Genomic DNA, 115343 nt, shown 5'->3' with positions numbered 1-115343 from the left:
TGCCGACCAGTGTGGGTGCTACCAGTATCCAGCCCAGCACCCCGATTTGCGCCAGACGGCGGCCGACGGACATGTCGCCTTCTCTCAGCCAACGAGCACGTCTTTCGCGGCGCAGGCGGGTTTGGACGATCAGCGGGTCTTTATCGTTTTCTTCTTCGGGAGCAGGCTTCACCGGAACGCTCCCGTATCTGCGCCAGAGTGCAGGCGGCTGACCATTCGGCGGATGGCGTTAAGTTGTAGCTGAACGGTTTCGACATGTTCAACCCGCTCGGCATCCGCATCCGACTGGAACCGGGCTAGAACCTCGCTGTCCAGGGTGGCAAGGTCTTCGCCCACCACCGCCTCGCGCGTGGTGACGGCAACGGTGGCGCCGTCGGTCACGGTCAGCATGCCCCCGCGCACGGCGCAGAACCGTTCCCCACTGGCCTGTTGCCAGCTGACAATCGAGATCGCCAGCGCCGTAAGGAATTTGGCGTGCCCGGGCAGGATGCCAAAGCTGCCGCTGGCATCCTCGGCGCGCAGGCTGAAAATCTCTTCATCCACTACGACGGACAGAGGGGTGACAATCCGCAGTCTCATGACGCTGCCTCGGACCTGGGCACGTCAGGGTCGGTTTTGGCTGGGTCCTTTGCCCTTGGTGCCTGAGAAGCCTTGGCAGCGGCTTCTTTCCTGCGCGCATCGTCGAGCGTGCCGACCATGTAGAGCGAACTTTCCGACCAGTTGTCGGCCTCTCCGTCCAGAATGGCGCGGCACCCGGCCAGCGTGTCGGTCAAGGCGACACTGGCACCCGGAGTGCCGGTAAAGGCCTCGGTCACCATGAAGGGCTGCGTCAGGAACCGCTGAAGCCGTCGCGCACGTTTGACGATCAGGCGGTCGGCGGCACCTAGTTCCTCGACCCCCAGAAGCGAGATGATGTCCGTCAGTTCCCGGAACCGGGCCAGTGCCTGACGGACGGCTTCGGCGATCTTGTAATGCTCTTCGCCCACGACCAGCGGGTCCAGCAGCATGGAGGACGAAGCCAGCGGATCGATGGCGGGATAAAACCCCTCGGCGGCCTGCGCGCGCGATAAGACGACGACACAGTCCATGTGGCTGGAAATCGTGGTCACTGCCGGGTCGGTGAAATCGTCCGCAGGGACATAGACCGCCTGAATGGCCGTCACAGCCGTCCCGGCGACCGAGGCGATCCGCTCTTGCAGGCCTGCCACTTCGCTGGCCAGAGTCGGCTGATAGCCCACGCGCGACGGCAGACGTCCCAGAAGGCTCGACACTTCGGCGCCCGCCTGAACAAAGCGGAACACGTTGTCCATCAGCAGCAGGACGTTCTTGTGCTTCTGATCCCGGAAATATTCGGAAATCGTCAGGGCGGTAAGCGGTGCCCGCCAACGCGCGCCGGGTGGCTCGCTCATTTGGCCATAGACCAGAACGGTGCGCTCCAGTACGCCTGAATCCTGCATCTCGGTCAGCAATTCATGCCCTTCGCGCGATCGTTCGCCAACGCCGGCAAAGACCGAAATGCCTTCATATTTTTCGACCATGGCGCGGATCAGTTCCATCACGAGAACCGTCTTGCCCACACCGGCCCCGCCGAACATCGCGGCCTTGCCGCCCTGCGCCAGAGGCGTCAGCAGGTCGATCACCTTGATGCCTGTCTCGAATACATCGGTGGTGCGGGTCTGCGCACCCAGCGCCGGCGGGCCGGCATGAATCGGGCGGCGGGGCGTATCGGCGGGCAGGGCGGGGCCGTTGTCCTGCGTATTCCCGACCACGTCCAGCAACCGCCCAAGGACGGCAGTGCCCACTGGCACCGTAACCGGCGCCCCCTTTGCCTTCACCGTGACGCCGCGCGAAAGACCTGCTGTCGACTGGAACGCCACGGCGCGCACGGTGGTCAGATCCAGATGGCTGTGCACTTCGAGGATGAGCGGCGCGGGGCGGTCCCACTGCACGACCAGGGCGGAATTGATCTGCGGCAGGTCGCCCCCGGCAAAGACGACATCCACGACGGCGCCCCTTACGGCATGAACAATACCGTCTGAAATGGGGGCAGTGGTTTGGTCGTATTGGTCCTGCATGCCTTTGGGCCTTTCCGGCGCATGAGTCGCGCGCCCATGACTGGTTGACACATAGGCCACGCGTCGTGTGCACGACATTGACATGGATCAGCCCATTGCCACAATCCGGTTGGCGTGTATCAAACTGGTATTGTGAACAATCATGTACGCCGTTGATTTGAATCAGGGCACCGCGCGATGTGATATGCGACGATGCACATGGGGCGGCCGTGTCTTGTGCCATGTCCCCAGCGTGCTAAGCCGGTGACGACCGAAAGGACACTCATGCCCGACGATCCCTACAAGGCCCTTGGCCTGAAAAAGACCGCTACGACCGACGAAATCAAGAAGGCCTACCGCAAGCTCGTCCGCACCAGCCATCCGGACCTGCATCCCGATGATCCCGCAGCCGAGGCGCGGTTCAAATCAATCGGTACGGCCTATGACATTTTAAAAGATCCCGAGACACGCGCACGTTACGATGCCGGAGAAATCGACGGGTTGGGCGCGGAACGTCCAAAACGCGAATATTACCGCGATTTCGCCAATGCGTCGGACAACGTCTATCAGCAACGCCACGGTTACGGGTCTCAGGGCGATCCGGGGGATATCTTTGCGGACATCCTGCGCAACCGGGCGCGCGGGGCAGGCGGTGGCGGCGGCGGCGGGTTTGGCGGCGGTTTCTCAGCCCCCGGTCCCGATGCGCGCTACACGCTTGAGGTGGCGTTCCTTGATGCCGTGCGGGGTGCCGAAACGCGTATCACCCTGCCGGATGGTCAGGGGCTTGCGGTCAAGATTCCGCAGGGCACAGAAGATGGTCAGACGCTGCGCCTGCGCGGCAAGGGGCAGCCGGGCTTTGGCGGCGGGCCTGCGGGGGATGCGCTGATTACCGTGACGGTCAGCGCCCATCCAGTGTTCCGGCGCGAAGGCGATGACATCCTCGTCACCCTGCCGATCACAATTGATGAGGCCGTTCTTGGCGGCAAGGTGAGCGCGCCCACGGTAGATGGACCTGTCGGGCTGACCATTCCCAAGGGCGCCAGTTCGGGGCAGACCCTGCGTCTGCGGGGGCGCGGTGTCGCTAAGGCAGGCAGCAAGACCAAGGGCGATCAGCGGGTCGAACTGAAGATCGTCCTGCCGCCGGAAGTGGATGCCAGCCTGAGCGACTTTCTTGCCGAATGGCGCAAGACCCATCCGTATGACCCAAGGGTCGATCTGCTGAAAGGGGCCGCAACATGAAGGACCGTTTTACCGAAGACGAGGTGGTGGCAACGATCACGCGCCTGACCCGCACACAGCTTGTCCGTTATGTCGAGGTCGAATTCGTGCGTCCCGAGCGCGCGGGCGATGCATTCCTGTTCAGCGGCGTGGACATCGCACGTCTCGAACTGCTGTGCGATCTGTCTCAGGATCTGGATATGGATGAAAACGCGCTGAGCGTAGTAATATCCCTTATCGATCAACTGCATGCGGCGCGACAGGATCTGGACACCATGGCGCGCGCGCTGGAAAGCCTGCCCGCAGATCTGCGCGTCCGGGTCGCAGAGGCCCTCCAGCAGGCCTGACGGACCTCAGGGGCTGCGAGCGTTGACCAAGGCGGCAACGGGCCTTGCCGGACCGCGCCCGTCAGGATCCGCAAGGCGCGGCTCTGCGGGTTGCGCCTCAACTGCGGGTCCTGTGACGCCGTTGACGGTCGTTTGAACGGGGCGGCGGATGCATTTTTGGCGAACAGGTCGGCCAGGCAGGCGTCACGTCGTCAGCCCGGTCTCGATGGCGTAACGGATCAGCTCGGTCGTGCCGCTGACCCCCAGCTTCTTGCGAATGCTGGACGACGTATTCGCCGCGGTCTTGTAACTGATCCGCAGCGCGTCCGCGACAGATTGCAGATCCTTGCCCTGGCCGATCAGCCGCAGGACCTGATGCTCGCGCTCGGTCAGGGACGACAGCGGATCAGCCCGACCGCCAATTCGTGATCCCGCAACCGAGAGGGCCATGTCGTGTGACAGGTAAAGTCTGCCCGCCTCAAGCGCGGCGACCGCCTCAAAAAATTCTTCGGGGCCGGAGTTCTTGGACAGATAGCCCGATGCACCGGCCTCAAGCGCTTTTGCGACAAAGACAGTTTGTTCGTTCATGGAAAAGATCAGGATCCGCGCATCAGGGACCCGGCGCAGCAGCGGCGCGATCAGGTTCAGACCGCCTAGGCCCGGCATCCCGAGGTCGAGCACGATCAGATCGGGCGCCTGCGTATCGGCTAGGCGCAGGGCGTCACTGTCGTTCAATGCTTCGTGGATCGTTTCATAGCCCAACTCGCCCAGAAGCTGGCGACAGCCAAGATGCGCGATCGGGTGATCGTCGATGACCAGCGCGGTCTTCATGACGCCAGATCCAGTGGTGTGGGGGCTACATTTGCCTGCGACATCGGCAGGCGGGCGGACAGGCGTGTCCCACCGTCATCGGTTCCTGCGATGGCAAGCTGCCCGCCGACAGCACCGATGCGGTCGCGCATCGCCGTCAGGCCTCGGCCTTCGGTCCGCCGGTCCGGCATGCCGACGCCGTCATCCGTTAGGTCCAGTTGCAGCAGAGGGACAGGTCCGTGTTCGTCCATCTCTATGCGGATTTCGATCCGTTGCGGGTTGCCGTGTCGCAACGCATTGGTCGTCCCTTCCTGAAAGAACCGGTAGACGGTCAGGTCCAGAATCTCGGGCGTGGGCGGCAGTTCGGTGGGCAGGTCAATCCTCCAGTCCAGCGACGGGTGAGTCTTGCGAAAGGCCTCGACCAGGTCGTGCAACGCGTCCAGCAGCGGCAATTGTCCGATAGCCATCGGGCGCAGTGTCGTCAGTAGCCGGGTGTTCGACGCCTGAATTTGCGCGACGATGGCCAGGATCGTCTCGGCCTCTTCTGCCAGGGGGGTATCAGCCCCGGCCCGCGCCTTGCGCGCGATGGCCGATGCCTTGACCCGCAGACCAAACAGGCAAGGGCCGAATTCGTCATGCAGCTCCATCGCGATGGAGCGCCGTTCCGCATCGCCCAACTCGACGATGCGCCGATTGAGCAGAGCGCGCTCTGCCTCGGCCTTCTGGAGGCTTTCTGACAGGGCGTCAAAGCCTTCGAGGATGGGCGTCAGATCCGCGCTGCCCCGGCGACCCAGGCGGGTGGTCAGATCGCCTTCTCTTAGTTTGCGCATGGCGCGCCGCAGATCGTCCAGCGGGCGCAGTGCCCGATGCACCAGCATGCCAAGCATGAGCGCCGAGAGTAATGCCGTGAGGGCAACGATCCAGAACAGGCTGGCCACGTCCTGCCAGACCTCGGCGATTTCATCCTCGGGGGCGGTGGTCATCAGCACATAACCGTAAAGGGTGCCGTTGACCTGCACAGGAATGCGGATTTCGCGCAAGGTTGGTGTGACCAACCGGCGGAACCAATCCGGTGCATTGTCTGCCGCCTCTGCCGTGCCGGTCAGCGGCAGCAGGCCACGGCGCGCATCGACCAGCGCCAGATCGACATGCCGGGGTGGAACAAGGATGTCGGCAAGCCGCGGCAGCACCTCGTCAGGTGCGGTGTCCTGAAGCGCCGAGCCAAGCGTCGCGATGACCAGCGCCCGCGCGCTCTGGGCGCCCGATGTGACCTCAAGCTCGACCGCCTCGCGGGCATTGAACACCAGAACACCCGCGCCGATTGCCAAGGTTGCCAGCTGTACGCCGACGATACCCAGCACCACCTGCCTTTTGAGATACATGGCCGCAAACACCCCGGTCCCCCGCTTTGCCGTACCGTCAAACTAGCGGGCCAGCCGCCGTGGGTCGATTGCGAAACGCCACGCCGGGATACATTCCCCGGCCCATTGCCGAAAGTTCCCGGGTTCTTTTGGGACGCGCGGCCTGCCAACCCCATGCTAGCGAGGCGGCAGGAGGAGTTGAGGAAGTCATGCCAGAAGTTACGAAATCCGGTTTGCGTCTCCCTTTTCTGCGCAAGGGCCTTGTGCTGGCACTGTCAACACTGGGCATCGTTGTGGCGTCCCCTCCCGCCACTGCTCAGGATGTCAACGCAGCCGTGATCCGGATCGACTATCCCTCGCTCCTCCCTCTGTCCCGCCTTGATCTTCCGGCGCAGAGCCGTGGCTTTGCCGGTGCCCGCCTTGCCACCGACGACAACCGCACCACGGGTCAGTTCATGGGGCAGACTTATGCCACGAAAGAAGTCAGCGTAGCCCCGGACGAAGCATTGGCCGCGTTTCAGGGGCTGATGGACGAAGGCCACCGACTGATTGTTATAATTGCGGACTCTGACGATCTGCTTGCGATGGCGGATGCGGCTCCTTCGGATGCGTTGCTGCTGAACGCGTCAAGCGCTGATGTCGCGCTGCGATCGGCGCAGTGCCGGGCGAACCTGCTACACATCGCGCCAAGCGATGCGATGCGCACTGATGCGGTGGCGCAGTTCCTGGTCTGGAAACGCTGGAAAGACTGGTTCCTGATCGAAGGGTCGAACCCCGCGGATCATGTGCTGGCAGATTCCTACCGCGCCTCTGCCCGCAAATTCGGCGCGCGCATCACCGAAGAGCGCGTGTTTCAGGATACCGGCGGCAGCCGTGTATCGGATTCAGGACACGTTCTGGTGCAGCGTCAGATCCCGGTCTTTACCCAAGATGCCGCGCCGCATGATGTGGTGGTTGCGGCCGATGCTTCGGACGTCTTTGCAGAATATTTGCCCTACCACCTGTGGGACCCGGCCTCGGTTGCAGGCTCGGCCGGGCTGCGCCCGCTGACCTGGGCACCGACCCATGAAAGCTGGGGCGCGACGCAGATTCAGCGCCGGTTCGAAGAACTGGCAGGCCGCAACATGACCGATATCGACTATCAGACCTGGCTGGCCCTGCGCGTTCTGGGCGAAGCGGTGACACGTACCGCAAGCGCCGATCCGGCGGTGCTGCGCGATTATATCCTTTCGCCGGAATTTGAATTGGCCGCGTTCAAGGGCGTCGCGGTGACCTTTCGGCCCTGGAACGGCCAAATGCGGCAGCCGATTCTGTTGTCCAACGGGCGCATGACCGTGAGCGTCAGCCCGCAGGAAGGATTCCTGCACGAAGTTTCGCCGCTGGACACGCTGGGACTGGATCGTCCCGAAAGCGAATGCACCGCCTTTGAGGGAGAAGACTGATGATACGTGCCTTGCTACTCTCGACCGTGATGCTGGCCGCGCCGGCCCACGCCAACAACGTCTTTGTCACAAACGAAAAAGGCAACACCGTCAGCGTTCTGGACAGCGACACATGGGAAGTGATCGCCGAATTCCCGGCAGGCAATCGCCCGCGCGGCATCACCATCGCCCCGGACGGCAGTGAACTGTATGTCTGTGCCTCGGATGACGATCTGGTGCGGGTCTTTGATCCGGTTACGTTCAAGGAACTGCATGTTTTGCCTTCTGGTCCTGATCCTGAGTTGTTCGTGATCCACCCGTCTGGCAATCCGCTGTACGTCGCGAACGAGGACGACAACCTTGTCACCGTGGTCGACACAAAGACACACAGGGTGCTGGCCGAAATTCCGGTGGGCGTCGAACCCGAAGGCATGGCGATCAGCCCCGATGCCAGCATCGTCATCAATACTTCCGAGACGACGAACATGGCGCATTTCATAGATACGGAAACGTTCGAGATTGTGCACAACGTGCTGGTTGATCAGCGCCCGCGCTACGCCGAATTTACTGCTGACGGTCGGAAACTGTACGTCAGCGCCGAAATCGGCGGGACGGTCAGCGTCATCGATCACGCCGCCGATACCCCGGTAATTACCAAGAAGATCAGCTTCAAAGTGCCCGGTGTGCTGCCTGAATGGCTGCAGCCGGTGGGCATCAGGATCACGTCGGATGCCAGCAAGGTATTCGTCGCGCTGGGCCCAGCAAACAGGGTGGCAGTCATCGATGGCACTACGGACGAAGTCATCGACTACCTGCTGGTGGGCCAACGGGTCTGGCAAATGGCTTTCACACCGGACGAAAAATTCCTGATCACCACCAATGGCAATTCCAATGACGTGTCGATCATCGATGTGGAAACGCTGAAGGTCATCAAATCGGTGCAGGTCGGGCAACAGCCTTGGGGCGTTGTCGTGGCGCCGGATTCATAATGCAAAAAAGGGAGAGAAACGTGAAAAATATGGTCTTTGCTCTGGCGGCGCTTGTCGCGGCCCCAGCCACCGCAGCGCCGTTATGCGACGATATGGGATATGCTGGCCTGCTGGCCAAGTGTAACCGGGGTGAGCAGGTCGAACTGACGCTATCCTCGGGCACCCCGCTTTACGCGGGCGAAGGTCCCGTGGTGCTGCAATCGGGTGCCTATTACGCGATCAACATCACCTCGGACGGTACCGCAGAACTGGCCGTGTCGGGGGCAGAGTTCTTTCGCGCCATCTGGATGAACGAGGTCGTCATCAACGATATCGAGATCCGTCCCATGGCCATCGACAGCATCGAATTCGATGCGGGTGGTTCTGCTCGGCTGTCCTTTATCGCGATCAAGCCGGGCAGCTACACACTGCGCATCCCCGGTTCCACCGGCGCGGCGCAGTCCGTTACCTTTGCAATCCAGTGACCTGAGAGGAGCCCCAATGATACGCAAAACTCTGATCGCGCTGGTGTTCACAGTTCCCGCAGCCGCTTTTGCCGCTTCGCATGACGGCAAGGTGTCAGCAGAGGTGCAGGACCAGATCCTGACCATGCTCGCAGGAATGCAATGCCAGATGGATGCCGACAATATCGAGACCGACGACACCGGCTACGAACTTGACGATGTGTTTTGTGCCGATGGCCAGTATGACATTGATCTGGATGCTAATCTGAAGGTCACCAACAAGCGCAAGGAATAAACTCCTTTCGGCCACCCTGCCTGATCCCCGGGCACCCCAAGCCCGGGACGTCAGCCCTGTCTAACTTGCCGTCGCAGCCAGGTCACGAAATCGCGCAGAGGCGGGCGCATGACGCCCGGCGCTGTCACGATGTGATAGCCGTTTTCATCAGACTCTTCGAACAACAGGCGTAACCGGCCTGACCGCAGATCTTCCTCAACCGAAATCCGGGTGCTGATTGCAACGCCCTGACCACTGCGGGCGCCATCCAGAACAAGGTTTCCGGGTACATGGATCACGCCCTTGGTCCGCAGCCCGGTGACTTCTCGCCCGGCGAGCCAGAGCGAGCTTTCCGAGGTGCCGAGTTCCTGAAGCCACGGGAAATCCAGCAGGTCTTCGGGTCCTTTCGGATCGAGATCTCCGACCAGCGATGGGGCTGCAACCACCACCACTGGCGAACAGGTCAGAAGTTCCGCATCCAGCCCCGGCCAGTGACCCAGGCCGAAACGCAGGGCCACGTCCACGCCGCCGGGGGTGGGGTTGGTCATTTTCGGGCTGGGATTGATCATGATGTCGATGCCGGGATGAACTGCGCGAAACCCCGCAAGGCGCGGCATCAGCCAGTGTGCCGCAAAACTGGGGGTCGTGGCAACGTGCAGCGGCCGATCGGCATCGGCACCAGTCAGCGCGTCAATTACCTGCGCGATCCGCCCGAACCCCTCGGCCAGCGCATCGGCCAACTGCTGACCTTCGGTCGTCAGGCTTAGTGCGCGTGCCGAGCGGTCAAGCAGCGCGAGGCCAAGATGCGTCTCAAGACTGCGCAACTGCTGGCTGATCGCTGCATGGCTGACGTTCAGCAAAGCCCCGGCACGGGTGACCGATCCAGTTTCCGCATAGGCAGAAAAGGCGCGCAAAGAGGACAGGGATGGTAGGTCGGTCCAATTCATATTTGAAACCTCATCTTACATATCTCTAGTTTTCCTGAGTCGCATTTATGCGCACATGAAGCAATATGGGATCATGATAAACGCTTGATAGGAGATGCGTCATGTTGGGAATACTTGCACATACTTACCTGCTGGCCACTTACCAAAAAGAGACTTTCAAGTCCCGAGGCACGTCGCGCGGCGGACACCGCTGGAGTGCAGACGACCTGCGTGAGCGGTTTGGAGGGCGGGGGAGATGATTGACCCTATCGTCTATCAGTCCGAAGTAGCACTGCGGCTCGACTTGCGCCCCGGTCGCAAGATGCGGTGGCCCTGGGGCGGCAGAGGCTGGGTGCAGGATGCGCGGCCCATCGAGCGGCCACGTTTCCGCGCCGCGCGGTGATATGAGTGACAAGACGGCACTAAGCGCGCTCTGGTAAACCGGGGCGCGCCAACTCTTCTTCATGGGTGATTTTTTCTACAGCCGGTGTAGGCTTGCGCCACGGGCCGGAGGAGACAAGCCATGAGCTACAAGACTATACTGACCGTTCTGACCGAACAGAAACTGGGCGATCTGACACTGGAGCACGGATATGCGCTGGCCGAGGCGCAAGGCGCGCATCTAGACGTGCTCTGCATCGGGGTGGACCGCACACCGATCGGATATTTCGGAAACGGTAGCAATCCGTTGATGCTGCAAGAAACGCTGGCGCAGGCGACAGAACAGTCCGAACAGCTGGCCACCCACGCGCGCGGCTGGTTGCACGACGCCAGTATCGCCTGGGCCGTTGAAACAGGGACAGTGTCGCTGCCGGATGTGGCGCGCTCGGTTGCCGGACGGGCTCGGTTCGCGGATCTGGTTGTGCTGCCCAAACCTTATGGAAAGGACCACGGCGTCGAACTGGTGCCGGTGATCGAAGGCGCGCTTTTCGAGGGGCTGACGCCGGTCATGGTGGTGCCGGATGATACAACGCCCATGGTTGCGCCGCAGCGGGTGGTGCTGGCCTGGAACGGCAGCGCGGAATGCCTGCGCGCGGTGCGGGCGGCGATTCCCGTTCTGGCGGCTGCCAAGGTGGTGCATGTCGTACTGGTCGACCCGCCGGGCGGCGTTTCTGCCGTAACACCGGGCGGATCGCTGGCGCGCTATCTGGCGCGGCACGGGGTTGAGGTTGAGATCGACGTTCTGGCGAGGTCCGGCAGGCGCGTATCCGACATTTTGGTCGCGCATGTACGCGAGGTCGGAGCCGAGATGATCGTGATGGGTGCCTATGGCCATTCGCGTTTCCGCGAGGCGATCCTGGGCGGTGCGACGCGGAACATGCTTGAGCAGGCAGAGGTGCCGGTGCTGATGGCGCACTAGGCGAACGTTACTTAGGCCAAACTTGCCGCAGGCATCGCTGCTCTTGCCCTTGCGGGCGCTCCGTGCGCTCAACCTGCCGGGTTGAGCGCCGCCGCAATCAGTGCGCGGGTGTATTCGGATTTAGGCGCGTCAAATATCTGTGCCGCAGACCCATGTTCGACCACGTCACCCTGTTTCATTACCATGACCTGGTGCGACATCGCCCGGATCACCTTGAGATCGTGAGAGATGAACAGATAGGCGAGATTGTATTTGCGCTGCAGATCCCGCAGCAGGTTCACGATTTGCACCTGCACGGTCATGTCCAGCGCCGATGTCGGCTCGTCCAGCACCACAAGTCTGGGGCGCAGCACCATGGCACGGGCGATGGCGATGCGCTGCCGCTGCCCGCCCGAGAATTCGTGCGGATAGCGGTGCATCGTCGTTGGATCCAGCCCGACTTCGGCCATTACATCGGCCACATGGTCGCGGTGGGTGCGGCCATCGGGGGCGCCGTGCACGCCCAGCCCTTCGGCAATGATCTGTTCGCAGGTCATGCGCGGGCTGAGCGATCCGAACGGATCCTGAAACACGATCTGGATCTCTGACCGCAGGCGGCGCAATTCCTTGGTGGACCACTTGCGCACATCTTCGCCGCGGTAGGTGATGCCACCTTCGGACTGGATCAGGCGCATGATGGCCAGCGCGAGCGTGGTTTTTCCGGACCCGGATTCACCGACGATTCCGATGGTTTCTCCGGCCCGGACGGACAGCGTGGCGTCGTTCACCGCCTTCACATGGCCCACGGTCTTTTTCATGAGACCCTGCTGGATCGGGAACCAGACTTTCAGGTGATCGGTGCGGGCAATCTCTTCGGCCGCGTCGGGGACCGGATCGGGGGTGCCGGTGGATTCCGCGCTCAGCAACATCTGGGTATAGGGATGTTGGGGATTGCCAAAGATCTCGGCGGTGGGACCGGATTCAACGATCTCGCCGTTCTTCATCACGCAGACCCGGTCGGCGATGCGACGCACGATGCCGAGATCGTGGGTGATGAACAGCAGGCTCATGTCGTGGCTTTTTTTGAGGTCGGCCAGCAGTTCGAGGATCTGCGCCTGAATGGTCACGTCCAGAGCGGTTGTCGGCTCGTCCGCGATCAGCAGTTCCGGGCCGTTGGCCAGTGCCATTGCGATCATCACGCGCTGGCGCTGTCCGCCAGAAAGCTGGTGCGGATAGGCGCCAAGGCGGCTTTCGGGATCGCGGATCCCGACCTGATGCAACAGCTCGATGATGCGTTTGCGCGCGGCACTGCCGGTAAGGCCCTGATGCAGGGCGAGGCTTTCGCTCAGCTGCTTTTCAAGCGTGTGCAGCGGGTTGAGCGAGGTCATCGGTTCCTGAAAAATAAAGCTGATGTCGTTGCCGCGCACCTTGCGCAGCAGTGCATCCGAAGCGTCGATCATTTCTTGCCCGTCGTATTTCACGGACCCGCCCACCGCCGCCGAATCCCCCAGCAGCGACACGGTGGAGAGCGCGGTTACGGATTTTCCCGACCCGGATTCCCCGACCAGCGCCACGGTTTCACCCTTGCCCACGGTAAAGCTCACGCCTTTGACGGCCTGTGTTTCGGCGCCGTCCTGTCGGAACGAAACGGTGAGGTTTTTGACCTCAAGTGTGGCACTCATGAAAACGTCTTTCTGGGGTCAAACGCGTCGCGTACGCCTTCGAATATGAAGACCAGCAGCGACAGCATCACCGCAAAGACGGTGAAGGCAGTGAAGGCGAGCCATGGCGCCTGAAGGTTCTGCTTGGCCTGCAGTGTCAGTTCGCCCAGCGAAGGCGCCGAAGAGGGCAGGCCGAAGCCAAGAAAATCCAGCCCCGCAAGCGTACTGATCGTGCCGGTCACGATGAAGGGCAGCATTGTCACGGTGGCGACCATGGCGTTGGGCAGCATGTGGCGGAACATGATCCGGGTGTTGGACACGCCAAGTGCGCGCGCTGCGCGGACGTACTCAAGGTTGCGCGCCCGCAAGAATTCGGCCCGCACCACGCCCACAAGGGACGTCCAGCCGAAGAGGACGGTGAGGAATACCAGCAGCCAGAAACTGCGCCCGAGGATCGCGAAGAGGATGATGATGATGTAAAGCGACGGGGTCGACGACCAGATTTCGATCACGCGCTGAAAGATGAGGTCGAGCCAACCACCAAAGAACCCCTGCAAGGCCCCGGCGACGATTCCGATGGCCGAGGCACAGATGGTGACGATCAGCGTGAACAGGATCGACAGGCGGAACCCGTAGATCACCCGTGCCACCACGTCGCGTTTGGTATCATCGGTGCCCAGCCAGTTCTGCGCGTTAGGCGGCAAGGGGGCGGCACCAGGGCGGTCGACCGGGGTCTGGAATGAATAGGGGATGATCGGCCAGATCATCCAGCCTTTCTGAAAATCGCCGTCGAGTTGCTGACCGCTGTCGACCTGATCGATCAGCCCATCCGGTGTGTCAAAACAGGCCTCGAGACCGCCGGTGCGGATCAGGCAGCGCACTTCGGGGTCGCGATAGGCGGCTTCGGTCTTGAAATCGCCGCCAAAATCCGTCTCGGCGTAAAAGTTGAAGATCGGGGTGTAGTAGCTGCCGCGATAGTTCACGAGGATCGGTTTGTCGTTTGCGATGAATTCGGCAAACAGCGACAGGCCAAAGATCACCGCAAAGATCCACAGCGACCAGAGCGCGCGGCGGTTCTTTTTGAAATTCCGCCAGCGGCGCTGGTTCAGAGGCGACAGGGAAAAGCGGCCCTTGGGCGGCTGTGGTACGACGGATTTGTCCGGCATCATGTCGGGTTGGGCGGTCAAGGCTCAGCCCTCCCTTTTTTCAAAGTCGATGCGCGGGTCGACCAGCACGTACATGAGGTCCGACAGGATCCCGACCACCAGACCGATGATGCCAAAGATGAACAGGGTGCCGAAGATCACCGGATAATCGCGCGCGACCGCTGCTTCAAATCCCAGCCGACCGAGGCCGTCCAGCGAAAATATCGTTTCGATGATGAGGGAGCCGGAGAAGAAAACGCCGATGAACACCGCCGGAAAGCCCGCGATCACGATCAGCATGGCATTGCGGAAGATGTGACCGTAAAGCACGCGGCTTTCGGTCAGGCCCTTGGCGCGGGCGGTCATCACATACTGCTTCTTGATCTCGTCCAGGAACGAGTTCTTGGTCAGCAGTGTCAATGTTGCAAAGGCCGAGATGGTCGAGGCCAGCACCGGCAGGGCGATGTGCCAGAAATAGTCCAAGATCTTGCCGCCCCAGCTGAGGTTGTCCCAGTTGTCCGAGGTCAGCCCCCGCAGCGGAAAGATCTGCCAGTAGGAGCCACCTGCAAACAGCACGAGCAGGAGGATGGCAAACAGAAACCCCGGGATCGCGTAGGCCACGATGATTGCGCCGCTGGTCCAGGTATCAAAGGCCGATCCGTCCTTGACCGCCTTTCGGATGCCCAGAGGGATCGAAACGATATAGGCGATGACGGTGGACCAGAGCCCGAGCGAGATCGACACCGGCATCTTTTCCAGAACCAGATCGATCACGCTGATTGAACGGAAGTAGCTGTCGCCGAAATCAAAGTGCAGGTAGTTCCAGATCATGTTCAGGAACCGTTCCAGCGGCGGCTTGTCGAACCCGAATTCGCGTTCCAGATCAGCGATGAATTCAGGGGGCAATCCGCGCCCGCCGACGTAATCCTCTGACGCGCCACCACCGGAGGCAACCTCGCCTCCGCCACCCGCGATGCCGGCAAACACGTCACCTTCGCCCTGTATCTGGGCAAGAATCTGTTCGATGGGGCCGCCGGGGACAAACTGGATAAGGGCAAAGTTTATGATCATGATCCCAAGCAATGTGGGAATGATCAGCAAAAGCCGTCTGAGGATATATGCGCCCATGTCGGTACCGGTCCTGCCTGCCTAGAGTGCGCCTGCGTCCCGTAGCGCCTGCGCTTTTTCGGCGTTGTACCACCAGATCGACGCCTCGCCCATGCCAAACGGCGGCGGAGTGTCGGCATAGGGGCGGTCATACTGGTCAAAATAAGCGATGGTGTGCGACCCCTTGTACCACTGCGGAATCCAGACATGCATCGCCCGCAGCACCCGGTCCAGCGCGTGCACGGCGGTATCCAGATCCTCGCGGCTGGTGGCGTTGGCAACCTTGTCGACCAGCGCATCTACCGCCGGATTGGCAAGCCCCGCGATATTAGCCGATCCGGGCACCTCGGCATTGTCCGAGCCAAAGATCTGCCGCAGCTCGTCGCCGGGGGTCGATGACATGGCAAACCGCTGAGTCACGATGTCGTAGTCAAAGGTCTTTTCCCGTTCCTGACTTTCTGCGGCATCCACACGGGTGGCGTCGGCCTCGATACCAAGGCGTTTCAGGTTCTCGATCATGGGGTTGATGATCCGGTCAAAGCTGGGGCTGTCGTTCAGCACCGACACGGTCAGCTTCTGCCCGTCCTTGTAGCGGATGCCGTCATTGCGGACGATCCAGCCCGCCTCTTCCAGCAGCTTTCCGGCCTTGCGCAGGGAACGACGGTCAGCAAGGTCATCTGGGCTGGAAGTGTCAGGGACATAGGCCTCTTCGGTGAACACCGTTTCAGGGATATCGCCGCGCAGGGGTTCGAGTAGGGCCAGTTCTGCCTCAGAAGGCATGCCAGTCGCCTGCAATGTATCTGAGTTTTCCCAGAAACTGTCTGTGCGCTCATACGCACCGTAGAACAGCGATTCATTGGACCATTCGAAATTGAATGCCAGCCCGATCGCCTCGCGCACGCGCTGGTCCTGAAATTTCTCGCGTCGCAGGTTGAACCAGAACCCTTGGGTGCCGGCCGGTCGGCCATCGTCAAGCTCTTCGATCTTGACCCAGCCTTTGTCGACAGCGGGAAAGTCATAGCCCGTCGCCCAGATCTTGGACTGGTATTCCTCGCGGAAGTTATAGGCACCGGCTTTGAATGCCTCGAATGCGGTGGTGTAGTCGGCAAAATATTCGATCTTGATCACGTCGAAATTGTTCTGCCCGATGTTCACCGGCAGATCCTTGCCCCAGTAATCTTCGCGACGCTTGTAAGCGACCGACCGGCCCGGATCGACGCTAAGGAGTTCGTACTGGCCCGATCCCATCGGGGGCTCCAGGCTCGATTCGGTGAAATCGACATCGGCGTAGTAAGCCTCGGAAAAGATCGGCAAACCGCCGGCCGTCATTAGCAGTTCGCGCAGGGGGCCATCGGGGTTGAAGGTGAACTTGACGGTGTGATCATCCAGCGCCTCGATCGATTTGAAATCCTTGAGGCTGACCTTGAAGCTGGGGCGGCCCTTGTCGACCAGAACGTTATAAGAAAATACCACGTCCTGTGCGGTCACCGGCGTGCCATCGCGGAACATGGCCTCTGGGCGCATGTGGAAGATCACCCATTCGCGGTTTTCCGGGTATTCGAGCGATTCCGCGATCAATCCATACATCGAATCCGGTTCGTCCAGATTGCCAGTCAGCAGACTGTCGTAGAACACGCTGGACAGCGACGCGGCATTTCCCTTGAGGATATAGGGCGTCAGGCTGTCGAAAGTGCCAAATGCCCAGGTCGAAAATTCGCCGCCCTTGGGCGCGTCCGGATTGACGTAATCCCAGTGTTTGAATCCTTCTGGGTACTTAAGATCGCCAAAAGTCGATACGCCGTGTGCTTTGATCACGGTCTCTTGTGCGCGCAGACTGTGCGCACCAAAGGCAAGGCCAAGCGCCATCAGCGCAGTAAGGGTGAGGCGGCGGATCGCGGGGGCCTTGTGCGTCATGGCCCGGGCTTGTGTCGTCGTCATTGGCATCCCTTCAGCTCGGATATGAGGTAATTCCGGATAAGCTAAGCTAAGGGGTGCACTTGGTTAACTTCAAGTTACGTTTGTGTAATCCGATCTAAATCCGCGTGCCCGGCGCATGATCCGGACGTAAAAAAAGCCGCAAACCCGTGGGCTGCGGCCTTTCAGTCGATTTCAGAGGAAGCGATCAGTCGTCGCTGGCGTCCAGATATGCGATAAGGTTCACACGATCCTCGGCCTTGGGCAGGCCGGCAAAGCTCATCGCCGTGCCGGGGGCCGCTGCACGCGGGTTTTCAAGGAAATGCGATAGATTTTCTGGCGTCCAGGTGTCGCCGACCTGAAGAAGAGCACCCGAGTAGCCGCCGTAACCGTCTGCCGAGTCAATAGCGCGGCCTACGACGCCGTAAAGGTAGGGGCCTGTGGCGTTTTCGCCATTTTCCAGCTTGTGGCAGGCGCGGCACTTGCCGAACACTTTTTCGCCCTTTGCGGCATCGGCCGAAGCCATCAGCGTTGCAAAATCAACCGTTTCGGCTTCGCCCCCGGAGGCGCCCGCATCTGCGACCTCGATCACATAGGCCTGCGCATCTTCGCCATGGCCACCGCCGACGTGATACAGGCTTTCTGCGGCCCAGTTGCCCAGAAGAAAGATCAGAAGCGCGCCACAGAAGCCGCCAAGCACTTTAGTAAAGGTCATTGTATCAAGCATTGATCGCGTGTCCGTCTAATGTCTGTCTGTTAGGGCCGATATCTACGGCTTCCCCTCATTGCTGGCAAGGTGTAGAAGCCGCGACCAAACGCCCAAGGGCTTAGAATTGAAAATAGTGAGGCAATGATGAACGGTCGGATAGCCTTTCAGGGTGAACTTGGCGCCTATTCCCATCAAGCCTGCCGCGAGGCGCGCGCCGATATGGAGGCGCTGGCCTGCCGCACCTTCGAGGACGCGATAGAGGCCGTGCGCTCGGGCGAGGCCGATCTTGCCATGCTGCCGGTCGAGAATTCGACCTATGGCCGGGTGGCGGATATTCATTCTCTGCTGCCCCAGTCGGGCCTGCACATCATCGACGAAGCCTTTGTGCGTGTGCATATCAACCTTCTCGCGCTGCCCGGCACGCCCTTGGACCAGATCAAACAGGCGATGAGCCACACCGTGCTACTGGGCCAATGCCGCCGGTTCCTGAGCGAACACGGCATCGACCGTATTACCGGCGCGGATACGGCCGGCTCGGCCAAGGATGTGGCGGCGATGGGAGACCCTTCGGTGGCGGCGCTGGCCTCCGAACTCGCAGGCGAGATCTATGGCCTCGACGTGCTGGCGCGTCATATCGAGGATCAGGGCAATAATACGACCCGTTTCCTGATTATGTCGCGTGAGGCGGACATGTCGCGGCGCGGTGAGCACGGAATGATCACCAGCTTCATGTTTCAGGTCCGCAACATCCCGGCGGCGCTTTACAAGGCGATGGGCGGTTTTGCCACCAACGGCGTCAACATGACCAAACTCGAATCCTACATGGCCGGCGGATCCTTCACCGCAACGCAGTTCTATGCCGACATCGAAGGTCACCCCGAGGATCCTGCGGTGCAGCGTGCCTTCGAAGAGCTGGATTATTTCACTGACATGCTGGAAATCCTCGGCACTTATCCAAGAGATCCCCGCCGGGACTGAGGTCTGCGGGCGTATTTTTAAAGATAAAAAGTCAGGAGGGCGCTTCGGTTTCATCTGCCGAAAAATGCTCCGGTCGAGGCTCCTTGAATGCGGCGGGTGCAGTGCCAAAAGCCTCGGTGCCGTCTGATGCCACTCTCAGATTAGCAGACCTGCGGCATTTTCATGTCTGAGAAGCCAGACTTTGGTTTCGACCCCGCCCACGCCTGAAAATCCGCCCAGACTGGTTGCGCCCAGCACCCGGTGGCAGGGAATTATGATCGGGATGGGATTGCCGCCGCAGGCTTGCCCCACGGCTTGCGCAGGCGCACCCAGATCCTTGGCGATGTCGCCATAGGTGCGGGTTTCGCCCGGCGGGATGGCGGCGATCGCGGCGCAGACGGCGCGCTGGAATTCAGATCCCGAGGCGTGGAGCGGCAGGTCAAAGCGCGTCTGGGGATCGTCGAAGTAGTCGGCAAGCTGCCGGGCCGCAGCCCGCAGAAGCGGCGTTTCGTCCGTGCCGCCGCTGCCCCATTCAAGGGACGTTACGGCACCTTCAGTCTCGGTGGCGGTCAGTGGCCCGAGGGGCGAGGGGAGGGTCCAGCGCGGCATGTCGAAGAATGCGCAAGATCCCCGAGAACTGTCCAGCCCGGCAATGTCGCAGGCGTCCAATTTCCTGTAGGTCGCAGCTCAAACTCAGGCATCGGGCACATGCTGCGCCCGATGCGGAAGCTGGTTGTCTTCTACCCTAGCTTAGCGCCGCATCACAGCGCGCGCAGGTGCCGGGATGGGCGTGTGTGCCGACATCCGGCAGGATTTTCCAGCAGCGCTGGCATTTGTCGCCTTCGGCCTTTTCGAAGACCACGCCAAAGCCGGGCACGTCGGGGAGACGGAATGCTTCGGTCGGGCTCGGATCGGCGGTCAGCGTGATGTCCGACGTGATGCAGACATCCTCGAAGGTGACCGACTTAAGCGCGTCAAGCGTCTGAGGATCTTCCACGTGCACCACCGGAGCGGCCTCGAGCGAGGCCCCGATGACCTTCTCGATCCGCTGCACCTCCAGCGCGGCAGTGACAGCGCGGCGGGCGCGGCGGACCTTGGTCCACTTGGCCCCCAGAGGTTCGTCCAGCCATTCGGCCGGTGTCTCGGGGATATCGACCAGATGCACCGAGGAATCATCGCCCGGGAACCGTTCCAGCCAGACCTCTTCCATGGTGAAGACCAGAACCGGCGCAAGCCAGGTGGTCAGACGGTGGAACAGGATGTCCATCACGGTACGTGCCGCGCGGCGGCGCGCTGTGTCGCCGTCACAGTAAAGCACATCCTTGCGCACGTCGAAATAGAAGGCCGACAGTTCCACGGTCGCAAAGTTGAACAGCGCCTGGAACACGCCCTGGAAATCATAGGCCGCGTAGCCAGTGCGCACCTTTTCATCCAGCTCGGCCAGACGGTGCAGGACCCAGCGTTCCAGTTCCGGCATCTCGGACGCCTCGACCCGGTCGGATTCCTCGAACGACGACAGCGCCCCCAGCAGGAACCGCATGGTGTTGCGCAACCGCCGGTAACCGTCCGCAGTCCCCTTGAGGATTTCCGGCCCGATGCGCAGATCGGCGGTATAATCCGCCTGCGCCACCCATAGACGCAGGATATCGGCACCGTACTGCTGCACGACCTTGTCCGGGGCCACGGTGTTGCCCACCGATTTGGACATCTTGTTGCCCTTCTCGTCCAGCGTAAAGCCGTGGGTCAGCACGCCGCGATAGGGCGCGCGGCCCTGCGTGCCGCAGCTTTGCAGCATGGAAGAATGGAACCAGCCGCGGTGCTGGTCAGTGCCTTCAAGATAGAGGTCGGCCAGCCCGTCCTCGGACCCGTCCGGGCGGTCACGCAGCACAAAGGCGTGGGTCGAGCCCGAATCGAACCAGACATCCAGGATGTCGAAGACCTGCTCCCATTCGTTAGGATCGTAATCGTTGCCCAGATACCGTTCTTTCGCGCCGGGCTTGTACCAGGCGTCCGCGCCTTCAACTTCGAACGACTCGAGCACGCGGGCATTGACAGCCGGATCGCGCAGCAGGAAATCGGCGTCGGTCGGCAATGCGCCCTTTTTGGTGAAACAGGTCAGCGGCACACCCCAGGCACGCTGGCGCGACAGCACCCAGTCGGGGCGCGCCTCGATCATGGAATAGAGCCGGTTGCGCCCTGTCTGCGGCGTCCATGTGACCAGCTTGTCGATCGAAGTCAGCGCGCGTTCGCGGATGGTCTTGCCATAGGTGTCCTGCCCGTCGCCGACGGGGCGGTCGATGGCGGCGAACCACTGCGGCGTGTTGCGGTAGATAACGGGCGCCTTCGAGCGCCAGCTGTGTGGGTAGGAATGCTTGATCTTGCCGCGCGCCATCAGGCCGCCGACTTCGACCAGCTTATCGATGACCGCGGCGTTGGCGTCGCCTTCCTTGCCGTTCGGCTTGAGGATTCGCTTGCCACCAAAGAACGGCAGGCTTTCGCGGAAGGATCCATCGTCCATTACGTTATAGGTGATGACCTGTTCCAGCATGCCGAGGTCGCGATAAAGTTCGTATTCTTCCATCCCGTGGGAAGGCGCGCAGTGCACAAACCCGGTGCCTTCTTCGTCGGTGACGAAATCGGCGGCGCGGAAGTCACGGGCATCGTCCCATTCGCCGTTCGCCCCCTCGGCACCGTGCAGAGGGTGGGTCAGGGTCATGCCAGCCAGCTGAGCCTGCGTCACGGTACGAACGCGCCGCCACTGACCTTCCTCAAGCCGAGCCTTCGCAAAGGTCTGTGCCGCCAGCTTGTCGGCGAGGATATAACGATCACCCGTGCTGACCCAGCTTTGTTCCGGCGTATCCACAACCACGTAAAGGCCGTAATCGAACCCGGCGCCATAGACGACGGCCTTGTTCGACGGGATGGTCCAGGGCGTCGTGGTCCAGATCACCACATGGGCGCCGACCATATCGTCATAGGTATGTGCCACCGCATCGGCCACGGCCTCGCGATCTTCGTCCGTTGCTTCTTCGTCGGACAGTTCGACATCGGGCAGATCAAAGCTCGCCACGCGGAACTTCACCCAGATCGTAAAGCTTTCCTTGTCGTGATACTCGACCTCGGCCTCGGCCAGGGCGGTTTCCTCGATGGGGGACCACATGACCGGTTTGGAGCCCTGATAGAGTGTGCCGGTCATCAGGAACTTCTGGAATTCCTCGGCGATGATACGCTCGGCGCGGAAATCCATCGTGAGGTACGGATTGTCCCAGGTGCCGGTGATGCCCAGACGCTTGAACTCATCCCTTTGGATGTCGACCCAGCCTTCGGCGAATTTGCGGCATTCCTGACGGAAATCCACCACCGGAACGTCGTCCTTGTTCAGTCCCTTGTTGCGGTACTGTTCTTCGATCTTCCATTCGATCGGCAGGCCGTGGCAGTCCCAGCCGGGGATATAGCGCGCATCGCGGCCCATCATCTGCTGGCTGCGCACCACCATATCCTTGAGGATCTTGTTCAGCGCGTGGCCGATGTGCAGATGGCCGTTCGCATAGGGGGGGCCGTCGTGCAGGGTGAAGGGCTTGCGCCCCTCGGCCTTTTCACGAAGCTTTTCGTAAACTCCGATCCGCGCCCAGCGATCCAGCCATTCCGGTTCGCGCTTGGGCAGGCCCGCGCGCATCGGAAAGTCGGTCTTGGGCAGGTTCAGGGTGGTTTTGTAGTCAACGGTTTCGGCGGTGGTTTCAGGCGTGTCGGCACACATTTCGGGCGTCCTCAAGAGACTGCGGAATTTACGGGTGAGGGGCGGCGCGGCTGTCCAGACGCCTGATCCCGGCGCATCGTAAGTTTACGGCGCCGGGCAAATAATTCGAATGATGATCTTGGAGAGGTGCATCATGGGCGGCGTTATAGGCCCGGGACGTGTTCGCGTCCAGTAGGCAAGGAACGCTGGCACATCTTCCCGGAAAACGGACTAGTTCCAAAAATAAGGCAGCGTTTGACGCCGACGGCACGCTATCTTTTGTCGGTGGTGAATAGGCCGGATAGGGCCGTGCGGATGATGCTGCGCACTGACGGGCGCGCCTTGCGGCCAAAGGGCAGGGGACGGCATACCTCCATCGCCGCAACCCCGACCCGTGCGGTGAGTGCGCCGTTCACCAGACCCTCGCCAAAGCGGCGCGACAACTTGGCAAGGATGCCGCCGCCCAGAATGGGTTCCAGCATGTCGTCACCGACAGCCACCGCCCCCGTCGCCACAAGATGGGACATCACGGCGCGGGTCAGCCGCCAGCTGCCCAGAGTGCCGGATCGCCCGCCGTAGATTTCTGCAATGCGACGGATCATCCGCAGGTTCTGGCTCAGCGCCGCGGCAACGTCGGCAAAGGCTAGCGGGACGAGTGCGGTTACGGTGGCGACCTGACGTGCCGCCGCTTCGACCTCACGCCGTGCGGCCAGATCCAGAGGGGTCAGCAACTCCTGTTCCGCCAGATGGAACAGGGCAGAGGCGTCGAACATGTCGACCTGCCGTTCGGCCAGCCGATCGCGGCCCCATTTGGTGTCCTCCCGCCCCTTGTAGAGCGCGGTGAGATCCTCGATCACCTTGCGTGCTGCACTCAGATCCTCGGCTGCCAGCGCCGCAGCGGCAGCTCGGTGCAGGTGGTCGATGCGTTTGAGGCGGGAAAAGACCGAAAGCTCCTTGATGGCAATCATCAGAATGACGGCGATGAACAGCGCAAACAGCACCGCCACCGCATAGCCAAGCAGCGGCACCTGCGCGATGAGGTTCGTCACAAACCCCCAGGCGGCGATAGATACCACCGTGCCAATGATGCCGCCCAGCAGTGCCCAGAACCAGCGGGCAAGCCTAGATCCGGGCCGGGCCGCAAGTGCGGCAGCCGCCGCCATCGCCTGACCCGACGGAGTGGGCATGTCGAGGTCCGGAACGGGCGGTGCCTCGGCCGGACCCGGACGTGGTGTTTCGCTATCGTCGAGGTTGATCAGGACCGGGCCTTTGGGGGTGCTCATGGCTGTGCCTTTTCTGCGGGGTCGGGGGCCGATTTCATGGTGGGTTTTTGCCAACGAAAAAGGACGTCCGGCAGGCCTTCGTCATTGTCGCGCCCGTCGGTGCGGCGAACCTCGGTGAAACCTTCGCGACGGTAAAAACGCTGTGCGCCGGTGTTGGCTTCGAACGTCCAGAGGGTCAGGGTGTCAGAGGTCGTCTTGGCGTTATCCAGCAGGGCGCGGCCCACGCCCTTGTTGCGCGCCGAAAGGGCGACAAACAGGGCATTCACCTCAGCGCCATCTTGGGCAAGGAACCCGAGGGGTCGCTGCTCCTCAAGGTCCTCGGCAACAGTGACCCAGCCCCGGTCGATCATGTGGCCGACAAACGCGATATCCTCGGCCCCGGTATGCAGGCGCGGTTTCCATGGGTTTTCCGCAACCGCAGCAGTCATCATGGCGGCAAGACTGCCCGCATCCGTGGATCTTGCAGGGCGCAGCAAAAAATTCACAGCTTGTCTCCGATCAGGAACTGCGCAGCGCGGTCAAGCCTGATGTGCGGCGGTCCTTCGCCGGGGCTCAGCGACAGGGGTGCGGGGGCGAAAGACATGATCTGATAATCCTGATCCAGCCACTTTCCGGCCCCCGTCCGCGCAGGGCCAAGCAGATGCGCAGGGTCTTCGGGCAGTTCACCGGGGTAAAAGGCGGCTTCTTTGCCGGTATCGAGCAGCCGTCCCCGCACGCAGTCGAGCGTCTGGCCGTCGTGCTGGATCGTCTCTTCGACCGTGGCGCGCAGAGAGGCGACCGACATGGCCTGCGTCTCCGCTCCGGCAAAGCGGGCGCGGTCGCGAGCATCGCGGGTAAGCGCCTCCATGATCGCGGTAAGGCGGCGGTGCTGGGTATGGTGCAGATGGTCGGCCTTGGTCGCGGCGAACAGGATCTTCTCCACCCGTTTGCCCCGCAGCAGTTGGCTCAGGAACGCATTGCGTCCGGGGCGGAACGCCGAAAGCAGATCGGCCATGGTCCGGCGCAGATCCTCGATTGCTGCGGGGCCCTTGTGGATCGCACCCAAGGCGTCGACTAGAACGATCTGGCGGTCGAGCTTGGCAAAATGATTGCGAAAGAACGGCTGCACGACCTGCGCCTTGTAAGCCTCGAACCGGCGGTCCATCTCGCGCCAAAGCGATTTGCGGGGGGCCTTATCCTGTGGGGGCAGGGGTGCGAAGGTCAGAACAGGCGACCCCGACATTTCGCCCGGTAACAGGAAACGCCCTGGGGTCAGGTCGGAATACCCGTCCTTGCGGGCGGCTTCGAGATAGGCGGTGAAAGATTGGGCAAGGCTGCGGGCACGGGTCTCTTCCAGATCTGCTGTGCTGTCTTCGGCTTGCGCCTGCGCCAGGAACGACGTGGCGCTGGGTCGGGAGGCAAGGCGGGTCAGTGTTTCCTGCGACCACTCGGCATAGGATTTGTCCATGAGAGCAAGGTCAAGCAACCATTCCCCAGGATAATCGATGAGATCGAGGTGCACCGTGCGCGGCCCCTGTATCCCCGCGAGCAGTCCCGAAGGGCGGACTTTGAGGGACAGGCGTAGTTCACTGACATTGCGGGTACTTTCCGGCCAATGCGGTGTGCGGGCGGTCAGGGCACCAAGATGATCCTCGTATTCGAACCTCGGGATCGTGTCGTCCGGCTGTGGTTGCAAATAGGCGGCCTGAATGCGGCCATCGGCAGCGGCGAGCAGGCCGGGCATCCGGCCACGGTCCATGAGATTGGCGATAAGTGAGGTCAGGAACACCGTCTTGCCCGATCGTGCAAGGCCGGTCACACCCAGCCGGATGACGGGATCGAAGAAGGCACCGGACACGGTGTCGGCCACATTCTCGACGCTGCGCGTCAGCTTGTCGGCGATGGTTCCTATGACCACGTGGAAGTTCCCCCGGTTTGATACCCAAGGATCAAGATAGACACGGGCAGGCCCGGGTGCCAGTGCCTGTGCGGGGATTGTCCGCGCTCTGTGCCAAGGTAAGAGGCGGATTTGTTAAGGGTCGATCAGCAGGTCAGCCTAGCTTTGTAGGCATGGGACGCAAGGCGTCTGCGTTGCATGTGTCACGCTGCACGCGGAGACCGCCACGACACAGGGCTGAGAAAATTCCGGTCAGGGGCAAACCCGCAAAGCTGGATACAGCGCCCCTGCACCGTGAAGTATTGCCTGAGCCCATGCGCCGTTATAGGAGGCGGCATGCCCAGATATGCTCTTAAAATCGAATACCATGGTGGCCCGTTCTCTGGTTGGCAGCGGCAGGCCGAACAGCCGTCGGTTCAAGGCGCGATCGAGGCCGCCCTTTCACGGCTGGAACCGGGAGAGCACACCATTGCCGCCGCGGGCCGAACGGACGCCGGAGTGCATGCGCGTGGGCAGGTCTGTCACTGTGATCTGAGCAGGGACTGGGATGCCTACCGTCTGTCCGAAGCGCTGAACTTTCATCTGAAGCCTGCACCGGTGGCCATTGTCGCCGCAGCGCCTGTGCCCGACGACTGGCATGCGCGCTTTTCGGCGGTCGAGCGGCGTTACCTGTACCGCATAATCTCGCGGCGCGCGCCCTTGACGATGGAGGCGGGGTTGGTCTGGCGGGTGAACCATGCTCTTGACTTGGACGCCATGCGCGACGGGGCGGCACATCTGTTGGGACTGCATGATTTCACTACGTTCCGTTCGGTGGCGTGCCAGGCCAAAACGCCGGTCAAGTCATTGGATGCGCTCGATATAGCCAAGGTCGAGACGGATGCGGGAACGGAATTCCAATTTCGCGTCCGTGCCCGGTCGTTCCTGCACAATCAGGTGCGCAGCTTTGTCGGAACGCTGGAACGTGTCGGATCAGGCAGGTGGACGCCCGATGCGGTTCGTGACGCGCTTGATGCAAAGGACCGTTCTGCCTGTGGTCCGGTGGCTCCGTCGCAGGGGCTGGCCCTGATGGCCGTGGGCTATCCGAGCGATCCGTTCGTCTGAAAATGCCCTGCTTTAAGTCAGTAATCGGTACTGACCGAATTACCTGAATGTCTCTTTGCGTCGCTACAAACCCGCCGACCGCGCAATCTGTTTCAGACGCTGGATTAATTCACTGGGGGGAATAACATGCGTCATCTGCATCTCTGAGCTTTGTGTCGCATCAGTGGTGATCCGCAGTCGAAGCTGTTCGGCCCTTTGAACCACTTCGCATTCTGCCAAGTGCACCGGGAGTAGTCGCGCATAGCTTGGCGCCAAATGCGAATCCTTTGGGTTCAGCGTCAATTCTGCCGTTCCGCTCAGGGCTGCACAGGCTGCCATCAGATCCGTTAGCATCAAGGGAAGGCGCAGTATCGGACTGTCGCGAGTGTCGGCAAGCGCCATCAACAGCGCGTCGCAATCGCGTTCTTCGGCCACGTGCCACTGCGCCGCCCGGCCAAAAACTTCCGCCTGTTCCGCAGAAAAGCCTGATGATTGGGCAGCCCGTGTCGCGAGTGTCTGAAGATCCAACTTATTGTTCATTCCAGCCATCCCTCGATAGGTGTTGTTTGGGGTCTGTCGCCGCCGCGTCAGTGGCATTGTGAAACGGATCTGTGTTTTGCTTCATCACAGATACAACGCCCTATCCTGCCCAAGAGTTTCATCGCCCTGATGTGACCAGACGTCGCGTCGGTCAAAAGTTGCGCGCGGAGCATCTCGCCCTTCGATCACTCCCTGCCCAACGCGCCAAACCAAGACACCCACATGTGCTTGTATTCCGGCGCCAGCGCTGTAAAGAACAGTCCCATGAACAGCGCATCTCATATCCGACGACTCGTCTGAGTCTCTGACCGTGCCCGGGAAACCGGGTGCTTGCCTGTTGATATCCCCCTGACAACTTGACTTGCCCCCGTGCTCTTGGCACCAATCGGGCTTCTTACAAAGGGTAGACCCATGATTTCCACCGTCTTGCCGACCTATAACCGTGCGCCGCTCAGCTTTGTCAAAGGCGAGGGCAGCTGGCTGATCGAGGCGGACGGGCGCCGATTTCTGGACCTTGGTGCTGGTATCGCGGTGAACGCGCTGGGCCATGCCCACCCTGATCTGGTGGCCGCCCTGACCGAACAGGCAAATGCGGTTTGGCATGTGTCCAACCTCTACCAGATTCCGCAGCAGCAAAAACTGGCCGATCTGCTGGTAGAACACACCTTTGCCGATACCGTGTTCTTTACCAATTCCGGGACCGAGGCCTGTGAGCTGGCGGTCAAGATGGCCCGCAAATACTGGTACGACAAGGGTCAACCTGACCGGACCGATATCATCACTTTTGCAGGTTCCTTTCACGGCCGTTCTTCCGCCGGCATCGCCGCTGCAGGATCGGAAAAGATGACCAAGGGCTTTGGCCCGCTGCTGCCCGGCTTTGTCCATCTGCCTTGGGACGATTTCGACGCACTAAAGGCGGCAATCACTGAAAACACCGCCGCCATCCTGATTGAACCCGTGCAGGGCGAGGGCGGCATTCGCCCCCTCTCGGACCAGTGGCTAAAGGATCTCAAGGCCTTGGCCGAAGAAACCGGAACCTTGCTGATCCTTGACGAAGTGCAGTGCGGCATGGGCCGGACCGGACGGCTCTTTGCGCACGAATGGGCCGGGGTCACGCCTGATATCATGATGGTCGCCAAGGGCATCGGCGGCGGCTTTCCCCTTGGCGCGGTGCTCGCGACCGAGGACGCCGCCAGCGGCATGACCGCAGGCACCCACGGATCGACCTATGGTGGCAATCCGCTGGGCTGCGCCGTGGGCATTGCGGTGATGAACCATGTGGCCGACCCGGCCTTCCTTGCCGAGGTCAACCGCAAGGCCGGCATGCTGCGTCAAAAGCTTGAAGGGCTTGTGGCCGCGCACCCCGATGTGTTCGAGGGGGTGCGGGGGCAGGGACTGATGCTTGGCCTCAAATGCGTTGCCGTGAACGCGGATGTGGTCAAGGCAGGCTATGATGCGCAGGTCATCACCGTTCCGGCTGCGGATAACGTGATCCGGCTGCTGCCCGCCCTAAACATCACCGACGACGACATTGCCGAGGCGGTTCAACGCCTTGATGCCGCCGCGACCGCGATTGAAGCGGCCTGAGAGAAATTCGAACGTCTCCGGGTCAGAAATTTCAACGGGTGCGGGGGCATGGCCCCCGAAACTCCGCCAAGAAAAGCAAGAACAATGAACCATTTTCTCGATATCCACAAAACTGATCCCGGCGCGCTGCGGGGCATGATCGACAGCGCCGCAGCGATGAAGACCGCCCGGCGCGGTGCCCCCAAGGCGACCCCGGATACCGAACAACCGCTGGCCAACCACATGGTCGCGCTGATCTTTGAAAAGCCATCGACCCGGACGCGTGTTTCTTTTGACGTCGGTGCGCGCCAGATGGGGGCCGAGACCATGGTGCTGTCCGGCAATGACATGCAGCTGGGACATGGCGAAACCATCGCTGACACCGCTCGGGTGCTGTCACGCTATGTCGATATGATCATGATCCGGACATTCGACGAGGCGGTGCTGACGGAAATGGCGGAATACGCCTCTGTCCCGGTAATCAACGGCCTCACTGATCGCACGCACCCCTGCCAGATCATGGCGGATGTTCTCACGTTCGAGGAGCACAGGGGGCCGATCAAAGGCAAGAAGGTCGTCTGGGCTGGCGATGGCAACAACGTTTGCGCCTCATGGCTACATGCCGCGGGCCAGTTCGGCTTTGATCTGACGTTCACGGGCCCGGTACAGCTCGACCCTGAGATGGAGTTCGTCGGCCTTGCCCGCAATGCCGGTGCCACGGTGACGATAGAGAGGGACCCGGCCAAGGCTGTCGAAGGTGCCGATCTGGTGGTCGCCGATACCTGGGTCAGCATGCACGATGCGCAATCCGCCCGCGAACGCCGCCACAACATGCTGCGCCCGTATCAGATCAACCGGGCATTGATGGATCATGCCAAGCCGGACGCGCTGTTCATGCATTGCCTGCCCGCCCACCGGGAAGAAGAAGTCACGTCAGAAGTGATGGACGGCCCGAATTCGGTCATTTGGGACGAAGCCGAGAACCGCCTGCACGCGCAGAAGGCGGTCATGCGCTGGTGTCTTGAGGTCTGATACTGCTGTCTTTCCCGGTGTGACCCTGCACGCTCAGGTCCCCCTGGGTTTGACGCGCAGGGTCGGATCGGCCTCTCGTGGGTTTTCGGGCCAGGGGTGGCGGGGGTATCTTCCGCGCATGTCCTTGCGCACATCGTCGTAAGAACTATCCCAGAAGCCCGGAATATCCAGCGTGGTCTGCACCGGGCGCCCGGCGGGGGACAACAGGGTGACACGCAGCGGCGTGTTGCCCACGGTCGGATGGCTCGTCTGGCCGAACATTTCCTGCAAACGCAGCGATATTTCCGGGGCCTCGCCGGAATAGTCGATCGGGATCTGGCGGCCCAGCGGCGTGGTGAAGCTGCCCGGCACCGCCCGGTCCAGTGCCTGCATCGCATCCCAGTCGAGCTGCGCGCGCAGGGCTGGCAACAGGTCGAACTTCTTCCAGTGATCAGCTGTGGTCACACCGCTCAGGTAGGGCAGTAGCCAGTCCTCCAGCCGCTCGGTCAATCCATCAATGGACATGTCGGGCAGGGCATGGCCAGCGGCTCGGGCAATACCAACCCTCGCCACAAAGCGGCGCGCGGGATCAGAAAGGGCCAGGCCCAGATCGCGTACCCCCTCCAGCATGGCCCGGGCTAGGGCGTCGGCAGGGGCGTCTTTCCAGATCCGGTCGTCGAGCGCGATGGCACCGAGTTTTTCCTGCTGACGGGCCGTGACGCGGCGGTCCCGTTTCGACCAGTGGCAGGTGTTTTTCCATGCGATCTGATCTGCAAACAGGTCGCGCAGTTCGGGTTCGGTGATCTGGATGGCCTGACGAATGCGGGCCTCGCGCGGGTTGCCATCAAGGTCGGTGGCAATAATCAGACGGGCACCGGCCAGCGTATCGCTGTCGCCCAGAACCGCGCCCTTGCCGCCCGAAAGCTGATATCGCGGGGCGTCGCCCTTGCGGCGCAGGCCGATGCGGTCGGGATAAGCCAGCGCAGCGGTCTGGGCTGGGGAAGGCATCGAAGCATTCGCCGGAGCCCGCGCTGATTTGGCCAGACGGCGCGCTTCGGTCTGGATGCGGTTCAGGGCAGGACGATTGAGGCCATAAGGCCGTGTCGCGGAAAACTGGCGCGGATCACGCAGCGCTTCGACCCGGAGCAGGAGGTCCGAAGGCGCCCCGTTCAGCGGATCGCGGTCAGCCAGAAGTGCGGCCATCGGTGCGGCGCTCGGCCCTGCGGTGGCAAGCATATGAGCAAGCCGTGGGTGCAGTGGCAAACGGGCCAGCTGGCGTCCATGGGCGGTGATCCGGTTCGCGCTGTCCAGTGCCCCGAGCATCTGCAAGAGGGCCTGCGCTTCGGCCAGTGCGCCGGGATTTGGCGGGGTCAGCAGGGGCAGTGCCTCAGCCTGCGCGCCCCATAGCGCCAGTTCCATGGCAAAGCCCGCAAGGTCCGCGGCCTCGATCTCCGCCGGGGGAAAGGGTAGAAGTGCGCCCTCTTCTCCCTTCGTCCAAAGCCGGTAAGCCACGCCCGGTGCCACACGGCCCGCACGGCCTGCGCGCTGGGTGGCCTCGGCTCGCGTGACCTTTTGGGTGATCAGACGCGACATGCCCGATCCAGGATCAAAGCGCGCACGCCGCGCACGACCGCCGTCGACGACCACAAGAATATCTTCGATGGTGAGCGATGTTTCGGCGATGGCAGTGGCAAGAACGATCTTGCGACCCTCTTTCGCCGGGGCAATCGCGGCACGCTGCGCGGCAAAGTCCATGGCCCCGAACAGGGGGCGAATGTGATGATCAGCGGGCAGGCGTGACTTCAGCAGAGCCTCGGTGCGGCGGATTTCACCCTCGCCCGGAAGAAAGGCAAGGATGCCGCCAGAGGATTCCGCAGCCGCCGAGGCAATCAGATCAGCCATTGCCGGTTCGAACCGCTGATCGCGGGGCAGGGGGCGGTCAAGCCAGCGGGTTTCGACCGGATAACTACGCCCTTCCGAAGTCAGGATCGGCGCCTGCATGAGGTCGGCCACCGGGGCGGCGTCGAGCGTGGCGGACATGGCGAGCAGGATGAGATCGTCGCGCAGCGCGCCTGCGATTTCAAGGCAGAGCGCGAGGCCAAGATCGGCATTGAGCGAGCGTTCGTGAAATTCATCGAAGATCACCGCGCCGATGCCGCGCAGTTCCGGGTCGGACTGGATACGGCGGGTGAGGATGCCTTCGGTGACCACTTCGATCCGCGTCTGGGGCGAAACCTTTGCCTCGCCCCTTATGCGGTAGCCGACAGTCTGGCCGACGGGCTCGCCCAGTGTTTCGGCCATGCGTTCGGCGGCAGCGCGCGCAGCAAGGCGGCGCGGTTCCAGCATGACGATGGTCTGCGCGGTGAGGCCCGCGTCGAGCATGGCGAGCGGCACGCGCGTTGTCTTGCCCGCGCCGGGGGGCGCCTGCAGCACAGCACGACCCCGGGCGCGCAGGGCGGTGATCAGGTCGGGCAGGATCGCGTCGATGGGAAGGGTGGTCATGGCGTGGGTTATGCGGGATTGGAGGTGAGGCGGCAAGTGTGGGGCGGCAGTCTGTGTGGGATGTGCCGGAGCGAGGTGGAGGCGCTTCGGGCTCCCCCGAATGTTTGCGGGATATGAGTGGGATTGAAGGTCTGCATTTCTGAAGGGGTGGACAAACTCGGGAATGAGAGGGCATCACTTTGGAGATTACAGGAGGTCCGGGCAGCATGGATATCGAGGAGTTGACGCGGGGCATCGCTGCTGGAGAGCGGCGTGCGCTGGCGCGGGGCATCACTCTGGTCGAAAGCGGACGCGCGGATCATCGTGCCCGCGCGACCGAACTGTTGGAGGCCTTGCGACCACTGGGCCGTCAGGCGCTGCGCATCGGGCTGTCGGGAACGCCGGGGGTGGGCAAATCGACCTTTATCGAAGCCTTTGGATTGATGCTGACAGGTCAGGGCCTGCGCGTCGCGGTGCTGGCGGTGGATCCCAGCTCGGCGCGCTCTGGTGGGTCAATCCTGGGTGACAAGACGCGGATGGAGCATCTGAGCCGGGACCCCAAGGCGTTTATCCGACCGTCGCCCAGCCAGACCCATCTGGGCGGCGTGGCCCGGCGGACGCGCGAAGTGATCAATCTGTGCGAGGCGGCAGATTTCGACGTGATCCTGATCGAGACCGTGGGCGTAGGCCAATCCGAGACGGTGGTATCGGAGATGTCCGATCTGTTTGTGCTGTTGCTCGCCCCTGCCGGCGGCGACGAGTTGCAGGGCGTCAAGCGTGGCATCATGGAGATGGCCGATCTGATCCTGGTCAACAAGGCCGATGGGGATCTGAAACCCTTGGCCATGCGCACCTGTGCGGATTATGCGGGGGCCCTGCGGCTGCTGCGCAAGCGAGCGCAGGACCCTGAGGGGTTCCCCAAGGCGCTGACCGTTTCGGCGCTGGAGGAGGCCGGTCTGGAAAAGGCTTGGGAAGAGATGCAGGCGCTGATCGACTGGCGGCGCGAAAATGGCCACTGGGCGGCACGGCGGGCGGATCAGGCGTGCTTCTGGTTCGCTTCCGAGGTGCGTGAGGGGCTTCTCGCCCGGCTCACGCGCGAGCCGGTGAAGGGGGCCATGGCGGCACTTTCGGAACGGGTCGGTAAGGGTGAGATGACGGCGGCGGCGGCAGCCAGGGAGCTGCTGGATGGCTATCTTTCCGGGCGCGGATGATGGTGCGCCGTTCACTTAGATGTCCCCAAACGTTTCGAGTGTTTTTTGATGGCGCCCACTTTGGCCGAGGTCAGGCGCGAAAAACATCGGCCTCTGACACGCCCAACCGTCCCCGGCCTCTTGACGCGCACGGCTGAAACGCTTACCCACCCGAAACGAGATTCTGGGCGCGGCTTTGCGGCGCCTTTTCATATTGGGTGAGGCAAGGGCTTTTTGGTGAGGTCCTGGCTATCGCCGAGAGCAAAGACGAGGATGGACCCATGTCGCGAGTATGCGAACTGACCGGAAAAGGCCCGATGTCTGGCAACAATGTCAGCCATGCCAACAACAAGACCCGTCGGCGTTTCCTGCCGAACCTGAACGACGTGACGCTTCAGTCCGAAGCTCTGGGCCGTGGCATCAAGCTGCGGATCTCGGCCTCGGCGCTGCGCAGCGTCGATCACCGTGGCGGGCTTGACCGGTTCTTGGCGAAGGCCAAGGATACAGAACTTTCGGCCGATGCGCTGAAGGTCAAGAAAGAGATCGCCAAGGCGCTCGTCGCTCAGGCCTGATCTTTCTGCCCGAACAGATTTCTCAGCCCTGATTGCGTGCAATCGGGGCTGTTTCTGTTTCCGATGCATGTTGGTGGGGCAATCGCAACGTGACGTTCCCTTGCAACCTTGCGGCAAGGCCGTCCCATGTCCGGGTGCACTGTCACAGGTTTCCGCCAGCGGCCACGCGCGGGCAGGGGCAGACCCCTGATGAGATGGCTGCAGGCACGGATGTAAGCGTATCCCTGCCACTGCAACCCGATCAGCCGCACCACGTCCGCAGGTGTGACCTTTGCCTCTGACGTTAGGGAGATGTCGTGCCCGGTCTTCTTGGTCATCCCCGAAATCGTGTTGCCGGAGCCCGAAAAGGTCCGGTTCTCCACCTCAAGGCTCAAGGCTCAAGGCTCAAGGCTCAAGGCTCTGATGCGCTATGCCAGCGTGCTTTTACCTTCGATCAGCATGTTCAGGCTGGGGCAGTAGGTAACGACCTTGCTCACGACGGTGCCACCTGTTCGGCAAAGCAGGATTCCACATTCTGAACGTTGTTGAACGCCATGTTCATAACCTGCGGAGCATTCCGATCAACGTGGGTGGCAAGGTGATTAGCCTGCCCTCAGGCATCGGTTTGGGTGGCGAGGGTAATGGTAATCGCTGTAACGAGGCGTTTCATGCTGTGGTTGAAATCCGAATTTGCATTTGATGTAAGCCCGATTTTTCATTTGGGAGTGCGATTTATTCCACGCGCGGGAAGCCGTTACCCGGGCCATTGGATAAAGGCGGACCCTGTCAGGCCATTACCGTTCAATACACGTCAGATAAAATTCTTGACTCACGCGTACTACTTAGAGAGGATAAGAGCACTTTTTTGAGACGACTAAATTTTAAAATCTAATACCTCAAATTTTTCAAAGGATTGATATGATGGAATTCACTAAAGAAATGACCAGATCGCTGGAGAAGACAGTCAGTGACCTTCAGGCGGCGGCGAATGCAGCGCCAACTCTGGATGTCGCTGTTGCGGCAATCTCGGCGACTTTCACCGTAGGCCCGGAAGGTGGGCACCTGCAAGGCTGGATCACCTATCTGGATGGTGCCCTCGGCAAGATTCATTTCAAGAGTACCAAGGTCACCCATCACAGTGGCCTTTTCGCGGGTGCCTTTGCCTTCCCTACCGTCCCCATCGCCAAACCGGACGCAATACTGGGCAAGCCTGGCAGAACCAAGGTCGACGGCAGTTGGTCCACGGGCATCGTCACGCTGTATGCCGGGTCCAGTCTGATCGGCGCTTTCCCTATCGCTGGTACGGGCGCTTTCGGTTGGTCCTTTGAGGCTGTCGTCGAATTCACAAAAGGCTAATCTCTTCGCTTTTTCATCAGAAATCGTGACTTGCGCGTTCGTCCCGAGGAAGCATTTGCACCGCAAATACGTTCGGGGCGGGCGCGTGTTTCATTTCAGGGGCAGCTTGGCACAGCGCCTCACTCCACATCAACGACCTGCAATCCCACAGTCCCAATGGCCGTATCCCTTCCGCGGTCGCGGTTCATCAGCATGGAATTGACAATGTAAAGGTCGGCGAGGTTGTAGAACGCCGCGTCCCCGGCAGCCGAGCCGACACGGATGCGGGCCTGATCTGCGGTGACATTCTCTCCGTCGCCGTCCGTATAACTGGCTCCCCAGGGGATCAGCGCGAACAGGGCGGGGTCGGAGTTGTCTGACAGGTTCTGCAGGATCGCCGTGATCTGCACGATGTCGGTGATCCGCTCATCCCCCAAATAACAGGCGCCCTCGTACCCGCCCATGGCGACCGCAGTGGCCCCGGCGATGAGGATGGTGACCGGGGCCGTGGCGATGGCTGCGGCTGTGCCCAGTGCGCCGCCCGCACCGCTTGCCATGCTCGCGCTGGCGGCGGTGGCCGTACTGACGGCGCTGCCGATCATGCTAAGGCCGGTTTGCGGGTGCTGGAGCGTGTAGGCCCCTGCTGCGCGGACCCCTGCACCCGCAGCCCCGACGAGGGCGCCAGTGCCGCCGCGCGCCGCCGCACCGGCCTTGCCCGCGATGATGCTGGGCCGGTAGTCGCAGACGGCGGCCCAGGCGGGCTGGGTCGCCAGTATCAGTACAAGGGTCAGAATCGGGCGCATATCGGCTCCTGCTCGGGTTTTTTACGCCAGTCTAATGCAGACGGGGCGCGCCGGGCAGGGGCATGCGATCACGAAATGGTAGGTCAGCTGTCCATCTTGAGGGCGGAAATGAACGCCTCTTGGGGGATGTCCACCTTGCCAAACTGGCGCATCCGTTTCTTACCGGCCTTCTGCTTTTCCAGCAGCTTCTTCTTGCGCGAGGCGTCGCCGCCATAACACTTGGCCGTCACGTCCTTGCGCATCGCGGCAAGGGTTTCACGTGCGATGACCTTGCCGCCGATGGCCGCCTGGATCGGGATCTTGAACATGTGGCGGGGGATCAGATCCTTGAGCTTTTCAACCATAGCGCGCCCGCGCATCTCGGCCCGGTCGCGATGGACCATGGTCGAAAGGGCATCGACAGGTTCGTCATTCACAAGGATCTGCATCTTGACAAGGTAATCTTCGCGGTAGCCGATCATCTGGTAGTCAAAGGAGGCATAGCCCTTGCTCACCGATTTCAGGCGGTCGTAGAAGTCAAAGACCACTTCGTTCAGCGGCAGGTCATAGACCACCATCGCGCGGGCGCCGACATAGGTAAGGTCAAGCTGTTCGCCCCGCCGATCCTGGCACAGCTTCAGCACATCGCCAAGATAGTCGTCAGGCACGAGGATCGATGCCTTGATCCGCGGTTCCTCGATGTGGTCGATGGTCGACGGATCGGGCATGTCGGCGGGGTTGTGCAGTTCTATCTCTGACCCGTCGCGCAGGAAAATCTTGTAGATGACCGACGGCGCGGTGGTGATCAGGTCGATGTCGTATTCGCGTTCCAGCCGGTCACGCACGACTTCGAGGTGCAACAGCCCAAGGAAGCCGCAGCGGAAGCCAAAGCCAAGCGCGGCAGAGGTTTCCATTTCAGAGGTAAACGATGCGTCGTTGAGCGAGAGTTTCTCGATCGCGTCGCGCATGTCTTCAAAGTCATTGGCATCGACCGGGAACAGGCCGCAGAAAACCACCGGAATCGACGGTTTGAAGCCGGGCAGGGGTGTCTCGCAGCCCTTCTTTTCGGTGGTGATCGTGTCGCCGACGCGGGTGTCGCGGACCTGTTTGATCTGCGCGGTGATATAGCCGATTTCGCCGGGGCCGAGTTCCTTGACCTCCATCATCGCGGGGCGATAGACGCCGATGCGGTCGATGTCATAGGTGCCGCCGGTCTTCATCATCTTGATGCGCTGGCCCTTTTTCAGCACGCCATCGATGACGCGCACGATGACCACAACACCCAGATAGGGGTCGTATTTGCTGTCGACCAGCATCGCCTTGAGCGGCTTGTCGGGATCGCCTTCTTTGGGCGGGGGCAGGCGTTTGACGATAGCCTCAAGCACGCTGGGGATGCCGACGCCGGTCTTGGCCGAGATGAGGCAAGAGTCAGAGGCGTCGATGCCGATGACATCCTCGATCTGTTCCTTGACACGCTCAACCTCGGCCGCGGGCAGGTCGATCTTGTTTAGGACCGGGACGATTTCGTGATTGGCGTCGATGGCGGTGTAGACGTTGGCCAGCGTCTGCGCCTCGACCCCCTGCGTGGCGTCAACCACCAGCAAGGATCCTTCGACCGCGCGCATGGAGCGGGAGACCTCGTAGGCAAAGTCGACGTGTCCGGGGGTGTCGATCAGGTTGAGGATGTATGTTTCGCCATCCTCGGCCTTGTATTCGATGCGGACGGTGTTCGCCTTGATCGTGATGCCGCGCTCGCGCTCGATATCCATCGAGTCGAGAAGCTGTTCCTTCATCTCCCGCGCGGTGACGGTGTTTGTGGATTGGATCAGCCGGTCGGCCAGGGTGGATTTCCCGTGGTCGATATGGGCGACGATGGAGAAGTTGCGGATATGGCTGAGCTGGGTCATGGTCGAGGGATATGTAAGGCTTTTGTGGCTTGGTCAAGGTGGCATTGCGGCGTGGCGGAATTTCAGAAGATCGAGAATGACGAACAGCTAGAGGCGTGGCTGAAAACGCAGGACCTGCAGATGATCCGGATGATCGCGGCGCGGGCCAGTCTGCGCAGGCTGCCGGCGGCCATGGCCGAGGTTGATCAAAAGGTTGGGGCAATTGACGGAAAAGACTTTGTTCTCGCTTGCCTTCGGGCGAACCTATTATCCTGGGTTGCGATCACATGTCATACCCCAGATATGAGCAGCGTTGAAAACACGGCTCGCTCCGCCGCTAAATCCCTCCTCAACGTCGCATACTCCGCCACAGCTGCCGCGCACTCTGCCGCTTTCTTCGCTGCTAACTCCGCTTCTCTCTCCTCCATTCGCTCCGCCGACGCTGTCGCTTCGTCCGTTCACTCTGTTGACTCCGCCGCCTACTCGGCCGCCAACTACGCCGACTACAAGGATGCTGAAAGTGGCCAAACAGACGGCTATCTGGCTGTTTTCAGTCAGAGTCTGTGGCCCTACGTTACGCCGGTACAATCTCTGCTTTCGGAATGGGAGACTTTCGCGGGCTTGCCGGACCCGGACGGGCTTTGGGCGTTCTGGCGGGATTGGTACGCAGGCATGTTGCAGGGCACCCCGATGGATTGGGACCTGCAATTGCAGGTCGCACTGATAGAGCCCGAAGTCTGGGACGCGGGGCCACAGGCTGTGGCTGAGGAGATTGCGAGGATTGAGGCGGAGTTTGCAAAGCGGTTCTCTGATCAAGAGCCCAGACAGGAAGCATTTGAACCCAGGTCACTTGAGCGATTGCTGGCGAACAAGGTTATTGGATCCATTCAATGCCAAAAGCTGTCTGTAGATATCTCGGATGCCTTCGAGCGGTTTTATAGCCAAACCGGGGCCAATCAGGTGCCGGAGACGTTTTTGCCGCTGCAGTCTGTGCCAAAGTCGCTGCTGCGGATCAGTGCGGTTTTGCGCCACGACGTGCACACACCAGAGAGTGAACAGAAGCTGCGCGAGGAGATTGGGCGGCTGAACGCAAAGGTATCGCTGCTTGAAACAGAGTTGGCCAAGGCGCAAACGGCCAATCCAACAGTATTTTCGAAAGCGTTTCTAAGACAGGCGGCATCGAGCCTTGGGGATTGGAAGCTGTATGCGGCGCTCTGCGGAGGACTGTGGTTCGTTTCAGGCGACGAATTTGGCATGCAGCAAAGGCTTGAAAATATTATTGCTTTGCGCGACGCGATTTTCGGGGACGAAAACCCGGTCCCAGCGCCGGAGACCATGTTGCCGGACAATCCTGTGAGAGAAGTTTGAAAGAGTTGCGGGGTGAACCCCGCCCTACGAGGGAGGTGCGCAATGAATGCGCACCCTACGGGGCCTGCGGTAAACGTGAATTGAACCTGCGGCCTTTCTTGGGTTATAGATGGCTTTGAGGCATGGAGCGCGTGGAACAGGGGGAGCAACCCTCGGGCACGGGTTTGTGATATGGGCAGGTCAGGGGCAGATGTGATGAGGATACTCTTTGGAGTGGCGGTGCTGGCGATTCTGGCCGGGTGTGGCGGAGGCAACCGGTCAAGCAGTTATGGCCAGGTGACAAAGTTGTCCTCGGGACCGATCAGCCGGGCCTGCATGGCGTCTGACCGCAAGGCGCGCAATCCGCAGTTGTGTGGCTGCATCCAGACCGTGGCGGATCGCGAGCTGACCAGCCAGGATCAGCGCATCGCGGTTACCTTCTTCAAGGATCCCAATCGTGCGCAAGAGATCCGCCAGTCGGATCGGAACAACCACGAAAATCTTTGGCTGCGCTACAAGGCCTTTGCCGCGCAGGCAGAACGCAGTTGTACCGGGTATTGAGATCTTTGCCTCGGCTTCGAGATTTTTGTGCGTATTTGGAAAGGGAAGAAACCTGAGGTATTTGGGTTATTCTTTCCAACGCTAAGAGAACGCAGAGGCAGGATTTTCCGACGCTGCAACGGAAGACCTGTGCCGACATTTACAGCCGCACGGATTGCTAAGATACGGGTCACTCCATCCTCGACGCCATCGACGCGTCCCAACGGTTCTCCGCGCGGTGGCTGTTCGCGACTAGCTTTGAACAACCTGTCTGACGGTTTGCGGACAGTCCAATACGGGGTTCTGGATATACTGAACGTGGCGTCGGTGGCGTCATAGACACCCGGACACTGCAAGTGTCTGCGATGGGTTTACACGGGTAATGGGGTGTAGCCCTGATCCGGGCCTTTTTGTTTGCGGCGGCCGACGGAGTCGTTCAAGCCGGGCGTCGCGGTCTCATGGGTAGGGTCTGGCAGGGCGGCGCCAGTGACGTGGTGCTAGGTGAGAGTCTTGAGAAACTTTTGCATCCACAACCCGCCAATATAGCCCGCCAATATAGCGCTTGCGTTTCGTCATCTCAGGTCGGCGACTCATCATTTTCCAAAGCTTAGAAACTGGTCCGAAATCCCGCGACCAGCCCTCGGAACGTGTCGCATGCCATCGGTGTCACCAAGCCTGTGCGGCGCATCTTAGCCAAGATGGATTGGCCGTTATCGCAAATCAAAATCCGTAGCTAGCCGCTCAGTCGGTGTCACTGAAATCAAGGAAGGCACGCACCGATGCTTCAAATTCGCGGGGCTTTTCGGCATGCAGATAGTGAGTTGTGCCCGGGATCTTGGCAAAGCGCGCCTTAGGGAACAGGGCGCGGATGGCCGGGCGGTATTCCGGTTTGACATAGTCGGAGTTTGCGCCCGACAGGAACAGCGTCGGGTGGTCGAAGGTGGCGTCGACCGTGGGAAAGTCCAGAATCCCGGGCATTTCCTGCGCCAACAGGTCAAGGTTCAGCTTCCAGCGCTTTTCCTTTACGTCCAGAGACTGGGTGAAGAATGCCTGCAGGGCGGGGTCCGGCACATGTTCGGCCAGCTGCGCTATGGCATCCGATCTACGTTCGACCTGCGACAGGTCCACGGCCTTCATTGCATGCACGTGCTGGAGCTGACTGTGATCATAGGCGACCGGCGCGATGTCGGCGACGATCAGGCGGCCAACGCTCTCGGGATAGGTCAGCGCCAGCACCATCGCCGCCTTGCCACCCATAGAATGGCCCAGAACGTCGGCTGTGCCGCCATGCGCTGCGATCACCTTGGCCAGATCATCGGCCATGTCGTGGTAGGTGTGGCTATCGGTCCAGGGGCTGTCGCCGTGATTACGCAGGTCCACGGCGATCACCTGCCTGTCATCTGACAGACGTTTGGCGATGATACCCCAGTTGCGCGCAGAGCCGTAAAGCCCGTGCACGATGATAAGCGGCGGCTTGCCCGTGGGCGTGCCGTGAAGGGTCTGGTTCAGCATGACGCCTGTCATACTGCGATGGCGCGGGCGGTGCCAGTGGCAAGGTTGCATTTGCGCGTTTGTCTGCTCTGGCGGCGGGACGTGTTGGTGGAATGCAAAAAACAGTGGGCATCGAGGAGCTGTGGCAGGATTCCAAGCATTGCTACAAAAGCCGGAACGCTGGCTAGGCAAAACCCGAAACTGGCAACCGGCCGGACCGCCTGCCTAAACACAGAAAGCGAAACCGGCGCTTCAGAAATCAGAGACCTCGCACGAAATCGGGGGGCAACGCCTTTGATAAATGCCGCGAGGTGCCCCGCACGACTGCCGCATTCTGCAGGTGGAGTCCTGAGTGCCGATCGGTGGGGATCCGATTCCACGCTGCATTAGGAGAGAAATTCAATGCCGTTTTCCAAACGGGCTGGACGTCCCGGAAAATACCGCTCACAAAAGGAAGATTAAGAGATCGTCTCTCCTTTTGTCGCCAGAATTTTTTTGATCTTCAAAAAATCTTAGCAGGCTTATGAAAGTCGATAATATTTTGGTGGCCGTTCTGCTGTGATGGTCATCCGCCAATTGAGCTAGGTTCAGGACCCGACTTGGACGATAAAGATGAAATCAACCGGCTCTATGAACTCGAGTACGGTGAGAAGTGGGAATTCGTCGTCCGGGTCTCTGGTGTCCTTGGCGGTTGCGTCTTGCTATATTTTTATACCACCTGGGCTAGCGCGCTGCTGTGGGGGCTTGGCTTCAGTGGCGCGCATCTTGCCTATTTCCTGTTTCTAAGGACCTGCTTCCTGTCGGAACACGGCACGATCAAGAAACGTGACACGTTGATTGCTGGGGGGCTATTTCTACTTGTTCTGATCAGCTATCTCTGGATGCCGAGCTATCTTGTCACCCAGGATGACAAGGCGCTGACCATCGTCGGTGCAGCGCTGATCGGCTGTATTCTTGTCTTTTTGGTTCGACGCAGTGACACCACGCCGCTCATGGTGGTGGGCGAAGTGGCGGTGGTATCCTTTTTCTTACTGGCGCTTTTGGCACGCGTGGTACCCCAATTAGATAACGCGATTGCGCAGGCGGGGGTCGTTATTTCGGGATTGGCATTGATGGGGTATTTTGCCGAGGCGCTTCGGGTAGCGCGGCAAAACCGGCTGGCGGCTCAGGAATCAGCGCGCCGGTCATCGCAGGCACAGAAGATGGCGGCGGTCGGACAGCTTGCTGGTGGGGTCGCTCATGATTTCAACAACAAGCTGACAGCCATTCTGGGCAGTCTTGAACTGTTGCGTGAAGTAGACGACCTGGCAGAGCGTGAAGCCAATATCGATACCGCGCAGACCGCAGCGACCGAGGCCGCGCGGACGGTTCGGCAATTGATGATATATGCCCGCAAGGAACCTATGAGGCTCGCTCTACAGGAGTGCGCCGAGCTTCTGGACGACGTACTGCGGCGCGCGGGGGGGGTGATCACCGGAATGATTCAGGTCGAACTGCGCCACACCGAAGAGAGCTTGTATGTAATGGCCGACCGGACCCAGCTGTCTATGGCGATCACAAATCTGGTGGTGAATGCTGTGGATGCCATGCCTGACGGTGGAAAGCTGGTAATCGGTGCGAGTGCGGTTTCGCTGTCCTCTCCCATCCTTCTGGCCGACGGAACGTTTCTGCCCGCAGGCCCGCACGTGGCCATTTCGGTCAAGGATACTGGCGAGGGCATTCCGGCAAAGCTGTTGCCGCATGTGGTCGAGCCGTTCTTTACCACCAAGCCGGTTGGCAAGGGCTCGGGGCTGGGCCTTGCCATGGTCCTGGGCATCGCGCGGGAACTTGATGGCGGATTTGGCATAAGCTCGGGAACCTCGGGCACAAGGGCGGTCATTTATCTGCCACGCAAGATCCCGCTGCTGGGCCACTCCGTCAAAGGTTCCGAGAGCTAAAGCTGTGACGGTTGAACGGCCCGCCGCCCGGAACGAACAAGTAGATGATCCGCCCCATTGGCCCGGTAGAATCAGAAACCCTGCCGACAGTTATGTCGGCAGGGTAAGTTCGTTCAAGCCTTGGCGCTGAAGGTTGCGTGTCAGAGATTCGGGTAGATCGGGAAACGGGCGCAAAGCTCGGCCACTTCGGCCTTTACCTTTTCCTCGACCGCACCGTTGCCGTCTTCGCCATTGGCAGCAAGGCCATCGACGACCTCGTTGATCCAATCGCCGATCTGGCGGAACTCTTTCTCACCAAAACCACGCGTGGTGCCTGCGGGCGAACCAAGGCGGATGCCCGAAGTCACAGTCGGCTTTTCATCATCAAATGGCACACCGTTCTTGTTGCAGGTGATATGCGCGCGCCCCAGTGCCTTGTCCGTCGCATTACCCTTCACGCCCTTGGGGCGCAGATCGACAAGTACGATGTGGCTGTCTGTGCCGTGGGTCACGGTTTCCAGCCCACCCTTGTGCAGCTGATCGGCCAGTGCCTGGGCGTTCGCGATCACCTGCTTGATATAGGTCTTGAACTCGGGGCGCAGCGCTTCGCCAAAAGCGACGGCCTTGCCTGCGATGACATGCATCAGCGGACCGCCCTGAATGCCCGGGAAAATCGCTGAATTGAACTTTTTCGCCAGCGCCTCGTCATTGGTGAGGATCATGCCGCCACGCGGGCCGCGCAGGGTCTTGTGTGTGGTGGTGGTCGCGACATGGACATGCGGGAAGGGATCAGGATATTCGCCCGCTGCAATCAGACCGGCAAAGTGGGCCACGTCAGCCAGCAGATACGCGCCGACGGAATCGGCGATTTCACGGAATTTGGCAAAGTCGATCTTGCGCGGGATGGCAGAGCCACCGGCAATGATCATCTGGGGTTTGTGCTCGGTCGCAAGGGCGGCCAGTTCATCATAGTCGATGTCCAGCGTGTCGCGGCGCACACCATACTGAACGGCATTGAACCACTTGCCCGACTGGTTGGGTTTTGCGCCATGGGTCAGGTGACCGCCCGCATCGAGGGACATGCCAAGGATCGTATCACCCGGCTTCAGAAGTGCCTGGAAAACGCCCTGGTTGGCCTGGCTGCCCGAATTCGGCTGCACATTGGCAAATTCACACCCGAACAGCTGCTTGGCCCGGTCGATGGCGAGGTTTTCTGCCACGTCGACGAACTGGCAACCGCCGTAGTAGCGCCGCCCGGGATAGCCTTCGGCGTATTTGTTGGTCATGACCGAACCCTGCGCTTCCATGACGGCGGCAGAGACGATGTTTTCAGAGGCGATCAACTCGATCTCGTCGCGCTGGCGACCGAGTTCGTTGCTGATCGAGGCAAAAACCTCGGGATCGCGCTGGGCGAGGGTTTCGGTGAAAAAGCCGTTGTCGCGGTGCGGGGCATTCATGGCAAGGTCTCCCATGGGTTTTTGAGGTGTTTATGTGGGCTTTCCTATCGGAAACTATGGCGCAGGCAAAGTGCGTAAAATCCTCTTGGAGTCTTAATACTCGAGTGATGCTGGCGCCGGTAGGCAACATGTGGTTGTTTCGGAAACGAAAAGTGTGTTGAGGAACGTCATGTCGCTTCGAATAGCCTTTGCCGCGAGCAATGCGCCAATCGCGCAGGCCGCGCGAGAGTCGCTGACGCGGCAGTATGGCGACCATAACGAACTGGGTGCGGATGTGATCGTTGCGCTGGGGGGCGACGGATTCATGCTGCACACCCTGCATCGGACGCAGTCGCTCTCCGTCCCGGTTTACGGCATGAACCGCGGTACGGTCGGTTTCCTGATGAATGAATATTCTGACCATGGCTTGGTCGAGCGGCTTGAGGCCGCAGAAGAGGCGGTGATCAATCCGCTGTCGATGAACGCGGTTACAATTGACGGCACAGTCCACAGGGAATTGGCGATCAACGAGGTGTCGCTGTTGCGGGCGGGTCCACAGACGGCGCGACTGCGGATCTCGGTGGACGGGCGGCTGAGGATGGCTGAACTGGTCTGTGACGGGGCGCTGGTGGCAACGCCGGCTGGCTCGACTGCGTACAATTATTCGGCGCATGGTCCGATCTTGCCGATCGGATCGGATGTGCTGGCACTGACTGCGGTGGCAGCCTTCCGCCCGCGACGCTGGAGGGGGGCTCTTCTGCCCAGCACGGCAGAGGTGCGTTTCGAAGTGCTGGACCCAGGCAAACGACCGGTAATGGCCGAGGCGGACGCGCGCGCGGTGCGCGATGTGGTGCAGGTGGACATCCGTTCAGAACCCAGCATCAAGCATCGGGTCATGTTTGACCCCGATCACGGGTTGGAGGAACGACTGATCCAGGAACAGTTCGTCTGATTGATTGTCTGGTGCGGCGCACAAAATTTTTCTGAAAAATTTTGCCAAGAGTTTTCAGAAAACTCTTGGGTGCCTGTGCCAACCTCGGATCACTGCACGTTTGGGCGCTGAAAGGATGCACAAGGCGGCCCGACGCTCTGGCGGGATGTACCGAGGCAAGGTATCAGGCTCCAGAAACCGCAGGGGACACAGGATCTTGGATTTTCACGGGCTTCATCACGTTGCGCTGATTTGCGCAGACTATCCGCGCAGCAAGGTGTTCTACACCGAAACCCTGGGCCTGCAGGTCATCGCGGAAACCTACCGGGACGCGCGCGACAGCTGGAAACTTGACCTTGCCGTGCCCGGTGGCGGGCAGATCGAACTGTTCAGCTTTCCCGATGCCCCGCCGCGCCCATCGCGCCCCGAGGCGCAGGGGCTGCGGCATCTGGCATTTGTCGTGCCGGACGTTGCAGCGGCCAAGGCGGACCTCGAGGAACGGGGCGTGGCCGTCGAACCGCTGCGGATCGACGAGATCACCGGCAAGCGGTTCACCTTCTTTCAGGATCCGGATGGCCTGCCGCTGGAACTTTACGAAGGCTGAATCCAAGGCTTAGTCCTTGGCATAGCCCAGAGTCTGCAACGCTACCTTGATCTCATCCAGAATGGCCGGGTCGTCGATGGTTGCGGGCATCTTGAACTCTATGCCGTCGGCAATCTGGATCATCGTGCGGCGCAGGATCTTGCCAGACCGTGTCTTGGGCAGCCGGTCCACCACGGCACAAAGCTTGAATGCCGCGACCGGTCCGATCTGGTCGCGTACCAGCCTGACGCATTCAGACGTCACCTCGTCATGGGGGCGGTTCACGCCCTTGGTCAGGCAGACAAAGCCCATGGGAAGCTGACCCTTGAGGTCATCCGCCACACCGATCACGGCGCACTCCGCCACATCCGGATGCGCGGCCAGCACTTCCTCCATTCCGCCGGTGGACAGGCGGTGCCCTGCGACGTTGATCACGTCATCGGTTCGCGCCATGATCCAGAGATATCCATCGGAATCCTTCATCCCGGCGTCACCGGTTTCGTAATAACCGGGGAAGTGGGACAGGTAGGATTTGCGGAACCGGTCTTCGGCATTCCACAGCGTCGGCAGCGTGCCCGGGGGCAGGGGCAGCTTGATCGCGATGGCACCCAGTGTGCCCGCTGGTACCTCGTGGCCGCCCTCATCAAGGATGTGCACGTCATAGCCAGGCATCGCCACGGTGGGCGAGCCGATCTTGACCGGTAGCGGTTCGATCCCGACCGGGTTTCCGGCGATGGTATAGCCGGTCTCGGTCTGCCACCAGTGATCGTAGACAGGCTTTCCGGTCAGGTTCTGCATCCATTCGATCGTGTCCGGATCGGCCCGCTCTCCCGCAAGGTAGATCGCGCGTAGCCCGCTGATGTCGTATTTCCTGAGGTATTCTCCCTTTGGGTCGTCGCGTTTAACTGCCCGAAAAGCAGTGGGCGCGGTGAAGAAGCTTTTCACGTCATGTTCCGCGATCACCCGCCAGAAGGTGCCCGCATCGGGTGTGCCGACCGGCTTGCCCTCGAACACGATAGAGGTGTTGCCGTGGATCAGCGGCCCGTAGCAGATGTAGGAATGCCCCACGACCCAGCCGACGTCCGAAGCGGCCCAGAACACCTCGCCCGGATTGACGTTGTAGACGTTCTTCATCGTCCAGTTCAGCGCGACAAGGTGGCCACCGGTGGGGCGAACGACACCCTTGGGCGCGCCCGTGGTGCCCGAGGTATAAAGGATATAGGCGGGGTGATTTCCCTCGACAGGGACACAATCGGCGGGGGTGGCGCCGTCCTGAAAGGCGAACCAGTCAAAATCGACCCCGTCGCGCAGTTCCGCAAGCGCTTGTTCGCGCTGCAGGATCACGGTGAATTCGGGTTTGTGCCGGGACTGTTCTATGGCGCTGTCGATCAGGGGCTTGTAGGCGATCACGCGCCCCGGCTCGATCCCGCAGGAGGCGGCAAGGATCGCCTTGGGCTGCGCGTCGTCGATGCGCACCGCCAGTTCATGTGCCGCAAAACCGCCGAACACCACCGAATGGATGGCACCAAGGCGGGCGCAGGCAAGCATGGCGGTGATCGCCTCGGGCACCATGGGCATATAGATGATGACGCGGTCGCCCTTTTCGATGCCCTGCGCGCGCAGGGCCCCGGCCAGTGCGGCGGTCTGGGTCTGGAGTTCGGCATAGGTGATCTTGGACTGTGTTCCGGTGATCGGGCTGTCATGGATCAGCGCGACCCGCGCGCCGTTTCCTGCGGCGACATGCCGGTCGACGGCATTCCAGCAGGTGTTGACCATGCCATCGGCGAACCATTCGTAAAGGTCGTTACCGCGATCGAACAGGGCCTTTGACGGCTTGTGGTCCCAGTCGATGGCCTCGGCGGCTTGCATCCAGAATCCCTCGGGGTCGGTCTGCCAGCTGTTGTAGACGTCCTTGTAGCCCATGATGTCTTTCCTCCTGCTCCTCCGTCTAGCGTTACGAAAGGGCAGAGGCCGGGGCAAGTCTGTTACCGGTCACATGCAGGGCTGAGGATCGCGGAATTTGCAGATTTCACAGCAATGGCCAGTGGGGCTTTGCAAAGTGCCCTGAACTATTCCACGGAACGGGTGCGAATGAATTGCTTTGCAAACCCGCAAAGCCAGACACGCCAGATCCGAATCGTTCTGCAGGATGACGCGCGCAGTTGCGCGTGACGTCAGGGCCGACCTTCACGTCGGCCTCCGGCATCAGTCTCGCGGGGGGCGACAAGTTGGTCTGCCGCAACCTTAGCCGTAGGCCGCAACAGGGGTGCCAGCGATGGCGGCCATATTGAGCAGCCCGCGGGCGGTGATCGACGGCGTCACGATATGCGCATGGTTGCCCATGCCCATAAGGATCGGCCCGACCTCGAGTCCGCCGCCCTTCATCTTGAGGATGTTGCGCACCCCCGAGGCTGCATCTGCATGACCGAATACCAGCACGTTGGCAGCACCTTTCATCCGGTTACTGGGCAGCAGGCGTTCGCGAAGATCGGCATCAAGAGCTGTGTCGACGTTCATTTCGCCTTCGTAGCAGAAATCGCGGGGGGCCGAATCCAGGACCTGGATCGCCTGCCGGAGGCGGTTTCCGCTGCCTTCGCCCTGATTGCCGAACTGCGATTGCGAGCAGAAGGCAACATTGGGAACAAGGCCGAAGCGGCGGACGTGGCGGGCGGCGGCTATGGCGGTTTCAGCCAGCTGTTCGGGTGACGGGTAAATATTCACATGGGTGTCGGCGATGAACAGCGGCCCGTCTTCGAGGATCATCATCGACAGGGCGCCCACCGGCTTCAGTCCGTCCGAGGCGAGCACCTGGCTGATATAATTCAGATGCCAGCGGAATTCGCCAAAGGTGCCGCAGATCATGCTGTCGGCTTCCTTGCGATGGACCATCACCGCGCCGATTGCGGTTGTGTTGGTGCGCATAACTGCGCGGGCGATGTCCGGCGATACGCCGCGCCGGGCCATGATATCGTGATAGCTTTCCCAGTAGTCCCTGTAGCGCGGATCGTTTTCCGGGTTCACGATCTGAAAATCCTGATCTGGCCGGATCACCAGTCCAAGACGTTCGCAGCGCTGCGCGATCACATCAGGGCGACCAATCAGGATCGGCTTTTCGGTGGTTTCCTCAAGGATCGCCTGGGCGGCGCGCAGCACGCGTTCATCCTCGCCTTCGGCAAAGACCAAACTGCGCGATGCGGTGGCGGCGGCCTCAAAGACCGGGCGCATCAGCATCGAGGATTTGTAGACGTTCGCATCCAGCTTGGCGCGATAGGCCTTGAGATCATCCAGAGGACGCATCGCCACGCCAGTCTCCATCGCCGCCTTCGCCACAGCCGAGGAAACGACGCTGGACAGGCGGGGATCGAATGGCTTGGGGATCAGGTACTCGGCACCAAAGGTCAGCTGCTCGCCTTTGTAGACGGCTGCGGCTTCGGCGCTTGTCGTAGCGCGGGCCATGGCGGCGATGCCTTCGACACAGGCGATTTCCATTTCGTCGTTGATCGTGGTCGCCCCGACATCCAGCGCGCCGCGAAAGATGAAGGGAAAGCAGAGCACATTGTTGACCTGGTTCGGGAAATCCGAACGGCCGGTCGCGATGATCGCATCCGGGGCAACGGCGCGGGCCACATCCGGCATGATTTCGGGGTTGGGGTTGGCAAGCGCAAAGATGATCGGGCGGCGTGTCATCCGCGCCACCATTTCGGGTTTGAGAACATTGGGACCCGACAAGCCGAGGAACAGGTCGGCACCCTCGATCACATCATCCAGCGTCCGCTTGTCCGTCGCTTGGGCAAAGGCCGATTTTTGCGGGTTCATGTCGACCTCACGGCCTTCATAGACCAGACCATGCACATCGCAGAGCCAGATATTTTCGCGCTTCACGCCCAGCTTGACCAACATGTTCAGGCAGGCAATGCCAGCAGCACCACCACCGGTCGAGACGATCTTGACCTCTTCGAATGACTTTCCGGCTACGAACAGCGCGTTCGTCGCCGCGGCCCCAACGACGATGGCGGTGCCGTGCTGGTCGTCGTGAAAGACCGGGATATTCATCCGCTCGCGGCAGAGCTTTTCCACGATGAAGCAGTCGGGTGCCTTGATATCCTCAAGGTTGATCGCGCCAAAGGTCGGTTCCAGCGCACAGACGATCTCGGCCAGTTTGACCGGGTCGCTTTCGTCTACTTCGATGTCAAAGCAGTCGATATTGGCGAATTTCTTGAACAGGACGGCTTTGCCTTCCATCACGGGCTTCGACGCCAGCGCGCCAATATTGCCCAGACCCAGCACCGCCGTGCCATTGCTGACCACCGCGACAAGGTTCCCGCGAGAGGTATATCGGGCTGCATTGGCTGGATCAGCCTTGATTTCCAAGCAGGCTTCGGCCACCCCGGGCGAATAGGCGCGGGCCAGATCGCGACCGTTGGCCAGCGGCTTGGTCGCGCGGATCTCAAGCTTTCCCGGTCTGGGAAATTCATGATAGGCAAGAGCCGCCTGACGCAGGGTTTCGTTGGGACTGTCGGACATGGGCGGCCTCCTGCGAAATTGGGTGGTTTAAAGCTAAACCACTTGCGCGCCCCGGGGAAGGGACTGCTTGGCGCGTAGCAGTTTCGGTCGTGCCTTGTAAATGATCATGCGGCACTGGCGGAGCAGGACCAGAGGCATGGAGTGCTCACTTGCAGGTGATGAATTTGCCCGAAATTCAGCCTCGGGCAGTGAGCGGTCTTTTGGTGACATGGCCGTGCCATGAACCGCAGCATTGTCATGCCACTGGCGGATGGTATCCGACCTGCGTCCTGCTTTTGGCAAAGTCGGCAATCGTGTTGCCCGCGACCGGTACGGCAAAGCCCTGACGCGGCTGACCCTGCGCGACCGCTTGCAATTTGCGGGTCCGCTCAGCAACATGCGCCTTCAAACAAGGAGCCCGCCATGACCCTCAGAGACGCCGCCGCTGCTGTGCGCGAAAACGCCTACGCGCCATATTCCGGCTTCAAGGTGGGAACAGCACTGCGCACGCCGGGGGGGCAGCTGTTCGCAGGCTGCAACGTGGAAAACGTCGCCTATCCCGAAGGGACCTGTGCCGAAGCCGGTGCCATCGCCGCGATGATCGCCGCTGGCGAGACGCAGATTGCCGAAGTCTATGTGATCGCCGACAGCCCGAACCCGGTGCCGCCCTGCGGCGGCTGCCGCCAGAAGCTGGCCGAATTCGCAGGCTCGGACGTTGTCGTGACAATGGCCACCGTGGATGGCGTTGAAAAGGCGATGACGGTCGCGGAATTGTTGCCCGGTGCCTTTGGCAAGGGCCATATGGACAACGTGTGATGGATGCGCGTCAGGTCATCGCATGCTTGCGCCGGGGCGAAGAGCCATCGGCCGAAGCCCTGACATGGTTTGCAAACGGGCTGGCGGACGGCCGCGTCAGCGATGCACAGGCCGGGGCCTTTGCCATGGGGGTCTGCTTGCGCGGGCTGTGCGATGAGGGGCGTGTTGCCCTGACCTGCGCCATGCGGGATTCGGGTCGCGTACTGCGCTGGGAGATGGATGCGCCGGTACTGGACAAGCATTCGACCGGCGGTGTCGGCGACTGCGTTTCCCTCGTACTGGCCCCTGCGCTGGCGGCCTGCGGTGTCTACGTGCCGATGATTTCGGGCCGGGGCCTTGGGCATACCGGCGGGACGCTGGACAAGATGGAGGCGATCCCCGGCGTCGTGACAACACTGAACGAAGCCGGTTTCCGCGATGTGGTGGCAAAGGCGGGTTGCGCCATCGTCAGCGCCAGCAAGGATATCGCTCCGGCGGACAGGCGGCTCTATGCGGTGCGGGATGTGACCGGGACTGTTGAGTCCCTCGACCTGATCTGTGCATCGATCCTGTCCAAGAAGCTGGCGGCGGGACTGGACGGGCTCGTGCTTGACGTCAAGGTCGGCTCGGGCGCCTTCATGAAGTCCGAGGATGAGGCGCGGGCGCTGGCCCGGGCGTTGGTGGACACCGCAACCGCGGCGGGCTGTCCCACGACCGCGCTGATCACCGACATGTCGCAGCCCCTTGCACATTCGTTGGGCAATGCGCTTGAGGTCGACGCCTCAATGCTGGTGCTGACCGGGGCGCAACATGGGCGGCTGGGGGAGCTGAGCGAGGCCTTGGGCGGTACCTTGCTGCACAGCGCCGGGTTGTGCGGATCGCCCGAGGAGGGCGCGGCGCGAATCGGGCAGGCGTTGGCCTCGGGCGCTGCGGCGGAGCGGTTCGGGCGCATGGTGGCGGCAATGGGCGGCCCGGTCGGATTTGTCGAACACTGGCAGCGCTTCCTGCCCGAGGCCACGGTGATCTGCGAGGTAGCAGCACCCGAGGCCGGAGTAATCTCCGCTATCGACGGAGAAGCCCTGGGGCTGGCCGTGGTTGCGCTGGGCGGCGGTCGTCAGGTTGAGAGTGACGTTGTAGACCCGAGCGTTGGCCTCTCCGACGTTCTGCCGCTGGGGACACAGGTGGCGAAGGGACAGCCGCTGGCGCGGGTGCATGCTGCGCGCACGGATGCGGCCGAGGCGGCAGTGATCGCGGTGCGTGCGGCAATGACGATTGGCGGGACGCCTGAAGTCGCGCCTCTGGTACGGGAACGGCTGGGATGAACGCGCTTTGGCCTGAATTTTCGCGGGTTGTGGGTGCAGGATCGAGGGGCGCTGCGCTTTGCGCCCCCCGGCGTATTAGGAAAGAGAAGAATCAGCGGGTTCCGGTGACACCTGACTTTGGACAAGGGGGCTGAGATGCGGGCTTTTCTGGTGGTGATGGATTCCGTCGGGATCGGCGGCGCGCCGGATGCCGCTGCATATTTCAACGGCGCCTTGCCCGATGTCGGAGCCAACACGCTGGGCCATATCGCGCAGGCCTGCGCCGCCGGGCTGGCTGAAGAGGGCCGATCGGGGCCGCTGCAGATACCTGTGCTGGACGGTCTGGGCTTGGGGGCGGCTGTGCGGCTGGCTTCTGGCTTGGTGGCTCCGGGGCTGGACGCGGTACCAACCGGGCGCTGGGGCGCTGCGACCGAGACATCACGCGGCAAGGACACGCCATCGGGCCATTGGGAGTTGGCCGGGCTGCCCGTACCCTGGGACTGGCACTATTTCCCGGATCAGGTGCCCGCGTTTCCCGACGAAATTGTTCGACTCACCTGCCAGCGCGCGGGGACCGACGGGATTCTGGGCAATTGCCACGGCTCGGGCACGGTGATGATCGACCGTTTCGGGGCCGAGCATCTTCGTACCGGCCAGCCGATCTGCTACACTTCAGCTGACTCTGTGTTTCAGATCGCGGCCCATGAAGAGGTTTTCGGTTTGCAGCGGTTGTATGACCTTTGCGAAGCGCTGGCACCGCATCTGCACGCGATGAAGGTGGGGCGGGTGATCGCGCGGCCCTTTGTCGGGACAGAGGGCGCATTCCGCAGGACAGGCAACCGACACGACTATGCAATCACGCCGCCCGCGCCGGTACTGACGAACTGGGTACAGGACGCCGGGCGCGCGGTCTTTGCCGTGGGCAAGATCGGCGACATCTTTTCGATGCAGGGCATCGACGAGGTCCGTAAGGGAACGGATGATGTGCTGATGGGGCATCTGGGCGATCTGGTCGACACCGCACCCGAAGGCAGCCTGACATTCGCCAACTTTGTCGAGTTCGACAGCCTTTGGGGGCACCGGCGCGATGTGTCTGGCTATGCGCGCGCGCTCGAATGGTTTGACGCCGAAATCGGGCGGTTGATCCCGCGCCTTCACGACGGTGACCTCTTGTGCCTTACGGCGGATCACGGCAATGACCCCACATGGAGCGGCACGGACCACACCCGCGAACGGGTGCCGGTGCTGATCCACGGGGTCGGCAGTGGTACGCTGGGCCAGATCGCATTTGCCGATGTCGCCGCGTCCATCGCAGCGCATCTTGGCGTAGGGGCCATGGGCCCGGGAAGGAGCTTTCTCTGATGGCCCGTCACGAGGACCGCGACCCACTGAACGAAGAGGATCTGGCGCAGATCGCCGATCTGCCCAAGGTCGAGTTACACCTGCACCACGAGGGGGCGGCGCCGCCCGCATTCATCCGTGGCCTTGCAAAGGAAAAGTCGGTGAACCTGAGCGGCGTTTTCCGCGAGGACGGATCCTACGCCTACCGGGACTTTGTACACTTTCTGAGTGTATATGAGGCGGCGACACAGGTTCTGCAGACCCCGCGCGACTATGCCCGGCTGACAACCGCCCTGCTTGAGGAATGTGCTGCCAACGGCGTGATCTATTGCGAGACATTCCTCAGCCCGGATTTCTGCGGCGGTGGCGATCTTGGCGCCTGGCGAGAATATTTGCATGCCATCCGCGAGGCGGCTGACGCTGCCGAGCGTGATCTGGGTGTCACCCTGCGCGGCGTTGTCACCTGCATCCGCCACTTTGGTCCAGAAAAATCCCGCCCTGCCGCGCGTTGCGCCGCTGAGACTGCCGGAGACTGGATTGTTGGATTTGGTATGGGTGGAGACGAGAATAGGGGCGAATTGAATCAATTTTTGTACGCTTTTGATATGGCGCGCGAGGCGGGTTTGAAGCTGACCACCCATGCCGGAGAGTGGCGTGGGCCTTCCGAAGTCCGCTCTGCAGTAGAAGATCTGCGCGTGGCGCGCATCGGGCACGGTGTTCGGGCGATAGAGGACCTTGCGCTGGTCGATCTGCTGGCGGAAACCGGCGTGGTTCTCGAGGTCTGTCCGGGGTCCAACGTAACGCTCGGTGTTTATCCGAACCTCGCGAAGCACCCCATCGCCGAGTTGCGCGACCGGGGTGTCAAAGTGACCGTATCCACCGACGACCCACCGTTTTTTCACACAAACATGCGGCGGGAATATTTCAACCTTGCCAATGCGTTCCAGTGGGATGCTGATGTTTTACGTGAACTTACCCGCAATGCTGCTGATGCGGCCTTTTGCGATGACGACACCCGCGAAAAGATCCTGAAGCGACTGGAGACATGATGACCGAGCACCTGACAATCGTCGACCACCCCCTGGTACAGCATAAGCTGACGCTGATGCGGGAAAAGGGCACATCGACCGCCGTCTTCCGGCAGCTCCTGCGCGAGATCAGCCAGTTTCTGGCATATGAGGTGACACGCGACCTGCCGCTGACGAAACGGCGGATCGAAACGCCGATGCAAGAAATGGAAGCACCGGTTCTGGCGGGCAAGAAGCTGGCGCTGATCTCGATCCTGCGGGCAGGCAACGGGCTGCTGGACGGTGTGCTGGAGTTGATCCCTTCGGCGCGTGTCGGGTTTGTCGGCCTGTACCGGGACGAGGAGACGCTGCAGCCGGTGCAGTATTATTTCAAGGTTCCGGAATCTCTTGAGGACCGGCTGGTGATCGCGGTGGATCCAATGCTCGCCACCGGCAATTCGTCGGTCGCGGCTATTGATCTGCTCAAGAAGGCCGGTGCTACGAACATCCGCTTCCTGTGCCTGCTCGCCGCACCCGAAGGTGTCGCGCGGATGAAAGAGGCGCATCCGGATGTGCCGATCGTGACCGCGTCGCTGGACAGTCGTCTGAACGACAAGGGCTATATCGTTCCGGGGCTGGGGGATGCTGGCGACCGTATGTTCGGAACGAAGTAAACCGGTTCAAGGCGTGCCGGAAAGGGGTGACCCTTCATTCAGACCGGCCAGCCGGGGGCAAGTGATACGCGGGGCTGACACGGATGAAGCAGTGTCAGCCGCCGCAGATGCCCTGCAACCGGACCCAGTCGGCATCTGACAGGACTTGGCGACTGCCTTCTTCCTTGCGCGGATCGGCCTCGATCAGCGGCAGGGAGCTTTCGCCGGTCATGTCCTCGGCATAGGCATAGGGCGTGGTGCGCAGTTCGGCCGCGGCGAAGGCCTTGACCAGCTGATCGAGCGGCTCTTTGGGCGGCACCTCAAGCAGCAGGCTTTCGGCATATTCATCCAGCACACTGGCGGGCAGGGATCCGGTGGTCAGCAACTGCAAGCTGGGCCAGAGACCCGCGTGGCGCAGCAACCCTTCGAGAGGATCGCGGCCCATGCGACGCACGGATTCGACCAGAATGTAGCCGGCTGTGACATCGGGATCTTCGGGATCCTCGACCAGCGACCGGTTTAGCAGGATACGCCCACCCGGCAGATGCACCGTCTTGCGCACCCCGTCGCGCAGCACGACCAGCGCATCGCGACGATCTTCGCCCAGAACCCGCGCGGCCAGATGGCGCAGCGGCTCCTGCGCCTGCGGCGCGGCGCAGGGCAATCCGGCGACACGGGTGATGCGGTCCAGCAGGGCATCGCCGATCTCGACCCGCTTGACGTCCGGAACGACCTTGACCGTGTGCCGCAGCAGGGCACCCGGCAGCCAGAACACCGCCAACCCCAGCAGCACTGCCGCTGAGCCGCTGGTGAGGTAGACGCGCAGCTTGCCGGGGCTGGGGCGCCGACGTTCGATAGCGCGGCGCACCCGGTCGAGCGCGTCGATCATATCCGCTTCGGAGGCGGCCAGTTCCAGGGTCTCTCCGGGGTCGCCATCGGGAAAATATAGCGCGGGCAGCACGCCCTTGTTGGCGCGGGCCACGGCAGCCAATGACCAATGCGCCAGAACCCGGTCGCTGGTATCTGTGATGGTCAGGGTGGCATCGCCCATCGACACGACCACATCACGGCGCTGCGCGTCCGGTGAAGGCCGCCAAAGGCCACTTGCCTCTAGCCGTTGGTATTGTTTCAGCGCTGTCATGCGGGCTGCTGCTCTGCCTCGATTTGACGGGACACTAGCACGCGGCTGCGCCCCGAGGAAAGCCCACTGCGACCTGAGGGAGAGTCATCATCCCGGCTGACCCAGCGTCAGATATCTCTGGCCAGCTTGCGTAACTCGAACTTCTGGATTTTCCCTGTCGACGTCTTGGGCAGCTCCTGAAAAACCACCCGTTTGGGGGTCTTGAACCCGGCCAGACGGGTCCGGGAAAAGGCGATCAGTTCTGCTTCGCTCACCTCTGCGCCCGGTTTCAATTCGACAAAGGCGCAGGGGATTTCGCCCCATTTCTCGTCCGGCTTGGCCACCACGGCACAGAGGTTCACCGCGTCATGTGCCATGAGTACGCCCTCAACCTCGACCGAACTGATGTTTTCCCCGCCCGAGATGATGATGTCCTTGGCGCGGTCCGCGATCTGGATATGTCCGTCGCCATGCATCACTGCGATGTCACCACTGTGGAAATAGCCGCCCTCAAAGGATTCTGCCGTCGCCTCGGGGTTTTTGTAATACCCCTTCATCACGCCGTTACCGCGAAACATGATCTCGCCCTTGGAGGCCCCGTCGCGGGGCACTTCGGCCATTGTGTCGTCCATGACCGTCACATGTTCCAGGAAGGGCATCGCCACCCCTTGCCGTGCCTTCACAGCCGCGCGTTCGTCCCCGATCAGATGATCCCAGCGACTGGACCACAGGCACTCCGTCCCCGGTCCATAGGTCTCGGTCAGGCCATAAACCTGTGTGACGTTGAAGCCCATCGGCTCGATCTTGGCGAGGGTGCTTGGCGCGGGGGGCGCACCGGCGGTGAAGACTTCGACTGTATGGTCAAAGGCGCGCCTATCGCCCGGCGGTGCATTCACCAGCATGTTCAGCACGATCGGTGCCCCGCCGAAATGCGTCACACCCTCGTCGGCGATGGCATCAAAGATGGCCTTCGCGGTGATGTCCCGGCAGCCAACGATGGTGCCGCCAAGCGCGGGCATCATCCATGTGTGGCACCAGCCATTGCAATGAAACAACGGAACGATGGTCAGGTAGACCGGATGCAGCACCATCCGCCAGCTCACGATCTGGCCCATAGCATTCAGATAGGCACCGCGATGGTGATAAACCACGCCCTTGGGCCGCCCCGTGGTGCCAGAGGTGTAGTTGAGCGCGAGGCTCTCCCACTCGTCCGCTGGCATGATCCAGTCATAGGCCGGATCGCCTTTTTCCAGCAGCGCCTCATAGGTTTCGTACCGCCCGGTCGCGGGATATCCGACATGATCGTCCGGGACCTCGATCACGATGGGTTTCGCGCCCTGCATGGCATCCATCGCGGCCTCGGCAAGATCCAGAAACTGCGTATCCACCAGGACGACCTTTGCCCCGCCGTGGTCAAATATATAGGCGACGGTCGCCACATCCAGCCGCGTGTTGATCGTGTTCAGAACGGCACCGCAGGCGGGCACACCGAAATGCGCCTCGGCTTGCGGCGGCAGGTTCGGGATCAGCGTCGCAACCACATCGCCGGGCTGCACACCTATCCCGGCAAGGGCAGACGCCAGTTGCGAGCAGCGTGCGTGATATTCTTTGTAGGTCTTGCGATGGGGGCCATAGACCACGGCCAGCTGATCGGAAAATACCTCGGCCGCCCTGCCCAGAAATGACAATGGGGTCAGCGGTGTGTAATTTGCAGGCCGCTTTTCAAGCCCCGTTTCATCTGCCAGCCAGCCCATAGATCCCCTCCCGAATGACGTCAGCGCAGAGTATGCGCGGCTTTCTGGCGCATGAAAAGTGCAACGGAGGTCTTGGCTTCTCTGGATTCAAAATGTCCCGGTGGAGACGTCCGAAGGACGTCGGCTGCATAGCCACCAAAAGTTTCGGCAACCGAAGGGGGGGATTCAAATGGGGCCGGTCCTTCAGGACCGGCCCCAGGGGCGGCGCGCGTCAGCGCGGCGTAATTGCCTCAGGCGGCTTTGTCTGCTGTCGCAAAGCGGCCGTAAAAGCTCTGGCCCTTGTCCGCCATCTCGCGCAGGAGCGCCGGGCAGGCAAAGCGGTCACCAAAGCGCTCCTCAAGCTGGTCGCAGCGCTCGGCGGCATAGGGTGCGCCGATGATGTCGAGCCAGGAGAACGGACCACCCGACCAGGGCGCAAAGCCCCAACCCAGGATCGCGCCCACGTCGCCTTCGCGGATGTCCATCAGCACGCCGTCCTCAAGTGCGCGCACCGCTTCGAGCACCTGAGCGAACAGCAGGCGGTGCTGGACCTCGATCAGATCCGGCTGATCCTCCAGCAGGGCGTATCTCTCGCCCAGTCCGGACCAAAGGCCCTGACGCTTGCCCTTTTCGTCATAGGTGTAGAACCCGGCGTTGGACTTGCGACCCAGACGACCTTCGCCTTCCATCCAGAAGATGACTTCGTCCACCGCGCCATCGGGATAGGCATCGCCCATCGCGGCCCGCGTTGCCCGGGCGATCTTGGCTCCGAGGTCGATCGATGTCTCGTCCACCAGCTGAAGCGGCCCGAGCGGCATTCCCACCATCTTGGCGGCATTTTCGACCAGCGCGGGCGCAACGCCTTCGGCGACCAGACGCATGCCTTCGTTGATGTAGGGAATGATGCAGCGGTTGGCATAAAAGAACCGCGCATCGTTCACCACGATGGGTGTCTTGCGGATCTGGCGGACGAAATCCAGTGCCTTGGCCACCGCGCGGTCGCCTGTCGCCTCGCCCCTGATGATCTCGACCAGCATCATCTTTTCGACGGGAGAGAAGAAGTGAATGCCGACGAACTGTTCGGGCCGCACGCTCGCCTTTGCCAGATCGGTGATCGGCAGGGTCGAAGTGTTGGTGGCAAAGATGCAGTCCTCGGGGATGACCTTCTCGACGTTTTCGGTCACTTCGGCCTTGATACGCGGATCCTCGAACACCGCCTCGACGATCAGGTCGCAACCCTGAAGGGCGGCGTAATCGGTTGTCGCGTGGATGCGCGACAGCAGCGCCTCCTTGCCCTCAACCGTGGCTTTCTTGCGGGCGATGCCCTTGTCCATGTAGTCGGCGACATAGGCCTTGCCCCGGTCCGCCGCTTCCTGCTTCTGGTCGATCAGCACCACGTCGATACCGGCCTGGGCCGAAACCAGCGCGATCCCGGCACCCATCATGCCCGCACCTAGAATGCCGACCTGCTTGACCCGCTGGTCAGGCACATCCGCCGGGCGCACTGCGCCTTTTTCCAGCGCTTCCTTGTTGATGAACAGCGACCGGATCATCGCGCCCGAACTGGGGTTCATCAGCACATTGGTGAACCAGCGCGCTTCGATCTTCAGCGCGGTGTCAAAGGGCACCATCGCGCCCTCATAGACCGCGGACAGCAGCGCCTTGGCCGCCGGATAAACACCCTGCGTCTTGCCATTCACCATCGCCGATGCACCGACAAAGGTCATGAAGCCTGCGGGGTGATAGGGTTCGCCGCCGGGCATCTTGTAGCCCTTGGCATCCCAGGGCTTTACCAGATCGGCGTCCTTGGCCTGCAACACCCATTCGCGCGCTGCGGCCACCGGGTCGGCCACCACCTCGTCGATGATGCCTGCCGCCTTGGCCTTGATCGGGTCAGACAGCTTGCCTTCAAGCAGGAATGGCGATGCTGCCATGGCGCCCATCTTGCGCACCAACCGGGTGGTGCCGCCCGCGCCGGGGAAAATCCCGACCATGATCTCGGGCAGGCCGATCTTGGCCTTGGGGTTTTCGGCGGCAAAGATCCGGTGCGTCGACAGCGGCAGTTCAAGGCCAATGCCAAGCGCCGTGCCGGGCAGGGCGGTGGCAATCGGCTTGCCGCCTTTCAGCGTCTTGGGGTCCATCCCGGCGCGCTCGATCTTGCGCAGGACGGCGTGCATCTGCATCACGCCCTCAAACAGCCCGCGCGCGGGTTCGTCGCCGGCGTCTTCCTTCATCTTGGCGATGACGTTCAGATCCATGCCGCCGGCAAAGCTGTCCTTGCCAGAGGTGATCACGACCCCCTTCACGGTGTCATCGGCAAGGGCGTCGTCGATTAGCGCGTCGAGATCTGCAAAGCCCTGCAGGGACATCACGTTCATCGACTTGTCCGGGACGTCCCAGGTGATGATTGCGACGCCGTCGGCGTCCTTGATCATTGTGAAATCGCTCATGGTCTCTCTCCGTATCAGAGGGTGTCTGGGGCCGCACAAGGCGGCATGTTCAGGAATTTTCAGGGTCCAGCGGGCTGCCGTCGCGGCGGGTGTAGCGGTGCCCGTTCCGGTCGGACGTCACTTTCAGGTCAAGGTCGGGATACCATCCCGTATCCGTGTCCGTACGGGTGCCGATGACCAAAAAACTGCCCGGTGCATCGGACAGGTTCAGAATGTGATGGCCATTCGCCTCGCCCGCCGGAAAGGTCGCACAATCGCCCACCGCCAACGGCGTGTCGCCAAAATCGTCACGCAAAATCAGCGCGCCTTCGGTGACAAAGACAAGCTCGTCCTGGGTTTCGTGCCAGTGGCGCAGGCTCGACATCGCGCCGGGCTCAAGCCGTACCAGATTGGCACCGAACTGGGTCAGCCCCGCCGCATCGCTCAGCCGGAGCGAGGACCGCCCGGCCATTTTTGCCGCAAGGGTGGCGGGATAGGTCGATCCTGTGCGCACCGGCAGGGACGAAAGGTCAAGCTTTGGCATCGTCACAACGCTCCTTCGGGCGGGCGGGAATATTGGGCAACGACGGTCCCGGCAGCATCGCGAAACACCCGGTGGCGGCGGTCGGTCAGTGTGACGCTCAGTCCGGCATCCGGGTAATGCACCACATCGGCTTTGTTGCGGGTGCCAACCACAAGATAGCTGGCGGGCTGGGCCGAGCGGTTTTCCACACAATGCCCCACCGGGCTGCCTGCCGCCCAGGCGGCGACGTCCCCGGCGACCAGCGGCGTTTCTGCATCCTCGATCAGCACGACTTCACCTGCGACTACATAGATCAACTCGTCTTCGGCCTCGTGCCAGTGACGGTGCGAAGATTGCGCACCGGGATCCAGCGTTTCCAGATGCGCGCCGAACTGGGTCAAACCGCCGACTTCCGACAACGGCACATAGGCATAGCCACCCAGCGAAGCCCCAAGAACGGGATGCGAGGTGTCGGCCACATGGACAGGGTCAGACAGGGGCACGCGTGGCATGTCTCAGATCTCCCCCGGCCAGACGGTCGTTGTGCCCGGCACCTTGCAGGTAAGGATGACAGTGTCGTCGGCGTGTCGGATCATGGTGACATTCCTCAATTCCGCTCCTCCCTCTGTATGCGGGGCTTTTGTATCGCGGGCGTCGCCGGTACGGCTTGTTGTGATGATGCACCGCCCGGTTGCAGGGGCTGGTGCATGCGCGATCGCCATTGCAGCGATTGACTGGACCGTATGATCCGGCTGATCCGCCAGAGGCCCTGGTCGCGTTTAAGGATCAGCCTGCCGTCCCATGGTGCCACGACGTTGGTGCCGCAGTTCAGAATATAGGCGCGATAGTCCACCCTCATCTCGTCCTGAGCCAGAAGCTCGGTTGAAGAGACGACCCGGACAACATCCGTGACTTTATACGTCAAGAAGTCGTGCCGGTAGTTTTCGTATTGTTCTCTAAGCTGGCTCTCGGTTGCAAAGACTTCGGTTGCAATATCGCCTTCAAAGATCAGCGGCAGGGTGATGAACGCGCGCCAGGCGTCAAAGTCGCCGTGCAACAGGGCATAATCTGCGTGATCGATCAGTTTTTGCGAAACCGCCTTGCGCATTTCTTGCGGAGTGCGCGTGGTTTCGTCATCCTTGGCATAGGCCTGCATGTGCCGATGCGGAACGTCGGGCCAGTCTTCGCCCGACATCGCCGAATCCGACAGCGACATGCACCACCGCCCATCGATCAGGCAGAAGACGCCCTTGGTGATATAGGCCGGTGGCAGCGGCGCATCTCGCGTGACATTTTGCGTCACATGGTAGCCTGAAACCATCGTGTCACCGACAAACCGGGCAAAGCTGCAATTACGTTCGACGGTTTGCACGCCGATGCGTTCAAGCTTGTCCCGATACTCGTTGATGCCGTCGTGAACCTCTTGCTCAGTGTTGTACACGACTTTGCCGTCCAGCATTTTGATCACATGCGGCAAGACCAGATGGCGCGCGAAAGTCGCGGTATCGCGCGCCAGAGCGGCTCGGGTCAGCACATCGAGCGTCGCTTGATAAATATGTTTGGCATCATCGCCCATACGTTATCAGATACGCTCGATGATCGTGGCGGCGCCCATGCCCGAGGCAATGCAAAGCGTGGCAAGGCCCACGCCCTTGCCCGAACGTTCAAGTTCGTCCAGCAGGGTGCCGATGATGATCGCCCCGGTGGCGCCCAGCGGATGCCCCATGGCGATGGATCCGCCGTTGACGTTGACCTTGTCGGCATCGACATCAAAGGCCTGCATGAACCGCAGAACGACCGACGCAAAGGCTTCGTTCACCTCGAACAGGTCGATGTCGGAAATGGACATGCCATTGTCCTTCAGGATCTTCTCGGTCACCGGTACCGGGCCGGTCAGCATGATCGTCGGATCGGTGCCGATCTTGGCGGTGGCACGGATGCGGGCGCGAGGCTTGAGCCCGTATTTTTCGCCGAACTCCTTGTTGCCGATCAGCACGCCGGCTGCCCCGTCGACGATGCCGGACGAATTGCCTGCGTGGTGGATATGGTTGATCCGCTCAAGATGCGGGTATTTCATCAGCGCGATCTTGTCGAAGCCGGGCATCACCTCGCCCATCGCCTGAAAGCTGGGGTTGAGCGCGCCCAGGCTTTGCATGTTGGTTTGGGGGCGCATGAATTCGTCGTGGTCGAGGATCGCCAGACCGTTCTGGTCGCGCACGGTCAGGATGGATTTCGCGAACCGGTTGTCATCCCAGGCGGCCTTGGCCCGGCGCTGGCTTTCCACGGCAAGGCTGTCGGCATCGTCGCGGCTGAAGCCGTACTCGGTTGCGATGATATCGGCGCTGATGCCCTGCGGGACAAAGTAGCTGTCCATGGCAACACTGGGATCAACGGCAATCGCCGCCCCGTCGCTGCCCATGGCAACGCGGCCCATCATTTCGACACCGCCGGCGATATAGGCCTCGCCTGCACCGCCACGCACCTGATTGGCGGCAATGTTCACGGCTTCCATGCCGCTGGCGCAGAAGCGGTTGATTGCAAGACCGGGGATCGACTGGTCCAGGTCCGATGCCAGCACGGCCGTACGCGCAAGGCAGCCGCCCTGTTCGCCGACCTGCGTGACATTGCCCCAGATCACATCCTCGACCGCGTGGCCCTCAAGGTTGTTGCGCTCTTTCAACCCGTTCAGAACCTGCGCCGACAGGCGCACGCTCGTCACTTCGTGCAGTGATCCGTCCTTGCGGCCCTTGCCACGGGGGGTGCGGATGGCGTCATAGATATAGGCTTCGGTCATGGTCGTCTCCTTCAGGCCCGGTCACTTGGGTTGCCGGGCATCAGATCATAGGGGTGTTTCCAGCCGGGCTGATCGCTGATCCGTGTCAGCCAGGCGTCGATGTGGGGCCAGTCAGCGCGATCGAACCCAAAGGGTTCGGGGTAATAAAGATACGCACAGCAGCTGATATCGGCATTGGTGATCGCGTCGCCGACGATCCAGTCGCGCCCGGCCAGATGGGTGTTCAGAACCTCATAGGCGGCCTTGAGCCGACCTTGCATGAACTGGATCACCGGGGCGGGGCGCTTTTCTTCGGGCAGGAAGTTCATCAGGAAGCGGGTCATCCCGGCCTGGCTGGAAAACTTGTGATTGTCCCAGAACACCCAGCGCATGACTTCGCGCGCTTCTGCCGGGGTCGCACCACCGAACTTGCCGGTCTTTTCGGTCACATACATCTGGATCACGCCGGACTGCGACAGCTTCACCGCACCGTCGACCAATACAGGCACTTCGCCCATTTCATTGATCTGGCTGCGATATTCCGGACTGCGGGTCGCGCCGTTGAAAAAATCGACAAACACCGGCTCCCAGTCGAGCCCCGCCAGTTCCAGCGCCAGCGCCGCCTTGTAGGCATTGCCGGATTCTCCGAAGCAGTGAAGTTGAATTGTCATGCAAAAAGCCCTCCTGTGGCGGGGATAGTGATGGCGATTTTTGCGTATTTGGAAAGAGAAGAAGGGCAAGAAGGGGATTTGAACGCCTTTTGGTCGAGTTGGCGTCTGTGGTTCGCCGCTCTCTGGCTTGCAGCCCAATCGCTATCCGTAGGTTTGACAGCCCGGCGGCATAGATCGGCCCGGTACCCGTCGGGCATTCCGGCGGGCCTCGTTTGCGCATCTATACCTACACCTGCTCTCATACGGCTCCCCTCCGTTTGAGTCGTCCGGTCCTTGCGGGCGCCGACGGCGCCTTGGCCGCAAGGACCTCAATCTTTTGGACCGCGCTCGTGGCGGTCAGTGAACGACCGGGGGCAGGGATGCCGCCCCCGACGTTCGATCAGAAGTTGGCCGCATCCAGCGCCATCACGGTATCCGCTCCGGTCTGGATCCGCGCGAGATGCATCGCCGTGGCGGGCAGCTGCCGCGCCATGTAATAACGCCCCGTTGCCAGCTTCGTCTCATAGAACTGGGTATCACCGTCGCCAGAGGCAAGACCGGCCCGTGCTGCCAGGCCCATCCGCGCCCACATCAGGCCCAGACAGACATGTCCGAAAAGATGCATGAAATCATAGGAGCCGGACAGCGCGTTGTTCGGGTTCTTCATGCCATTCTGCATGAAATACATCCCCGCCGCCTGCAGATCCTTTGACGCCGCCTTGAGCGGATCAAGGAACTGCTTGTCGAAATCAGCATCCTGACCGGCGTTGTCCTTGATGAAACTCTTTACCAGATCAAAGAAGCCCATCACGTGTTTGCCGCCGTCCTGACCCAGCTTGCGCCCGACCAGATCCAGCGACTGGATGCCGTTGGTGCCCTCATAGATCATGGTGATCCGCGCATCGCGCACGAACTGCTCCAGCCCCCATTCGCGGGTGAAACCCGAACCGCCCAACGTCTGCTGCGCCAGAACAGTTGTCTCGAACCCCTTGTCGGTCAGGAACCCCTTGAGAACCGGCGTGAGCAGCGAAATCAGCCCCTCGGCCTGCGCATCGGAATTGCGGTGCGCGCGGTCGATCAGCGAGGCACCCCAGAAAGTGAAGGCGCGTGCGCCCTCGATAAACGATTTCTGGTGCATCAGGTTGCGACGCACATCAGGGTGCACGATGATCGGATCTGCGGGCTTGTCCGGTGCTTCGACCCCGGTGACCGCGCGGCCCTGCAGACGGTCCTGCGCAAAGCCAAGCGCGTTCTGATAGGCCACGACACCCTGGGCATAACCCTGCAGGCCGACGCCCAGACGGGCCTCGTTCATCATGGTGAACATGGCGCGCATGCCCTTGTTCAGTTCGCCGATCAAATAGCCTTTGGCACCGTCATAGTTCATCACGCAGGTGGCATTGCCGTGAATGCCCATCTTCTTTTCCAGCCCGCCGCAGGACAGGGTGTTGCGTTCGCCCAAGCTGCCGTCCGCATTCACCAGAAACTTCGGCACGATGAACAGCGAGATGCCTTTGACCCCATCGGGGCCGCCGGGGATCCGTGCCAGCACCAGATGGATGATGTTTTCCGACATGTCGTGTTCGCCGGCCGAAATCCAGATTTTCTGACCGCTGATCGCATAGGAACCATCATCCTGTGGTTCCGCCTTGGTGCGGATCAGACCCAGATCGGTGCCGCAGTGCGGCTCGGTCAGGTTCATCGTGCCGGACCAGATGCCGTCGATCATGTTGGGCAGATACATGTTCTTCTGCGCGTCAGAGCCATGTGCATGGATCGCCGAATAGGCGCCATGGGTCAGGCCCTGATACATGTTGAAGGCCATGTTGGACGACACGAACATCTCGCCCACTGCGCAGTTCAGCACATAGGGCATGCCCTGGCCGCCGTATTCCGGATCGGCGTCCAGACCCATCCAGCCACCCGCGCGCATCTGCTCGTAGGCGTCCTTGAAGCCGGTGGGCGTTCGCACCACACCGTTCTCCAGCGTACAGCCTTCGGCATCGCCAACGGCGTTCAGCGGAGCGAGGACGTTCTCGCTCAGCTTGCCGGCTTCTTCGAGGACCGCCTGCGTCGTTTCACGGTCCAGATCATCATACCCGGTGATCCCGGATTCGGATATCTTCAGCACATCGTGCAATACGAACTGCATGTCCTTGGTGGGCGCGTGGTAGATCGGCATCAGGTCCTCCCTTAAGGGTCTGCCTATTCGGCAGCTTTCTGCGTCTGGTTAAGCGAGGTGAGCATCTTTTCACCCCACTTCAACTGGTCTTCGAGTTCCGAAATCGCCCCGTTCAGCTCGTCCCGCTGGGCCACCAGTGCGGCCAGCCGTTGCTGGGCAACTTCATAGGTCTTGGCGATCTGCGTCTGCTGCTGGTCGCCCATGTCGTACAGGTCCAGAAGCTGGCGTATCTCCTCAAGGCTGAAGCCAAAGCGCTTGCCACGCAGGATCAGCTTGAGCCGTGCACGGTCACGCCGGGTGAAAAGGCGTTTCTGGCCTTCACGGATCGGAAACAGCAGCTCCTTTGCCTCGTAGAACCGCAGGGTGCGTGGGGTCACGTCAAATGCATCGCACATCTGTCGGATCGTCATCGTCTGGTCTTCAATCATCGTACAAACCTCTCGTCGGGTAATCTGCCCGGCGGGATGGGGTTGTTGGGGTCTTCTTACAATGAGAAATTCGGGTGACGTACTCATACGCCACGTCACTTTTAAGTTGACGTAAGATAAGGTCGCGTCAAGCGACTGTTTCGAAATTTTATTAACTGGTCAAAATTTCAAAATGCGCGGCTAGGTCAGGTTTTCCCTACCCGGCGCAATTCGGCTCACGCCTGACCGGCCTTGAGCGACTCAGCTGTATCGTCTCGCAACCGCTTCAATTCATCGATCGCGGCGTCCATTTGGCGGCGCTGCTCGGCCAGTTCGGCCAGCTGTTGGTCGGCAAGGGTGATCCACGCCTGCATCTGTGCGGTGGTGCCTTCTTTTTCATACATCAAAAGCCACTGACGGATATCTTCAAGCTGAAAACCGAATTTACGGCCCCGCATGATCAATGTCATCCGCGCCCGTTCGCGCGGGCCGTACCAACGGGCACGGCCTTCGCGGTCAGGCTGAAGCAGTTCGATATATTCGTAGTATCGCAAGGTGCGGGGGGTCACGTCGTACTTTGCGCACATTTCTTTAAAGCTGAAGCGTTTGTCTGGCATTGATCAGGCACTCCCTTGACACAAGCCTAGGGCGAGCCCGGCCCGAGGGCAATATCTGTAAACCCTCCGCTGTGCAGTATGTCGGAAATGCGACACCACTGTACGGAAGACTGCACAAAACATTGATGCGGGCGGCAGGCACAGACCTGCACGCGCCCAGCAGTGTCACTGCCGCTTGCACATGTGCACGGCTCGTGTTCCAACTCTGGGCGAGTGATGTGGCAAGGGAGCCCGCCATGACAGCAAACCAGAACACCATCGCACGCCAGTTCATCGAATCCATTCCGCATGCCGGGGCGCTTGGCCTGACCGTGACGCATATCGGTGACGGCACCGCCGAAATCGTGATGCCCTATAATCCCCGCCTGATCGGCGATCCGGATACCGGTGTGATCCATGGCGGTGCTGTCTCGGCGCTGATGGATACCTGCGGCGGTGCGGCAGTGATCAGCCACCCCCAAAGCCCCGGCGGTACGGCCACCATCGGGCTGCGCATCGACTATATGCGTGCCGCCACCCCGGGGCAGTCCATCACCGCGCGGGCCACCTGCCATCACATCACCCGATCGGTCGCCTTTGTGCGGGCCATCGCAACCGATGACGACACCGACCGCCCCGTCGCCACCGCGACCGGGACCTTTACGGTGGAGGAAGCCTGATGCGCCGTCCGCCCGAACCCGTACAAGTGGTGAAACAGCGCCGCGATGCCGCGCTGCACGCGCTGGTGGGGGGCGTGCCCTATATCCAGTTCCTCGGGATCAGGTTCGACCGTCGCGGCGACGAACTGACCGGCCTGCTGCCCTATGACGACAAGCTGATCGGCAACCCGCTGCTGCCCGCCATCCACGGTGGGGTGACGGCCGCGTTTCTTGAGGTGACGGCGATCATCACCCTCAGCTGGGCCTGGCTGTGGGAGGATATCGAAAGCGGCAAACTCAAGCTTTCCGATCTCGAATCCGGTCAGCTGCCGCGCCTGCCCAAGACCATCGACTTTTCCACCGACTACCTGCGCACCGGCCTGCCGCGCGACGCCTATGCCCGCGCCCGCGTCACCCGGTCGGGACGGCGCTATGCCAGCGTGCACGCGCAGGCATGGCAGGACAATCATGACCGCCCCTTTGCCGAATGTTCGGCGCACTTCCTGATGCCCCGCAGTGACGGCTGACCCAGGTCGGCCGACGGAAAGACCCAGCAGATGACCGATGCAACAGCCCACAGTCCTGCGCCGCTGCGGGATGTCACCCACCGCCGCGTGCTCAAGATCGCGATTCCCATCGTGCTGTCCAATGCGACGGTGCCGATCCTTGGGGCGGTGGATACCGGCGTTGTCGGCCAGATCGGTCTTGCCGCACCGATCGGCGCAGTCGGCATCGGTGCGGTCATCCTGACCGCCGTCTACTGGATGTTCGGGTTTCTGCGCATGGGCACCACGGGCCTGGCCGCGCAGGCCGCCGGGCAGGGCGACCGGGCCGAGGTTGCCGCCCTTCTGACCCGGGTGCTGATGATCGGCTTTGGCGCCGGGTTGCTGATCATCCTGGGGCAGGGGCTGATCTTTCGCGCCGGGTTCGCCCTGTCCCCCGCCAGCGCCGAGGTTGAAACCCTTGCCCAGAACTACATGTCGATCCGCATCTGGTCGGCCCCTGCTGCCATCGCGCTATACGGCATCACCGGCTGGCTGATCGCACAGGAACGCACACGCGCGGTGCTGGTTTTGCAGATTTGGATGAACCTGATCAACATCCTGCTGGATCTGTGGTTCGTGCTGGGGCTCGACTGGGGTGTCAGCGGCGTGGCCAGCGCCACGGTCATCGCCGAATGGTCGGGGCTGGCCATGGGCCTTTGGCTGTGCCGCGCGGCCTTTCGTGTGCCTGCATGGCGCGACTGGGCCCGGGTCTTTGACAAGGTTCGGCTGATCCGGATGATGCGGGTCAATTCCGATATCCTGATCCGGTCCTTCCTGTTGCAGGGGATCGTCATGTCCTTTCTGTTCCTGGGGGCCGATTTCGGCGATGTGACTCTGGCAGCCAATCAGGTGCTGATCCAGTTTCTGGAAATCACCGCCCATGCTCTGGACGGTTTCGCCTTTGCAGCCGAGGCGCTGGTGGGGCAGGCCATGGGCGCGCGCAGCCCCGCCCACCTGCGGCGCGGCGCACTGCTGACCAGCTTCTGGGGGCTGGTGGTCTGCGGCGGCCTGTCGCTGGCGATTTGGCTTGGCGGTCCGTCACTGATTGACCTGATGGCAGATGTGCCGCCCGTACAGGCCGAAGCCCGCACCTATCTGCCCTGGCTGATCGCGGTGCCTGTGCTCGGGCTTGCGGCCTTCATGCTGGATGGGGTCTTTATCGGGGCCACGCGGACGGCGGACATGCGCAACATGATGGTCCTGTCGGCGCTGGTCTATCTGGGCGCGGTACTGGTGCTGGTGCCGATCTGGGGCAACCACGGCCTCTGGGCGGCACTTCTGGTGTCTTTCATCGCGCGCGGGCTGACACTGGGCTGGCGCTACCCGGCACTGGAACGCGCGGCGGCGTGATTCGACGTTTCAGCAGGCACTTGCCCGGCGCCTTTGGCGTGACTCCGGGCCGGGTCTGCAGAACCTCCGGCACAGCATTTAGAAACGCTCTGGAAATCTGCCTTTCAGCGCCCTAGAACTAGCCCTTGAATTACGGGAGACGCGCAATGGACGACCTCTTCAACAGCTTCATGAACGGACCCGACGAAAAGGGTCGTTTCGGCAACTACGGCGGGCGCTTCGTGTCCGAAACCCTGATGCCGCTCATCCTCGAACTGGAAGAACAGTACGAAATCTCGAAGACCGACCAGAGCTTCTGGGACGAGATGAATTTCCTCTGGAAACATTACGTCGGCCGCCCCAGCCCGCTTTATCATGCCGAACGCCTGACCGAACATCTGGGCGGTGCCAAGATCTACCTTAAACGGGACGAGCTGAACCACACCGGCGCGCACAAGATCAACAACGTGTTGGGCCAGATCATTCTTGCCCGCCGCATGGGCAAAACCCGCATCATCGCCGAAACCGGTGCCGGTCAGCACGGCGTGGCAACCGCCACCGTCTGCGCCAAGTTCGGCCTGAAATGCGTCGTCTACATGGGCGCGCATGATGTGGAACGTCAGAAACCCAACGTTTTCCGCATGCGCCTGCTCGGGGCCGAAGTCATTCCCGTGACCTCTGGCCGTGGCACGCTCAAGGATGCGATGAACGATGCGCTGCGCGACTGGGTGACCAACGTGCGCGACACGTTTTACTGCATCGGCACGGTCGCTGGTCCGCATCCATATCCCGCGATGGTGCGCGATTTTCAGGCCATCATCGGCAAGGAAGCCAAGGAACAGATGTTCGAGGCCGAAGGCCGTCTGCCCGACACCCTGATTGCTGCCATCGGCGGTGGATCGAACGCCATGGGCCTGTTCTATCCCTTCCTTGACGACAAGGACGTGAACATCATCGGGGTCGAGGCCGGCGGAAAAGGCGTCAACGCCAAGATGGAGCATTGCGCCTCTCTCACCGGTGGTCGTCCCGGTGTTTTGCATGGCAACCGCACCTATCTGCTGCAGGACGACGATGGCCAGATCCTCGAAGGCTTCTCGATCTCCGCAGGGCTTGATTATCCGGGCATCGGGCCGGAACATGCCTGGCTGCACGATATCGGCCGCGCGCAATATGTCTCGATCACCGACAAGGAGGCGCTCGAGGCCTTCACCCTGTGCTGCGACAAGGAAGGCATCATTCCCGCGCTCGAACCCTCCCATGCGCTGGCGCATGTGATGAAGATCGCGCCCGAGCTGCCCAAGGATCACCTGATCTGCATGAATATGTGCGGACGCGGCGACAAGGACATCTTCACCGTGGCCAAGTACCTCGGCTTTGACATGGATTGAACGGCGACTCACCGCAGGCCGTCGCTTGCCGTGCTCCACAAAACCCCGCGCCGCAGCAGTGGCGCGGGGTTTTTCTATTCATAAACTCAGGTTTATGCCTTTGTATCGTGGGTTTATCGCACCGCGCGTAAACTTCTTGCCCCTATGCCGGACAGGGCACAGCCGCCAATTCCCATTGTGCAACGCCCCGCATCCCGCCGGGCCTAACCAAAGGATTGATACATGACTCTTACCAAGAGCCTCACCCTTACAGCCGGTCTCGCGCTCTTCGGCACGCTTGCCCTTGCCGAGTCCGCCACGGACCAGATCGTCGCGGACCTGACGGCAAATGGCTTCGGCCATATTGAGATCAAGACAGGCCCGACCCAGATCAAGGCCGAAGCCGTCGGCGGCGGGCGCAAGATCGAAGTGGTCTATGACTCTGCCACCGGTGCCATCCTGTCGCAGGAAACCGAAGCCTTTGGCGGGAATGTCTCTGACAGCGCCCCCGGGGTCGAAATCAGCACGCGCAGCCGCGATTTTGTTTCTGCCGACGGTAACAGCGATGACAAAGGCCGTCGTTCCGGCGATGATGACGAAGACGGCAGGTCGCGCGGCAGTGATGATCGTGACGACCATGACAGCGATGATGACGATGATCGTGACGACCACGACAGCGATGATGGCGATGATCATGACAGCGATGACGACGATGATCGTGACGACCACGACAGCGACGACGATGACGACGACGACGATGATGACGACGACGACGAAAGCGATGACGACCATGGCGACGACGACGACGACGGCGATGACGACTGATCGCCCAATGCGCTTTGCGGCCCCCGCCTCTGGGCGGGGGGCACGTGCGGCACATCAGCTAAAGCGCCGGAGGTTTCTGACCGCCGGCGCCGCCTGTCTGGCGCTCTGCGCCGCGCCGGCCTTTGCGCAGACCGCGCAGGATCAGATCATCAGCCAGCTTCAGGAACAGGGCTTTGCCCAGATCCGTGTCAGCCGCACCTGGCTGGGCCGTGTGCGTATCCTTGCCCGGGGCCAGCAGGGCGCGCGCGAAATCATCCTTGACCCCGGAACCGGAACCATCCTGCGCGACTATCTCGACCGCGATGACCGCAGATCCTCAGGCTCCGGCAACAGTGGCTCTGGCAACAGCGGCAATTCGGACCGCGATGGGTCGAACGGCTCCGGCTCGAACGATGATGATGACCGGGACGATGACAAAGGCGGCTCCGACAAGGACGATTCCGACGATGACAAGGATGACGACGACAACGGCTCGGACGATGACGATGGTAAAGACGACGATTAAACGCGACCTGCGCTGACGGGCGCAGTCCAATCTCAGGACCAGATTTAGTGCGTGACCAGGTATTCTTTCTATTGCTTCTATTGTTTCAGCTGATCTGCGCGCTGTTTTTCCTCTGGGACATTCTGTCCAGCACCCTTGGCTTGCGCAGCACACCCATCGCCTGGGCGCTTTACGAAATGATCCAGGTCGGTGCCGCGCTGGGTCTTGTGCTCGGGGTGGCCGCGACGGCCATTCTGCTCGCGCGCAGCCTGCGGGCGCAGGCGCAGGCGGAACAATCCCTGCGTCTCGCCTCGGGTGCCTTTTCCGAGGTGCTTGAGGAACGCTTTGCCGACTGGGGTCTGACGCCTGCGGAACGCGACGTGGCGCTGTTTTCGATCAAGGGGCTCTCTACGGCCGAAATCGCCGCCCTGCGAAACACCTCCGAAGGCACGGTCAAGGCCCAGACCAATGCCATCTACCGCAAGGCGGGCGTGTCGGGCCGCCCCCAACTGCTGAGCCTCTTCATCGACGCGCTGATGGAGGATGCCCTGCCAGGTGTTCCGCCCCAGACCACCTGAGCTTGGGGCCGTTTGGCAGCTAAAATGCGTCGTGGACAGCGCCCCGCGATCCTGATGTCAGCTCTGATGCTGCTCCAGAACTCTCAGGGGCACCACGTCCAGCGCGCGTTTGTGCGTCGCCGCCAGCCGCACCAGTGGCGCGCAGCCTTCGTCATGGGCCTGCAGGAATCGGCTCGCACAGAGGCACCAGGCATCGCCGGGCTTCAACCCTGCAAACTGGAAATTCGGACGCGGCGTCGAAAGATCGTTGCCGACATATTTGGAGTAGGCAAGGAATTCGGCCGTCATGATGGCGCAGACAGTGTGGCTCCCGACGTCGATGGCACAGGTGTTGCAATGGCCATCCCGAAAGAAACCGGTCACAGGGTCCGTGCCACAAAGTTCAAGGCCGGTGCCCAGAACGTTGATTTCGGGGTCTTTGTCCATGACAGCTCTCCTGATCCGCGCGGTGCACACAGGCTATTGCTCATCCGGTCGGCAAGCAAGGTCCTTGCCCGGATGTCGGTTCGATCCCGTTCTGCGGTGTTGAACCGCGACCAATCCCGCGCCGCGCTGGCCTAGCGAAAGCGATCCGCAAGCCGCTGCAAGGGATTGCGGTTGTCCGGGGCCGGTTCTTCGTCCGGGGCTGCGACGGCGGGCTGTTCGGCCACCTTTGCGGTGGTCTTTGCCGCCCCGGGCTTCTTCGGCGCTGTGCCACTGCTGCTGCGCTGGGGGGACACCCGCAGCCCCACGGCGTTCAGGAATTTCGCGCTGTCGCCCCGCGCCAGATCATCCGCACCATCCGCGACGCCGCGCAGCACATCCTCCAGCCAATCGGCATCCGCCTTGGCAAAATCATGCAGCACATAGCCCGACACCAGTTCCTTGCGCCCCGGATGGCCGATGCCCATACGCACCCGCCCGTAGGCATCGCCGATATGGGCATGGATCGACCGCAACCCGTTGTGCCCCGCATGTCCGCCGCCGAACTTGACCTTCAGCCGCCCGGGCGCAAGGTCAAGCTCGTCATGAAAGACCATGACATCCGCCGGTTCCAGCTTGTAGAACCGCATCGCTTCGCCGACGGCCTGACCGGACAGGTTCATGAAGGTCGCAGGTTTCAGCAACAGCACCTTGTCGCCGCCCAGACGCCCCTCGGCCACCTGACCCTGAAACCGGGCTTTCCACGGCTGAAACCCATGCGCCTCGGCGATGGCCTCAACAGCCATGAAGCCGATATTGTGCCGGTTCTGTGCGTATTGCCCGCCGGGATTGCCCAAGCCCACAAAGATCTTCATCGCATCCTCCTGCCGCCGCTGCCCCTGAAATAGGGTGGGGCGGCGCGAAACGCAAACGGCCCCGCCCGGGTGGGGGCAGGGCCGCAATAGATGTCGCGAAACGAACCTTGGGAGCTTACTCCTCGGTCGCCTCAGCTGCATCGCCTTCTTCTTCGTCCTCATCAACGCCGGAAGAGCGCAGACCCGACGGAGCCGAGATGTTGGCGATCACGAAATCGCGGTCGATCGTCGGCTTGGCACCTTCGGGCAGGGTCACGTTCGAAATCGTGACGGTGTCACCGATGTTCAGCCCGGTCAGGTCAACCGTGATGTGATCGGGGATGTCTGCCGCAGTTACGACCAGTTCGACTTCGGGACGGACAACAGTCAGAACGCCGCCCTTCTTGATGCCGGGCGCCAGTTCTTCGTTGATGAAATCAACGTGGATGAACAGGTTGACCTTGGACGTGCGACGCAGGCGCATGAAATCGACATGCGTCGGCAGGTCCTTGACCACGTCACGCTGCACAGCGCGGCAGATCACGCGAACATCGTCCTGGCCTTCAACCTTGAGGTTGAACAGGGTCGACAGGAAGCGACCGGCCTTCAGACGCTTGAGCAGCGCGTTGTAGGGCAGGTTGATCGACAGCGGATCAACGCCGCCGCCATAGACAACACCGGGAACAAGGTTGTCGCGACGTGCCTGACGAGCGGCGCCCTTGCCTGTCCCCGTCCGTTCCAGAGCTACGAGATCAGGAATCTCTCCAGCCATGATAATTCTCCTAAGGTTATGCGGGCACCTCCAAGGCTGTAGTCCCGCGTGAAGGTCGCGCGATAAACCGGATCGAACCCCAAAGCAAGTCGCATTCCTGCCGACCCGGGGCCGAAATCACCTGTGCCGCCCCCATTCATCCACTCGCGCCCCGCTTGGCGCCTGCAAAGCCAGTTAGCACCATACCACGCCAAAGGCGCGCATGCTTGTGCGCGGGTCCATCGTCAGCACTTTGGCACGGCACAGAAGCGGCACAGAAATGGCGGAATTCAGACGCCCCGGCACCACCGCTCTGGACGCCGCATCAGCCCTGTGGCAAGGCCGCGCCATGGGTATGTTGCACGATCTTCACCGCAGCCGCGGACCAGCGGCCGCCTTTGCCGCAATGGGCCTCTTCTGGGGGTCCTTTGCGGCCCTCGTGCCCGCGATCAAGCCGCAAGTCGGCCTCTCGGACGGGGCTTTCGGCCTTGCGCTGCTCGTGGCGGCCTCGGGTGCGGTGATGGCGATGTGGCTTGCACCGCTGGCCGAACGTCTGCTGGGGCAGCGCGCGATGGCGATCTGCACGGCACTGATGGCCCTCGCCTTCCTGCTGCCGGGCTGGATGGGTGGTGGCCTGACCTTTGCGCTGGCGATGACGCTCGCCTCGGCCAGTTCCGGCACGCTGGACGTGGTGATGAACGCCCGGGTCAGCGCGCTTGAGGCGACAGAGAAACGCTCGCTCATGAACCTCAATCACGGCATGTTCTCGGTGGCCTATGCCTGCGCCGCCATCGCCGCCGGGCTGGGTCGCGAAGCAGGCATGCCCCCCGGCGCAGTGCTGGGCCTCATGTCCGCAATCGCCCTGATGCTGACGCTGTTCATCCTGCGCTGCCCGGTGCCCGCGCCCGAAGAGGACAGCGACGAAACCGCTCACGCATACCTGCCCTGGGCGCTGCTGCTGCCGGGCGGGGCCATTATCCTGATCGCCTTTCTCAGCGAACAGGCGACCGAAGGCTGGTCTGCCCTGCACCTTGAACGCAATCTGGGGGCAGGGGCGGCGCAGGGCGCGCTGGGGCCGGCAATACTGGGCATCACCATGGCGGCGGGGCGCCTGTCGGGGCAACTCGTGGCACAACGGCTGTCAGAGGCGCGGGTGATCTTCTGGGCCGCGCTGGTCGCTGCAACGGGCGCGCTGCTCGCGGCCCATGCGCCGACCCTTTCGCTGGCCTATGCGGGCTTTGCCATTCTCGGCGCGGGCGTGTCTGTGCTGGCTCCCATGGCATTCGCCTGGATCGGGCGCATGGTCCCCGCGCGGCACCGCACCAAAGCCATCTCGCGGGTTTCGGTCGTCGGCTACGCGGGCTTTTTCATCGGCCCGCCGTTGATGGGGTTCCTCTCCGAAGGTTTCGGTCTTCAGGCCTCGTTCTCGGCCATTGCCCTCGGGCTGCTGATCGTGCCCGCTCTGCTGATCCCCGCCCTGCACCGCCGCAGCCAGAACGCCTGAACCCGCAAACACCCGCCCGCCCAGGGCTACGGCGATCGCACGGCCTCAGACCCTAGGCGCGCCGGGCATGTGACCAGAACCGGTACAGCATCAGTATGGCCGCCACGGCCAGCCCGATAACAAGCCCCGACCAGACCCCGACACCGCCGAAGTGCCATACAAATCCCAGCAGGTAGGACGCCGGGATGCCGATACCCCAATAGGCGATGATCGCGATGATCATCGGCACCCGCGTGTCCTGCATCCCGCGCAGCAGCCCCAGCGCGATGACCTGCGCCCCATCCACCAGTTGGAACAGCGCCGCCACGGCAAGCAGCGACACACCAATCGCCATGATCGCGCCGCGCGCCGGGTCGGCCGGGTTGAGAAACAGCGAGATCAACTGTTCCGGCAGGGTCAGGAAGGTGATGACCGTAAGGCAGGATGTGGCCAGCGACAGACCGAACACCGCGACCGCGCCACGGCGCAGATGATCCGGATCCCCGCGCCCCCGCGCATTGCCCGCACGGATCGTCGCCACATTCGCAAACCCGAGGTGGACCATGAAGGTGGCCGAAGCCGTCTGCAGCGCGATGCCATGCGCCGCCAGCGGCACGGTGCCCAGCCAACCCATCATCAGGGCCGTCGCCTCGAACAACCCGACCTCGGCCAAAGTGGTCAGGCCAATGGGCAGGCCCAGCAGGAAGACGCGGCGAAACATCTCCCAGTCGGGTTTCCACAGGCGCGTGAACAACGCATGTTCCGGCAGGCGGTAATGGGCATATAGCCCGACACCGACCAAGGCGACGGCCTGCGACAGAACCGAAGCGATGGCAGCGCCTTTGATGCCCAGTTCAGGAAAGCCGAAGCTGCCAAAGATCAGCAGATAGTTGCCAATCCCGTTCGCCACCGCAGCCGCCAGCGTCATCAGCAGCACGATGCGGGTGCGGCTCAGCGCGGCAAGGTGGCTTTTCAACACCATGACCAGCAGCCCGGGCAGCATGCCGAAACCCGCGATACGCAGATAGGTCTGGGCATCCGCAGCCAGATCCGCCGTCTGGCCTAGCGCCAGCAGCAGCGGCCCCGACAACAGGAACACCGGCAGCGCGACGATGAAATAGAGTGTCGACAGCCACAGCCCCATGCGCGTCGCGCGCCGGATCGAGGTGGGATCGTCCTGCGCATCAAACTGCGCCACCATCGGCATCACTGCCCAGGCAAAGCCGCAGCCCATCAGGAACAGCAGGAAAAACAGCGCCGTGGCGAGCGTAAGCGCGGCCAGCGCCTCGGCCCCGTAACGACCCAGCATTATGGTGTCGGTCAGCCCGATCGAAAACTGTGCAAGGTGCCCGCCGATCAGCGGCAGGCCAAGGGTCAGCACGGCCCGCATATGCTGCGGCCAGGTCATGGTGGGGGTCTGTGTCATGGTATCGGCTTTAGGGGGGCGGCCGGTTTTCGGCAAGGGGGCAGCCGCTTGCGCGCGCCGGAGTACCTTTGAGCAGATGAACGGAAAGGGGCCATCCGCCCCGCGTCTCTTTCAGAGCGCGCGCAGCAAAAGTTGCAGGGCAAGGGCGGCAATGGTGGCACCGGCCAGCGCCTCCACCAGCCCCAGCGCGCGGGTGGTGGCGGGGCCCGCCGCGATCCGGGCAAGCGTGCCTTCGCGCAGGGTGACAGAAGCCGCGGCGACCACCAGGGTCACACTGGCAGTGCCCAGACCCATGGCAACGGCCCCCGCGATACCCTGCCAGGCAAGGCCCATGCGCCAGGTGATGATCAGCAGGAACAGCGCCCCGGTGCAGGGGCGCAGGGCGACCGCGCCGACCAGCACAAAGGCATCGCGCAGCGATCTGACCGCTCCGGCCTGCTGCGCTGTAGGACCATGGGCATGGTTGCAGTTGTGATCATGCCCGTGCCCGTCATCCCCATTGCGGGCGGCAAGCTTGCGCAGACCGCGCAGAACCAGCCAGACGCCGATCAGCCCGATGGCCCCATAGCTGAGCGGCGCCATGAGGCTGTCGGCAAGGCTCTGCATATAGCTGCGGCTCCAGTTCAGCAGCAGCACGCCGGTATAGACCAGCGCCACGGCCGATGCCGCCTGCGCAAGGCTGGAGGCCACCGCCAGTGTGCAAAGCCGCGTCAGCGGCACCCGGGCGGCAAGGCCATAGCCACCGATCAGGATCTTGCCATGTCCCGGCCCCGCAGCATGGCTGACACCATAGGCAAAGCACAGGCCAAGCAGCGCCGTCAGCGCACCGGGATCCCCGGCCCGAAGGCTGCGCAAGCCGCGGGCCATGGCGTTCTGCGCCGCGCGCTGGCCCTCGGCAGCCCAGACCGTCACATGCTCCGCGCCGCCAAAGCCCCAGAGCCAGAGCGCCACAGCCGCGACGCAAACTGCCGCGATCAGGAGGGCGCGTTGCATGTGATCCGCACGTCCTCGGCATAATGCACCCCGATCTCTAGGATCGAAAACTGGTCTTCGGGCACCTTCTTCAACTCTTCGGCCAATGCCTGCGTCGCCGCGTCCGGATCGGCGGGGATCAGCGTGGCACGGCAGGGCGTCGGCAGATGCACACCACCGGACAGGGTGTAGGCGACATAATAGGTCGGGTCATACTGAAGGATTTGCAGACCCTCGGCCGGGGTCGGCGTCAGGCTGCGGGTATGGCTGGCGGTGATGCGCCCGTCGGTGACGGCAATCGCGCTGGGCTGTGGGTGATCAAGCGGCACCTGCACGCCATCACGGTAGAAATACAGATCACCCTCAAACCCCTCGGGCCATTCGATCAGATCAAAACCCTTGAGCCGCGCCAGCTCCGCTTCGGTCAGCTGCGCATCGCCGTCCGGGTCCAGCCCCATATCCTCAAGAATCAGCAGCGCGCTGAATTCGTCGTAACTCCAGCTCAGGGTCAGCCCGGTCACATTCTGGTCGGCGTCCAGCGTCAGATCCAGCCGACTGTCCACAAACATATGCGGATGCGCGAACGCAGGCAGGGGCAGCACGGCAAGAAGGGCGATGATCAGACGCATGGTGGCAGGAGTAAGCGCCACAGGGTCGCCTGACAAGACCGCCGCGCCAGCGACGGCTGAACCTTGCCGGGGTCAACCGCAAAGATGGCGCTGCTCCGGGCGGTGTCACCCCGATCCCGGATCAAACCCCCAGCAGATCACGCCAGCCGTGCTGCGGCGCAAAGCCCAGCATTTTTTGCGCTTTGCGGATGTCATAGAACGTCTCGGTTACGGCCATCATGCGTTTCAGCGGCACGCCCTGATAATACCGCTCCAGCACTTCCGCAGAACTCAGCCCCACCGACAGATCGGGATTGGCGACGTTGAACACCTCAAACCCCAGACCATCGGTCACAAGGCAGCACTGAACCATATGCCCCAGATCGCGCGCATCGATATAAGCAAAGATATTGCGCCGCCGCAGGTCCGGGTTGTCCAGATAGGCCGGGAAGTCCGATTCATATTCGTGCGGTTCGATCACATTGTTGATCCGCAGCCCGTAGATGTCGATGCCGGTGCGCGCGTGGAACGACCGCGCGCAGGCCTCGTTCACCACCTTGGACATGGCATAGCTGTCCTGCGGCACAGTGGGGTGCTCTTCGTCCACCGGCACATACTCGGGCTTCACCTCTCCATCGGCAAAGCAGACGCCATAGGTCGTCTCTGAACTGGCAAAGATCACCTTGGGGATGCCCAGCTTTGTCGCCGCCTCAAGCACATTGTAGGTGGACTGCGTGTTGACCCGGAACAGCTCATTATCCGGCTTGATCAGGATGCGCGGCACGGCGGCAAAATGCACCACGGCGTCGAATTTGGGCACACCCCTGCCGCGATCAAGCTCATCCAGCCCCGCATAGGATGTCAGCGCGTTCCACACCTGACCATTTTCGCACAGATCCACCGTCAGGTTGTCGACACCGGGGTGATCCAGCGGCACAAGGTCGGCGTTGACCACCCGGTGCCCCTGTTCCAGCAGATAGGGGATGACGTGCCGCCCGGCCTTGCCGCTGCCGCCGGTAAAGAGAATGCGCATAACGTGCTCCTTTTTGTATCGCGTCGCCATCCGGGACGCGCCGCGTGACGGCCAAGGTCACACCAGCCCCCTGTTAAGGTCCAGAACCATTGATTTCCGCCCAGAGTTCCGGCAGATCACGCGGGACCATCTGGAAGGAACGACCATGACTCGCATTGACGCCAAGTTTGCCGATCTGAAGGCAGAAGGAAAGAAGGCCTTTGTCGCCTATGTCATGGCCGGCGATCCGGATTACGACACCTCGCTTGAACTGGTGAAGGGCCTGCCGGGCGCGGGCGTCGATGTCATCGAACTGGGCGTGCCCTTTACCGACCCGATGGCCGATGGTGAAACGATCCAGCTTGCCGGACAGCGCGCGCTTGCGGGCGGCATGACGCTTGACCGCACCCTGTCCATCGCCCGCACCTTTCGCGAAAACGACAACACCACGCCGATCGTGCTCATGGGCTACTACAACCCGATCTATTCGCGCGGCGTCGACAAATTCCTCGTGCAGGCGAAAGAGGCCGGCATCGACGGGCTGATCATCGTCGACCTGCCCCCCGAAGAAGACGAAGAGCTCTGCATCCCGGCGCAAAAGGCCGGTCTGAACTTCATCCGCCTCGCCACGCCGACAACCGATGATAAACGCCTGCCCAAGGTGCTGCAGAACACATCGGGCTTTGTCTACTACGTCTCGATCACCGGCATCACCGGCGCGGGCGAAGCACAGCCCGCCGACGTCGCCCCCGAGGTCGCGCGCATCAAGGCCCAGACCGATCTGCCGGTCATCGTCGGCTTTGGCATCAAGACCCCCGAAGCGTCCCAAGGCATCGCCGCCGTGGCCGATGGCTGCGTTGTGGGCTCTGCCATCGTCGCTGAACTCGCCAAAGGCAAACCGGTAAACGAGGTTCTGGCCTTCGTGAAAACCCTCTCAGACGGCGCGCACCGGGCCTGAGGGGCGGGTAGCTTAAATCCTCAAAACCGACAGGCAAGCGACTGTGCGATGTCAGCTTCGAGCCCATAGCGGGCGATCGCGCGGTATAGCGGGCGATCGCGCGGTAGTGTCACTTGTCTCAAACTGCGCGGATAACTCTTGCTCGATAAAGTGCAACGGAGACGAGGATTAAGGCCAAAATAACAAATAGTAATGTGATCCTATTGTCCCTCACTGACAGGGTTTCCTCACAAGAAAGCTGCCAAAACCGACAGGCTTCCCCCGATGCCAACTCACGTTTGAAGAACGAAGGCAACGCTACTGCCATGAAAAGGGAGTATGACCCAACGAGCGCAACGAACTCAGCAAGCAAACCACCCGAAGAAAACGTCTTGCTTGCAAGTGTGTAACCAGTCATGGCCAAGCCGGCGAGTGGCGCAAAAAGAAGCAGCAGATCGCGGGCGAATGATGGTTCGATGAGTTTCCTGATTTCGCCGCTCTCTTTGACAACGACAACTCCGATGCCCATAACAACCGCCACTGTTATCAACACAACAACGCGATGTACGAACCTTTGTTCCCGGCGGCCCAGCGTCATCGCTTCTCCTTACCGCGCGAAAGTTCCAAGTAAGACCGAAAAAAAAGCAACGCAAACCAGAGCATAACAATGAGAATTACGAATGGCCAAAGCCCCCAAATGGTTGATCTGACTTCTTTGGCGAATACTCCCAAGTCGAATTTCGACAAAGCAAAATAGCCCAGCAGGGTTAGCCATGGCCACGGCTTGGTCACCGCCTGAACCAATGCTTGCCCTAGAAATCCGATTAGAACAGGCACGGCCATAATTCCTCCAATGTGATAGCTTAAATATGTATCGAACCAGTCTTCAGAATCCAAGCAGGTTGATCTGATCCGCTGAGCATGAGTTCAGTCGGAGTCCAAGTGCCGCCCTCCGGCGAACGGCAGCTTCGTCCGCACAGCAGACAGTCCTATCTCCGCCAAGCAACCTCAGTCTACCGGCGCAAAGCTTGCTGCATTGGCGCGGTCCCAGCGGGCCTTGTAGCCTTGGCTGTCGGTGACGCCGTCGATCAGGAACCCCTCGGGCAGGTAGGGAAATGCCTCGTCCCCCGTCACCATCTGGTTGTCGGCCTGACGCGCCATGAAATGCCGTGGCAGGAAATCGTTGGGGTCCGACAGACCCGCCGCCCCGGCCATTTCGGCCAGCGCCTTCATCGTGTTGCCATGAAACCGCGCCACCCGCGCGCTCTTGTCGCCCACATCCAGCGCGCGCTGGCGCAGCGGGTCCTGCGTCGCGACGCCCACCGGGCATTTGTTGGTGTGGCAGGCCTGCGCCTGAATGCAGCCGATGGCAAACATGAACCCACGCGCCGAATTGCACCAGTCCGCGCCAATCGCCAGCGCGCGGGCGATGTCGAACGCCGAAACGATCTTGCCCGCCGCGCCGACCTTTACCTGATCGCGCAACCCGGCGCCGCGCAGCGTGTTGTGCACAAAGCTCAAACCCTCCGTCATCGGCATCCCGACGTGGTTGGTGAATTCGACCGGTGCAGCACCCGTGCCGCCCTCGGTGCCGTCCACGACGATGAAATCCGGCACAATGCCAGTTTCCAGCATCGCCTTGACAATGCACATGAATTCCCGCCGGTGGCCGATGCACAGCTTGAACCCCACAGGCTTGCCGCCCGACAGATCCCGCAACTCGCCGATGAACCGCATCATCTCCAGCGGGGTGGAAAACGCCGAATGCCCGGCGGGGGAAACGCAGTCGATGCCCATGGGGATGCCACGCGCCTCGGCAATCTCGGGGGTAATCTTGGAGGCGGGCAGCATGCCGCCATGGCCCGGCTTGGCCCCCTGTGAAAGCTTCAGCTCGATCATCTTGATCTGGGGCAGGGCGGCCGTCACCGCGTATTTTTCACGATCAAAACTGCCATCCGCCGCCCGCGCGCCGAAATACCCCGACGCCACCTGATAGATCAGATCGCCGCCACCGGCCTTGTGATACCGGCTGACCGATCCTTCGCCGGTGTCATGGGCAAAGCCCCCCATGCGCGCGCCGGTGTTCAGCGCTTCGATCGCATTGGCCGACAGCGACCCGAAACTCATCGCCGAAATATTGTAGAGCGAGGCGTTGTAGGGCTGCGCACAGCCGGCATTGCCGATGGTCACGCGGAAATCGCTGTTGGTGTTATGCACCGGCGCAATCGAATGGGTCAGCCAGGAATAGCCCGCATCATAGACCCGCTTGCGGGTGCCAAAGGGGCGCTTGTCCTCGACCCCCTTGGCGCGCTGATAGACAAGGCTGCGCGAATCGCGGCTGAACGGTTCCTCGTCCTGATCGGATTCGATCAGGTACTGGCGGATTTCCGGCCGCACGCCCTCAAACAGGAACCGCATATGCCCCATGACCGGGTAATTGCGCAGGATCGAATGGCTGGGTTGGCGGATATCATGCACACCCAGCGCGGTGAGCGCAGCAAACAGCACAAAAGGCAGCAGGAACCAGCCTGACCACAGGCTCAGCAGCAGGCACAACAGGGCAATGGCCGCGACTCCGGCCAGCGGCGTGTAACGTTCCAGTGTAGCGAGTTTATGCATCTTCGATCCTGGCTTGGTTTCGTGCGGCGGGGGCGGCTTTTGCGGTTTGGCGGGCAGTGTCGTGCCAACCAGCGAAGCGGGTCAGAAACTGGGCGGCGTACAGGCGCTGATTATCACGCACCTTTCGGTAAAGCTGTTGTGAAAACGGTGCGGTTTGCTGCTCTCAAAGATATAGGCGTCACCCGGTCCCAGCACCTCGGTGCGCGAGGCAACGGTCAGTGCGATCTGCCCTTCGATAACGATTCCAGCCTCTTCGCCCTTGTGGGTGTATAGCTCGGGGCCAGTGTCGGCGCCCGGGGAATAGACTTCGTGCAGCATCTGGATCGTGTGGCGTGATGCATTGCCGACCTGACGCAGCGACAAAAGATCCGCCGCCTCTTCGCTCAGATCCAGCGCCGCACCCAGGTTGATTTCACGCAACTCATCCGAACGATGCACAAATGTTTCGACATCCGGGCCATCATCGGCAAAGAATTCGGAAAAGGTCATCGGCACCGCGTCCAGAATCCGCTTGAGCGAGGCGATGGACGGACTGGACCGACCCTGTTCGATCATTGAGATCAACCCGTTCGTCACACCGGCCTGCCGCGCCAGTTGACGCTGGGACAATCCAGTTGCGTTGCGTACAGATTTTAGCCGCCGACCGACATCCAGCTCCAAAACGAATCCCCCGTATTTTTTTTAACCGCCTGTTTTCATGTAATAAAAAACTTACATGCCTCTGCGGCTTGAATTTGGACCCTAACCGACTTGATCGAAATAATAAACGATACTACGCTTGGGCGACTCCTGTGGCACCGCTGCCCGGGACCAGCCGAAAGGCAAAACGGAATGAGAAGCGCCGCGCGAATGCCTCTGGAGGAGGGGTAAAAAACATCTTGGTTAAAGATGCACGCGCGGCCCCGAAGACGACACCCTGACTCGCTGGGGGGCGGACAATCGTTCGCTGCGCACCAGCCCGAAGTTCCGGGTGACGCGTAAATCCGGTCCGGCCGCTGCGGTCGACCGGCAAAATGAAACCAACTGGGAGAGTTTTATGAAACATACCAAATACCTTGCTCTGACCGCGGGCCTGCTGGCCTCCACGGCTGCCGTTGCGCAGGAACGCTTCATCACCATCGGTACCGGCGGTCAGACCGGCGTCTACTTTGTCGTCGGCCAGTCGATCTGCCGTCTGGTGAACCGCGACAGCGCCAAGACCGGCCTGAAGTGCACAGCACCCTCCACCGGCGGTTCCATCGCCAACATCAACGCCATCAAGGCGGGTGACATGGACATGGGCGTGGCCCAGTCCGACTGGCAGTTCCACGCCTACAACGGTTCTTCGCAGTTCGAAGGCGACAAGTTCGACAAAGAGCGCGCGGTATTCTCGGTTCACTCCGAACCCTTCACCGTGATCGCCCGCAAGGACGCCAACATCGCGTCCTTTGATGACCTCAAGGGCAAGCGCGTCAACGTCGGTAACCCCGGCTCCGGCCAGCTGGCCACGATGGAAGTCGTGCTGGACGCCAAGGGCTGGACCATGGACGACTTCGCGCTCGCATCCGAGCTGAAGCCGGCCGAACAGGCCGCCGCACTGGGCGACAACAAGGTCGACGCGATCATCTACACCGTCGGCCACCCCAACGGTTCGATTCAAGAGGCCGTTTCGACAGTCGAGGCAAACCTTGTCCCGGTGACCGGCGAAGCCATCGACAAGCTGGTCGCTGACAACCCGTTCTACGCCTACGCGACCATCCCCGGCGGCATGTATGCCGGCAGCCCGGATGACGTTAAGACGTTCGGCGTTAAGGCGACCTTCGTGACCTCCTCGGATGTGGCGGATGACGTGGTCTACGAAGTCGTCAAAGCTGTCTTCGACAACTTCGATCGCTTCAAGAAACTGCACCCGGCCTTTGAGAACCTCAAGGAAGAGGAAATGATCAAGGACGGCCTGTCCGCACCTCTGCACCCGGGCGCGATCAAGTACTACACAGAACGCGGCTGGATGTAATCCGGTCCCGTGACACTCGGGGTGGCGGCGCCGTCGCCACCCCGCACCAAAAGCGAAGTCCGGGCAAAGATCCGGTTCAGGGCAAATGACCCAACGGGGATAGTCAAACATGTCGCAAAAAGATCAGCAAAAGGCCGCCGCAGTCGAGGCAGCCGCCGCAGGCCACGGTGGCCTGAGCCAGTCGGAACTGGATGAACTTGTTGCTTCGTCCGACACGGGCGGGCGCTCTGTTGTCGGTCCGGTCAGTAGCTTCCTCATGCTGGTTGCGCTGGCATGGTCGCTGTTCCAGCTCTGGTTCGCATCGCCCATCCCCTTCATGGTCGGCTTCGGCGTGTTCAACGACACCGAAGCACGCTCGATCCACCTCGCCTTTGCGATCTTTCTGGCCTTTGCGGCCTTTCCGGCAACACGCACCAAATTTCAGGTCGGCCTTGGCATCGCCATCCCGGTAATTCTGGGGTCGCTGTTCATGTTCGGGGCCAAGGAGGGCTCCTCCACATGGTGGGTTCCGGTCGTTGTCATCGCCCTCGTGGCCTGCATCGTGCTCGGCTCGCCCAAGGACAAGATCCCCGTCTGGGAATGGGCGCTGGCCATCGTCGGTGCCGCAGCCGCCCTTTATCTCTATGTCTTCTACCGTGACATTTCCGGCCGCGTCGGCGCGCCGATCACGCAGGATTTCGTGGTCGCCGTCATCGGCATCCTTGTCCTGCTCGAAGCGACCCGTCGCGCGCTGGGACCGGCGCTGATGATCGTCGCATCGGTCTTTCTGATGTACACGGTGCTTGGCCCCTACATGCCCAGCATCATCGCCCACAAGGGCAACAACCTGTCCGAAATCGTCAACCACCAGTGGATCACCACCGAAGGCGTCTTTGGCATCGCGCTGGGCGTTTCGACCTCTTTCGTCTTCCTTTTCGTGCTGTTCGGCGCACTGTTGGACAAGGCCGGGGCCGGCAACTACTTCATTCAGGTCGCGTTCAGCCTCATGGGCCACATGCGCGGCGGCCCGGCCAAGGCGGCTGTCGTCGCATCGGCCATGACCGGCCTGATCTCGGGCTCATCCATCGCCAACGTCGTGACCACCGGCACCTTCACCATCCCGCTGATGAAAAAGGTCGGCTTTTCCGCTGAAAAGGCCGGCGCGGTCGAGGTGGCAAGTTCCGTCAACGGCCAGATCATGCCGCCCGTCATGGGGGCCGCGGCCTTCCTGATGGTCGAATATGTCGGCATTCCGTACTTCGATGTGGTGAAACACGCCTTCCTGCCTGCGGTCATTTCCTACATCGCTCTGGTCTACATCGTGCATCTTGAGGCGATGAAAGCCGGGATGCAGGGCCTGCCGCGCGCCTATACACCCAAGCCCATCGTCCAGCGCCTGATCGGCATCGTCTTTGCCATCGCGGCGATCTGCGTTGTGTCCTTTGCGGTCTACTACGGCATGGGCTGGATCCGTCCGGCATTCCCGGAAACCGCCGCCTACATCGTCTTTGCCTTCCTGACGCTGGTCTACATGGCGCTGCTTTACGTCGCCTCCAAAGAGGCGCCGCTAAAGCTCGACGATCCGAACGCCGAAGTGCAGTCACTGCCGATGCCCGGACCGACCGCACGGTCTGGCCTGCACTTCATCCTGCCGGTTGTCGTGCTGGTCTGGGCGCTGATGGTCGACCGCCTGTCGCCCGGCCTCTCGGCCTTCTGGGCCTCGGCCTACATGGTGTTCATCCTGCTGACACAGCGTCCGCTGATGGCCATCTTCCGCGGCGAAAGCAAACTGGCCACGGACATCAAAGAAGGCTTCATGGACCTGATCGACGGCCTCGTGACCGGCGCGCGCAACATGATCGGCATCGGTATCGCCACGGCGACCGCCGGTATCATCGTGGGTGCCGTCAGCCAGACAGGCGTCGGCTCCGCCCTTGCCGATGTGGTTGAGGTTCTGTCGGGTGGCAACATCATGGCGATCCTGCTGCTGACCGCCGTTCTGTCGCTGATCCTTGGCATGGGCCTGCCGACCACGGCGAACTATATCGTCGTCTCGGCCCTGCTTGCCCCGGTCATCGTGACACTGGGCCAGCAGAACGGTCTGATCGTGCCGCTGATCGCCGTCCACCTCTTTGTGTTCTACTTCGGTATCATGGCGGATGTGACCCCGCCCGTTGGCCTGGCCTCTTTCGCCGCAGCAGCCGTCTCTGGCGGTGATCCGATCAAGACCGGCGTCATCGCCTTCTTCTACTCGCTTCGCACCGCAGCACTGCCGTTCCTGTTCATCTTCAACACCGAACTGCTGCTGATGAACGTGAACTGGGCGCAGGGGATCTTCGTCTTTGTCATCGCCACGATCGCGATGCTGCTGTTCGCAGCCGCAACGCAGGGCTGGTTCCTGGCCAAGAACAAGTTCTATGAATCGATTGCGCTCTTGCTGATCGCCTTCACCCTGTTCCGCCCGGGCTTCTGGATGGACATGGTCTTCCCGCCGTACCTTGAGGAGGCGCCGACCGAAATCGCCGCCGCCGCCGGGGACACACCTGCGGGGGATGAGCTGCGCATCAGGGTGGCTGGCGTGAACGATCTGGGCGACCCGATCGAATTCGTCGCCCTGCTGCCCATCGGTGATGGTACCACGGGCGCGGAAAAGCTCGAAAACGCCGGCCTCGTGTTCCGCACCGAAGATGACAAGATGTTCATCGACGATGTGTCCTTCGGCTCGGCTGCGTCCAATGCCGGTCTCGACTGGGATCAGGAGGTCCTGCGCGTGCTCAAACCAGTCAGCGTGCCGACCAAATACCTGATGTTCATCCCGGCGCTGCTGCTGCTGGCGCTGATCGTGTTCCTGCAGCGCGGCCGCAATGCAAAAGTCGTCACCCGCAAGGCTGCGGCCTGATCGCATGGCAGTGTGCCTTACATCTGAATCCGGATCTTCCGCCCCTGTGGCGGTGGATCCTGCGCGCCGCGCCGGAGGGGCTGTCACGATTGCGGCATTGGGCCGGACAAAGGCAGAAGAACGTGCACAGTTTGTCACAAAGGCGTCGCATTCGTCGGTCTTGGTAGTTCCCGTCGCAGGTCCAAGGGCGTAAGGGATGCGGCAAGCGGGAATACCGGGCACAAGCCCAGACAGGTGTTTCCCCACCTATGGAGACTGTTTCCTATGACCCCTTTCGCAATCGCTGGCGTACAGATGTACGTGCATGCCACCCACTCGAACGTCGAGACCATGATCCATCATCTCGACGTGGTGATGGCACGCTTTCCCTGGACCCAGATGGTCATGTTTTCCGAACTGGCCGCCTTTGGCCCGCTCGACCGCTTTGCCGTCCCGACCGAAAATGAAACGATCGAGAAATTCTGCGTCGCCGCCCGCCGTCACCGTGTCTGGCTGATCCCGGGCACGATGTTCCTGCGCGGCGATGACGGCCTGATCCGCAACACCGCCGTGGTGATCAACCCCGATGGCCACATCGTCGCCCGCTATGCCAAGATGTTCCCGTTCCGCCCGTACGAGGCAGGGATCACCGCAGGCACCGAATTCTGCGTCTTTGACGTGCCGAACGTGGGCCGCTTTGGCCTGTCGATCTGCTATGACCTGTGGTTCCCGGAAACCACGCGCCAGCTGACATCCATGGGCGCGGAAATCATCCTGAACCCGGTTCTGACCGGCACCACCGACCGCGACGCCGAACTGGCCATCGCGCGCGCCACGGCGGCGCAATTCCAGTGCTACGTCTTTGCCGTCAACGGCCTTGGGGCAGGGGGCGTAGGCAAATCCATCGTCGTCGATCCCAGTTCCATGGTGCTGCACCAGTCGGCAGGACAAGAGGACATGTTCCCGATCGAGGTCGATCTAGACGTGGTCCGCCGCCAGCGCGAGGCCGGAATGAAGGGTCTGGGCCAGGTGCTCAAATCCTTCCGCGACCGCTCCAACGACTTTCCGGTCTATGACCGGGCCAGCGGCACCGATGCGTATCTCTACACGCTCGGGCCGCTTGAAATGCCGCAGCAGGGCAACCGTGCCGGGCTGCATGTGGACGTGCCGCTTGCCGGTGACGACCTGATCAACCGGCCGCTGGGAAACCAGCCGGTCTTGGGTAAAACATCCAGCGGCTGATCCCGCCCGCTCTGGGGGCGCCATTCGGCCCCCCCGTCGCGTCGCGTGACCTGTCGCCTTTTGGGGGAGAGAGAAGCGATGCAATCCGTTAATGAGTACTATTCGGCGGTCCAGCTAAGATCCGACAGATGGGCCGCCCTGCGCGAAGCCACCGACGCTCTTGCCCATGGCGGCACCGATCGCCAGATGGCGGGCCTCAAGAAACGCGTCGAAGAACTCTGGACCGCGCTTGAGGTGATCGAACCCTACTGGGCCTTTCCCGGCATGCCGGCCTTTGAATTCATGCGCCGCCAGTTCGCCCATGGCCATTACGTGGAACTGGCCTATTCCGTGCACCGTGCCCTGCGCGCGCTGACCTCGGGGGCCTACCGCCGCCGCCATATCCCGCTCGACAAGGACACCTCTGAAAAGGACGAACAGGACGACGAGGCGATGCTCTCGCCCGAGGCCCGCGCCATGTCCAAACCCTATTTCGAAGTGCTGATCGTCGATGACGTCAACGAACAGCAGGAACGCTGGCTCAAGTCCAACGTGACCCGCATGCGCCGCCCCGAGGATCCCTTCCAATACGAGGCGGTCGTCGTTCCCAGCCTTGAGGATGCGCTGATCGCGGTGCTCTTCAACCACAACATTCAGGCCATCGTCGTGCGCCCCGGCCTGACGCTGAAATCCCAGATCGAAATGCCGCTGCTGTCGCGTTATATCGACAGTGTCGAACGTCAGGACGAACTCGACTCCCTGCGCCCGCGCGACTACGGCCCCGAACTCTGCCGCCTGATCGACAAGGTGCGCCCGGAACTCGATGCCTACCTTGTCACCGAACGCTCGGTCGAAGATATCGCCGGGCTCGATCTCGGCATCTGCCGCCGCGTCTTCTACAACCAGGAAGACTTCATGGAGCTGCACCTGAACATCCTTCGCGGTGTGCAGGCGCGCTACAAGACCCCGTTCTTCACAGCGCTGGTCAACTATTCCAAACAGCCCACCGGTGTTTTTCACGCCATGCCCATCAGCCGCGGCAAATCCATCACCCGCTCGCACTGGATTCAGGACATGGGCGCCTTCTACGGCCCCAACATCTTTCTTGCGGAAACCTCTGCCACATCCGGCGGGCTGGATTCGCTGCTCGAACCCCACGGCCCGATCAAAGAGGCGCAGGAACTCGCCTCCCGCGCCTTTGGCTCGAAACAGACCTTCTTTGCCACCAACGGCACCTCGACCTGCAACAAGATCGTCGTTCAGGCGCTGGTGCGCCCCGGCGATATCGTTCTGGTCGACCGCGATTGCCACAAATCGCACCACTACGGCATGGTGCTGGCCGGGGCGCAGGTCTGTTACCTCGACAGCTATCCGCTGAATGAATATTCGATGTATGGCGCGGTGCCGCTGCACGACATCAAGAAACAGCTTCTTGATCTCAAGGCGGCCGGCAAACTTGACCGCGTGCGGATGCTTCTGCTGACCAACTGCACCTTTGACGGCATCGTCTACAACGTCGAACGCATCATGGAGGAATGTCTGGCGATCAAGCCCGACCTCGTGTTCCTCTGGGACGAGGCGTGGTTTGCCTTTGCCCGCTTCAACCCCACCTATCGCGGCCGCACGGCGATGAATGCCGCCAACGTGCTGCGCGAACGCCTGCGCAGCGCCGACCACGCCAAGGCCTATGAAAAGCAGCAGGCCAAGCTCAAGGACGCCGATGACGCGACCCTGCTCAAGACCCGCCTGATCCCGCCGCCCACGGCCCGCGTGCGCGTCTACGGCACCCAGTCGACGCACAAGACGCTGACCTCACTGCGGCAGGGGTCGATGATCCACGTCAACGACCAGGACTTCAAAGGCGAGGTCGAGCAAAGCTTCCACGAAGCCTACATGACCCATACCTCGACCTCGCCCAACTACCAGATCATCGCCTCGCTCGATGTGGGCCGCCGTCAGGTCGAACTCGAAGGTTTCGAATTCGTCCAGCGCCAGATCGAGGCGGCCATGTCCATGCGCCGCGCCATCTCAACCCATCCGCTCTTGCAGAAATACTTCAAGGTGCTCACCGCCGGCGACATGATCCCCGAGGCGCACCGCGAAAGCGGCGTCGAGAGCTATTATGAACCCGAACAGGGCTGGACCGACCTGTGGGAGTGTTGGGAAAAGGACGAATTCGTCCTTGATGCCACCCGTGTCACGCTGGCCGTGGGCGGCACCGGCTGGGATGGCGACACCTTCAAGACGCAGATTCTGATGGATAAATACGGCATCCAGATCAACAAGACCTCGCGCAACACGGTCCTCTTCATGACCAACATCGGCACCACGCGGTCCTCTGTCGCCTATCTGATCGAAGTGCTGGTCGAGATCGCCAAAAGCCTTGATGATCTGCTTGATGATGCCTCGCGCATGGAACGGCTCGGCTTTGACAAGCGGGTCAAGAACCTCATGCACGACCTGCCGCCGCTGCCCGATTTTTCACGCTTCCACGACGCCTTCCGCGCCGACAACGTGACATCCGAAGGCGACATTCGCACGGCCTTCTTCCTCAGCTATGATGAAAACAACTGCGACTACCTCGAACTCGACGGCTCGCTGAAAAAGGCGATGGACGCGGGCGAGGAAATCGTCTCGGCCAGCTTCATCATCCCCTATCCCCCGGGCTTCCCGATCCTCGTCCCCGGACAGGTCGTCAGCCAGGAAATCCTCAGCTTCATGCGCGCGCTCGATGTCAGCGAAATCCACGGCTACCGCCCGGATCTGGGCCTGCGCGTCTTCACCAAAGAGGCGCTCGCCACCCTGACCACAGCCAAACTTTCCACTGCTGCCGAATAACAGAGAGGGACATAAAAAATGACAACAACAATCCTGAAAAACATCTCGGAAATCCGTCGCTTCTTTCACCGCAACGAGGATCCGATCTATTTCATCTCCGCCACCAACTTCAACCTGCTCGGGCTCGACGAATGGGTGAAGAACTTCAAATATATCTGCTACATCGACTGCTACGACGGCAAGCACCCGAACGTGTTCTGCCCGTCTGAACAGCCCCACGCTGAATTCCAGAGCATCGAAGACATCAACAACTACCTGCTCCAGCACAAGGAAGTCATCGACTTCATCAAGCGTCGCGGTGGCAAGCCGCATTTCGTCTTCCTGATGTTCGACGAAGAAACCGAACGCCTGTCCAAGGAACTTGGCGCCGACGTCTGGTTCCCCAAGGCCAAGCTGCGCCAGAGCATGGACAACAAGATCGAAACCGTCCGCATCGGCAACAAGGCCGGCGTGCCTTCGGTGCCCAACACCCTCTCGGTGGTGGACAGCTACGAACACCTGCGTAAGATCACCGAAAAGGCCGGCATCGGCCACGATCTGGTGCTGCAATCAGCGTTTGGCGACAGCGGCCACACCACCTTCTTCATCAAATCCGAGGATGACTTCCGCCGCCATGAATCCGAAATCGTCGGCGAAGGCGAAATCAAGATCATGAAACGCATCGATTGCCGCGGTTCCGCGATCGAGGCCTGCGCCACCAAGGAAGGCACCATCGTCGGCCCGCTGATGACCGAACTGGTGGGTTTCAAGGATCTGACCCCGTATCGCGGCGGCTGGTGCGGCAACGAAATCCTTGCCACGGCCTTTCCGCCCAAGGTGCGTAACCACGCCCGCGACCTGACCTTCAAGTTCGGTGAACAACTTAGGAAAGAGGGCTATCGCGGCTATTTCGAACTCGACTTCCTGATCGACAAGAAAACCGGCGATCTCTGGCTCGGCGAACTCAACCCGCGCATCACGGGCGCCTCGTCGATGACCAACCACGCCGCCTTTGCCCATGCCGACGCACCGCTTTTCCTGTTCCACCTGCTGGAATTCTCCAAGAAGCAGTTCAAACTTGATGTGGACGAACTCAACAGCCGCTGGGCCAACCCGGACATGATCGATTCATGGTCGCAGATGGTGATCAAGCACACGGATGACTCGGTCGATATCTGCACCAGCGCCCCGGAAACCGGCATCTACCGCATGCTCGAAGATGGCCGCGTGGTCTATGACCGCTTCGACTATCACCGTCGCGCCGTGGAGTCCGAGAATGAGGCGTTCTTCCTGCGCATCCTCGGCCCCGGCGACTATCGCTACGAAGGTGCCGACATCGGTATCCTCGTGACTCGTGGCCGGTCGATGACGAAATCCTTCATGCTGAACGAACGCGCCAAAAAGTGGATCCACGGCATCAAGCAATGCGTCACGGGCCGTCCGCTGCCTGTTGCCGAAGCTGGTCCGGCTTTTGCAGACCCCGCTTTCAAAATCATGTAAAGGACAGGCATGACCATGTATTGGCGTGCCATTTCCGAAGATCAGCCCGGCCCCAAGTGGGCCGGGCTTTTCGCGGAATACTGGCCGGATTATCAGCGTTGGTGGCTCAAGGAAGGCGACGCAGCCCGCGCCTCCTATATGGAAAGCCGTCGGATGCTGACCCGGCACATGCCGGAACTCGTTCCGCTCTACGACCAGCTTTGCGAACTCGCAGGCGGCGGCGATCAGGCCGCCCGCTTTCTGTCGATGTATTGCCCGCCGCCCTACCTCTCGGGGTGCTCACAGGCGCTCTGGCCCGGCAAGGCCCCGGTGCTGGTGCGCAACTACGACTACAACCCCGCCGCTTTTGATTCCCTGATCCTGCGCACCGCATGGCAGGGGCGCACGGTCCTCGGCACCTCGGATGGTCTCTGGGGGCTTGTCGACGGCATGAACGACGCGGGCCTTGCGATCTCGCTCACCTTTGGGGGGCGGCGCGTGGTTGGTCAGGGTTTCGGCGTCCCGCTGATCCTGCGCTATGTCCTTCAGACCTGCACCACCGCCGAAGAGGCCGGCAAGGCGCTCGCCCGCGTCCCCACCCACATGAGCTACAACGTCACCGTGGTGGACCGCGACCGCAAATACCTCACCGCGATGATGGCCCCCGACCGCGCCACCCTGATCACCCATGCCGCCGTCGCGACCAACCATCAGGAAAATGTCGAATGGATCAGCCACGCGCGTTTTACCGCGACCGTGGAACGCGAACGCTACCTGCTACAGCGCATGACCCTGCACCGCGACACCGAGGAAAAGTTCATCTCTGCCTTCCTCAAACCGCCGCTCTATTCGACCGCTTTCAAACATGGCTTCGGCACGCTCTACACCGCGATCTACCGCCCCCGCAAAAAACAGATGGAGATCCGCTGGCCCGGCACCTCCTGGCCGCTCTCGCTCGACAATTTCGAGGAAGGCGCGCGCAAGGTCTATGTCCCCGGCGCGGACTAGGGGGGCGCATTCGTTTTGCCGGCCATCCGCGGCGTCTTGTCTTTCCAAATACGCAGAAGCCAACCTTGCAACCGAAACGACGCTGGCGCAGAAAAGCCATACGCCTGCCATACGGTTTCCATACGCAAACCATACGTTATCCAGCACTGGATCTGACCCATGTCCCACATCTTTCCCCGCTCGATGAAATCCAGCCCGCCCATGGCCGTGGGCGGCAAGGGTTGCTACCTTTTCGACGCCTCCGGTAAACAATATCTCGACGCCTCGGGCGGCGCTGCCGTCTCTTGCCTTGGTCATGGCGACACCACCGTGATCAACGCGATCAAGGCCCAGCTCGACACGCTCGCCTATGCCCACACCGGATTCTTCACCTCGGAACCCGCTGAAAAGCTTGCAGATTTGCTTATCGAACACGCCCCCAGCACACTCGACCGCGTCTACCTCGTCTCGGGCGGATCAGAGGCGGCAGAGGCCGCGATCAAGCTCGCCCGGCAGTATTTCGTCGAGAAGGGCGAACCCAAGCGCGGCCGCCTGATCGCCCGCAAGCAAAGCTATCATGGAAACACCATCGGGGCCCTCTCCGCAGGCGGCAACGAATGGCGCCGCGCCCAGTTCGCACCGCTCCTTCTGGACATGAGCCACATCGACCCATGCTACCCCTATCGCCTTCAAAACGAAGGAGAATCCGACGCAGACTACGGCCTGCGCTCGGCCAATCTGCTTGAGCAAGAACTGCTGCGCGTCGGCCCGGAAACCGTCATGGCCTTCATGGCCGAACCCGTCGTCGGCGCCACCGCAGGCGCCGTCGCCCCCGCACCGGGTTACTTCAAACGCATCCGCGAAATCTGCGATCAGTACGGCATCCTGCTGATCCTTGACGAAGTCATGTGCGGCATGGGCCGGACCGGCACGCTGTTCGCCTGCGAACAGGACGGCGTCGCACCCGATATCCTCTGCATTGCCAAGGGCTTGGGTGCCGGATACCAGCCCATCGGCGCCATGCTCTGCTCATCGCAGATCTATGATACCATCGGTGCGGGCAGTGGCTTTTTCCAGCACGGCCACACCTACATGGGCCACCCCACCGCCGCCGCTGCGGCGCTTGCCGTGGTCAATTCCGTGCTTGACCGGGGGCTGTTGAAAGCCGTTCAAAAACAGGGGGATGCGTTGAAATTGGCGCTGAACGAACGCTTTGTTCAGCACGCCAATGTGGGCGATATCCGGGGCAGGGGCCTGTTTCTGGGCCTTGAGCTGGTGACAGACCGGGGCACCAAGGCACCCTTCGATCCGGCCCACAAACTCGCCGCGAAAATCAAGGCCGCCGCTTTCGACGCCGGCCTCATCTGCTATCCGATGAGCGGCACGATCGACGGCAAGACGGGCGACCACATCCTGCTCGCCCCGCCCTTTATCATCGAGGATGCGCAGATCACCGAACTTGTCGACAAGCTCAGCGGCGCAATCGAGGTCTCACTCCCTGGCTGAAGGGGCATCTCCCAGGCGGACACTGTTCGAACTGACGCTTATGTCAGCCTGGGAGAACCCCATGTTTTCAAGGGAGAAGTTCGCCCCCACAGCGATGACGGCGATCAGCACGATCCCCAGGATAAAGGCTTTCATGGTCTACTCCTTTGGCGCGGTTTCAGCGCGCAGATAGTCGATCAGATCGGCGCGGTCCTTTGCGCCGGTGATACGTTGCATCGGCATCTTTGTCCCGGGAATATAGTGCTCCGGGCCGATGTCGAAAAGGCCGTCGATGGTCGCGTCGGTCCAGATCAGCGCTGACCCGTCCAGCGCCTCGGAATACCGGTAATCCGCGACCGTCCCCGCAGCCCGCCCGAACAAACCATATAGCGTCGGCCCCGCCCGCCGCGCGCTGCCCGGTGTCAGCGTGTGGCAGATCGAACATTTGCGTTTGAACTGCCGTTCGCCGTTGGGCATCGTGTCAGGATTGGCAAGAAAGGACGGATTTCCGGTTTCAATTTGCCCGTGTTCATCCATCGTCGCGATGGGCCAGGAATGCACCGTATCGTCCAGCCCCCCGGCCAGAATATTTTCCCCATCCGCGGAAAAGCCCAGGGCCCAGATCGGGCCGCGCGTCGTGGCGCGGAAATCCCGGAAGATGTGCCAGTCGGTGGTATCGACCACCATGATGAACCCCTCACCATCGCCCACGGCCAGCACGTCGCCCGCAGGGGACATTTCCATCGCAAGGATCGGCCGACGTTCCAGTGTAAGATCCGCAATGGCCGCGCCATTTTCTACGTCTATCACCCGCGTGCCGCCATCCACAGCGCCATAGGCAAGCCATCCGGCGCTTTCGTTCAGCACAACCTCATTCAGGCCAAAGCCGTGTTCTACCAGCCGCCCCTGTTCCTGACCTGACAGTACATCCCAGATCCGCAGCGATCCGTCCGCCGAGGCGGAATAGAGCCGCGCGCCGTCTGCGGAAAAGGCAAGGTCGTTGACCGGCCCCGCGTGCCCATGCAGAAACCTTGGTACGTCACCAGACAGGGGCCAAAGGCCGATGCTGCCGTCCCAGCTGGCCGAGGCAATCAGTGCGCCATCGGGGCTGACGACCAGTGACATCACCTTGCCCTGATGGCCTTCCATCCGTGTGGCCCTTCCTGTTGCAAGGTCCCAGTGCACCAGTGCAAAATCGTCCCCGCCCGTGACAAGCTCTGTCTCTGACAGGAACACGGCGCAGTTCACCGCCGCGCGGTGATTTTCCAGCCAGCGTGGCGTGGTGTCGTTCCATAGCCCCACGGCATTGTCAAAACTTGTGGTGGCTATCTGCCCATTGGGGGACACGGTGATGCCCATGATCGGCCCGCCGTGTCCCTCAAGAGTTGCATATTCACCGGCCAGCGCGGGGCCTGTCGTCAGCGCCAGTGCCAGCAGCAGCCAGCGCATGGGCTATTCGGCCGGGGTCGCGCTCTTGTGCGCGGCGCTTTCGCGTTCCTTCACCTCGGCAACCCATAGGTTGTGGTGCTCTTTCGCCCACTGCTCTTCGACCATGCCGGAACCCATGGCGTCAAAGGCGCCCTCCATCCCCACCGTGCCGATGTAGATGTGAGCAAGGATCACTGCCATCAGGACAAAAGCAACGATGGCGTGCCAAAGCTGGCTGTACTGCATTTCGGCCTGCGGCGGCAGATCGGTTGGCAGTGGGCCATAGCCCAGCATCTGCGGCACACCCCAGTCGTTCAGGTGCGCGAAAGTCGGCCCGAACAGGTGCAATTCGAACGGAAACAGCAGCGACAGGCCAGAAATCGAGATTGAGGCACCCAGCAGGATCACCGACCAGAATATGATCTTTTGCCCCGCGTTGAATTTCTTGGCATCCGGATGGCCGCCGCCGCCGAACAGGCCGCCACCTTTCAGGAACCACTTGATGTCGGTACGGTCGGGGATGTTGTGCACGACCCACATGACAAAGATGATCACAAGGCCCAGCATGAAGGCCCATGAGACGTTGTCATGAATCCACTTTGCTCCGATTGCCATGGTCGAAAACGCATCGTGGCCAAAGGCGGGGATCAGGAACTTGCGCCCCATCAGAGTGATGAGACCAGTAATGCCAAGGATCAGGAACGACCCCGCCAGCAGCCAGTGCCCCATCCGTTCGATAAACTTGAAACGTTCGATTTTGCGGCCTGTCTTGGGCCCATCAATCCGCACACGTCCCCGGATCAGGTAAAAGACGGCAAGCAAACCGATGGTGCCCAGCAGAAGCCAGCTGCCATAGGTAATCAGTGGCCCGTGGCGGAATTCCAGCCACCACATGCCGTTGTCCTGGATCAGCGTCGTGGCCGCAGGCCCGCGCTGCAAGGTTGTCACGTCCGCCTCGTCATAGCGCAGCCCGCGCCACAGATCCGGGTCCGAGGCACCGCCACGGGTTCCCAGGGGGCTGCTCATCGGGGCGGCGTCCTCGGGGTGGCCGATCAGAGCCTTGCGGGTGCTGTCGTCAACCGCCTCGCCACGCTGGCGGGCCAGAATGTCCTCAAGCGTCTGCGCGGTGCGCCCCGGCCCCTGTTCGGTGACAGAGGGATCAACGTGGCCATCCTGCGCAACGGCGGGAACGGGGGCCAGCGCAAGGGCGAGCAAGACAAATAGAGGGTATAGGGTTTTCATGGCGGGCTCCCAGGAGTCTCCGGTTGGATCGGCGCGCAGGATATGGCGAACCGTTCGTCGGACAATTTCAGAGTTCCCGGCACGCGGGAGATCGGAAATGATCCGCTCATCAGGATGAAAAGGGCCAGCGCAGCAGGTCGCTGCGCTGGCCCCCGATGTCAAAAGGCGTCAGCCACCCTTCTGGTCATAGGCTGTGCCCCAGCCCCATGCGCCCGAACCGAAACCGCGCGCGACGACGCGTTCGCGGTAGATGGCCGACACGATATCGCCGTCACCGGCGAGCAGAGCCTTGGTGGCGCACATCTCGGCGCAGATCGGCAGTTTGCCTTCGGCGATCCGGTTGCGGCCGTACTTCTGGAATTCGGTCTGGGAGTTGTCCTCTTCCGGACCACCCGAGCAGAAGGTGCACTTGTCCATCTTGCCGCGCGAACCGAAGTTGCCGGCCTGAGGATACTGCGGCGCGCCAAAGGGGCAGGCGTAAAAGCAGTAGCCGCAGCCGATGCACAGATCCTTGGAGTGCAGGACCACGCCCTCTTCGTTCTGGTAGAAACAGTCCACCGGGCAGACCGCCATACAGGGCGCGTCCGAACAGTGCATGCAGGCTACCGAAATCGACCGTTCACCGGGCGAGCCGTCGTTGATCGTCACCACCTTGCGGCGGTTGATCCCCCAGGGCACCTCGTGTTCGTTCTTGCAGGCGGTGACGCAGGCGTTGCACTCGATGCAGCGTTCGGCGTCGACGAGAAATTTAGCTCGTGCCATGTCTCATATACTCCTTATACCGCTTCGATTCTGCAGAGAGTGGCCTTGGTCTCCTGCATCTGTGTCACGCTGTCATAGCCATAGGTCTGTACGGTGTTGGTGGATTCGCCCAACACGTAGGGGTCGGCGCCTTCGGGGTATTTCGACCGAAGATCCTCACCCTGCCAGAAGCCGCCAAAGTGGAAGGGCATGAAGGCCACACCACTTGCCACACGTTCGGTGACCATCGCCTTGACTTTGATCTTGCTGCCCTCAGGACCGTGCACCCAGACCATTGCCCCGTCACGCACGCCGGTATTGTTGGCGTCACGCGGGTTGATCTCGATGAACATGTCCTGCTGAAGCTCGGCAAGCCAGGGGTTGGACCGGGTTTCGTCGCCGCCGCCCTCGTATTCGACCAGACGGCCGGAGGTGAGGATGGTCGGGAAGTCCTTGGAGAAGTCGTTCTTCTGGATCGACGCATACATGGTCGGCAGCCGCCAGAATTTCTTGTCCTCGTAGGTCGGGTAATCCGCCACCAGATCGCGCCGGTTGGAATAGAGCGGTTCGCGGTGCAGCGGGACCGGGTCCGGGAAGGTCCAGACCACGGCACGCGCCTTGGCGTTGCCGTAGGGGGCGCAGCCGTGGGCAATCGCGACACGCTGAATGCCGCCCGAAAGGTCGGTCTTCCAGTTCACGCCACCAACCTGGCCCGCGTAATCCGAGGGCCGTTCGCCGGTTTGCGACGTTTCGCCGACCTCTTCGGTACCATTGCCCGCGTTTTCGGGGGCCTGATAACCTGCGACCTTTTCAATCGACGCGCGCTCTTCTGCCGTCAGATCGCCGTCCCATCCAAGGTCAATCAGCATCTGCATGGAAAACTCAGGATATCCATCCTGGATTTCCGAACCGACGGGATAGACGCCTTCGGCCAGCAGGTTGTCACCGTTCCGTTCAACGCCGTAGCGTGCGCGGAAGCCCATGCCACCCTGCGCCACCGGCAGCGAGATGTCATAGAGGTTCGCCGATCCGGGGTGGTTCATCTCGGGCGTGCCCCAGCTTGGCCACGGCAGACCATAGAAATCGCCGTCAGCCGGTCCACCATTGGCGCGCAGCGTGGTGCGGTCAAAGGTGTGCTGGTTTTCCATGTGCATCCGCATCCGCTCAGGGCTTTGACCCGTATAGCCGATGGTCCACATGCCGCGGTTGAACTCGCGGGTGATATCCTCGATCAGCGGCTCATCACCATTGATCGCGATATTCTTGAACATCCGGTCGGTGAAACCGAACTTGTCCGAGAACATCTTGAGGATCACGTGATCCGCCTTGCTCTCGAACAGCGGCTCGACGACTTTCTCACGCCATTGCAGTGAACGGTTGGACGCCGTCACCGACCCGTAGGTTTCGAACTGTGTCGCCGCGGGCAGCAGATAAACACCATCGGTGCGGTCCTGCATGATTGCGGAAACTGTCGGGTAGGGGTCGACCACGACCAGAAGGTCGAGCTTTTCCATAGCCGTCTTCATCTCGGGCATACGGGTCTGCGAGTTGGGCGCGTGGCCCCACAGAACCATGGCCCGGGTGTTGTCCGGCTGGTCGATGTTTTCACGATCCTCAAGCACACCGTCGATCCAGCGCGACACCGGAATACCGGTCTCGTTCATCATCAGACGGTCGGCACCATCGGTTCCGGCACCCGGCATCACCGCAAAGCGGCCCTTGAGCCAGTCCAGATCTTCTTCCCAAACGCGGGCCCAGTGTGCCCAGCTGCCTGCCGACAGGCCGTAGTAACCCGGCAGCGTGTCAGCAAGAACGCCAAGGTCGGTCGCGCCCTGCACGTTGTCGTGGCCACGGAAGATGTTCGTGCCACCACCGGCGGCGCCCATGTTGCCAAGTGCCAACTGCAGAACACAATAGGCGCGGGTGTTGTTGTTGCCGTTGGAGTGCTGTGTGCCACCCATGCACCAGATGACGGTGCCGGGGCGGTTGTTTGCCAGCGTGCGCGCAACGCGCTCAAGCTGCGCACCGGGGGCACCGGTCACACGCTCGACCTCTTCGGGGTTCCACTTGGCGACTTCTTCCTTGATCTGGTCCATGCCCCAGACGCGGGTGCGGATGAACTCCTTGTCCTCCCACCCGTTCTCGAAGATGTGCCAAAGAATACCCCAGACCAGTGCAACGTCAGAACCCGGACGGAACCGGACATATTCGTCGGCATGTGCCGCAGTACGGGTAAAACGCGGATCGCAGACGATCAGCGGCGCGTTGTTCTGCTCCTTGGCCTTGAGCAGGTGCAGCAGCGACACGGGATGCGCCTCGGCGGGGTTGCCGCCGATGACAAAGATGGCCTGCGAGTTGTGGATGTCGTTGTAGCTGTTGGTCATGGCGCCGTAGCCCCATGTGTTCGCAACACCTGCAACCGTGGTCGAATGGCAAATCCGCGCCTGGTGATCGACGTTGTTGGTGCCCCAGTAGGCGGCGAACTTGCGGAACAGATAGGCCTGTTCGTTGTTATGCTTGGCAGAGCCCAGCCAGTAAACAGAATCCGGGCCGCTTTCGTCACGGATGGCGTTCATCTGATCGCCGATCTCGTTGATCGCCTGTTCCCAGGAAATCTTGACCCACTCACCGCCCTCTTTCTTCATCGGGTACTTGAGGCGGCGCTCACCATGCGCGTGTTCGCGCACCGAGGCACCTTTGGCGCAGTGGGCGCCAAGGTTGAAGGGGCTGTCCCAGCCTGGTTCCTGACCGACCCAGACGCCGTTGTTCACTTCGGCAATCACGGTGCAGCCGACGGAGCAATGGGTACAAATCGATTTCACAGTCTGCACGGCGCCAGTCACGGCGGCTTGCGCGCTGGCCTGCGTCACCGATCCGGCAGTGGCGGCAATAGCGGCAAGCCCCCCGATGGCCAGACCCGATCCGCGCAGGAATGCGCGACGATCAACTGACGAACCTGCGATCTCGGACAGAATACCGGTTCGCTGGGGCCGTCGAGTCACCCCGTTGGTCTTTTTCCTAAGCATTTTCTTCTCCCGTGCTGCCCGACTGTGTGGTCAGGTTTTGGCTTGGTCAGCTCGCAGCGTGCCCGCAACGTAGCAATCGTTCAGTGTGGTGTTCCGCCCTTAGAACCGGGCGCTGTCGAAATAGGCGCGGGTATGCGCAGTGTCTTGCATCTTGCCATCCGCCGGGGCGGGGGCCGCTTCAGCCTCTTCACCGCTGAGGGTCACGGCGACAACTGCCGCAGGGCCCGCAGTGCCGGCCAGCTTCAGAAAATCGCGTCGGCTGCTGGCCGTCTCGTCTTTCTTGGACATGGAAGGTCTCCCTTTTATGGTTCAACGGCCCTGAATGGGGCCGCTTTCGGTAAGGACGGGCGGGCCCGCCGTTTGTCGCCGGATCGCTCCGGCCAGATTCAGTCCGATCCGAGCCGGAACGACTCGCGCTCGATATCCATGAAGGCGCGTCCGACCGTTCCGACGGCGCTGTACAGCATCGCGGTCTTGGCCTTTTCCAGATCGGCAAAGAAGTGCCCCGCCCAGGGCGCGACATGCCGATTGAAGAACACCCGCTGATCGCTAAGCGTCGCCGGCGCGCCAAAGCGCCCGACGATCAGCCCTGCCATCACCTCCATCATCGTGGCGATGTTGTCCTCTGGTTCGTAAACATTTGGTGCACGGCTGATCCGACGGGCGGCCAGATCGTTGCGCAGGGCTGACAGGGGTTTCTCGTTCAGGAACCCAGTCAGATAATAGCTCGCATAGGGGAGGAGTTCGCCCCGGCCAAGCCCGATGAACAGCGCGTTGAATTCGCGGCTCACGTCCTTGGGTTTGCTCGTGCGGGCGCAGTCGGCCAGTCGCTCGATGGCACGACCCAGATCGGTTTCATCCCCCGAAAGCCCGGCGGTCTGCGTCAGCATCATCTCGTCCGCGGGGCTGGCCAGCAACACGCCCAAATAGTTGTACAGGTCGGCACGAAGCCGATCCTCAGGCGAAACGTCGATGGTTGCGGCAGCGGGGCTGGTCATTCTTTCTCCGTCTCGAAAGTGAATCGCATTCTGCGCGGAAGCACTGGATCCCCTTCATCTGGTTCACTTTTCTCACCAATCTCTTGCTCCGACACTACGACCTTGGTCGCAGATGCGGGTGCAGCATCGGGCGCACCCTGCACTTCTTCCGGTATCGCTGCAGATATTACGGCGCCATCGGAATTTTCTGAAATTTCTGCAGTTTTTGCCGAAAGTTTGTCGGCCTCAGCCTTGGCGAGGGCCTCGACGTGGCGCAACAGGCCCTTGCCGACCTGATATGAGGTCTTGACCCCCGGCGCATCCGTCGCGGCGTTGGTGAAATCCCCGTCATAGTCATTCAGACCGTCCAGTACGGCCAGAACCGGGTTCAGCCGCCAGAGCCGGCGCATCGCCCGACGGCGCAGATGTTCGGGAATCGCCTTGTGCATGAATCCGGCGATGTCCTGACCGGGGATCAGGTCATCCGGGTCGGGCAGGTCGAATTCGGCAAGGATCTCGGCGTCAGACTTTTCGGCCTGCTCAGCGGCAAGGCGCGCGGCCTCAGCCTCGTCAGCCTCGGTTTGCAGCGCCTTTGCCTCTGCGGCCTCTTCCTCGGCCACGCGCGCGCGGCGGCGCGTCCAGAAGCCGCCCTCGTCGCCCTTACTCATGTTTCACCTGCTTTGCGGCTGGAGCCGGGTGCACGATAGACATCGCTCGCCTGAGAGATGCGCGGATCGCCAATCCCATCCTCGGTCTTGTCTTCCAGATGCTGCCGCCGCTTGCGTTTGACAAAGGTCTCTTCGACGTAATGCGCCTTGGTATAGGATCCGACCCAGGCCAGAAGCCCCTTGGGCATCGCGATCCGCTCGACGATCTCTTCACCGCTTTCGGAATAGAGCAGTGCCTCATGCGGCGAGGCCGTGACCATATGAACGTGATAGGGCCATTGCGCGCCCTGTTCACCCTGCCGCAGAATCACAAAGACCGGCGGCTCGGGTTGGGACAGGGCGACCATGTAGGCTTCGGCTTCGCCCCGATATAACGTCAGCGGCACCGTGGCGGCGTGGAACTCGACCGTCTCGCCTTCCTCGCGCAGCACCTTCCAGTCCGCAGGTCCGGCACCCGGCAGAATGGCCACCGGCGTCCAGACCCATTTCGCCCAGCGGGTCACTCCGGGACGGCGCCGGATCACGACGCCGACTGGCATGGTTACGCTTTTCTGATCCTGCAGGCTCACGGCATCTCCCCTGGCGTGGCTTGGGGCGGCGCTTGTGTCCGGCCCCTGGCTCCGGTATTTCCGGGCATACATTTTCAGAAAGCATAGGTTTCAGCATTCCCTTTGTCCATCTCCCGGCACACTATGGCGGCAGAGGTGCGGGGTTGATCGCGGACCAGTCGGGAGAACGAGACATGGCGAAAACGCTGCTGCTATGTGACTGTCTGGGTAGCCAGACGGTCGATGCCGAAGCCATCGGCGCGGCCACAGGGCTGGCTTGCACAAAGGTCTATACCGGCCTCTGCCAGCACCAATCCGAACAGGCGGCCACAGCCCTGAACGCGGGCGATGTGATCGTCGCCTGCCAGCAGGAACGTCCGTTTTTTGAGGCTCTAGCCGAAGAGTTGGGCGCCGACGCCCCCGGTTTCGTCGATCTGCGCGATCGGGCCGGCTGGACCGTGAAAGGCACGAACCCCACCCCCAAGATGGCCGCGCTGGCGGCCGAGGCGGCGCTGGTCCTGCCCGCAGCCCGCTCGCTTGATATCCTGTCGGAAGGCACCTGCCTGATCCTTGGCGCGGGCGAGGTCGCCTTTGCCACTGCCGCAAACCTTTGTGATCAATTGGCCGTGACCGTGCTGCAGACGGACGGCGCCGACGCGCCCATGGACCGTCGTTTCGACGTGATCCGGGGGCGTCTGGGGCGGGCGCAGGGGGCCCTTGGCGGCTTCAACCTGCGTATCGACGCCTTCCAGCAGCTTCTGCCCGGCGGGCGCGGTTTGTTCGAATTTTCTGTCCCGCGTGACGGCGCAGTCTCTGAATGTGACATTATTCTGGACCTCACCAGCGGCACACCCCTGTTCCCCGCCCCGGAAAAGCGCGAAGGCTATCTGCGCGCTGATCCGCGCCAGCCGATCGCCCTGGCACAGGCCGCGTCAGAGGCCGCGCAAATGGTCGGCACCTTCGAAAAGCCGCTGTATGTCCGGCTCGAAGAATCCCTCTGCGCCCATTCCCGCGCTGAACAGACCGGCTGTTCGAAATGCCTCAACATCTGTCCCACCGGGGCCATCACCTCGGCTGGCGAACATGTGGCCATCGACCCGATGATCTGCGCCGGTTGCGGCGCCTGTTCGGCGCTCTGCCCCTCGGGTGCCATCACCTATGACGCCCCGCCGGTATCCTCGGTCTTTCGCCGTCTCGACACCCTGTCTGGCACCTATCGCCGCGCGGGCGGACGCGACGCGCGCCTTCTGGTGCATGACGACCACGGGGCCGAAATGATCCGCCTCTCTGCCCGCTTTGGCAACGGCCTGCCGGGCGATGTGATCCCGCTACAGGTCGAGGCGCTGGCAGGCTTCGGCCATGCTGAAATGCTCGCCGCTCTGTCCTGCGGTTTTGCTTCGGTCGATGTCCTGCTCGCCCCTCGCACAGAACGTGACACGCCTGAGTTCGAGATGTCGCTGGCCAATGCCGTGGCGGGGCGGGCGGCGGTTGCGCTGCTGGATATGATGGACCCGGACGCCCTGTCCGAACATCTTTATTCCGCCGAGCGTGCCCAGTCGGTGAAAACCCCCGTCCTGCCCATTGGCACCCGCCGTCAGGTCACTCGCGTCGCGGCCAAGGCGCTGAACCCGGCAGGCGTCACCGTTTCCCTGCCTCCCGCCGCCCCCTACGGTGCCGTGCTGGTGAACAAGGAAGCCTGCACGCTGTGCCTGTCCTGCGTCTCACTCTGCCCCTCGGGCGCGCTTGGCGATAACGAAGACAAGCCCCAGCTGCTGTTTCAGGAAGATGCCTGCCTGCAATGCGGCATCTGCGCGACGATCTGCCCGGAAAAGGCGATCGAACTGCAACCCCAACTGGATCTGAGCGATTCTGCCCTGTCCCAGCGCGTGCTCCACGAAGAAGAGCCGTTCCCCTGCATCGAATGCGGTGGCCTGTTCGGCGTGAAATCAACCGTCGAAAAGGTGGTTGAGAAACTTGCAGGCAAGCACGCGATGTTTGCCAATGAAAAGACCGCCCGCATGATCCAGATGTGCGACAAATGCCGGATCGAGGCGCAGTATCATTCGGAAAACAACCCTTTTGCCATGGGCACCCCGCGCCGCGTGCGCACGACCGACGACTACCTGAACGAAGGTCCGTCCAAGCGCAAGGATCACTGAGGGCAGGGGAGGCGTTTACTCCCCGGCCCACTTATCCGGGGCCTGCAGCGCCATCCTATCGCGACTGCACCGGCGCGCCCAGATCCGCAGGCGGCATGGCCGCCACAAAGCTCAGGACATCCTCCAACTCGTCCAAGGTAATCCGCACAGGTTCAATTGGGGATGGGCGGGATTGATCGAACGGCGGCGTCACCTCGGCCACCTGGGTGAATGCCGGATGCGGGTTCAGCGTATAGAATGCCAGAAACCGCCCGTCCCAGTTCGGCAGTGTCCGCAGCACCGCAAAAGACGGGGTCGAGCCGATGGCCTTCATCCGGTTCTCCTCGCTGACAACATGGCAACGCCCGCAACGTTCCAGCGCCAATTCGGCCCCGCGCGCCGCATCACCGTCATAACTGACTTCTGCCACCTCGACCAATTGCGTCAGCGATGACGAAAACACTGCCGTGCCGTCGACGGCGAACTGATCCACCGTCCCGCGCCCGACGTCCGACATCAACCAGTCGGCAAACCGCTGTGCATCCGGATCCGCACCCACGTCCAGATGCCAGACCTGATCCAGACCCTCAAAGGCTGCCACACCTTCATCGCCCAGCACCGCATCCGCCCCGGCACCCTCGGGCGCGAGCGTGATCCGTATCGATGTCTTCAGCGAAAATCGTGGCACGAGGAAGTCGATCAGCCCCGACTCCGTTAGGGTTTTGGGCGCTGCCAGAGTCAGACGTTTGTCCGCCTCCTGCGCGCTTAGCGGCCCCGCAGCCACCAGCGCAAGCACCCTCACCGCCCAATTCCAGCGCATCGCGGCCCCTCCCTCAGGTCCCGTTCCACAACGTGTGACTTGCAAGCCTAGGGTCGGTCGCCTAAACCCGTCAATGCTTCACAGGAGCCAGGGGAGAGATCCGATGAGCGAAGATTTCAACATGTCGATGCGCAAGTTTCTGAAACAGGTGGGCGTCACCAGCCAGCAGGCTATCGAAGAAGCGATGCGCAATGTGCCCGACACCGAGGGCAAGACATACCAAGCCAAAGTGGTTCTGACGGTCGATGGTCTTGACCTCGAACATGTCGTGACCGGCAAGATCCAGGGATAGACAGACGTGACATTGACACGCGACGCGGTCCTGACCGCGCTGAAATCCGTCAAGGACCCGGTCTCGGGCGATGACATCGTAACCGCCGGTCTGGTCAAGGCTCTGACAGTCGAGGCGGCCACCGTGCGCTTCGTGCTCGAAGTGCCGGGGGACAAGGCGCAGGCCTACACGCCCGTACGCCAAGAAGCCGAGGATCTGATCAAGGCGCTGGACGGGGCCAAGAACGTCTCGGTCGTGATGACCGCCCATTCCGCCAAGGCACCGCCACCGGACCTCAAAGGGTCGGGCCACGGACATTCCCACGCGCCCGCGCCACTGCAGGGCGGGCCGGAAAAGATCCCCGGCGTGGACCGGATCATCGCCATCGCCTCGGGCAAGGGCGGCGTGGGAAAATCCACAGTCTCGGCCAACCTGGCCTGCGCGCTGGCAGCCGAAGGTCGCCGTGTCGGTCTTCTGGATGCCGACGTCTACGGGCCCAGCCAGCCCCGGATGCTGGGCGTCAGCGGACGTCCCGCGAGCCCGGATGGCAAGACCATCCTGCCGATGCGCAACTTTGGCGTCACGATGATGTCCATCGGCCTCATGACCAACGAAGGGCAGGCTGTCGTCTGGCGTGGCCCGATGCTCATGGGCGCGCTGCAACAGATGATGAGCCAGGTCCAGTGGGGCGCGCTTGACGTGCTGCTGGTCGATCTGCCACCCGGCACCGGCGACGTGCAGATGACCCTTGCGCAAAAGGCGCAGGTCGACGGGGCCATTGTGGTCAGCACGCCACAGGACGTTGCGCTGCTCGATGCGCGCAAGGGCATCGACATGTTCAACCAGATGAAAGTGCCGATCTTCGGCCTGATCGAGAACATGTCGACGCACATCTGTTCCAACTGCGGCCACGAAGAACATATCTTTGGCCACGGCGGAGTCGCGTCAGAGGCTGCGAAAATCGGTGTTCCGCTGCTGGCCGAAATCCCGCTGCATCTCGATATTCGGGTTGCCTCGGATGGGGGCGCGCCCATCGTCGTCTCCAAACCCGACAGCCCGCAGGCACAAACCTTCCGCGATCTGGCCCGCCGCCTGATCTCCGAAGGCCGCGCATGAGCATGGCCCCGCAGTTCCCGCCGCTTCTCAGTGGCCTGAATGCTGCGGGGCACGATCCCTTTGCAGCCGCCTGTCAGGCCGCGCAGCAGGGCTGTGATGCCGGGCTGATCCTCTATGATCTCTCCGGCGATCTGCGCGCCGCTCTGATCTGCGCACCCGAAGTGCCGCTGGCGCAGGCCATGGCCATGTTGCCGCTCTGCGGTGTCGGCCTGCAGAACGCGCTTGGTGCGCTCGCCCCGCCCGAGGTGCCGGTGCATCTCGACTGGGACGGTGTGATCCGCGTCAACGGCGGGCGCTGCGGGGCCTTCCGCGCGGCGGCATCCACCGCCGACCCTGCCGCGATCCCCGACTGGCTTGTCATCGGCTTCACTCTCAGGTTCCTCATCACCACCGACGATCAGGGTGCCACGCCGGACGAAACCGCCCTTCACGGCGAAGGCTGCGGCGATCTCAGCCCGCAAGACCTGCTTGAATCCTGGGCCCGCCACACGCTCACCTGGATCCACCGCTGGGAAGAGGAAGGCATGTCACCGCTGCACCGTGAGTGGAGCGGCCTTGTCCATGGCCTTGGCCAGCCGGTCAGCCAATCCGGCATGGACGGCACATTCCTTGGTGTGGATGAACAACTCGGCATGCTGCTCAAATCCGATGGCACGACCCACCTTATCCCGCTCACCGCCCTGCTGGAGACACAGACATGAAGCTTGCCCGCGCGATCCATTTCGACGAAAGCGACACCCGCGTCTTCCAAAACCCCGCGCGCACCGGTGAATGGTGCCTCTCGGGCGGGTTCGAATTCTCCAACTGGTCCGAAGGCGATCTGGTCGGCAAGGCGCGTCAGGCCTTTTCCAACGGCTGGTTCGGGATCGAAACCTGTGGCCGCGTCAGCTTTGTCGCCGTGACCCAGTTGGAACCCTCCGAACGCGAAACCCTGATCGCGTCGCTGGCCCAGCACTTTGTCGACACCTACGGTGCCCCGTCCGCCGATGCCGCGCGGCCCGTTGCCACCGAAGAAATAGACCAGATGATCGCACTCTGCGACGACCATGCGCCCAACACCCTTCTGACCGTCGCCCGTGAGCTGACCGAAGCAGGCGTACGCGAAACCTTCCGGGTGATTGAACCTCAGGAGGCGGACATCATGCAGTTCGCCGTGCACGGCTCGCTCGACGAATGACGCCGCATCCGCTTCATCTTCTCTGAAATATTTCGCGCAGTGTGAGGAGCCGAGCCCTCATTCCGGCGCATGCACCGGGCGCAAACATCACAGCAAGGCGCGGATCGGCTCCAGAAGACCCTTGGTGCGCAGCGTTCGCACCGGATAGGTCTCGTCATTTATGAACCGGTCCAGCGTAAAGCCCGGCTCGATCTTCGTAAGCTTCTGTGCGGTGGCCAATGCCTTGTCCATCTGCCCGTCCATCGCATACAGCGCGAGCAGATGCCGGTGTGCCGGGCGCAGGGACGGCGCGGCCCGGGCCGCGGCCTCACCTGCGGCAATGGCCTCGGCGGGCTGGTTGCAGGCGATGTTCACCACGCAGTGATTGACCTCCCACCACTGGCGGAAGGGGGAAAATCGCGCGATCTGGCGCGCCTGGGTCGAATACTTGATCGCCAGCGCCGCATCGCCCGCCCGCATGTGCGACATGGCCATCGCTGTCCAGCCAAAGCCATTCGCTGGGTTCTGCTCGACCGACAGCCGGGCCATTTCGATGCCACCCACCGGATCGCCCAACTCCATCACCAACACCTGCGCCACCAGCGCTTGCACCAGAGAATTGTCAAAGGAATCCTCGATGGCGCGCTGGCTGAGCCATGCCGCCTCTTCCCGTAGCGCCTGCGGATTGTCCTCGAGCAGCTCGATCAGCTGGATCATCCGCACCAACGACCGCCAACCGAGGTATACGCCATTGCGGTCAACGTCATAGGCCTGACTCAGCAGGCTGTCGGCTTCGCGCAGCGACTCGGCCTCAAAGCTGAACATCCGGTAAAGCGCCAACCGCGCCAGCGCCGTGGCACGGGCTTCGGGGCGGGCGTTCTCTACGATCAGGGGCAGTTTGCCGATCACGCGGTCGGCGGCCTCGAAGACGATTGCCGAAATGGGGACGGCAGAATTCAGCACGTCCGATGCATGTTCCAGCGCCTGTAGTTTGGAATACAGGATCTGCCCGGTCGGGATATGCACGATCTTGATAAAGATGTTGGGCTTGCCGTTGTTCTCCATCAGATCGCAGCTGATCTGAAGATCGCCTTCCTGCCGCTGCGTGGCGCCATTGATCTGCCCGGATCGACGCCAGGCACGAACGTTGTCGGCCACGGTCTGACCGATCTGGTTGGCAAGGATCTCGCCGATAATGGCATTCTGGTCCGTGCCATGCACATCCGTGCGGCACTCGATGATCACACCCCGCGCCTCGCGCGGGCGCGCGGCTTCGATCGCGTCGCGCAGCCGGGCGCGTTCGGCGCGCAGCCAGTCCTCGAATTCCGGATCGCGCACGTCCAGACCTTCCAGAAGCTCACGGTCGTCATGGGGCAAGCCCGGGGCGGCGATGTCCTGAACCGCCACCAATTGCGGGTCCAGCGACAGCGCAATGCGCCCGCCATTCAGCGCAGCTGCAAGATCCGGCGACAGCGCGCGCAGTTTTGACAGGGCCTGCCGCAGATTTGCGCTGGCCTGTTCGGGGCCAAACGTGCTCCACAGCTTGTCTTCCAGCCAGCGGCGCGGGCGGCTCATGCCAGGTGTCAGCGCCAGAATGGCCAAAAGCGCCTGGTTTTTGGCGCCGGTCGGCGTAATGTCAGCACCACAAGGGGCCGTCACCTTGAACGGTCCAATCACCGAAATTCTGACTGCCGCGCCTGCGTCACTCATGCTGATCCCGCACGTCAAAAGAGCCGCTTGGGCGGCACACTATGAAAGGATCGTAGCATCGCGGTATCGACGACGCAATCTTCGTAAAAATATCGTTAATGCTTCCCTAAGGGCATTAATGTCTTTTGACCTGTGTCGCGATGCACGTCAGGGTGTGCCACAATTTGTTCCGCAGTGAATTGGAGAAGTCAGATGGCAATATTCGGCGTTCAGGGCGTTCAGGGCGTTCAAGGGGTCCAGGGTGTTCAAGGGGTCCAGGGGGTCCAAGGCGTGCAGGGGGTTCAGGGCGTTCAGACCGTCTCGCTCCCTGCGCCGAGCTGGGCAATGCTCTCGGCCCGCGCAGGCACCCAACGCATGTGGCCGGGGGCAAACCGCACCCCAGCCCAGCAATCCGCCTGGGACACCTTCCGCAAGCTCGCCGAAGGCCCGCGCGACGCGGTGCTTATCCAGACGCTAAGCACGCAGTTCGCGGTATCGCTTGCCAGCAGCGCCCATGCCAACGACACCGCATCGATCACCGTTCAGGGCCAGACACTGGCAACGCTCCACAAACCGACCACCGCGTTCCTCAAGGATCATCAGATTGACTATATGCGCGCAGCGGCGGATCTGCAGTCCGACCGGCTTGAGGAAATCACGGTGCAGACCGGCCAGCTGCTGCCGTTCTTCGGGATGGTGTCGTATCTGAGCGGGGATGCCACCAAGTGGACCCTGCGTATGGCCGACACCATGCTGAGCCTGTGCAAGCTGATCGAGATGCCGGTCAAGATGGGGCTGGATGTGGCACGGCCCATCGCCCTGTCCAGCGCAGTGCAGCCGGTGATCCAGACGCCGGGTCACCCGTCCTTTCCCAGCGGCCACGCAACGGAATCCTTTGTGCTGGCCACGCTGTTTTCGCGCCTCTTCTATGACGTTCCCTTTGATCCTGCCATGGCGGTCGAGACCCAGAACGAAGTCATGCGCTATGCCGCGCGCATCGCAACCAACCGTACGGTGGCCGGGGTTCATTACCCGACCGACAGCATGGCGGGCGCGATTGCCGGAATGACCATGGCCGAAGGCCTTATCAACCTGCTGGACGGCAAGACCGCAACCCCGACCCGCACCTATCGCGGCGACACCTACGAGGGGGATTTCAACCTTAGCCTTCTTGGCGACGCGCTGAAGGATCCGACGATCGTCGAGACGGGAACCGTCGCTCTTGACCCGACACAGGTGCCGGTATGGATGCAAGAGATGTGGGCCGAAGTGAAATCGGAATGGGGCTGAACTTTCATACCCTGTCACGAAAGATCGGTGTCAGGGAAATCGCGTCACGCCCCTGACCCGTTGCGCGGCACATCCTGCGGCGCGTTGGCATAGTGCTGCGCGCTGCGGGGCTGATAAAACCATCGCGCCGTCTGGTCGCCGGGCCAAGGCTGTCGGCTTTTTCGGCATGGGCAGGACTGCCCAAGACCTTGCTGGTCCTGCGCGGACAACACCGGGGGGCATTGTTGCAGAACTCACGCCTGAGGCATGACTTCCCCTTACCCCGCTGGCGTTATGCCACGCGAATGATCTCGGCAGTGCCGAGGGCATTGA

The 115343-nt window shown here is 61.7% G+C and carries 103 protein-coding genes (1 of these 103 running past the window's edge); 46 read left to right on the top strand and 57 right to left on the bottom strand.

Annotation, left to right across the window (positions count from 1 at the left end; genetic code table 11):
- The 3 genes in view from CHB75_RS14490 to atpD are tightly spaced (each overlapping or abutting the next) and all read right to left on the bottom strand, a layout consistent with a single transcriptional unit that may run on beyond the window.
- Positions 1–172, bottom strand: the 5' portion of a protein-coding gene (locus CHB75_RS14490) for an AtpZ/AtpI family protein (protein WP_217898791.1). 122 nt of this gene lie to the left of the window's left edge; 172 of the gene's 294 nt are visible here — the first part of the coding sequence; its start codon is at positions 170–172; its stop codon lies off the left edge, out of view.
- Positions 169–579, bottom strand: coding sequence for a F0F1 ATP synthase subunit epsilon (locus CHB75_RS14485; RefSeq protein WP_089271690.1), 411 nt, complete (start codon positions 577–579; stop codon positions 169–171). The genes CHB75_RS14490 and CHB75_RS14485 overlap by 4 nt, the downstream gene beginning before the upstream one ends.
- Positions 576–2075, bottom strand: coding sequence for a F0F1 ATP synthase subunit beta (gene atpD, locus CHB75_RS14480; RefSeq protein WP_089271688.1), 1500 nt, complete (start codon positions 2073–2075; stop codon positions 576–578). Before atpD ends, CHB75_RS14485 begins: the two co-directional genes overlap by 4 nt.
- Before the next feature lie 264 nt (positions 2076–2339).
- On the opposite strand from atpD, the gene CHB75_RS14475 reads away from it, so the two are divergent.
- Together CHB75_RS14475 and CHB75_RS14470 are read left to right on the top strand one after the other, a co-directional pair.
- Positions 2340–3293 (top strand): DnaJ C-terminal domain-containing protein, encoded by a 954-nt coding sequence (locus CHB75_RS14475; RefSeq protein WP_089271686.1) that lies wholly within the window; start codon positions 2340–2342, stop codon positions 3291–3293.
- Entirely contained in the window at positions 3290–3619 is a 330-nt protein-coding gene (locus CHB75_RS14470) for a chaperone modulator CbpM (protein WP_089271684.1), read from the top strand. The genes CHB75_RS14475 and CHB75_RS14470 overlap by 4 nt, the downstream gene beginning before the upstream one ends.
- Positions 3620–3802: 183 nt before the next feature.
- Here the strand turns inward: CHB75_RS14470 and CHB75_RS14465 are convergent, their stop codons facing one another.
- Together CHB75_RS14465 and CHB75_RS14460 are read right to left on the bottom strand one after the other, a co-directional pair.
- Complete coding sequence (locus tag CHB75_RS14465; RefSeq protein ID WP_089271682.1) at positions 3803–4429, bottom strand: response regulator; 627 nt, start codon at positions 4427–4429, stop codon at positions 3803–3805.
- Positions 4426–5790 (bottom strand): histidine kinase, encoded by a 1365-nt coding sequence (locus CHB75_RS14460; protein WP_089271680.1) that lies wholly within the window; start codon positions 5788–5790, stop codon positions 4426–4428. The genes CHB75_RS14465 and CHB75_RS14460 overlap by 4 nt, the downstream gene beginning before the upstream one ends.
- A 188-nt stretch (positions 5791–5978) precedes the next feature.
- Here CHB75_RS14460 and CHB75_RS14455 point away from each other — a divergent pair, with 188 nt between their 5' ends.
- From CHB75_RS14455 to CHB75_RS14440, 4 genes are read left to right on the top strand one after another with little or no spacing between them, the layout of a single operon-like run.
- Entirely contained in the window at positions 5979–7211 is a 1233-nt protein-coding gene (locus tag CHB75_RS14455; RefSeq protein ID WP_089271678.1) for an ABC transporter substrate-binding protein, read from the top strand.
- Entirely contained in the window at positions 7211–8179 is a 969-nt protein-coding gene (locus CHB75_RS14450) for a YVTN family beta-propeller repeat protein (RefSeq protein WP_089271676.1), read from the top strand. The genes CHB75_RS14455 and CHB75_RS14450 overlap by 1 nt, the downstream gene beginning before the upstream one ends.
- A 29-nt stretch (positions 8180–8208) precedes the next feature.
- Positions 8209–8643, top strand: coding sequence for a cupredoxin domain-containing protein (locus CHB75_RS14445; protein ID WP_217898792.1), 435 nt, complete (start codon positions 8209–8211; stop codon positions 8641–8643).
- A gap of 16 nt (positions 8644–8659) precedes the next feature.
- The gene (locus CHB75_RS14440) at positions 8660–8917 is read left to right on the top strand and encodes a PepSY domain-containing protein (RefSeq protein ID WP_089271672.1); all 258 of its coding nucleotides are present in this window, start codon (positions 8660–8662) and stop codon (positions 8915–8917) included.
- Positions 8918–8967: 50 nt separating this feature from the next.
- Here CHB75_RS14440 and CHB75_RS14435 read toward each other — a convergent pair whose 3' ends face one another.
- Positions 8968–9843 carry a LysR family transcriptional regulator gene (locus tag CHB75_RS14435; protein ID WP_089271670.1) on the bottom strand — a complete coding sequence of 292 codons (876 nt, stop codon included), beginning with the start codon at positions 9841–9843 and terminating at the stop codon, positions 8968–8970.
- Between the two features lie 235 nt (positions 9844–10078).
- Between CHB75_RS14435 and CHB75_RS21710 the strand changes: the two genes are divergently transcribed.
- Both CHB75_RS21710 and CHB75_RS14430 read left to right on the top strand, forming a co-directional pair.
- Positions 10079–10225 carry a hypothetical protein gene (locus CHB75_RS21710; RefSeq protein ID WP_176439148.1) on the top strand — a complete coding sequence of 49 codons (147 nt, stop codon included), beginning with the start codon at positions 10079–10081 and terminating at the stop codon, positions 10223–10225.
- A 120-nt stretch (positions 10226–10345) separates the two neighbouring features.
- Positions 10346–11182: a universal stress protein gene (locus CHB75_RS14430; protein ID WP_089271668.1), complete on the top strand. Its 837-nt coding sequence runs from the start codon at positions 10346–10348 to the stop codon at positions 11180–11182.
- Between the two features lie 68 nt (positions 11183–11250).
- Here CHB75_RS14430 and CHB75_RS14425 read toward each other — a convergent pair whose 3' ends face one another.
- The 5 genes from CHB75_RS14425 to CHB75_RS14405 all read right to left on the bottom strand — a co-directional run bounded on the left by CHB75_RS14425 (position 11251) and on the right by CHB75_RS14405 (position 17715).
- Positions 11251–12843: an ABC transporter ATP-binding protein gene (locus CHB75_RS14425; protein WP_089271666.1), complete on the bottom strand. Its 1593-nt coding sequence runs from the start codon at positions 12841–12843 to the stop codon at positions 11251–11253.
- The gene (locus tag CHB75_RS14420; protein WP_089271775.1) at positions 12840–13988 is read right to left on the bottom strand and encodes an ABC transporter permease; all 1149 of its coding nucleotides are present in this window, start codon (positions 13986–13988) and stop codon (positions 12840–12842) included. The genes CHB75_RS14425 and CHB75_RS14420 overlap by 4 nt, the downstream gene beginning before the upstream one ends.
- Positions 13989–14012: 24 nt before the next feature.
- A complete protein-coding gene (locus CHB75_RS14415) occupies positions 14013–15095 on the bottom strand; it encodes a microcin C ABC transporter permease YejB (protein ID WP_089271665.1) in 1083 nt (360 codons plus the stop codon).
- A gap of 21 nt (positions 15096–15116) precedes the next feature.
- A complete protein-coding gene (locus tag CHB75_RS14410; RefSeq protein WP_245840988.1) occupies positions 15117–17012 on the bottom strand; it encodes an extracellular solute-binding protein in 1896 nt (631 codons plus the stop codon).
- Between the two features lie 184 nt (positions 17013–17196).
- Entirely contained in the window at positions 17197–17715 is a 519-nt protein-coding gene (locus CHB75_RS14405; RefSeq protein WP_089271663.1) for a c-type cytochrome, read from the bottom strand.
- A 126-nt stretch (positions 17716–17841) separates the two neighbouring features.
- On the opposite strand from CHB75_RS14405, the gene CHB75_RS14400 reads away from it, so the two are divergent.
- The gene (locus tag CHB75_RS14400; protein ID WP_089271771.1) at positions 17842–18675 is read left to right on the top strand and encodes a prephenate dehydratase; all 834 of its coding nucleotides are present in this window, start codon (positions 17842–17844) and stop codon (positions 18673–18675) included.
- A gap of 135 nt (positions 18676–18810) precedes the next feature.
- On the opposite strand, the gene CHB75_RS14395 is transcribed toward CHB75_RS14400, so the two are convergent.
- From CHB75_RS14395 to CHB75_RS14375, 5 genes are all read right to left on the bottom strand, one after another.
- Positions 18811–19263, bottom strand: coding sequence for a methylated-DNA--[protein]-cysteine S-methyltransferase (locus CHB75_RS14395; RefSeq protein ID WP_089271769.1), 453 nt, complete (start codon positions 19261–19263; stop codon positions 18811–18813).
- 136 nt (positions 19264–19399) lie between these two features.
- Positions 19400–22411: an isoleucine--tRNA ligase gene (gene ileS / locus CHB75_RS14390; RefSeq protein WP_089271661.1), complete on the bottom strand. Its 3012-nt coding sequence runs from the start codon at positions 22409–22411 to the stop codon at positions 19400–19402.
- A gap of 251 nt (positions 22412–22662) precedes the next feature.
- On the bottom strand, positions 22663–23673 hold the full coding sequence (locus CHB75_RS14385; RefSeq protein WP_089271659.1) for a YcjF family protein: 1011 nt from the start codon (positions 23671–23673) through the stop codon (positions 22663–22665).
- Positions 23670–24158 carry a GNAT family N-acetyltransferase gene (locus CHB75_RS14380; RefSeq protein WP_089271657.1) on the bottom strand — a complete coding sequence of 163 codons (489 nt, stop codon included), beginning with the start codon at positions 24156–24158 and terminating at the stop codon, positions 23670–23672. Before CHB75_RS14380 ends, CHB75_RS14385 begins: the two co-directional genes overlap by 4 nt.
- Positions 24155–25570, bottom strand: coding sequence for a YcjX family GTP-binding protein (locus CHB75_RS14375; RefSeq protein WP_089271655.1), 1416 nt, complete (start codon positions 25568–25570; stop codon positions 24155–24157). Before CHB75_RS14375 ends, CHB75_RS14380 begins: the two co-directional genes overlap by 4 nt.
- A gap of 315 nt (positions 25571–25885) precedes the next feature.
- Here CHB75_RS14375 and truA point away from each other — a divergent pair, with 315 nt between their 5' ends.
- On the top strand, positions 25886–26653 hold the full coding sequence (truA, locus tag CHB75_RS14370) for a tRNA pseudouridine(38-40) synthase TruA (protein WP_089271653.1): 768 nt from the start codon (positions 25886–25888) through the stop codon (positions 26651–26653).
- Positions 26654–26716: 63 nt separating this feature from the next.
- Here truA and CHB75_RS14365 read toward each other — a convergent pair whose 3' ends face one another.
- Positions 26717–27229 carry a hypothetical protein gene (locus CHB75_RS14365; protein WP_141135117.1) on the bottom strand — a complete coding sequence of 171 codons (513 nt, stop codon included), beginning with the start codon at positions 27227–27229 and terminating at the stop codon, positions 26717–26719.
- 354 nt (positions 27230–27583) lie between these two features.
- On the opposite strand from CHB75_RS14365, the gene CHB75_RS14360 reads away from it, so the two are divergent.
- Both CHB75_RS14360 and argF read left to right on the top strand, forming a co-directional pair.
- Complete coding sequence (locus CHB75_RS14360; protein WP_089271649.1) at positions 27584–28759, top strand: aspartate aminotransferase family protein; 1176 nt, start codon at positions 27584–27586, stop codon at positions 28757–28759.
- A gap of 84 nt (positions 28760–28843) precedes the next feature.
- Entirely contained in the window at positions 28844–29770 is a 927-nt protein-coding gene (gene argF, locus CHB75_RS14355; protein ID WP_089271647.1) for an ornithine carbamoyltransferase, read from the top strand.
- Between the two features lie 33 nt (positions 29771–29803).
- Here argF and hrpB read toward each other — a convergent pair whose 3' ends face one another.
- Positions 29804–32251: an ATP-dependent helicase HrpB gene (hrpB, locus tag CHB75_RS14350; RefSeq protein ID WP_089271645.1), complete on the bottom strand. Its 2448-nt coding sequence runs from the start codon at positions 32249–32251 to the stop codon at positions 29804–29806.
- A 206-nt stretch (positions 32252–32457) separates the two neighbouring features.
- Here hrpB and meaB point away from each other — a divergent pair, with 206 nt between their 5' ends.
- The 3 genes from meaB to CHB75_RS14330 all read left to right on the top strand — a co-directional run bounded on the left by meaB (position 32458) and on the right by CHB75_RS14330 (position 35327).
- Positions 32458–33441, top strand: coding sequence for a methylmalonyl Co-A mutase-associated GTPase MeaB (gene meaB, locus CHB75_RS14345; protein ID WP_089271643.1), 984 nt, complete (start codon positions 32458–32460; stop codon positions 33439–33441).
- A 260-nt stretch (positions 33442–33701) separates the two neighbouring features.
- A complete protein-coding gene (gene rpmB / locus CHB75_RS14340; RefSeq protein WP_089271641.1) occupies positions 33702–33992 on the top strand; it encodes a 50S ribosomal protein L28 in 291 nt (96 codons plus the stop codon).
- A gap of 900 nt (positions 33993–34892) precedes the next feature.
- On the top strand, positions 34893–35327 hold the full coding sequence (locus CHB75_RS14330; protein ID WP_089271639.1) for a hypothetical protein: 435 nt from the start codon (positions 34893–34895) through the stop codon (positions 35325–35327).
- Positions 35328–35446: 119 nt separating this feature from the next.
- Here CHB75_RS14330 and CHB75_RS14325 read toward each other — a convergent pair whose 3' ends face one another.
- Positions 35447–36109: a hypothetical protein gene (locus tag CHB75_RS14325; RefSeq protein WP_089271637.1), complete on the bottom strand. Its 663-nt coding sequence runs from the start codon at positions 36107–36109 to the stop codon at positions 35447–35449.
- A gap of 83 nt (positions 36110–36192) precedes the next feature.
- Positions 36193–37995: a translation elongation factor 4 gene (lepA, locus tag CHB75_RS14320; protein ID WP_089271635.1), complete on the bottom strand. Its 1803-nt coding sequence runs from the start codon at positions 37993–37995 to the stop codon at positions 36193–36195.
- Between the two features lie 51 nt (positions 37996–38046).
- Here lepA and CHB75_RS14315 point away from each other — a divergent pair, with 51 nt between their 5' ends.
- Both CHB75_RS14315 and CHB75_RS14310 read left to right on the top strand, forming a co-directional pair.
- The gene (locus tag CHB75_RS14315) at positions 38047–39342 is read left to right on the top strand and encodes a hypothetical protein (RefSeq protein WP_089271633.1); all 1296 of its coding nucleotides are present in this window, start codon (positions 38047–38049) and stop codon (positions 39340–39342) included.
- 195 nt (positions 39343–39537) lie between these two features.
- A complete protein-coding gene (locus CHB75_RS14310) occupies positions 39538–39882 on the top strand; it encodes a hypothetical protein (protein ID WP_089271631.1) in 345 nt (114 codons plus the stop codon).
- 720 nt (positions 39883–40602) lie between these two features.
- Here the strand turns inward: CHB75_RS14310 and CHB75_RS14305 are convergent.
- Positions 40603–41373, bottom strand: a complete 771-nt coding sequence (locus CHB75_RS14305; protein WP_089271629.1) for an alpha/beta fold hydrolase — start codon at positions 41371–41373, stop codon at positions 40603–40605.
- Positions 41374–41951: 578 nt separating this feature from the next.
- Here CHB75_RS14305 and CHB75_RS14300 point away from each other — a divergent pair.
- Positions 41952–43289, top strand: coding sequence for a sensor histidine kinase (locus CHB75_RS14300; RefSeq protein ID WP_089271627.1), 1338 nt, complete (start codon positions 41952–41954; stop codon positions 43287–43289).
- Positions 43290–43429: 140 nt separating this feature from the next.
- On the opposite strand, the gene glyA is transcribed toward CHB75_RS14300, so the two are convergent.
- On the bottom strand, positions 43430–44725 hold the full coding sequence (gene glyA / locus CHB75_RS14295; protein ID WP_089271767.1) for a serine hydroxymethyltransferase: 1296 nt from the start codon (positions 44723–44725) through the stop codon (positions 43430–43432).
- 169 nt (positions 44726–44894) lie between these two features.
- On the opposite strand from glyA, the gene CHB75_RS14290 reads away from it, so the two are divergent.
- A complete protein-coding gene (locus tag CHB75_RS14290; protein ID WP_089271625.1) occupies positions 44895–45656 on the top strand; it encodes an NAD kinase in 762 nt (253 codons plus the stop codon).
- 196 nt (positions 45657–45852) lie between these two features.
- The gene (gene gloA2, locus CHB75_RS14285) at positions 45853–46239 is read left to right on the top strand and encodes an SMU1112c/YaeR family gloxylase I-like metalloprotein (protein ID WP_245840986.1); all 387 of its coding nucleotides are present in this window, start codon (positions 45853–45855) and stop codon (positions 46237–46239) included.
- Positions 46240–46248: 9 nt separating this feature from the next.
- On the opposite strand, the gene CHB75_RS14280 is transcribed toward gloA2, so the two are convergent.
- Complete coding sequence (locus CHB75_RS14280) at positions 46249–48141, bottom strand: propionyl-CoA synthetase (RefSeq protein WP_089271621.1); 1893 nt, start codon at positions 48139–48141, stop codon at positions 46249–46251.
- A 321-nt stretch (positions 48142–48462) separates the two neighbouring features.
- On the bottom strand, positions 48463–50742 hold the full coding sequence (locus tag CHB75_RS14275) for an NADP-dependent malic enzyme (protein ID WP_089271619.1): 2280 nt from the start codon (positions 50740–50742) through the stop codon (positions 48463–48465).
- 354 nt (positions 50743–51096) lie between these two features.
- Here CHB75_RS14275 and CHB75_RS14270 point away from each other — a divergent pair, with 354 nt between their 5' ends.
- The 5 genes from CHB75_RS14270 (at position 51097) to upp (ending at position 55839) form a co-directional block, all read left to right on the top strand.
- Positions 51097–51537 carry a cytidine deaminase gene (locus tag CHB75_RS14270; protein ID WP_281253226.1) on the top strand — a complete coding sequence of 147 codons (441 nt, stop codon included), beginning with the start codon at positions 51097–51099 and terminating at the stop codon, positions 51535–51537.
- Positions 51537–52838 (top strand): thymidine phosphorylase, encoded by a 1302-nt coding sequence (locus CHB75_RS14265; RefSeq protein ID WP_089271615.1) that lies wholly within the window; start codon positions 51537–51539, stop codon positions 52836–52838. Before CHB75_RS14270 ends, CHB75_RS14265 begins: the two co-directional genes overlap by 1 nt.
- Before the next feature lie 135 nt (positions 52839–52973).
- Positions 52974–54179 carry a phosphopentomutase gene (locus CHB75_RS14260; protein WP_089271613.1) on the top strand — a complete coding sequence of 402 codons (1206 nt, stop codon included), beginning with the start codon at positions 52974–52976 and terminating at the stop codon, positions 54177–54179.
- Positions 54179–55207 carry an adenosine deaminase gene (locus CHB75_RS14255; RefSeq protein WP_089271611.1) on the top strand — a complete coding sequence of 343 codons (1029 nt, stop codon included), beginning with the start codon at positions 54179–54181 and terminating at the stop codon, positions 55205–55207. The genes CHB75_RS14260 and CHB75_RS14255 overlap by 1 nt, the downstream gene beginning before the upstream one ends.
- Entirely contained in the window at positions 55207–55839 is a 633-nt protein-coding gene (upp, locus tag CHB75_RS14250; protein ID WP_089271765.1) for a uracil phosphoribosyltransferase, read from the top strand. The genes CHB75_RS14255 and upp overlap by 1 nt, the downstream gene beginning before the upstream one ends.
- A 94-nt stretch (positions 55840–55933) precedes the next feature.
- On the opposite strand, the gene CHB75_RS14245 is transcribed toward upp, so the two are convergent.
- The 11 genes from CHB75_RS14245 to CHB75_RS14195 form a co-directional block, all read right to left on the bottom strand.
- Complete coding sequence (locus CHB75_RS14245) at positions 55934–56959, bottom strand: hypothetical protein (protein WP_089271609.1); 1026 nt, start codon at positions 56957–56959, stop codon at positions 55934–55936.
- A 107-nt stretch (positions 56960–57066) separates the two neighbouring features.
- Positions 57067–58692, bottom strand: a complete 1626-nt coding sequence (locus CHB75_RS14240; protein ID WP_089271607.1) for an AMP-binding protein — start codon at positions 58690–58692, stop codon at positions 57067–57069.
- A 230-nt stretch (positions 58693–58922) separates the two neighbouring features.
- A complete protein-coding gene (locus tag CHB75_RS14235; RefSeq protein WP_089271605.1) occupies positions 58923–61121 on the bottom strand; it encodes a 3-hydroxyacyl-CoA dehydrogenase NAD-binding domain-containing protein in 2199 nt (732 codons plus the stop codon).
- A gap of 49 nt (positions 61122–61170) precedes the next feature.
- Positions 61171–61644, bottom strand: a complete 474-nt coding sequence (locus tag CHB75_RS14230) for a cupin domain-containing protein (RefSeq protein ID WP_089271603.1) — start codon at positions 61642–61644, stop codon at positions 61171–61173.
- 2 nt (positions 61645–61646) lie between these two features.
- On the bottom strand, positions 61647–62135 hold the full coding sequence (locus CHB75_RS14225; RefSeq protein WP_089271601.1) for a cupin domain-containing protein: 489 nt from the start codon (positions 62133–62135) through the stop codon (positions 61647–61649).
- Positions 62136–62230: 95 nt separating this feature from the next.
- The gene (locus tag CHB75_RS14220; protein WP_089271599.1) at positions 62231–63199 is read right to left on the bottom strand and encodes a hypothetical protein; all 969 of its coding nucleotides are present in this window, start codon (positions 63197–63199) and stop codon (positions 62231–62233) included.
- A gap of 6 nt (positions 63200–63205) precedes the next feature.
- Positions 63206–64417, bottom strand: coding sequence for an acetyl-CoA C-acetyltransferase (locus CHB75_RS14215; protein WP_089271597.1), 1212 nt, complete (start codon positions 64415–64417; stop codon positions 63206–63208).
- A gap of 11 nt (positions 64418–64428) precedes the next feature.
- A complete protein-coding gene (locus tag CHB75_RS14210; RefSeq protein WP_089271595.1) occupies positions 64429–65067 on the bottom strand; it encodes a glutathione S-transferase family protein in 639 nt (212 codons plus the stop codon).
- Positions 65068–65446: 379 nt separating this feature from the next.
- Positions 65447–67228, bottom strand: a complete 1782-nt coding sequence (locus CHB75_RS14205) for an acyl-CoA dehydrogenase C-terminal domain-containing protein (protein WP_089271593.1) — start codon at positions 67226–67228, stop codon at positions 65447–65449.
- Positions 67229–67251: 23 nt separating this feature from the next.
- A complete protein-coding gene (locus CHB75_RS14200) occupies positions 67252–67656 on the bottom strand; it encodes a MerR family transcriptional regulator (RefSeq protein WP_176439147.1) in 405 nt (134 codons plus the stop codon).
- 215 nt (positions 67657–67871) lie between these two features.
- Complete coding sequence (locus tag CHB75_RS14195) at positions 67872–68252, bottom strand: MerR family transcriptional regulator (protein ID WP_089271591.1); 381 nt, start codon at positions 68250–68252, stop codon at positions 67872–67874.
- A 236-nt stretch (positions 68253–68488) separates the two neighbouring features.
- Between CHB75_RS14195 and CHB75_RS14190 the strand changes: the two genes are divergently transcribed.
- From CHB75_RS14190 to CHB75_RS14155, 6 genes are all read left to right on the top strand, one after another.
- Positions 68489–68911: a PaaI family thioesterase gene (locus CHB75_RS14190; RefSeq protein ID WP_089271589.1), complete on the top strand. Its 423-nt coding sequence runs from the start codon at positions 68489–68491 to the stop codon at positions 68909–68911.
- Entirely contained in the window at positions 68908–69417 is a 510-nt protein-coding gene (locus CHB75_RS14185; protein WP_089271586.1) for a PaaI family thioesterase, read from the top strand. The genes CHB75_RS14190 and CHB75_RS14185 overlap by 4 nt, the downstream gene beginning before the upstream one ends.
- A 30-nt stretch (positions 69418–69447) precedes the next feature.
- Positions 69448–70785, top strand: coding sequence for an MATE family efflux transporter (locus tag CHB75_RS14180; protein WP_089271585.1), 1338 nt, complete (start codon positions 69448–69450; stop codon positions 70783–70785).
- 146 nt (positions 70786–70931) lie between these two features.
- On the top strand, positions 70932–72152 hold the full coding sequence (gene trpB / locus CHB75_RS14175) for a tryptophan synthase subunit beta (RefSeq protein ID WP_089271583.1): 1221 nt from the start codon (positions 70932–70934) through the stop codon (positions 72150–72152).
- Positions 72153–72374: 222 nt separating this feature from the next.
- Positions 72375–72956 (top strand): PepSY domain-containing protein, encoded by a 582-nt coding sequence (locus tag CHB75_RS21705; RefSeq protein ID WP_176439145.1) that lies wholly within the window; start codon positions 72375–72377, stop codon positions 72954–72956.
- Between the two features lie 552 nt (positions 72957–73508).
- Entirely contained in the window at positions 73509–74018 is a 510-nt protein-coding gene (locus CHB75_RS14155) for a helix-turn-helix transcriptional regulator (protein WP_089271579.1), read from the top strand.
- A gap of 57 nt (positions 74019–74075) precedes the next feature.
- Here CHB75_RS14155 and CHB75_RS14150 read toward each other — a convergent pair whose 3' ends face one another.
- The 3 genes from CHB75_RS14150 to CHB75_RS14140 form a co-directional block, all read right to left on the bottom strand.
- Positions 74076–74444, bottom strand: coding sequence for a DUF2237 family protein (locus tag CHB75_RS14150; protein ID WP_089271577.1), 369 nt, complete (start codon positions 74442–74444; stop codon positions 74076–74078).
- Between the two features lie 131 nt (positions 74445–74575).
- Positions 74576–75295: an aminoacyl-tRNA hydrolase gene (gene pth / locus CHB75_RS14145; protein WP_089271575.1), complete on the bottom strand. Its 720-nt coding sequence runs from the start codon at positions 75293–75295 to the stop codon at positions 74576–74578.
- A 115-nt stretch (positions 75296–75410) separates the two neighbouring features.
- The gene (locus CHB75_RS14140) at positions 75411–76046 is read right to left on the bottom strand and encodes a 50S ribosomal protein L25/general stress protein Ctc (RefSeq protein WP_089271573.1); all 636 of its coding nucleotides are present in this window, start codon (positions 76044–76046) and stop codon (positions 75411–75413) included.
- Positions 76047–76305: 259 nt separating this feature from the next.
- On the opposite strand from CHB75_RS14140, the gene CHB75_RS14135 reads away from it, so the two are divergent.
- Entirely contained in the window at positions 76306–77529 is a 1224-nt protein-coding gene (locus tag CHB75_RS14135) for an MFS transporter (RefSeq protein ID WP_342745311.1), read from the top strand.
- A 52-nt stretch (positions 77530–77581) separates the two neighbouring features.
- Here the strand turns inward: CHB75_RS14135 and CHB75_RS14130 are convergent, their stop codons facing one another.
- The 4 genes from CHB75_RS14130 to CHB75_RS14115 all read right to left on the bottom strand — a co-directional run bounded on the left by CHB75_RS14130 (position 77582) and on the right by CHB75_RS14115 (position 81547).
- A complete protein-coding gene (locus CHB75_RS14130; protein ID WP_245840984.1) occupies positions 77582–78934 on the bottom strand; it encodes an MATE family efflux transporter in 1353 nt (450 codons plus the stop codon).
- A gap of 111 nt (positions 78935–79045) precedes the next feature.
- Positions 79046–79927: a nickel/cobalt transporter gene (locus CHB75_RS14125; RefSeq protein WP_089271571.1), complete on the bottom strand. Its 882-nt coding sequence runs from the start codon at positions 79925–79927 to the stop codon at positions 79046–79048.
- Positions 79909–80556, bottom strand: a complete 648-nt coding sequence (locus CHB75_RS14120) for a DUF1007 family protein (RefSeq protein WP_245840982.1) — start codon at positions 80554–80556, stop codon at positions 79909–79911. Before CHB75_RS14120 ends, CHB75_RS14125 begins: the two co-directional genes overlap by 19 nt.
- A gap of 100 nt (positions 80557–80656) precedes the next feature.
- A complete protein-coding gene (locus CHB75_RS14115) occupies positions 80657–81547 on the bottom strand; it encodes an NAD-dependent epimerase/dehydratase family protein (protein ID WP_089271567.1) in 891 nt (296 codons plus the stop codon).
- A 145-nt stretch (positions 81548–81692) separates the two neighbouring features.
- On the opposite strand from CHB75_RS14115, the gene trpA reads away from it, so the two are divergent.
- On the top strand, positions 81693–82484 hold the full coding sequence (gene trpA / locus CHB75_RS14110; RefSeq protein WP_089271565.1) for a tryptophan synthase subunit alpha: 792 nt from the start codon (positions 81693–81695) through the stop codon (positions 82482–82484).
- A gap of 118 nt (positions 82485–82602) precedes the next feature.
- On the opposite strand, the gene CHB75_RS14105 is transcribed toward trpA, so the two are convergent.
- The 4 genes from CHB75_RS14105 to CHB75_RS14090 all read right to left on the bottom strand — a co-directional run bounded on the left by CHB75_RS14105 (position 82603) and on the right by CHB75_RS14090 (position 85742).
- Positions 82603–83061, bottom strand: a complete 459-nt coding sequence (locus CHB75_RS14105; protein ID WP_089271563.1) for a hypothetical protein — start codon at positions 83059–83061, stop codon at positions 82603–82605.
- Entirely contained in the window at positions 83058–83360 is a 303-nt protein-coding gene (locus CHB75_RS14100) for a hypothetical protein (RefSeq protein WP_141135114.1), read from the bottom strand. Before CHB75_RS14100 ends, CHB75_RS14105 begins: the two co-directional genes overlap by 4 nt.
- Before the next feature lie 111 nt (positions 83361–83471).
- A complete protein-coding gene (locus CHB75_RS14095; RefSeq protein WP_089271559.1) occupies positions 83472–85082 on the bottom strand; it encodes an FMN-binding glutamate synthase family protein in 1611 nt (536 codons plus the stop codon).
- A gap of 81 nt (positions 85083–85163) precedes the next feature.
- The gene (locus CHB75_RS14090; RefSeq protein WP_176439144.1) at positions 85164–85742 is read right to left on the bottom strand and encodes a cupin domain-containing protein; all 579 of its coding nucleotides are present in this window, start codon (positions 85740–85742) and stop codon (positions 85164–85166) included.
- Between the two features lie 376 nt (positions 85743–86118).
- On the opposite strand from CHB75_RS14090, the gene CHB75_RS14085 reads away from it, so the two are divergent.
- From CHB75_RS14085 to CHB75_RS14055, 7 genes are all read left to right on the top strand, one after another.
- Positions 86119–87075, top strand: a complete 957-nt coding sequence (locus CHB75_RS14085; RefSeq protein ID WP_089271557.1) for a TAXI family TRAP transporter solute-binding subunit — start codon at positions 86119–86121, stop codon at positions 87073–87075.
- A gap of 109 nt (positions 87076–87184) precedes the next feature.
- Positions 87185–89953: a TRAP transporter permease gene (locus CHB75_RS14080; RefSeq protein ID WP_217898790.1), complete on the top strand. Its 2769-nt coding sequence runs from the start codon at positions 87185–87187 to the stop codon at positions 89951–89953.
- A 264-nt stretch (positions 89954–90217) separates the two neighbouring features.
- Complete coding sequence (locus CHB75_RS14075; RefSeq protein WP_089271555.1) at positions 90218–91174, top strand: carbon-nitrogen hydrolase family protein; 957 nt, start codon at positions 90218–90220, stop codon at positions 91172–91174.
- Positions 91175–91252: 78 nt separating this feature from the next.
- Positions 91253–93991 (top strand): aminotransferase class I/II-fold pyridoxal phosphate-dependent enzyme, encoded by a 2739-nt coding sequence (locus tag CHB75_RS14070; RefSeq protein WP_089271553.1) that lies wholly within the window; start codon positions 91253–91255, stop codon positions 93989–93991.
- 18 nt (positions 93992–94009) lie between these two features.
- A complete protein-coding gene (locus tag CHB75_RS14065; protein ID WP_089271551.1) occupies positions 94010–95470 on the top strand; it encodes a biotin carboxylase in 1461 nt (486 codons plus the stop codon).
- A 15-nt stretch (positions 95471–95485) separates the two neighbouring features.
- Positions 95486–96457 carry a C45 family autoproteolytic acyltransferase/hydrolase gene (locus CHB75_RS14060; protein WP_089271751.1) on the top strand — a complete coding sequence of 324 codons (972 nt, stop codon included), beginning with the start codon at positions 95486–95488 and terminating at the stop codon, positions 96455–96457.
- Between the two features lie 159 nt (positions 96458–96616).
- On the top strand, positions 96617–97942 hold the full coding sequence (locus tag CHB75_RS14055; RefSeq protein WP_089271549.1) for an aspartate aminotransferase family protein: 1326 nt from the start codon (positions 96617–96619) through the stop codon (positions 97940–97942).
- Here the strand turns inward: CHB75_RS14055 and CHB75_RS21700 are convergent.
- From CHB75_RS21700 to CHB75_RS14015, 9 genes are all read right to left on the bottom strand, one after another.
- Complete coding sequence (locus CHB75_RS21700) at positions 97928–98077, bottom strand: hypothetical protein (protein ID WP_176439143.1); 150 nt, start codon at positions 98075–98077, stop codon at positions 97928–97930. The two genes, CHB75_RS14055 and CHB75_RS21700, sit on opposite strands and share 15 nt — an antisense overlap.
- A gap of 3 nt (positions 98078–98080) precedes the next feature.
- Positions 98081–99370 carry a c-type cytochrome gene (locus CHB75_RS14050; RefSeq protein ID WP_089271547.1) on the bottom strand — a complete coding sequence of 430 codons (1290 nt, stop codon included), beginning with the start codon at positions 99368–99370 and terminating at the stop codon, positions 98081–98083.
- A gap of 3 nt (positions 99371–99373) precedes the next feature.
- Complete coding sequence (locus CHB75_RS14045; protein ID WP_089271545.1) at positions 99374–100591, bottom strand: formate dehydrogenase subunit gamma; 1218 nt, start codon at positions 100589–100591, stop codon at positions 99374–99376.
- A gap of 168 nt (positions 100592–100759) precedes the next feature.
- The gene (gene fdh3B / locus CHB75_RS14040) at positions 100760–101353 is read right to left on the bottom strand and encodes a formate dehydrogenase FDH3 subunit beta (RefSeq protein ID WP_089271543.1); all 594 of its coding nucleotides are present in this window, start codon (positions 101351–101353) and stop codon (positions 100760–100762) included.
- Between the two features lie 14 nt (positions 101354–101367).
- Entirely contained in the window at positions 101368–104358 is a 2991-nt protein-coding gene (locus tag CHB75_RS14035) for a formate dehydrogenase subunit alpha (RefSeq protein WP_089271541.1), read from the bottom strand.
- 99 nt (positions 104359–104457) lie between these two features.
- Complete coding sequence (locus tag CHB75_RS14030) at positions 104458–104646, bottom strand: twin-arginine translocation signal domain-containing protein (protein WP_089271539.1); 189 nt, start codon at positions 104644–104646, stop codon at positions 104458–104460.
- Between the two features lie 98 nt (positions 104647–104744).
- A complete protein-coding gene (locus tag CHB75_RS14025; RefSeq protein ID WP_089271537.1) occupies positions 104745–105356 on the bottom strand; it encodes a TorD/DmsD family molecular chaperone in 612 nt (203 codons plus the stop codon).
- On the bottom strand, positions 105353–106003 hold the full coding sequence (locus tag CHB75_RS14020; protein ID WP_089271535.1) for a DUF3306 domain-containing protein: 651 nt from the start codon (positions 106001–106003) through the stop codon (positions 105353–105355). Before CHB75_RS14020 ends, CHB75_RS14025 begins: the two co-directional genes overlap by 4 nt.
- The gene (locus tag CHB75_RS14015; RefSeq protein WP_342745310.1) at positions 106000–106572 is read right to left on the bottom strand and encodes a DUF3305 domain-containing protein; all 573 of its coding nucleotides are present in this window, start codon (positions 106570–106572) and stop codon (positions 106000–106002) included. The genes CHB75_RS14020 and CHB75_RS14015 overlap by 4 nt, the downstream gene beginning before the upstream one ends.
- Positions 106573–106745: 173 nt before the next feature.
- Between CHB75_RS14015 and CHB75_RS14010 the strand changes: the two genes are divergently transcribed.
- On the top strand, positions 106746–108710 hold the full coding sequence (locus tag CHB75_RS14010) for a 4Fe-4S binding protein (protein ID WP_089271533.1): 1965 nt from the start codon (positions 106746–106748) through the stop codon (positions 108708–108710).
- Positions 108711–108765: 55 nt separating this feature from the next.
- Here the strand turns inward: CHB75_RS14010 and CHB75_RS14005 are convergent, their stop codons facing one another.
- Positions 108766–109509, bottom strand: a complete 744-nt coding sequence (locus tag CHB75_RS14005; protein WP_089271531.1) for a hypothetical protein — start codon at positions 109507–109509, stop codon at positions 108766–108768.
- 103 nt (positions 109510–109612) lie between these two features.
- On the opposite strand from CHB75_RS14005, the gene CHB75_RS14000 reads away from it, so the two are divergent.
- From CHB75_RS14000 to CHB75_RS13985, 4 genes are read left to right on the top strand one after another with little or no spacing between them, the layout of a single operon-like run.
- A complete protein-coding gene (locus CHB75_RS14000) occupies positions 109613–109801 on the top strand; it encodes a DUF6494 family protein (RefSeq protein ID WP_089271529.1) in 189 nt (62 codons plus the stop codon).
- 6 nt (positions 109802–109807) lie between these two features.
- On the top strand, positions 109808–110896 hold the full coding sequence (locus tag CHB75_RS13995) for an Mrp/NBP35 family ATP-binding protein (protein ID WP_089271527.1): 1089 nt from the start codon (positions 109808–109810) through the stop codon (positions 110894–110896).
- Positions 110893–111597, top strand: coding sequence for a biotin/lipoate--protein ligase family protein (locus CHB75_RS13990; RefSeq protein ID WP_089271525.1), 705 nt, complete (start codon positions 110893–110895; stop codon positions 111595–111597). Before CHB75_RS13995 ends, CHB75_RS13990 begins: the two co-directional genes overlap by 4 nt.
- Positions 111594–112073 carry a DUF6505 family protein gene (locus CHB75_RS13985; RefSeq protein WP_089271523.1) on the top strand — a complete coding sequence of 160 codons (480 nt, stop codon included), beginning with the start codon at positions 111594–111596 and terminating at the stop codon, positions 112071–112073. Before CHB75_RS13990 ends, CHB75_RS13985 begins: the two co-directional genes overlap by 4 nt.
- An 87-nt stretch (positions 112074–112160) precedes the next feature.
- Here CHB75_RS13985 and CHB75_RS13980 read toward each other — a convergent pair whose 3' ends face one another.
- Positions 112161–113762, bottom strand: coding sequence for an AfsR/SARP family transcriptional regulator (locus CHB75_RS13980; protein WP_089271521.1), 1602 nt, complete (start codon positions 113760–113762; stop codon positions 112161–112163).
- Positions 113763–114032: 270 nt separating this feature from the next.
- On the opposite strand from CHB75_RS13980, the gene CHB75_RS13975 reads away from it, so the two are divergent.
- A complete protein-coding gene (locus CHB75_RS13975; RefSeq protein WP_245840978.1) occupies positions 114033–115031 on the top strand; it encodes a phosphatase PAP2 family protein in 999 nt (332 codons plus the stop codon).
- Positions 115032–115343: the final 312 nt, after the last annotated feature.

The organism is Puniceibacterium sediminis, from assembly GCF_900188035.1.
Lineage (GTDB): Bacteria > Pseudomonadota > Alphaproteobacteria > Rhodobacterales > Rhodobacteraceae > Puniceibacterium > Puniceibacterium sediminis.
Note: the sequence above shows the minus strand (reverse complement) of the source record. Positions and strands in the feature narration are given on the sequence as shown.

Excerpts from the sequence above, each read along its gene's own strand:
- CHB75_RS13980 (WP_089271521.1), bottom strand. The coding sequence starts at position 113,762 with ATGAGTGACGCAGGCGCGGCAGTCAGAATTTCGGTGATTGGACCGTTC.
- meaB (WP_089271643.1), top strand. The coding sequence starts at position 32,458 with ATGGATATCGAGGAGTTGACGCGGGGCATCGCTGCTGGAGAGCGGCGT.
- CHB75_RS14050 (WP_089271547.1), bottom strand. The coding sequence starts at position 99,370 with ATGCGCTGGCTGCTGCTGGCACTGGCGCTGACGACAGGCCCCGCGCTG.
- CHB75_RS14230 (WP_089271603.1), bottom strand. The coding sequence starts at position 61,644 with ATGCCAAAGCTTGACCTTTCGTCCCTGCCGGTGCGCACAGGATCGACC.
- CHB75_RS14240 (WP_089271607.1), bottom strand. The coding sequence starts at position 58,692 with ATGGGCTGGCTGGCAGATGAAACGGGGCTTGAAAAGCGGCCTGCAAAT.
- CHB75_RS14445 (WP_217898792.1), top strand. The coding sequence starts at position 8,209 with ATGGTCTTTGCTCTGGCGGCGCTTGTCGCGGCCCCAGCCACCGCAGCG.
- CHB75_RS14190 (WP_089271589.1), top strand. The coding sequence starts at position 68,489 with ATGACAGCAAACCAGAACACCATCGCACGCCAGTTCATCGAATCCATT.
- CHB75_RS14425 (WP_089271666.1), bottom strand. The coding sequence starts at position 12,843 with ATGAGTGCCACACTTGAGGTCAAAAACCTCACCGTTTCGTTCCGACAG.
- CHB75_RS14245 (WP_089271609.1), bottom strand. The coding sequence starts at position 56,959 with ATGACAGCGCTGAAACAATACCAACGGCTAGAGGCAAGTGGCCTTTGG.
- rpmB (WP_089271641.1), top strand. The coding sequence starts at position 33,702 with ATGTCGCGAGTATGCGAACTGACCGGAAAAGGCCCGATGTCTGGCAAC.
- CHB75_RS14485 (WP_089271690.1), bottom strand. The coding sequence starts at position 579 with ATGAGACTGCGGATTGTCACCCCTCTGTCCGTCGTAGTGGATGAAGAG.
- CHB75_RS14465 (WP_089271682.1), bottom strand. The coding sequence starts at position 4,429 with ATGAAGACCGCGCTGGTCATCGACGATCACCCGATCGCGCATCTTGGC.
- CHB75_RS14205 (WP_089271593.1), bottom strand. The coding sequence starts at position 67,228 with ATGCCGATCTACCACGCGCCCACCAAGGACATGCAGTTCGTATTGCAC.
- CHB75_RS14075 (WP_089271555.1), top strand. The coding sequence starts at position 90,218 with ATGACCCCTTTCGCAATCGCTGGCGTACAGATGTACGTGCATGCCACC.
- CHB75_RS14395 (WP_089271769.1), bottom strand. The coding sequence starts at position 19,263 with ATGCCGCGCTGGACCCTCCCCTCGCCCCTCGGGCCACTGACCGCCACC.
- truA (WP_089271653.1), top strand. The coding sequence starts at position 25,886 with ATGCCCAGATATGCTCTTAAAATCGAATACCATGGTGGCCCGTTCTCT.
- CHB75_RS14275 (WP_089271619.1), bottom strand. The coding sequence starts at position 50,742 with ATGTCCGACAGTCCCAACGAAACCCTGCGTCAGGCGGCTCTTGCCTAT.
- lepA (WP_089271635.1), bottom strand. The coding sequence starts at position 37,995 with ATGACCCAGCTCAGCCATATCCGCAACTTCTCCATCGTCGCCCATATC.
- CHB75_RS14260 (WP_089271613.1), top strand. The coding sequence starts at position 52,974 with ATGCGGGCTTTTCTGGTGGTGATGGATTCCGTCGGGATCGGCGGCGCG.
- CHB75_RS14035 (WP_089271541.1), bottom strand. The coding sequence starts at position 104,358 with ATGCTTAGGAAAAAGACCAACGGGGTGACTCGACGGCCCCAGCGAACC.
- CHB75_RS14020 (WP_089271535.1), bottom strand. The coding sequence starts at position 106,003 with ATGAGTAAGGGCGACGAGGGCGGCTTCTGGACGCGCCGCCGCGCGCGC.
- CHB75_RS14405 (WP_089271663.1), bottom strand. The coding sequence starts at position 17,715 with ATGCTTGATACAATGACCTTTACTAAAGTGCTTGGCGGCTTCTGTGGC.
- CHB75_RS14065 (WP_089271551.1), top strand. The coding sequence starts at position 94,010 with ATGACAACAACAATCCTGAAAAACATCTCGGAAATCCGTCGCTTCTTT.
- CHB75_RS14290 (WP_089271625.1), top strand. The coding sequence starts at position 44,895 with ATGTCGCTTCGAATAGCCTTTGCCGCGAGCAATGCGCCAATCGCGCAG.
- upp (WP_089271765.1), top strand. The coding sequence starts at position 55,207 with ATGACCGAGCACCTGACAATCGTCGACCACCCCCTGGTACAGCATAAG.
- CHB75_RS14360 (WP_089271649.1), top strand. The coding sequence starts at position 27,584 with ATGATTTCCACCGTCTTGCCGACCTATAACCGTGCGCCGCTCAGCTTT.
- CHB75_RS14470 (WP_089271684.1), top strand. The coding sequence starts at position 3,290 with ATGAAGGACCGTTTTACCGAAGACGAGGTGGTGGCAACGATCACGCGC.
- CHB75_RS14215 (WP_089271597.1), bottom strand. The coding sequence starts at position 64,417 with ATGACCGAAGCCTATATCTATGACGCCATCCGCACCCCCCGTGGCAAG.
- CHB75_RS13990 (WP_089271525.1), top strand. The coding sequence starts at position 110,893 with ATGAGCATGGCCCCGCAGTTCCCGCCGCTTCTCAGTGGCCTGAATGCT.
- pth (WP_089271575.1), bottom strand. The coding sequence starts at position 75,295 with ATGAAGATCTTTGTGGGCTTGGGCAATCCCGGCGGGCAATACGCACAG.
- CHB75_RS14095 (WP_089271559.1), bottom strand. The coding sequence starts at position 85,082 with ATGCATAAACTCGCTACACTGGAACGTTACACGCCGCTGGCCGGAGTC.
- CHB75_RS14140 (WP_089271573.1), bottom strand. The coding sequence starts at position 76,046 with ATGGCTGGAGAGATTCCTGATCTCGTAGCTCTGGAACGGACGGGGACA.
- CHB75_RS21700 (WP_176439143.1), bottom strand. The coding sequence starts at position 98,077 with ATGAAAGCCTTTATCCTGGGGATCGTGCTGATCGCCGTCATCGCTGTG.
- CHB75_RS21710 (WP_176439148.1), top strand. The coding sequence starts at position 10,079 with ATGATTGACCCTATCGTCTATCAGTCCGAAGTAGCACTGCGGCTCGAC.
- atpD (WP_089271688.1), bottom strand. The coding sequence starts at position 2,075 with ATGCAGGACCAATACGACCAAACCACTGCCCCCATTTCAGACGGTATT.
- CHB75_RS14080 (WP_217898790.1), top strand. The coding sequence starts at position 87,185 with ATGTCGCAAAAAGATCAGCAAAAGGCCGCCGCAGTCGAGGCAGCCGCC.
- CHB75_RS14025 (WP_089271537.1), bottom strand. The coding sequence starts at position 105,356 with ATGACCAGCCCCGCTGCCGCAACCATCGACGTTTCGCCTGAGGATCGG.
- CHB75_RS14475 (WP_089271686.1), top strand. The coding sequence starts at position 2,340 with ATGCCCGACGATCCCTACAAGGCCCTTGGCCTGAAAAAGACCGCTACG.
- CHB75_RS14235 (WP_089271605.1), bottom strand. The coding sequence starts at position 61,121 with ATGAGCGATTTCACAATGATCAAGGACGCCGACGGCGTCGCAATCATC.
- CHB75_RS14265 (WP_089271615.1), top strand. The coding sequence starts at position 51,537 with ATGGATGCGCGTCAGGTCATCGCATGCTTGCGCCGGGGCGAAGAGCCA.
- CHB75_RS14210 (WP_089271595.1), bottom strand. The coding sequence starts at position 65,067 with ATGACAATTCAACTTCACTGCTTCGGAGAATCCGGCAATGCCTACAAG.
- CHB75_RS14460 (WP_089271680.1), bottom strand. The coding sequence starts at position 5,790 with ATGTATCTCAAAAGGCAGGTGGTGCTGGGTATCGTCGGCGTACAGCTG.
- CHB75_RS14195 (WP_089271591.1), bottom strand. The coding sequence starts at position 68,252 with ATGCCAGACAAACGCTTCAGCTTTAAAGAAATGTGCGCAAAGTACGAC.
- CHB75_RS14130 (WP_245840984.1), bottom strand. The coding sequence starts at position 78,934 with ATGACACAGACCCCCACCATGACCTGGCCGCAGCATATGCGGGCCGTG.
- CHB75_RS14055 (WP_089271549.1), top strand. The coding sequence starts at position 96,617 with ATGTCCCACATCTTTCCCCGCTCGATGAAATCCAGCCCGCCCATGGCC.
- CHB75_RS14440 (WP_089271672.1), top strand. The coding sequence starts at position 8,660 with ATGATACGCAAAACTCTGATCGCGCTGGTGTTCACAGTTCCCGCAGCC.
- CHB75_RS14455 (WP_089271678.1), top strand. The coding sequence starts at position 5,979 with ATGCCAGAAGTTACGAAATCCGGTTTGCGTCTCCCTTTTCTGCGCAAG.
- CHB75_RS14010 (WP_089271533.1), top strand. The coding sequence starts at position 106,746 with ATGGCGAAAACGCTGCTGCTATGTGACTGTCTGGGTAGCCAGACGGTC.
- CHB75_RS14420 (WP_089271775.1), bottom strand. The coding sequence starts at position 13,988 with ATGCCGGACAAATCCGTCGTACCACAGCCGCCCAAGGGCCGCTTTTCC.
- CHB75_RS14085 (WP_089271557.1), top strand. The coding sequence starts at position 86,119 with ATGAAACATACCAAATACCTTGCTCTGACCGCGGGCCTGCTGGCCTCC.
- CHB75_RS14280 (WP_089271621.1), bottom strand. The coding sequence starts at position 48,141 with ATGGGCTACAAGGACGTCTACAACAGCTGGCAGACCGACCCCGAGGGA.
- CHB75_RS14115 (WP_089271567.1), bottom strand. The coding sequence starts at position 81,547 with ATGCGCATTCTCTTTACCGGCGGCAGCGGCAAGGCCGGGCGGCACGTC.
- argF (WP_089271647.1), top strand. The coding sequence starts at position 28,844 with ATGAACCATTTTCTCGATATCCACAAAACTGATCCCGGCGCGCTGCGG.
- CHB75_RS14000 (WP_089271529.1), top strand. The coding sequence starts at position 109,613 with ATGAGCGAAGATTTCAACATGTCGATGCGCAAGTTTCTGAAACAGGTG.
- CHB75_RS14150 (WP_089271577.1), bottom strand. The coding sequence starts at position 74,444 with ATGGACAAAGACCCCGAAATCAACGTTCTGGGCACCGGCCTTGAACTT.
- CHB75_RS21705 (WP_176439145.1), top strand. The coding sequence starts at position 72,375 with ATGACTCTTACCAAGAGCCTCACCCTTACAGCCGGTCTCGCGCTCTTC.
- ileS (WP_089271661.1), bottom strand. The coding sequence starts at position 22,411 with ATGTGTGCCGACACGCCTGAAACCACCGCCGAAACCGTTGACTACAAA.
- CHB75_RS13985 (WP_089271523.1), top strand. The coding sequence starts at position 111,594 with ATGAAGCTTGCCCGCGCGATCCATTTCGACGAAAGCGACACCCGCGTC.
- CHB75_RS14135 (WP_342745311.1), top strand. The coding sequence starts at position 76,306 with ATGGCGGAATTCAGACGCCCCGGCACCACCGCTCTGGACGCCGCATCA.
- CHB75_RS14255 (WP_089271611.1), top strand. The coding sequence starts at position 54,179 with ATGGCCCGTCACGAGGACCGCGACCCACTGAACGAAGAGGATCTGGCG.
- CHB75_RS14385 (WP_089271659.1), bottom strand. The coding sequence starts at position 23,673 with ATGAGCACCCCCAAAGGCCCGGTCCTGATCAACCTCGACGATAGCGAA.
- CHB75_RS14045 (WP_089271545.1), bottom strand. The coding sequence starts at position 100,591 with ATGAAAACCCTATACCCTCTATTTGTCTTGCTCGCCCTTGCGCTGGCC.
- CHB75_RS14410 (WP_245840988.1), bottom strand. The coding sequence starts at position 17,012 with ATGACGACGACACAAGCCCGGGCCATGACGCACAAGGCCCCCGCGATC.
- CHB75_RS14220 (WP_089271599.1), bottom strand. The coding sequence starts at position 63,199 with ATGGGCGATGATGCCAAACATATTTATCAAGCGACGCTCGATGTGCTG.
- CHB75_RS14330 (WP_089271639.1), top strand. The coding sequence starts at position 34,893 with ATGGAATTCACTAAAGAAATGACCAGATCGCTGGAGAAGACAGTCAGT.
- CHB75_RS14180 (WP_089271585.1), top strand. The coding sequence starts at position 69,448 with ATGACCGATGCAACAGCCCACAGTCCTGCGCCGCTGCGGGATGTCACC.
- CHB75_RS14325 (WP_089271637.1), bottom strand. The coding sequence starts at position 36,109 with ATGCGCCCGATTCTGACCCTTGTACTGATACTGGCGACCCAGCCCGCC.
- CHB75_RS14105 (WP_089271563.1), bottom strand. The coding sequence starts at position 83,061 with ATGACGCTGGGCCGCCGGGAACAAAGGTTCGTACATCGCGTTGTTGTG.
- CHB75_RS14200 (WP_176439147.1), bottom strand. The coding sequence starts at position 67,656 with ATGATTGAAGACCAGACGATGACGATCCGACAGATGTGCGATGCATTT.
- CHB75_RS14070 (WP_089271553.1), top strand. The coding sequence starts at position 91,253 with ATGCAATCCGTTAATGAGTACTATTCGGCGGTCCAGCTAAGATCCGAC.
- hrpB (WP_089271645.1), bottom strand. The coding sequence starts at position 32,251 with ATGACCACCCTTCCCATCGACGCGATCCTGCCCGACCTGATCACCGCC.
- CHB75_RS14125 (WP_089271571.1), bottom strand. The coding sequence starts at position 79,927 with ATGCAACGCGCCCTCCTGATCGCGGCAGTTTGCGTCGCGGCTGTGGCG.
- CHB75_RS14005 (WP_089271531.1), bottom strand. The coding sequence starts at position 109,509 with ATGCGCTGGAATTGGGCGGTGAGGGTGCTTGCGCTGGTGGCTGCGGGG.
- trpA (WP_089271565.1), top strand. The coding sequence starts at position 81,693 with ATGACTCGCATTGACGCCAAGTTTGCCGATCTGAAGGCAGAAGGAAAG.
- glyA (WP_089271767.1), bottom strand. The coding sequence starts at position 44,725 with ATGAATGCCCCGCACCGCGACAACGGCTTTTTCACCGAAACCCTCGCC.
- CHB75_RS14305 (WP_089271629.1), bottom strand. The coding sequence starts at position 41,373 with ATGCTGAACCAGACCCTTCACGGCACGCCCACGGGCAAGCCGCCGCTT.
- trpB (WP_089271583.1), top strand. The coding sequence starts at position 70,932 with ATGGACGACCTCTTCAACAGCTTCATGAACGGACCCGACGAAAAGGGT.
- CHB75_RS14365 (WP_141135117.1), bottom strand. The coding sequence starts at position 27,229 with ATGCCACTGACGCGGCGGCGACAGACCCCAAACAACACCTATCGAGGG.
- CHB75_RS14415 (WP_089271665.1), bottom strand. The coding sequence starts at position 15,095 with ATGGGCGCATATATCCTCAGACGGCTTTTGCTGATCATTCCCACATTG.
- CHB75_RS14030 (WP_089271539.1), bottom strand. The coding sequence starts at position 104,646 with ATGTCCAAGAAAGACGAGACGGCCAGCAGCCGACGCGATTTTCTGAAG.
- CHB75_RS14450 (WP_089271676.1), top strand. The coding sequence starts at position 7,211 with ATGATACGTGCCTTGCTACTCTCGACCGTGATGCTGGCCGCGCCGGCC.
- CHB75_RS14400 (WP_089271771.1), top strand. The coding sequence starts at position 17,842 with ATGAACGGTCGGATAGCCTTTCAGGGTGAACTTGGCGCCTATTCCCAT.
- CHB75_RS14225 (WP_089271601.1), bottom strand. The coding sequence starts at position 62,135 with ATGCCACGCGTGCCCCTGTCTGACCCTGTCCATGTGGCCGACACCTCG.
- CHB75_RS14310 (WP_089271631.1), top strand. The coding sequence starts at position 39,538 with ATGAGGATACTCTTTGGAGTGGCGGTGCTGGCGATTCTGGCCGGGTGT.
- CHB75_RS14060 (WP_089271751.1), top strand. The coding sequence starts at position 95,486 with ATGTATTGGCGTGCCATTTCCGAAGATCAGCCCGGCCCCAAGTGGGCC.
- fdh3B (WP_089271543.1), bottom strand. The coding sequence starts at position 101,353 with ATGGCACGAGCTAAATTTCTCGTCGACGCCGAACGCTGCATCGAGTGC.
- CHB75_RS14435 (WP_089271670.1), bottom strand. The coding sequence starts at position 9,843 with ATGAATTGGACCGACCTACCATCCCTGTCCTCTTTGCGCGCCTTTTCT.
- CHB75_RS14430 (WP_089271668.1), top strand. The coding sequence starts at position 10,346 with ATGAGCTACAAGACTATACTGACCGTTCTGACCGAACAGAAACTGGGC.